Here is a 111,529-nt window from a genome sequence, read left to right on the forward strand (position 1 = left end):
GGAGCGCGAGGCCTTCGGCCGGCCGCTGGCCACCAAGCAGCACATCCGGTTCGAGATCGCGGAGATGGCCACCGAGTGCGCCGTCACCCGCACCTTCCTCGACCGCTGCGTCGAGGAGCACGCGGACGGCGCACTGGACGCCGTCGACGCCTCCATGGCCAAGTGGTGGGCGACCGAACTGCAGAAGCGCGTCGCCGACCGCTGTCTGCAACTGCACGGCGGCTACGGCTACATGAGCGAATACCCCGTGGCCCGGGCCTTCACCGACGGACGTATCCAGACCATCTACGGCGGGACGACCGAGATCATGAAGGAGATCATCGGCCGCTCCCTGCTCGGCTGACGCACAGTCGCCCGGCCGACCCTCACCGAAAGGCTTCCTCGTGAGCACCGAAGCGTACGTGTACGACGCGATCCGCACCCCGCGCGGGCGCGGCAAGGCGAACGGCGCCCTGCACGGCACCAAGCCCATCGACCTGGTCGTCGGACTCATCCACGAGATCCGCGACCGCTTCCCCGGCCTGGACCCGGCCGCGATCGACGACATCGTGCTGGGCGTCGTCGGCCCGGTCGGCGACCAGGGCTCCGACATCGCCCGGATCGCCGCCGTCGCCGCGGGCCTGCCGGACACGGTGGCCGGCGTCCAGGAGAACCGCTTCTGTGCGTCGGGCCTGGAGGCGGTCAACATGGCCGCCATGAAGGTCCGTTCGGGCTGGGAGGACCTGGTCCTGGCGGGCGGTGTGGAGTCCATGTCCCGGGTGCCGATGGGCAGCGACGGCGGCGCCTGGTTCAACGACCCGATGACCAACCTGGCCGTCGACTTCGTGCCGCAGGGCATCGGCGCCGACCTGATCGCCACCATCGAGGGCTTCTCCCGGCGGGACGTCGACGAGTACGCCGCCCTCTCCCAGGAGCGCGCGGCCACCGCCTGGAAGGAGGCCCGCTTCGAGCGGTCGGTCGTCCCGGTGAAGGACCGCAGCGGCCTGGTCGTCCTCGACCACGACGAGCACCTGCGCCCCGGCACCACCGCCGACTCCCTGGCGAAGCTGAAGCCGTCCTTCGCGGACATCGGCGACCTGGGCGGCTTCGACGCCGTGGCGCTGCAGAAATACCACTGGGTCGAGAAGATCGACCACGTCCACCACGCGGGCAACTCCTCCGGCATCGTCGACGGCGCCGCGCTCGTCGCCATCGGCTCCCGGGAGGTCGGCGAGCGGTACGGACTCGCCCCGCGCGCGCGGATCGTCTCCGCGGCCGTCTCCGGCTCCGAGCCCACGATCATGCTCACCGGCCCGGCCCCGGCCACCCGCAAGGCGCTGGCGAAGGCCGGGCTGACCATCGACGACATCGATCTGGTCGAGATCAACGAGGCGTTCGCGGCGGTCGTCCTGCGCTTCGTCAAGGACATGGGCCTGTCCCTGGACAAGGTCAACGTCAACGGCGGCGCGATCGCCCTCGGCCACCCGCTCGGCGCCACCGGCGCGATGATCCTCGGCACCCTCGTCGACGAACTGGAGCGCCAGGACAAGCGCTACGGCCTCGCCACCCTCTGCGTCGGCGGCGGCATGGGCATCGCCACCGTCGTCGAACGCGTCTGAACTCCCCAGCGGCCACACGAGACTTCTACGGAGACCCCCTCATGACCACCACCATCCGCTGGGAACAGGACCGCACCGGTGTCGTCACCCTCGTCCTCGACGACCCCGACCAGTCCGCCAACACCATGAACCAGGCCTTCCGCGGCTCCCTCGCCCAGGTCACCGACCGGCTGGAGGCCGAGCAGGACACCATCCGCGGTGTCATCATCACCTCCGCCAAGAAGACCTTCTTCGCCGGCGGCGACCTGCGCGACCTGATCCGGGTCACCCCCGACACGGCCCAGGAGCTGTTCGACGGCGGCCTGGCGATCAAGCGGAACCTGCGCCGCATCGAGACCCTCGGCAAGCCGGTCGTCGCCGCCCTCAACGGCGCAGCCCTCGGCGGCGGTTACGAGATCGCCCTGGCCTGCCACCACCGCATCGCCCTGGACGCGCCCGGCTCGAAGATCGGCTGCCCCGAGGTCACCCTCGGCCTGCTCCCGGGCGGCGGCGGCGTGGTCCGCACCGTCCGCCTGCTGGGCATCGCCGACGCCCTGCTGAAGGTCCTCCTCCAGGGCACCCAGTACGACCCGCGGCGCGCTTGCGACAACGGCCTGGTCGACGACGTGGCCGCCACCCACGAGGACATGCTCGCCAAGGCCCGCGCCTTCATCGAGGCCAACCCCGAGTCCCGGCAGCCCTGGGACCGGCCCGGCTACCGCATCCCCGGCGGCACCCCCGCGAACCCCAAGTTCGCCGCCAACCTGCCCGCCTTCCCGGCCGGTCTGCGCAAGCAGACGGGCGGCGCCCCCTACCCGGCCCCGCGCAACATCCTCGCGGCGGCGGTGGAGGGCGCCCAGGTCGACTTCGAGACCGCGCAGGTCATCGAGGCGCGCTACTTCGTCGAACTGGCCGCGGGACAGACCTCGAAGAACATGATCCAGGCGTTCTTCTTCGACCTCCAGGCCGTCAACTCCGGCGCGAACCGCCCCAAGGGCGTCGAGGCGCGCCAGGTCCGCAAGGTCGCCGTCCTCGGGGCCGGGATGATGGGCGCGGGCATCGCGTACTCCTGCGCCCGCGCGGGCATCGACGTCGTCCTCAAGGACGTGGCCCTGGAAGCCGCCGTCAAGGGCAAGGGCTACTCCGAGAAGCTCTGCGCGAAGGCCGTGAGCCGGGGCCGTACGACCCAGGAGAAGGCGGACGCGCTGCTGGCCCGCATCACGCCGACGGCCGACCCGCAGGACGTGGCGGGCTGCGACGCGGTGATCGAGGCGGTCTTCGAGAGCCCGGAGCTGAAGCACAAGGTCTTCCAGGAGATCCAGCACCTCGTCGAGCCGGACGCGCTGCTGTGCTCCAACACCTCCACGCTGCCGATCACCGCCCTCGCCGAAGGCGTGGAGCGGCAGTCGGACTTCATCGGACTGCACTTCTTCTCGCCGGTCGACAAGATGCCGCTGGTCGAGATCATCAAGGGGGAGCGGACCGGTGAGGAGGCGCTGGCCAGGGCCTTCGACCTGGTGCGCCAGATCAACAAGACCCCGATCGTGGTCAACGACTCGCGCGGCTTCTTCACCTCCCGGGTCATCGGCCACTTCATCAACGAGGGCGTCGCGATGGTGGGCGAGGGCATCGAGCCGGCCTCCGTCGAACAGGCGGCGGCCCAGGCGGGCTACCCGGCCAAGGTCCTCTCCCTGATGGACGAACTGACGCTCACGCTCCCGCGCAAGATCCGCAACGAGTCCAAGCGGGCCGTGGAAGAGGCGGGCGGCACCTGGCCGACGCACCCCGCGGAGGCCGTGATCGACCGGATGGTCGACGAGTTCGGCAGGCCGGGCCGCAGCGGCGGAGCGGGCTTCTACGACTACGACGAGACCGGCAAGCGGGTGGGGATCTGGCCCGGCCTGCGCGAACACTTCACCCGCGAGGGCGCCCAGATCCCGTTCAGGGACATGCAGGAACGCATGCTCTTCTCGGAGGCCCTGGACACCGTCCGCCTCCTGGAGGAGGGCGTCCTGACCTCGGTCGCCGACGCCAACATCGGCTCGATCTTCGGCATCGGCTTCCCCGGCTGGACGGGCGGCGTCCTGCAGTACATCAACGGCTACGAGGGCGGCCTGCCCGGCTTCGTGGCACGCGCGCGTGAGCTGGCGGACCGCTACGGGGACCGTTTCCTGCCGCCGGCGCTGCTGGTGGAGAAGGCGGAGCAGGGGGAGCGGTTCACGGACGCGTGACGCACCCCGCGGCTCAGGCGGACCCGTCCGTCTCCGACGGGTCCGCCGCCTTGACCCACTCCCGCAGCTCCTCCTTCAGCGACCGCTGGAAGGAGGTCAACAGCGCCTGTACCACCAGCGGTTGCATGTCGGACGAGAGCGACTTCACGTCCTGGGCCGCACGCTCGGAGACCTCGCCGCGGAACAGCTGTGACAGCTCGTGCGCGGCGGCCCGGGAGTGGTCGATCAGCACCTTCCGCGCGGCCAGGATCGCGTCCTGCGACAGCGGCATGTCGAGCAGCCGCACCCCGAGCCGCAGCAGCCCGACGTCCACCCGGAACCTCTCCCCGTCGGCCCCGACGACGCCCATCGCGGCCAGCCGCCGCACGTCCTCGTCGGCCAGCTCCCGCCCCGCTCGCCGCTCCAGCTCCGCGCGCGTCACCGTCTCCACGGCGTCCGGGGCCCAGGAGGCCACCACGGCCCGGTGGATGGCGAGATCGTCGGGGCTCAGCCCCGGCGGCAGGCGCTGCATGTACCGCTCGATCGCCGCCAGCGTCATCCCCTGCTGCTGAAGCTCCTCGATCAGCGCCAGCCGCGCCACATGCTCCGGCCCGTAGTGCCCCACCCGACGCGGACCGATCACCGGCGGCGGCAGCAGCCCCTTGGTGCCGTAGAACCGCACGGTACGCACCGTGACGCCCGCCCGCGCGGCCAGCTCGTCGATGGTGAGGGTGGGGTCCTCGGCGTCGGTCTTCATGTGCAGCAGTATCGCTGTCTCACCACTGCTGTGACACCTGCCCGGGCGCACGGTGCCGATCACGGGGAGTTCCCCGGGACGTCATGTGCGGATCATGTGAGATGTACCGCTCTGTGAACTCCGCCACCGCGTGAGCCGCCGCCCATGAGGGAAAGTGGCGCCTTGGTCTGTGCTCTTACCGAGGGCGCGGGCCATACGTACGTCCGGCACACCCGAGCGCGATCCGCTCGGGCGCACCAGAGAGTGGTACCCCCGTGAGCAAGGACGCCGTGGACACGGCACAGGCCGCACCCCCCACCCTGGCGGCCCAGGCGCCCGCGGATGCGGGCGACGCCGGTTACAGCAAGGACCTCAAGGCCCGCCACGTCAACATGATCGCCATCGGTGGAGCGATCGGCACCGGACTCTTCCTGGGCGCCGGAGGACGCCTCCACAACGCCGGACCGGCGCTGGCCATCGCCTACCTGGTCTGCGGGATCTTCGCCTTCTTCGTCGTACGGGCCCTCGGTGAGCTGGTCCTGTACCGGCCCTCCTCCGGTTCCTTCGTCTCGTACGCGCGCGAGTTCCTCGGTGAGAAGGGCGCCTACGTCGCGGGCTGGATGTACTTCCTGAACTGGTCCACGACCGGTATCGCCGACATCACCGCCATCGCGCTCTATACGCACTACTGGAGCGCCTTCACCGACATCCCGCAGTGGGTGCTCGCCCTGATCGCCCTCGCGGTGGTGCTGGCGGTGAACCTGATCTCGGTGAAGATCTTCGGCGAGCTGGAGTTCTGGTTCGCGATCATCAAGGTCGCCACGCTGGTGGCGTTCATGTTCGTCGGCATCTTCCTGCTGGCCACCCAGCACGAGGTGGGCGGCACCACGCCCGGCCTGAGCGTGATCACCGACCACGGCGGTGTCCTCCCGCACGGCCTGATGCCGGTCGTCCTGGTCATGCAGGGCGTGATCTTCGCCTACGCCGCCCTGGAACTGGTCGGCGTCGCCGCCGGCGAGACCGCCGAGCCGGAGAAGGTCGTCCCGCGCGCGGTGAACTCGATCATGTGGCGGGTGGGCCTGTTCTACGTCGGCTCGGTCGTCCTGCTCGCCCTGCTGCTGCCCGGTTCGGTGTACTCCGCCGACGAGAGCCCCTTCGTCACCGTGCTGTCGAAGATCGGCGTCGAGGGCGCCGGAGACGTGATGAACCTGGTGGTCCTCACCGCCGCGATGTCCTCGCTCAACTCCGGCCTGTACTCCACCGGCCGCATCCTGCGCTCGATGGCCATGGCGGGCTCCGCGCCCAAGTTCACCGCCCGCATGAACCGCAGCCAGGTGCCCTACGGCGGCATCCTGCTGACCTGCGCGGTGTGTGTGCTCGGCGTCGGCCTGAACTTCCTGATGCCGAGCCAGGCCTTCGAGATCGTGCTGAACGTCGCCTCCCTCGGCATCATCAGCACCTGGGTGATCATCATGATCTGCCACCTGGTGTTCGTGCGCCGCGCCAAGGCCGGCCTGGTCGCCCGCCCCTCCTTCCGGCTCCCCGGCAGCCCGGTCACGGAGATCGTCACGATCGCCTTCCTGCTCGCCGTGCTCGGCCTGATGTGGAACGACCCCGAGGTCGGCCGCAAGACCCTGCTGCTCATCCCGTTGATCGCCGCGATGCTGGTGACCGGCTGGTTCGGCATCCGCCGCCGGGTGGCGAAGACCCAGGAACAGGAGTTGGCCGCGCTCACCGAGTAGCGCCTACGGCGGCGTCACGTCGGAGATCGTCCAGTTCCGGGGTGACGCCCCCGCACCGTCGGCGAAGGGAAGAGGGCACAGGCGTAGCCGCGCCTGGCACCGGGACCGCGCCGCGAACGACTTCGGCCTGGGCGCCGCCCAGTTCGTCCAGGTCGAGCCGTGCCTCTGGGTGGCCAACCTGATCGGCCGGCGCGTGATCACCGAGCGGCTGGTGCGCCGGGGCATACCCGTCACCGTCTACGACCACGGGGACGGGCAGCGCTGAGCCGTGCGCTCGCGGAGGCCGAGCCGGTGGGAGCCGTTCCTCCCTCGACCGGCGTCGAGGGGTGAACGGCTCCCGGGTGACCGGGGAACCGGTCAGTGCTCGTGCACGTCGCCCGTCGCCGCGATCTTCTGCCACGACTTGGGCTGCGCCGGAGCCGACGCCTCCCGCGCGATGGACGCCGCACGCGCCGCGGGCGCGGCCGGCTTCGACGGCTGGTACAGCCAGGTGTCGAAGAACGCCGCCAGCGGCTGCCCGGACACCTGCTCGGCGTACGTCCGGAAGTCGGCCACGGACGCGTTCCCGTGGGCGTACTTCGCCGTCCAGCCCTTGAGGATCGCGAAGAAGTCCTCGTCCCCGATCTCGTTGCGCAGCGCCTGGAGCGCCAGCGCGCCCCGGTCGTAGACGGCGATGTGGAACTGGTTGTCCGGCCCCGGGTCACCCGGCCGCACCGTCCAGAAGGGATCGTCGGCCGCGCGCGTGGCGTACACGTAGTCGGCGATCTCCTGCGCCGTGCCCTCGCCCTCGTGCTCGGACCACAGCCACTCGGAGTAGCGAGCGAAGCCCTCGTTGATCCAGATGTCCTTCCACCCGGCGACCGACACGGAGTTGCCGTACCACTGGTGCGCCAGCTCGTGGACGACCAGATAGGTGTTGGTCCCGTTCGCGAACCGGACCGGACTGTAGAAGGGCCGGGTCTGCGTCTCCAGCGCGTACCGGGTGCTGGTGTTGGGCACATAGCCGCCGAGCGCGTTGAAGGGATACGGCCCGAAGTACTCGCTCAGCCAGTCGGCGATCTCCCCGGTCCGCTCGATGCTGGCGCGGGCCGCTCCGTCGTTGTCGCCCAGGTCCTTGCTGTAGGCGTTGACGACCGGGATCCCGCTCTCGGTCCGGCCGGTGGTGATGTCGAACCTGCCGACCGCGAGCGTGGCGAGGTACGTCGCCTGCGGCTTGTTGGAACGCCAGTTCCAGCGGGTCCAGCCGAGGCGTGAACTCGTCGACTGCAGCGTGCCGTTGGAGATGGCCTGGGTGCCGTCCGGGACCTGCACCGAGACGTCGTAGGTGGCCTTGTCGAGCGGATGGTCGTTGCTCGGGAACCACCACCAGGCCGCCTCGGGCTCGTTGGCGGCGACCCCGCCGTCCGCGGTGCGGTGCCAGCTGGTGAACCCGTACGCCTGCTCGCTGGACGGCACCCCGCTGTAGCGGACCACGAGGGTCAGGGGCGAGCCCTTGGCCAGCGGGTTCTTCGGGGTGACCTCCAGCTCGTGCTCGCCGGAGGTGGTGAACGACGCCTTCGCGCCATTGACCCGCACCTCGCCGACGTCCAGCAGGAAGTCCAGGTTGAACCGCGACAGGTCCTGCGTGGTGCGGGCCAGCAGGGTCGCGGTGCCCTCCAGGCGGTCGGTCGCGGGCTCGTACTTCAGGCGCAGGTCGTAGTGCGAGACGTCGTATCCGCCGTTGCCGTAGGCCGGGTAGTAGGGGTCGCCGATGCCCGGGGCGCCGGGGGCGGAACTCGCGGCCGATGCCGGGATCGCCAGCAGTACGGAGGCCGCCGCGAGTGCGCCCGGCGCGAAGAATCTGCGGTGCACGAAAGCTCCAAGTCGTAGGGGACCGAAGGCTGTTCGAACCCTATTCAGTCCCTGTGCCCCGCCCGTGTCCACCGGCCCGGCTGTCACACGATCGCCATTCGGCCGACACGAACCCACAAGACCCGGTGACCATTCCGGCTTCCTGTTGCCCTCTTCTGTACGGGAGTTGACCGAGGTAGCGTCCCGCGCATGCCGATACGCACGCGCTTCATGATCTGGAGACCGCTCGCGACGGCGGCCACGGCCGCCCTGATGGCCACCCTCCTCTCACCCGCGACGGCCGGGGCAGCCCCGCGCACGAGCGAACCCGTCCACTCCTACGACGCCGCCATCCGCGAGGCCGTCTGGGTGGACACCGGACTCGACGGCGACGCCGACGGACGCACCGACCGCGTCGCCGTCGACATCGTCCGCCCCAGCGAACCCGCGCAAAAGGGCCGCAAGGTGCCCGTCATCATGGACGCCAGCCCCTACTACTCCTGCTGCGGACGGGGCAACGAGAGCCAGAAGAAGACGTACGACGCGGACGGCGACGTCGTCCAGATGCCGCTGTTCTACGACAACTACTTCGTGCCCCGCGGCTACGCCTTCGTCGGCGTCGACCTGGCCGGCACCAACCGCTCCGACGGCTGCGTCGACGTCGGCGGGCGCTCCGACGTCCAGTCCGCCAAGGCCGTCGTCGACTGGCTGAACGGCCGCGCCAAGGCGTACACCACCCGCACCGGCACCACCCGGGCCAAGGCCACGAACTGGACCAACGGCAAGACCGGCATGATCGGCAAGAGCTACGACGGCACCATCGCCAACGGCGTCGCCGCGACCGGGGTCGAGGGCCTGGAGACGATCGTCCCCATCGGCGCCATCTCCTCCTGGTACGACTACTACTTCGCCCAGGGCGCCCCGCTCTTCGACTCGGGCCCCGACTGGCTGTCCAACTACGTCGAGAGCCCCGACGCCCGTGCCCGCTGCGCCGCCGTGCAGCAGAAGATCGTCGCCGGCGCCCCGCGCACCGGCGACTGGACCCCGCTGTGGAGCGAGCGGAACTACGTGCCGGACGCCGACCGGGTCGAGGCCAGCGTCTTCGTGATCCACGGCATGCAGGACCTCAACGTCCGCGCCAAGCACTTCGGTCAGTGGTGGGACGCGCTCGCCAGGAACGGCGTCGAGCGCAAGATCTGGCTCTCCCAGGTCGGACACGTCGACCCCTTCGACTTCCGCCGCGCCGAATGGGTGAACACCCTGCACCGCTGGTTCGACCACGAACTCCTCGGCTACGACAACGGCATCGACGACGAACCGATGGCCGACATCGAGCGCCGGCCCGACCAGTGGGTCACCTCGGACGTCTGGCCCCCGCGCGGCACCGAGAAGACCACCCTGCGGCCCGCCGAAGGAGCCCAGGAGGGCGTCGGCACCCTCGGCCTGACCCGCGGCACCGGCACCGAGACCTTCACCGACGACCCCGCGCGCGACGAGACCGACTGGGCCGCCCACATCGACCGGCCCACCCCCGACAAGGCGGGCTTCGTCACCGGACCGCTCACCCGCGACCTGCGGCTGTCCGGCTCCTCCAAGGTCACCGTCACCGCGACCCCGACCACCGCCACGGCCCACCTGTCGGCGGTCATCGTGGACCTCGGCCCCGACACCATCCGCGACTACGCCGGCGCCGGCGAGGGCATCACCACCCTCACCGAGCGGACCTGCTGGGGCGCGAGCAGCACAGGCGACAGCGCCTGCTTCAAGGAGACCGCCGCGAAGACGGCCGACGTCGACTACACGATCCTCAGCCGCGGCTGGGCCGACCTCGCCTCGTACGGGGGAGCGCCCCTCACCCCCGGCACGCCGTACACCGTCACCCTCGATCTGGCGGCCACCGACCATGTCGTCCCGGCCGGCCACCGGCTCGCCCTGATCGTCGCGGGCACCGACCGGGACCTGATCGAACCGCCGTCCACCACCCCCACGCTGACGCTCGACCTGTCCCGCACCTCGGCCCGTGTGCCGCTGGTCGGCGGCGCCGACGCCTTCCGCAAGGCCGTCTCCGGCGCGACCGCCGCCCCGAGCGAGGCCGTCCTCGACGGCGTACGCGAGCCGCGCACCGCCCAGCGCATCCCGGAGGCCTCGTGAAGTCCCGTATCGCCGCGGTGATCGCGGCCGTCCTCGCCGCACCCCTGCTGTCGGTCCCGGCGCACGCGGCGGACACCCCGCCGCGCACCGGTTTCGAGGAATCGGGCGGCGCCCGCTGGACCAGCCAGCCCGAGGAGCAGGACTTCCTCGCCGCCGTCGACGAGGCGAGCGACCGGGTGTCGGTCAGCCGGATCGGCACCACCGACCAGGACCGCCCGCTCCAGCTCGTGCGCATCGGCACCCGCCCGACCACCCGCACCGTCCTGCTGGTGTGCAGCCAGCACGGCGACGAGCCCTCGGGCCGCGAGGCATGCCTGACCACCGTCCGCGACCTGGCGTACGGCGACGACGAGCGCACCCGGCGCCTGCTGCGGAGCACGACCGTGCTCGTCGTGCCCACCGCCAACCCCGACGGCCGGGCCGCGAACACCCGCGGCAACAGCGACGGCGTCGACATCAACCGCGACCACCTCGCCCTGAGGACCGCCGAGGGCCGGGCCCTGGCCGCGGTGATCCGGGACCGCAGGCCGGACGTGGTCTACGACCTGCACGAGTACGGCGGTACACCGCCCTACTACGACAAGGACCTGTTCGACCTGTGGCCGCGCAACCTCAACACGGCCCCGGCCGTGCACCAGGAGGCACGGACGCTCTCCGACTTCGTGCGGCCCGCGGCCCGGGCCGACGGCTACACGACCGGCACCTACGGCATCTGGACCGACCCCGTCACGGGTGAACCCGTCCGGCAGGTCGCCGGGGACGGTCAGGAGCGCATCCTGCGCAACATGTCCGGAATCAAGCACACCGTGGGCCTGCTCATCGAGAGCCGGGTGGAACCCCTCACCGAGGTGCCGGAGCCGGTCAACAACCTGCGCCGGGTCCACTCCCAACTCTCCGCCCTTCGGGGCCTGTTCTCCTTCGCGGGGGAGCGGGGACGGCAGGTCGACGCGGCGACCGCGGCCGCCCGCCTCGCCGGCTGGCGCGACACCGGACCGGTCTTCGTCGGTGGCGCGGACAACGACCCCGCCGAGCCCGCCGAGACCATCCAGGACCCGCCCTGCGGCTACCGGCTGACGGACGATCAGTACGCCCAACTGAAGGACGAACTGGCGCTGCACGGAGTGCGCACCCGGGGCACCTACGTCCCGCTCCGCCAGTCGCTGCGTGCCCTGGTCCCGCTGCTCCTCGACGCCCGCGCCCCGTATCACCTCACGGCGGCGGAGCCCGACACCGACTGCTGAAACGGCCCTGACGGACGGCACCTGTGGTAGGCCGTAGGGGATGCGCAGATAGGGCATACCCGCGGATTCCATTGAAAGGTGCCGCAGATGACGGAAGACCTGAAGAAAAGGGGCGGCCGGGAAGGTCCTTCGGAGCCTCCCGGCCCCCACCACACCGACCGCGTGGTGTTCGGAGTCACCGCCGTCATCACCGTGGCCTTCGTGATCTGGGGCTCGACGGCGACCGACTCGCTGCAGAGCGTCTCCACGAAGATGCTCAACGGCCTGATCCACAACGGCGGCTGGGCCTTCATGCTCGCCGCCTCCTGCTTCGTGGTCTTCGCCCTCTGGCTCGCGGTCAGCCGCTACGGCCGCATCCACCTCGGTGCCGAGGGCGAGGAACCCGAGTTCCGGACCGTGTCCTGGGTCGCGATGATGTTCAGCGCGGGCATGGGCATCGGCCTGATGTTCTACGGCGTGAGCGAGCCGCTCTCGCACTACATGAGCCCGCCCCCGGGCACCGACCCCGCCAACTCCGGTGAACGCATGGAGACGGCGATGGCCACCACCCTCTTCCACTGGACGCTGCACCCCTGGGCGATCTACGCGGTGGTCGGCCTCGCCATCGCCTACAGCACCTTCCGCAGGCGCCGCCGCCAGACCATCAGCGCCGTCTTCACCCCGCTCATCGGGGAGCGGCACGCCAACGGCACCGGCGGCCGGATCATCGACATGCTCGCGATCATCGCCACCGTATTCGGCTCCGCGGCCTCCCTGGGCCTCGGCGCCCTCCAGATCGGGTCCGGTTTCCAGGAGCTGGACTGGATGGACGACGTCAGCGACGGCCTGCTCGTCGCCATCATCGCCGTACTGACCCTGGCCTTCGTCGCCTCGGCCGTCTCCGGAGTCGAGCGGGGCATCCAGTGGCTGTCCAACACCAACATGGTGCTCGCCCTGATCCTCTCCGTGTTCGTGTTCCTCGCCGGCCCCACCATCATCGTGCTCGACCTGCTGCCCACGTCGATCTTCGCCTACCTCGGCGACCTGCCCCAGCTCGCCGGGCGCACCGAGGCCGGCGGCGGCGAGGGCGTCGCGGACTGGCTGGGCAGCTGGACCGTCTTCTACTGGGCCTGGTGGATCTCCTGGACGCCCTTCGTGGGCATGTTCATCGCCCGGATCAGCCGGGGCCGCACCATCCGGCAGTTCGTCGGCGGGGTCATCCTCGTGCCCAGCACCGTCAGCCTCGTCTGGTTCGCGGTCTTCGGCGGTACGGCGATGAAGCTGAAGGAGGGCGGCGCGCTCGGCGGCGAGGACACCCCCGAGGGCCAACTCTTCGGCGTGCTGCAGGAGTTCCCCATCGCCACGGCCACCAGTCTGCTGGTGATGCTCCTGGTCGGCATCTTCTTCGTCTCGGGCGCCGACGCCGCGTCCATCGTGATGGGCACCCTCTCCCAGAAGGGCGCGCTCGAACCCGGCCGTCTCGTCGTGGTGTTCTGGGGCGTGGTGACCGGCGCCGTCGCCGCCATCATGCTGCTCGTCGGCAGCAGCCAGGGTGACGCGCTCACCGGCCTGCAGAACCTCACGATCCTGGCCGCCGCGCCCTTCGTCCTGGTGATGATCGGCATGTGCGTCGCCCTGCTGCGCGATCTGCGCCGGGATCCCGTCATCGTGCGCCGCGAGATGGGCAGCGAAGCCGTCGCCCTGGCCGTGATCGCCGGTCACCGCAAGTACGACGGCGACTTCGAGATCAAGGTCGGCCCCGGCCCGGGCACCGAGACGGAGGGCGACCCGCTGGGTTACGACCACGCCTGAGCGCGCTCAGCGGGAGGCGAGGGCGGCCGCCTCCTCCGCGCAGCCCCAGGCCACCGTCACTCCGGCGCCGCCATGGCCGTAGTTGTGCACCAAGGTCCGTCCGTCCGGCAGGAGTTCGCGCTCCAGCCGGACCGCGTCCCGCACCGGCCGCAGCCCCACCCGGTGGTCCAGCACCCGCGCCCCGGCGATCTCCGGCCTCAGCTCGGCGCACCGCGCCACGATCGCCTCGGCCACCTTCGCGTCCGGCTCCAGCGACCAGGCGCCCTCCTCCGCCGTGCCGCCCAGCAGCAGCCGGCCGGGCTGCGGAAAGAAGTACGCCATCTCGCCGGAGGCGTCGGTGGAGGTGACCCAGGTGTCGATCCCCGGGTTCTGAACGACCACCAACTGCCCCCGCACCGGCCGCACGGACGGATCCGGCACCAGTTCCCGCGCCCCGAGCCCCGTGCAGTTGACCACGACCGGCGCCTGCGCCTCCCTGAGCGCGGACACCTTCCGCGCCTCGATCTCCCCGCCCGCGCCGAGGAACCGCTCCCGCAGCCACGGCAGATGAGTCGACATGTCGATGAGCGGCAGCCGGGCCGACAGCCCCGCCCCGTCCGGCGCGGCCCGCAGCCCCGGCACCCGCCGGGCCGCCCAGGCGTCCGCCCCGTCCAGCTCCCCTTCGCCCAGTACCCCTTCGACCATGCGTACGCCGGTGGCTTCGGGGCTCCGGGCCAGCTCCTCGTAGACATCGAAGGACCGCAGCGCCCACTGCCGCGCCAGGGCCAGCGGTTCGATCCGGTACGGCCACCACAGCGCGCCCGCGACCGCCGAGGTGGTCCGCTCGACGGGGTCGCGCGTCCACACCCGCACCCGGCGCCCGCCCTCGGCCAGGACCACGGCGGTGGTCAGTCCGATGACCCCGCCGCCGACCACGATGACTTCGTCGTTCCGCCGCTTCTCCACCCCGGGACGGTAGCGGAATGTGCCATGCCGTGCTCACATCACCCCCGTGCTGGGGATACTCACAGCATGTCTGCCGAGTACGCGACCTTCGACCTGGCACCGGCGATGCGTGCCGGTGGAGTCCTCGCCAACGGTGACTACCAAGTCCACCGGGACTTCGTGGACTTCATCGTCGAGGGCCGCCCGCTGCTGTTCCAGCTCTCCGACCTCGACGCCGTCTCCCCGCTCGCCTCCGACGTACCGCCCGCGATCTTCACCGCCCAGGTCCAGAGCCTCCTGCTGGAGGCGGACCCACCGCTGCCGGACGGCCGGTACGTCATCTACGGCTGCCCCGAGTGCGAGAGCCTGGCGTGCGGCGCGGTCACCGCCGCCATCGACCGGTCCGGTGACGACTTCATCTGGCGGGACTTCGCCTGGCAGACCGACGAGCGCGCCGATCTGGAGCGCAACGGCTACCACGGCATAGGGCCCTTCCGCTTCCGGGGTGCCGAGTACCGGGCGGCGCTGGCCGCCCTCCTCGCGGCGGCCCCCGCCGGTTCCCGCCGCCGCGTCCTGCTGATCGGCGCCCGGGTCGCGCTGCCGGCCAAGCTCGCCGCCGCCCTGCGCACCATCGGCATCGGCGCCGACATCACCCGCGACGCCGACGGCGTGCCCCCCGACGAACTGCGCGGCTACGGCGCCGTCGCCTTCGGCCGCGGGGCCACCGAGCAGGAACGTGCCGCCGTACGCCGGGTCTTCGACCGTGCCGGCGTCGAGGTGGCCTACGTCCATGGCCTGGCCCCGATCGTCCCGTTGCTGGTCGCCCAGATAGAGAACGCCCTGGACCGCAGCCCGGTGCAGCAGCGCCGGCTGACCCGCCTGGTCGCGGTGGACGGCGAGGCCGGCGTGGAGGTCACCTCGCCGTGCCGGGTCCAGCTGACCGCGTACCGCCGGGACCGCCTCTACCGCACCCACGCCCACGAGGTCTTCGACGGCGTCCTGGAGGCCGGCCGCCATCGCATCGTCCTGGACGCCAAGGCGGTCAAGGGGGAGTCCTACGTGGTGGCGCGGAGCTCGGGGAGCGTGCTGGTGGAGGCCATGGCCCGGTGAGACGAGGGGCATGAAGCCACCCGGCGCCGCCCCTTAGGATCGAGGCCTGATGACTGCCACCCTCGTCGTGAAGAACCTCGCCGCCGGCCACGGCGACCGCGCCCTGTTCAGCGGGCTCGACCTCGTCGTCGCGCCCGGAGACGTGATCGGTCTGGTCGGCGCCAACGGTGCCGGCAAGTCCACCCTGCTCAGGATGCTGGCCGGGCTGCTCGCACCGGAGGAGGGTGAGCTGCGTCTCTCCCCGCCGACCGCGACCGTCGGCCACCTCCCGCAGGAGCCGGAGCGACGGCCCGGCGAGACCGTCCGCGCGTTCCTGGCCCGGCGCACCGGCGTCGCCGAGGCCCAGCGCGCCATGGACGAGTCCACCCAGGCCCTGGTGGACGGGGCGCCGGGCGCGGACGACGCGTATGCGACCAGCCTGGAGCGCTGGCTGGACCTGGGCGGCGCCGACCTCGACGAGCGGGCCGAGGAGGTAGCCGGCTCCCTGGGCCTGGCCGTCGACCTGGACCAGCCGATGACGTCGCTGTCGGGCGGCCAGGCGGCGCGGGCCGGGCTCGCCTCCCTGCTGCTGTCCCGCTACGACGTCTTCCTCCTCGACGAGCCCACCAACGACCTCGACCTCGACGGCCTGGAGCGCCTGGAGCGCTTCGTGAGCGGCCTGCGCGCCGGCACCGTCGTCGTCAGCCATGACCGGGAGTTCCTCACCCGCACGGTCACCAAGGTCCTCGAACTCGACCTCGCCCAGCAGCAGATCAACCTCTACGGCGGTGGTTACGCGGCCTACCTGGAGGAGCGCGAGGTCGCCCGCCGCCACGCCCGCGAGGGCTTCGAGGAGTATGCCGACAAGCGGGCCGCCCTCCAGGACCGCGCCCAGATGCAGCGCTCCTGGATGGACAAGGGCGTGAAGAACGCCCGCCGCAAGGCGAGCAACGACAACGACAAGATCGGCCGCAAGTTCCGCAGCGAGGCCAGCGAGAAGCAGGCCGCCAAGGCCCGCCAGACCCAGCGCATGATCGAACGCCTCGACGTCGTCGAGGAGCCGCGCAAGGAGTGGGACCTGCGCATGGAGATCGCCTCGGCCCCGCGCTCGGGCGCGGTGGTGGCGACTCTGCGCGAGGCGGAGGTCGCCCGCGGCGACTTCACCCTCGGCCCGGTCACCCTGCAGATCGACTGGGCGGACCGGGTGGCGGTCACCGGTGCCAACGGCGCGGGCAAGTCGACCCTGCTGGGCGCCCTGCTCGGCCGTGTCCCCCTGACCGCGGGGCAGGCGGCGCTCGGCTCGGGCGTACTGATCGGCGAGGTCGACCAGGCCCGCAAGCTGTTCCACGGCGAGGAGGCGCTGCTGGACGCCTTCGCCGCGGCAGTCCCGGACACCGAACCGGCCGAAGTGCGCACCCTGCTCGCCAAGTTCGGCCTGAAGGCGGACCACGTCCTGCGTCCGGCGGCCACGCTCTCACCCGGCGAACGCACCCGGGCCGCCCTGGCCCTGCTGCAGGGCCGGGGCGTCAACCTCCTCGTCCTCGACGAGCCGACCAACCACCTCGACCTCCCGGCCATCGAGCAGCTGGAGTCGGCGCTCGACGCCTACGAGGGCACCCTGCTCCTGGTGACCCACGACCGGCGCATGCTGGACGCGGTCCACGTCACCCGGCGCCTGGAGGTCGCCGACGGCAAGGTGACCGAGCGCTAGCCCTTGCCCTTGCCCTTCAGCAGGGCGCAGACGAAGTTCTCCTGGACGGCGCGCAGTGTGCGCAGCAGATCCGGCTTGAGCGTCTGGTTGATCTGCGTGGTCGTGGAGAAGGTCAAGGACTTGCGCCCGTCCGGGGTGGCCGCGAACAGCTGGGTGTAGCCGGGTGTGTTGCCGGTGTGGCCGAGGACCACCCCGCAGCGCGTGGCGTACCGGAAGAGTGCGAGCCCCGCCTTGTTCTTCCCCGGCCCCGCGGGCTCGGACGCGCCCTCGACCCAGGCGCGCTGCTGCCGGACGACGTCCTGGCCGTAGAGCTTGCCCCCGGCGTAGCCGCGGATGAAGCGGGTCATGTCGGCGGGCGTGGAGACGATGCCGCCCGAGGCCCACACCCCGGACATGCCGATGAGCTCGCTGACGTCCTCCGGCGGCTCGGGCGGGGACACGTCGTAGCCGTGCAGGTACGGCCTCGGCATCCGGTGGTCCTGCGGCAGGCTGGTGTGGCGCAGGCCGAGCGGCCGGTACACCAGCTCGCGCAGCAGCCGTTCGTACCGTTCGCCGGTGGCCGCCTCGGCCATCAGGGCCACGGCGATGTTGTCGGAGTTGGAGTACCGGTACCGGCTGCCCGGTGGGAAGTGCAGGGGCCGGTCGGCGACGAAGTCGAGCAGCCTGCGGGAGTCGAAGCGGTGCCGGGGGTCCGCGAGCAGTGTCTCCACGAACTGGGGCGACTCGGAGTAGTCGGGCAGGCCGCTGGTGTGCTGCAGCAGCTGGCGCAGGGTCACCGCGCTCCAGGCGTCCGGCAGGTGCGGCAGGCGCTCGCCCAGGGTGTCGTCCAGGCTCAGATCGCCGAGGCGGACGAGGGACAGGGCGACCGCGCCGCTGAACGCCTTGGCCGCGCTGGCGATCCGCATGTGGTCGTGCACCCCGGGCTCGCGCCCGGTCTCCAGGTCGGCCACTCCGGCCTTCACCACGCGGGTGCGGCGGTCGTCCTTGAGTACGGCGATGACTCCGGGCGGACCGCCGGGTCTGCGGATCAGGTCCTCCAACTGCCGCTGGAGGGCGGGGTCGTGGTCCGGCCGCGGAGGGGTGGCGGCGCCTGCCACGGCGGGGGACAGCGTGGTCAGACAGACCGCGATGAGGGGGACCGCTCCCCGTCGGGGGCGGCGCGGGACACGGCGGCGGATCGGCATGGGCACTCCCGGGAGGCGCTGGTCGGTCGCGGTCCAGCCTGCTGCGCCCCGCACCCGTGGGCCCGCCGTGTTGCTGCACCCGGCCCAATGGCCCGGCCGCTCCACGAGGGAGAGGCCGGGCCACCGGTCAGCGCTTGCCCTTCTTCGGCTCCGCCAGCCCCGCGCGCCGCAGCGCGTCGGCCATCGCGCTGTTCGCCGGAGGCGGCGCCTGACGCGCGGTACCGCCGCCGCCACCGCCGCGCCCCTGGCGCTGCTGCGGCGGACGCCCGCCGCGCTGCTGACGGCGCTCACCGCCACCGCTCGGCCGGTCCTGGCCTGCGGCCTCGTCGTCCAGGCGGAGCGTCAGCGAGATCCGCTTGCGCGGGATGTCGACGTCGAGGACCTTCACCTTCACGATGTCACCCGGCTTGACGACGTCCCGCGGGTCCTTGACGAACGTCTTCGACATCGCGGAGACATGCACCAGGCCGTCCTGGTGGACACCGACGTCGACGAAGGCCCCGAAGGCGGCGACATTGGTGACGACGCCCTCCAGGACCATCCCGGACGACAGGTCGGAGATCTTCTCGACGCCCTCCTTGAAGGTGGCCGTCTTGAACGCGGGCCGCGGGTCGCGTCCGGGCTTCTCCAGCTCCTTGAGGATGTCGGTCACGGTCGGCAGACCGAAGGTCTCGTCCACGAACTCCTGCGGCCTGAGCGAGCGCAGCACACCGGTGTTCCCGATGAGGGACGCCACCTCCTGGCCGGAGGTCTTCACCATCCGCCGGACCACCGGGTACGCCTCCGGGTGCACGCTGGAGGCGTCCAGCGGATCGTCGCCGCCCCGGATCCGCAGGAAGCCCGCGCACTGCTCGTAGGCCTTGGGGCCGAGCCGGGCGACCTTCTTCAGCTGGGACCGGGACGTGAAGGGACCGTTCGCGTCGCGGTGCGCCACGATGTTCTCGGCGAGTCCGGAGGTGATGCCGGAGACCCGGGAGAGCAGCGGGGCGGACGCGGTGTTCACGTCGACACCGACGCCGTTCACGCAGTCCTCCACCACCGCGTCCAGGGAGCGCGACAGCTTCACCTCGGACAGGTCGTGCTGGTACTGGCCGACGCCGATCGACTTCGGGTCGATCTTCACCAGCTCGGCGAGGGGGTCCTGCAGACGGCGCGCGATGGAGACGGCGCCGCGCAGCGACACGTCCATGTCGGGCAGTTCCTGCGAGGCGAACGCGGAGGCCGAGTACACGGAGGCGCCGGCCTCGGACACCATCACCTTGGTGAGCTTCAACTCGGGGTGCTTGGTGATGAGTTCACCGGCGAGCTTGTCGGTCTCGCGGGACGCGGTGCCGTTGCCGATGGCGATCAGCTCGACGGCGTGCTCCTCGGCGAGCCGGGCGAGCCGCGCGATGGCCTCGTCCCACTTGTTGGCCGGGACGTGCGGGTGGATGACGTCGGTGGCCACGACCTTGCCGGTGGCGTCGACCACGGCCACCTTCACGCCCGTACGGAACCCCGGGTCCAGGCCGAGCGTCGCGCGGGTGCCGGCCGGCGCGGCGAGCAGCAGGTCGCGCAGGTTCGCAGCGAAGACGTCGACCGCCTCGTCCTCCGCGGCCGTGCGCAGCCGCAGCCGCAGGTCGATGCCGAGGTGCACCAGCAGCCGGGTCCGCCAGGCCCAGCGGACGGTGTCCTTCAGCCACTTGTCGCCGGGGCGGCCCCGGTCGGCGATCCCGAACCTGGCGGCGACGATGCCCTCGTACGACGACGGCCCGTCCGTCGGCTCCTCCGGCTCCAGGACGAGGTCGAGGACCTCCTCCTTCTCGCCGCGCAGCATGGCCAGGATCCGGTGCGAGGGCAGCTCGGTGAACGGCTCGGCGCAGTCGAAGTAGTCGGAGAACTTGGCGCCCGCCTCCTCCTTGCCCTCCCGCACCTTGGCGACCAGCCGCCCGCGCACCCACATGCGCTCGCGCAGCTCGCCGATCAGGTCGGCGTCCTCCGAGAACCGCTCGGTGAGGATCGCCCGGGCGCCGTCGAGGGCGGCCTGCGGATCGGCTACGCCCTTGTCGGCGTCGACGAACGCGGCGGCCGCGGCCAGCGGTTCGACGGCCGGATCGCCCAGCAGCCCGTCGGCAAGCGGCTCCAGGCCCGCCTCGCGCGCGATCTGCGCCTTGGTCCGCCGCTTGGGCTTGAACGGCAGATAGATGTCCTCCAGGCGCGCCTTGGTCTCGGCGCCCAGGATCCGCGCCTCCAGCTCACCGGTGAGCTTGCCCTGCTCGCGCACGGAGTCCAGGATCGCCGTCCGGCGCTCCTCCAGCTCCCGCAGGTAGCGCAGCCGCTCCTCGAGCGTGCGCAGCTGCGCGTCGTCGAGCAGCTCGGTCGCTTCCTTGCGGTAGCGGGCGATGAAGGGCACCGTCGAACCGCCGTCGAGCAGTTCCACGGCGGCCTTCACCTGCCGCTCCCGCACGCCGAGTTCCTCGGCGATCCTGCTTTCGATGGACCCTGCTGCCATGGACCCGGGTGTCGTCACGATCCCGTACCGCCTTCTCACTGAGGTTGCGCGGCAATTGTGGCAGGTGACACCGACAACCGGGGATGAGGGCGGGCCCGGGTCAGGCCCTGCGCCCGCGCGCGCTGCCGGACGCGCCGCCGAAGAGCCGGGCGAGCGCCCGGAAGGGCAGGGTCACGACGGTGGCGATGGCGCCACCGATCTGGCGGAGTACGTCTGCAATAGCGCGGAACACAAGCTTCCCCTTTCCTCTGCGGCCACGTCGGCCGTGAGGATCGGGTACCTCGTGCGCTCTCGATCATGCATGGTGCGTGATCACGCCTTGCCGATCAGGTCGGCGGGGAAGGCGCCCGCGGCCAGCGCGGTGCGGACGAAGCCCGAGCCCAGCTCCGTCAGCCGGGCCACGCCCTCGGCGCCCAGGTGCTCGTAGGGCGCGCGGTCCAGGCGGTCCGTCTCGCGCTCGACCCGGTCGCGCAGGGCGACGCCCTCCTCGGTCAGTTCGCCGGAGTCGTCGAGCAGGCCCCGCGCGCAAAGACGGGCGCAGGCCGCGTCCCACTCGTCCTGGTTCCAGCCGCGCGTGGCGAGCTGCCACTTCGGGGTGAAGCCCCGGCCGGTCGCGGTGTGCGTCACCAGCGCCTCCAGGCCGTCGAGCTCCGCGGCCACCAGTGCGACGAGATGCCCGTCGCCCCGGTACTCGCGCAGCAGCGTGGCGGCATGGAAGTACGCCATGTGCGGCTCCTCGGGAACCGGCAGGTCCGCGTGGGCGGCGTACAGCGGCCGGGCGTGGCGCGAGCACGCCTCGGTGGCGCGCAGCGCCAGCTCCGCCGCCTCGGCCAGCTCAGCGGAGGCGATGATCTCCGCGCCGAGCAGCCGGCGCAGCATGGCGTCGACGGCACGCGCGCGTGCGGCGAGCACCTGCTCCGGGGCGGCGGTCTGCCACACGGCGGGCACATGGCGGGCCACGGCCTCGTACTTGTAGTTGTAGAAGGTGGCCGCGACCGTGCCGGGCCCGACGGCGCCGAGGGCGGCGGACCGCACCGCGAAGTTCACGGCCTTGGGGTGGGTGATCCCCAGGGCGCCCGCTTCCTCGCCCAGCTCGGGCGCGAAGTAGTGCATGGAGTGCAGCGTGTTGAGCGCGTTGTGGCAGCGGCGGCCCGCGCGCGGGTCCAGGGCGGCTGTAGTCATGCCGGGCAGGTTACCGACCGCTTGGTATCCCAGGTCCAGGGGGTGACCGCAGGTGGCAGGAAAGGTGGGGAACTCGTCATTGCGGCCATGTGCGTCGGCGCGAAGAATCGGGGGCATGGCGCAGCGAACGGTTCTCCTCATCCTCTTCGACGGTGTGCAGAGCCTCGATGTCACCGGCCCGCTGGAGGTCTTCACGGGCGCGGAGCACCAGGCGCCGGGCACCTACCGCATCCGTACGGCCTCCCTGGACGGCGGCCCCGTCCGCACCTCCAGCGGCCTGACCCTCGTACCCGACACCTCCCTCGCCGACGCGCCCGCCCCGCACACCCTCCTCGTCCCGGGCGGCCAGGGCACCCGCGGTCCCGATCCGCGGCTGACCGCCTGGCTGCGCGAGCACGGACCGCGAGCCGAGCGCCTCGTCTCCGTCTGCACCGGAGCGATCCTGCTCGCTGAGGCCGGCCTGCTGGACGGCCGCCGGGTGACGACCCACTGGGCGTACTGCGCCAAGCTCGCCCGGGACCACCCGGCGATCGACGTCGACCCCGATCCCGTCTATGTCCGCGACGGACCGGTCGCCACCTCGGCCGGCGTCACCGCGGGCATCGACCTCGCGCTCGCCCTGGTCGAGGAGGACCTCGGCCGGGACACCGCCCTGACCATCGCCCGCTACCTGGTCGTCTTCCTGCGCCGACCGGGCAACCAGGCCCAGTTCAGCGCCCAGCTCGCCGCCCAGACCGCCCGCCGTGAACCGCTCCGGGACGTCCAGCAGTGGATCACCGAGCACCCGGCCGAGGACCTGACCGTCGAGGCGCTCGCCGCCCGCGCGGGACTCTCCCCGCGCCACTTCGCCCGCGCCTTCCGCGCCGAGACCGGCACCACCCCCGGCCGCTTCGTCGACCGGGTCCGCCTGGAACACGCCCGCCGCCTCCTGGAGGACACCGCCGCGGGCGTCGAGGAGATCAGCCGAGCCAGCGGCTACGGCACCCCCGAGGCCATGCGCCGGGCCTTCCTCAAGGCCCTCGGCACGGCCCCGGCGGAGTACCGCCGCCGCTTCCGTCCCGCACCCGTCCACTGACGCCGACGAAAGGCCCCCGATGCAGATCGCCATCGTCCTGTTCGACCGTTTCACCGCCCTCGACGCCGTGGGCCCCTACGAGACCCTCGGCCGCCTGCCGGACGCGGAGACCGTCTTCGTGGCCGAGCGGACCGGTCCCGTCCGCAGCGACACCGGGAACCTCGCGCTCACCGCCGACCGCACCCTGGCCGAGGTGCCGGACCCGGACATCGTGGTCGTGCCGGGCGGCCCCGGCCAGACTCCGCAGATGGAGAACACCGCGTTGCTGGACTGGCTGCGCGCCGCCGACGCCACCAGCACCTGGACGACGTCCGTGTGCACCGGCTCCCTGCTGCTGGCCGCCGCGGGGCTGCTGGCGGGGCGCCGGGCGACCTCCCACTGGCTGGCCCTGGACCACCTGAAGCGGTTCGGCGCCGAGCCCACCGGGGAGCGGGTGGTCATCGACGGCAAGTACGTCACCGCCGCCGGTGTCTCCTCCGGCATCGACATGGGCCTGACGCTCCTCGGGCGCATCGCGGGAGACGAACACGCCCAGGCCGTACAGCTGCTCACGGAGTACGACCCGCAGCCGCCCTACGACGCCGGATCGCCCGAGAAGGCGCCCGCGCATCTGGTGGCGGAGTTCCGCGCCAAGAGCCGGTTCATCCTGACGTAGGCATGCTCCAGGTGAAGCGCGGCGGCCGGCGCTGCAGGAACGCGGCTACCCCCTCCGCGAGGTCGCCGCTGCCGCGCGCCTGCTCGCTCCAGTGGGCGTCCCGGTCCGGGCGGCCGTTCGCGAACTCCTTGGCCGCCGCCTGTGTCAGCTGCGAGCGGCTGACCAGGATCCGGGTGAACTCGGCCACCCGCTTGTCCAGTTCGCCCGCGGGCAGCACCTCGTCGACCAGGCCCGTGCGCAGCGCCCGCGCGGAGTCGATCAACTCGCCCGAGAACAGCAGGTACTTGGCGGCGGCCGGGCCGGTCAGCGCCACCAGCCGCCGGGTGGAAGAGGCCGGGTAGACGACGCCCAGCTTCGCCGGCGTCACCCCGAACAGCGCCCCCTCCTCGGCGAACCGCAGATCGCAGGCCGCCGCGAGCTGCGTGCCGCCGCCCACGCAGTGCCCGCGCACGGCGGCCAGCGTCGGCTTAGGGAACGCCCCGAGCGCGTCCTCGGCGCGCCGGGCGAGGCCCTGCGCCTCCTCGGGCGCGTGCTGGAGCGCGCCGATGTCCGCCCCCGCGCAGAACGTGCCGCCCGCCCCGGTCAGCACCAGCGCCCGCACCTGGGGATCGGCCGCCAGGGTGTCCAGCAGCGGCGGCAGCGCGGCCCACATCGCCGAGGTCATGGCGTTGCGCTTCTCGGGATGGTGGATGACGACGGTGGCGACCGAGTCGGTGACGCCGTGCAGCAGCTGGGGCTCCATGCGCGGGATGCTATCCGCCCCGTCGGACGGCCGATCAGGAAGGGCGACGCGGAGCGTTACGGCACCGGGTGCGCAGGGGACTCGAAGGCTGGACAACGACGGAGGAGGCGCCGATGAGCGAGTCCACCCAGGAGCTGCGCCGCGGTTTCGGCCGGCTCACCGTGCTCGGCGTGATCCTCGTCGTCGCGGGGCTGGTCGGCCTGGTCTACACGGCCGCCGCCACGCTGACCTCGATGCTGCTGTTCGGCTGGCTGCTGCTGATCGGCGGCGCCGTCGGCCTGCTGCACGCCATCCAGGCGCGCGGCTCCAACTTCTTCTGGCTCGGTGTGGTGGTCGCGGCGCTGAACCTCGCGGCCGGTGTCGTGATCATCGCCAAACCGGAGGCGGCGGCCGAGGCGCTGACCATGTTCGCCGCGCTGCTGTTCCTCACCGGCGGGGTGTTCCGGCTGGTGGGCAGCGCGGTGGTGCGCGGACCGCAGTTCGGCTGGACGCTGATCCAGGGCGCCTTCGACCTGCTGCTGGGCATTGCGGTGCTGGCCTCCTGGCCGAGCAGCAGCAAGTACGTCATCGGCACCTTCTTCGCGCTCGCCCTGCTCTTCGACGGGCTCGGGCTCATCGCCACGGGCTACGGCGGCCGGCGCGTGATGGGGCTGGTCTCCGACGCGATGGACAACGAGGCCAAGGACTCCGGCACCCCCGCGCCCGGCACCACCGCCCCTGACACTCCCGCACCCGGCGCCACCAAACCCGTACAACCCGAATAGTTCGTAATGTCGGCACAGGTGGGACAGGACCGGTCCCGCACCTGACCACGTCATGCGTCATCGATCAGAAAGCGCTCGAAAAGCGCTGACTTGTGTTCAGTTCCATGGACCGGAGCGGCTCGGAATCAACACTCGACTCGTGGTGACAATCGAGCGCAAGGGTGGCGACCGGACGATGGAGAACCATGGGCGCGGGCCGGCCCCACGCCCAACAGAGGACCCACTGCCCTACGAGGGTGTGTGGCGGTTCACCGCCTCGGCCGTCGACGCTTCCGTCCCGCAGGCGCGGCACGCCGTACGGGATCTGCTGTACCGCCAGGGGGTGCCGCTCACGGACGACCAGGTGCACGCCCTGCTGCTGATCGTCTCGGAACTGGTCACCAACGCCGTCCGGCACGCGGCGCTGCTGTCCCCGGTGCTCGCCGTGGAGGTCGCCGTCGGCGCGGAGTGGGTGCGGGTGGCCGTGGAGGACAACCACCCCTACCGCCCCACCGCCCTGGAGGCCGACCACGGCCGGACCGGCGGGCGCGGGCTGCTGCTGGTGCGGGAGATCACCCAGGAGGCGGGCGGCGTCTGCGACGTCGAGCACACCGCGAGCGGCGGCAAGGTGATCTGGGCCGCCCTGCCGCTCAGACCCGCGCGCGTGCCGTAGCTCACCAGCCGGCGGACGGGCCCGTCAGTTCGCGGACCGCGGGACGGGCCGCGTCCAGCACGGTCATGAACCAGGCCGAGAAGGCGTTCTCGGCGTGCCGCTCCGCCAGCTCGGCGGGCGTCACGAAGGCGGTGTCCCCGACCTCCTCCGGGTCGGGGCGCAGCGGGGACTGCACCATGCCCACGAAGAGGTGGTTGTACTCCTGCTCCACCAGGCCCGAGTCCGGGTCGGGGTGGTTGTAGCGGACCGTGCCCGCCTCCGCCATCAGCGACGGCGACACCCCCAGCTCCTCGTACGTCCGCCGGGCCGCGGCCGCGAAGGGCGCCTCGCCGGGGTAGGGGTGGCCGCAGCAGGTGTTGGACCAGACACCGGGGGAGTGGTACTTGCCCAGCGCCCGCCGCTGCAGCAGCAGCCGGCCCCGCTCGTCGAAGAGGAACACGGAGAAGGCGCGGTGCAGCTGTCCCGGGGGCTGGTGGGCGGCGAGCTTCTCCGCGGTGCCGATCGTCACACCGTTCTCGTCGACCAGTTCGAGCAGGATCTCGGCTGCGGTGCCGTTCGGCGAGGTGTGCGTCGCGGCGGCAGGTGTGATCGGCATACCCATCCTTCACATCGGTTGTGCGCCCCAAGTGTGCCGCACGAATCCGGCACTCCCGGCAGTTGGTGCCCGGCGCGGCGACCGCGGAACCCTGGCGCCGCCCGGCGCTGGGAGTGAAGACGCCGCCGCGCGCCGGACCGCTGCGCCGCGCCGCGCGCCGGATTTCAGTGGCAGAGCCGCGCCTCGTGCTCGGCGTGCCCGCTGGGCTCCAGCTGGAAGGTGCAGTGCTCCACGTCGAAGTGGTCGCCCAGGCAGCCCTGGAGCTCGTGGAGCATCTTCTCGTGCCCGATCGCGCTGAGCGCCTCGGGGCTGACGACCACGTGCGCGGAGAGCACCGGCATGCCCGAGGTGATGGTCCAGGCGTGCAGGTCGTGCACGTCCTCGACCCCGTCGAGAGCCAGTATGTGGGCCCGTACCTCCATCATGTCGACGCCCCTGGGGGCCGCCTCCAGCAGGATCTCCAGGGTCTCGCGCAGCAGCTTCACGGTCCGCGGCACGATCATCAGGCCGATGACGAGCGAGGCGATCGGGTCCGCCGCCTGCCAGCCCGTCGTCAGGATCACCACCGCGGAGATCAGCACCGCCAGCGAGCCCAGCGCGTCTGCGGCCACCTCCAGGAACGCCCCGCGGACGTTCAGGCTCTCCTTCTGGCCGCGCATCAGCAGCGTGAGTGAGATCATGTTGGCGACCAGACCGATCGCACCGAACACCATGGTCAGCCCGCCCTCGGTCCCGGCCGGCGTGATGAACCGCTGGATCGCCTCGTAGAGGACGTACCCGCCGACGCCGAGCAGCAGCAGACAGTTGGCGAGCGCGGCGAGGATCTCCGCGCGGGCGTAGCCGAAGGTGCGGTTGCCGGTCGCCGGACGGCTCGCGAAGTGGATCGCCAGCAGCGCCATGGCGAGCCCCACGGCGTCGGTCGCCATGTGCGCGGCGTCCGCGACGAGGGCGAGCGAGTCGGCGAGCACGCCGCCGACGATCTCCACCACCATCACGGTGAGCGTGATCGACAGCGCGATGCGCAGCCTGCCGCGGTACGCCGCGGTCGCCGTACCGCCGGCGTGGCCGCCGTGCGCGTGCCCATGATCGTGCCCAGCCCCCATGGAAAGCCGCCTCCTGTCATCGCTTCCGGATCACAGTGAACTACGGGTGGGGGGTATCGGGCAACGCGGCACTGAACACCGTTGTCATATGCTCTGACCTGCAGAAACGATCCGCAGGTCAGAGCGCTGGGCGATCAGCCGCCGTGGTGCAGCAGCCATCCGCGCCAGGCGGAGGCGACCATCTCGCGCACCGAGCGGCGGGCCGTCCAGCCGAGTTCCTCGGCGGCCAGCGCGGCCGAGGCGACGGCCCGCGGCGCGTCCCCGGGGCGGCGGTCCTCGACGACGGGCGGCCGGGCGTCGCCGGTGACCTCGCCGATGACGTCGATCAGCTCGCGCACCGAGACGCCCTCGCCGCGGCCGATGTTGACCGTGAGGTCGCCGCTCAGGTCGGTCAGCCGCCGGGCGGCGGCGAGATGGGCCTCGGCGAGGTCGGCGACATGGATGTAGTCGCGGACGCAGGTGCCGTCCGGCGTCGGGTAGTCGGCGCCGAAGATCCGGGGAGCCTCGTCGCGGGTGAGCCGGTCGAAGACCATGGGCACGATGTTGAAGACACCGGTGTCGGCGAGCTCGGGCGCGGCGGCGCCGGCCACGTTGAAGTAGCGCAGGCAGACGGTGGAGATCCCGTGGGCCCGCCCGGCGGCCCGTACCAGCCACTCGCCGGTGAGTTTCGTCTCGCCGTACGGATTCACCGGGGCGCAGGGGGTGTCCTCGGTGATGAGGTCCACATCGGGGTTGCCGTAGACGGCGGCCGACGAGGAGAAGACCAGCCGCCGGACACCGGCCTCGGCCACCGCGTCCAGGAGCGTGGCCAGACCTCCCACGTTCTCCCGGTAGTAGCGGGTGGGCTGGGCCACGGACTCGCCGACCTGCTTGCGCGCCGCGAGATGCACCACACCCGTCACCGCGTGCTCCGCCAGCACCCGCTTGAGCAGGTCGCCGTCGAGGGACGAGCCCTGGATCAGCGGCACTCCGTCCGGCAGCCGCGCGGGCACCCCGGCCGAGAGGTCGTCCAGCGCCAGCACACGCTCCCCGGCCTCGGTCATCGCCCGCGCCACGTGGGCCCCGATGTACCCCGCCCCGCCTGTGATCAGCCATGTCATGGTCGTCCACCCTATGCTCAGCCCCCGCGGCCATAGAAAATGCGGCAAATGTCCGCTCTGGCAGCGCAGTTTGTGGGCCAGGCCCCGTTTCCCCGATGATGATCGCGGCAACGGCGTGGGCGAACCACGTCGATCGGGCCGTGAAACGGGCGGTGAACGCCACGTTCCCGGTATCCGATAGCCTCTGCCGACATGCCGCCCGGGTGTCACGGACCAGGGGCGCCCCACCGTGTCAATGACCGGCGCCCGCGCGTCGGCACCCAGGGAGTGAGTTCGGTTGTCGACCGCCATCCTCACCGGCCAGCCGGTCCCCGGATCGCCGATCGAGGGCGACCTGCGCTCCCTCGGCTTCGACGTCCGGACCGCCGCCGACGCCGCGGAGGCCGAGACACTGCTGGCCCAGGTGCCGAGCCGGGAACGGGTCGCCGTGGTCGACGCCCGCTTCGTCGGCCATGTGCACGCGCTGCGCCTCGGCCTGACCGACCCCCGCTTCCCGCTCGCCGCGATCCCGGGCGCCCTGACGGCCCAGCCCGCCGCCCGCCAGGCCCTGACCCGGGCGCTGGCCCGGGAGAACTCCGCGGCCGGCACCACCCTCGTGGACAGCCTCGCCGACCGGCTCACCGAGGCGGTCGACGCCCCCGTGCACCGCCCCGAGCTGGGCAGCCTCGTCGCGCAGGTCCCCGCCGACCCCCAGGCCCGCAACGAGGCACGGCAGGCCGTCGCCGCCGTCGACGACGAGGCCGTACGCCTGAAGTCGGCCGTGAAGGCCCGCGACGGCTTCTTCACCACCTTCTGCGTCAGCCCCTACTCGCGCTACCTCGCGCGCTGGTGCGCCCGCCGGGGCCTGACCCCGAACCAGGTCACCACCGCGTCCCTGCTCACCGCGCTCATAGCCGCGGCCTGCGCGGCCACCGGCACCCGCGGCGGCTTCGTCGCGGCCGGCGTGCTGCTGCTCCTCTCCTTCGTGCTGGACTGCACCGACGGCCAGCTCGCCCGCTACTCCCTGCAGTACTCCACCCTCGGCGCCTGGCTGGACGCCACCTTCGACCGGGCCAAGGAGTACGCCTACTACGCCGGCCTCGCGCTCGGAGCGGCCCGGGGCGGCGACGACGTATGGGCGCTCGCCCTCGGCGCGATGGTCCTGCAGACCTGCCGGCACGTTGTGGACTTCTCCTTCAACGAGGCGAACCACGATGCCACCGCCAACACCAGCCCCACAGCCGCCCTTTCCGACAAGCTCGACAGCGTCGGCTGGACGGTCTGGGTGCGGCGCATGATCGTGCTCCCCATCGGCGAGCGCTGGGCGATGATCGCCGTCCTGACCGCGCTCACCACCCCCCGGATCACCTTCTACGCCCTGCTCATCGGGTGCGCCTTCGCGGCGGCCTACACCACGGCGGGCCGCGTGCTGCGCTCCCTGACCCGCAAGGCCGTCCGCACGGACCGGGCCGCCCAGGCGCTGGACGACCTGGCGGACAACGGGCCGCTGACCGAACTGCTGCCTGCCAGGCTGTCGCTCAACGCGGTGGTGGCGGCCCTGACCGGCGCCGTGCTGGTGACGGGCTGCGCCCTCGTCTGGGGGGCGGGCTGGCAGACCGTCCTGGGCGCCGTCGGCTACGTCGCCTGCTCCGCCGTCGCCGTCGGCCGCCCCCTCAAGGGCGCCCTCGACTGGCTGGTCCCCCCGGTCTTCCGCGCCGCCGAGTACGGCACCGTCCTGATTCTCGCGGCCCGGGCGGAGGTGAACGGAGCCCTTCCTGCGGCTTTCGGTCTGGTGGCCGCCGTCGCCTACCATCACTACGACACGGTGTACCGCATCCGCGGCAACGCCGGAGCGCCCCCGGCCTGGCTGGTGCGCGCCCTCGGGGGGCACGAAGGACGCACGCTGCTCGTCACCGTCCTTGCCGCGGTGCTCACCGCCTCGCAGTTCCCGGTCGCGCTCACGGCTGTGGCCGTGGTCATCGCGCTCGTGGTGCTCGTGGAGAGCATCCGCTTCTGGGTCTCCGCTGGAGCCCCTGCCGTACACGATGAAGGAGAACCCGCATGATCGGCCTCGTGCTGGCGGCCGGCGCCGGACGGCGTCTGCGCCCCTACACCGACAGCCTTCCCAAGGCTCTGGTGCCGGTGGGCCCCGCGGGCATAGCAGGCGAACCCACGGTTCTCGACCTCACCCTCGGCAACTTCGCCGAGATCGGGCTGACCGAGGTCGCGATCATCGTCGGCTACCGCAAGGAGGCCGTCTACGCGCGCAAGGCGGCCCTGGAGGCGAAGTACGGCCTCAAGCTGACCCTCATCGACAACGACAAGGCCGAGGAGTGGAACAACGCCTACTCCCTGTGGTGCGGCCGTGACGCCCTCAAGGACGGCGTGATCCTCGCCAACGGCGACACCGTCCACCCGGTCTCCGTCGAGAAGACGCTGCTCGCCGCCCGCGGCGACGGCAAGAAGATCATCCTCGCCCTCGACACCGTGAAGTCGCTCGCCGACGAGGAGATGAAGGTCGTCGTGGACCCCGCCAAGGGCGTCACGAAGATCACCAAGCTGATGGATCCGGCCGAGGCCACCGGCGAGTACATCGGCGTCACCCTGATCGAGGGGGACGCCGCCACCGAGCTGGCCGACGCCCTGAAGACGGTCTGGGAGACCGACCCGCAGCAGTTCTACGAGCACGGCTACCAGGAGCTCGTGAACCGCGGCTTCACGATCGACACGGCGCCGATCGGCGACGTTCAGTGGGTGGAGATCGACAACCACGACGATCTCGCCCGCGGACGGGAGATCGCGTGCCAGTACTGACCCGGCTGATCCCCTCACCGGTCGTCGTCGACATCCGCCCGGGTGCCCTCGACGACCTGGGCTGCGTCCTCGCCGACCAGCGCGTCTCGCACTCCGGCAAGCTCGCCGTCGCCGTCAGCGGCGGCTCCGGCGCCCGGCTGCGTCAGCGGCTGGAGCCGAGCCTGCCCGGTGCCACCTGGTACGAGGTCGGCGGCGGCACCCTCGACGACGCGGTCCGGCTGGCCGGTGACATAAAGGCCGGCCACTACGACGCGGTCGTCGGCCTCGGCGGCGGCAAGATCATCGACTGCGCCAAGTTCGCCGCGGCACGGGTCGGCCTCCCGCTGGTCGCCGTACCGACGAACCTCGCGCACGACGGTCTGTGCTCGCCGGTCGCCACCCTCGACAACGACGCGGGCCGCGGCTCCTACGGGGTGCCCAACCCGATCGCGGTCGTCATCGACCTCGACGTCATCCGGGAGGCCCCGGCCCGCTTCGTCCGGGCCGGCATCGGCGACGCCGTCTCCAACATCTCCGCCATCGCGGACTGGGAGCTGGCCCACCGGGTCAAGGGCGAGAAGATCGACGGCCTGGCCGCGGCCATCGCCCGGCAGGCGGGCGAGGCGGTGCTCCGGCACCCGGGAGGCATCGAGGACATCGCCTTCCTCCAGGTGCTCGCCGAGGCGCTGGTGCTCAGCGGCATCGCCATGTCGGTGTCGGGCGACTCCCGCCCGTCCTCCGGCGCCTGCCACGAGATCAACCACGCGTTCGACCTGCTCTACCCCAGGCGCGCCGCCGCCCACGGCGAACAGTGCGGACTGGGCGCGGCCTTCGCGATGTTCCTGCGCGGAGCCCATGAGGAGTCGGCCTACATGGCCGAGGTGCTGCGCCGGCACGGGCTCCCGGTGCTGCCGGAGGAGATCGGCTTCAGCCCGGACGAGTTCGTCCGGGCCGTGGAGTTCGCCCCGCAGACCCGCCCCGGCCGCTTCACGATCCTCGAACACCTCGACCTGACCACCGACCAGATCAAGGACATGTACACCGACTATGTCAAGGCCATCGGTAGCTGAACTCCGTCCGGTCGTCCACCCCGCGGGGGTGAAGGACCGGCGCAGCGGTGAGCACTGGATGGGACGCCTCTACATGCGTGAGGTGTCCCTGCGGGTCGACCGCTACCTGGTCAACACCAGGGTGACGCCCAACCAGCTCACGTACCTGATGACCGTCTTCGGTGTGCTCGCGGCCCCGGCACTGCTCGTGCCGGGGATCACGGGCGCCCTGCTGGGCGTGGTGTGCGTCCAGATGTATCTGCTGCTGGACTGCGTCGACGGCGAGATCGCCCGCTGGAAGAAGCAGTACTCGCTCAACGGCGTCTACCTCGACCGGGTCGGCGCCTACCTCACCGACGCCGCCGTCCTCGTCGGCTTCGGGCTGCGCGCCGCGGACGTGTGGGGCAGCGGCCGTATCGACTGGCTGTGGGCCTTCCTCGGCACGCTGGCCGCGCTCGGCGCCATCCTGATCAAGGCGGAGACCGACCTGGTCGGGGTCGCCCGGCACCAGGGCGGACTGCCGCCGGTCAAGGAGTCCGCCGCCGAGATGCGCTCCTCCGGGATGGCGCTGGCCCGGCGTGCCGCCGCCGCCCTGCAGTTCCACCGGCTGATCCTCGGCATCGAGGCGTCCCTGCTGATCCTGATCCTGGCGATCGTGGACCAGCTGCGCGGCGACCTGTTCTACTCCCGGCTCGGTGTCGCCGTGCTCGCCGGCATCGCGCTGGTGCAGACCCTGCTGCACCTGGTGTCCATCCTCGCGTCGAGCAGGCTGAAGTGAGTGCCCCGATGAAGGTCGGGGCGGTCGTCATCACCATGGGCAACCGCCCCGACGAACTGCGCGCCCTCCTCGACTCGATCGCCAAGCAGGACGGCGACCGCGTCGAGGTGGTCGTGGTCGGCAACGGCTCGCCGGTCCCGGACGTGCCCGACGGCGTCCGCACCATCGAGCTGCAGGAGAACCTGGGCATCCCCGGCGGCCGCAACGTCGGCATCGAGGCCTTCGGCCCCAGCGGCCGCGACGTCGACATATTGCTCTTCCTCGACGACGACGGGCTCCTCGCCCAGCACGACACCGCCGAGCTCTGCCGCCGGGCCTTCGCCGCGGACCCCCGGCTCGGCATCATCAGCTTCCGCATCGCCGACCCGGACACGGGCGTCACCCAGCGCCGCCACGTCCCCCGGCTGCGCGCCGCCGACCCGATGCGCTCCTCCCGGGTCACCACCTTCCTCGGCGGCGCCAACGCCGTCCGCACCCAGGTCTTCGCCGAAGTCGGCGGCCTGCCGGACGAATTCTTCTACGCGCACGAGGAAACCGACCTGGCATGGCGGGCCCTCGACGCGGGCTGGTCGATCGACTACCGGTCCGACATGGTGCTGTACCACCCCACGACCGCCCCCTCCCGGCACGCGGTCTACCACCGCATGGTCGCCCGCAACCGGGTCTGGCTCGCCCGCCGCAACCTCCCCGCGCTCCTCGTCCCCGTCTACCTGGGCGTATGGATGCTGCTGACCCTGATACGCCGCCCCTCGCGGCCCGCGCTCAAGGCATGGTTCGGCGGATTCCGGGAAGGCTGGACGAGCCCGTGCGGCCCCCGTCGGCCCATGAAGTGGCGTACGGTGTGGCGGCTGACCCGGCTGGGCCGTCCTCCTGTCGTCTGACAAGCTTCACTGACAGCACAGGAGGTCCGCACCCCGGCCTCAGGCTCACGGCAAGCCCGCACAGGCTGCGCATCTCGAAGACGAAAGTTTCCACCAGTGAGTGAGACAACGCACGACGGACAGGTCGCGGTGACCGCGCCGCCGTCGCCCGACGAGGGCCTCACGGCGGCCGAGCTGGCCGCCAAGTACGGGCTGAGCGTGAGCGGCGCCCGCCCCTCGCTCCTCGAGTACGTCCGCCAGCTCTGGGACCGACGGCACTTCATCCTCGCCTTCTCGCGGGCGAAGCTGACCGCCCAGTACAGCCAGGCCAAGCTCGGCCAGCTCTGGCAAGTGGTGACCCCGCTGCTGAACGCGGCCGTGTACTTCTTCATCTTCGGCGTCATCCTGGAAGCCGACCGGGGCATGTCCCGTGAGGTGTACATCCCGTTCCTGGTCACCGGCGTCTTCGTCTTCACCTTCACGCAGAGTTCGGTGATGGCGGGCGTCCGCGCGATCTCCGGCAACCTCGGCCTGGTGCGCGCGCTGCATTTCCCGCGCGCCTCGCTGCCGGTGTCCTTCTCGCTCCAGCAGCTCCAGCAGCTGCTCGCGTCGATGGTCGTGCTGGTCGCGGTGACCTGTGCGTTCGGCAGCTACCCGGACGTGTCCTGGCTGCTGATGGTTCCGGTGCTGGCGCTGCAGTTCCTGTTCAACACCGGTCTGGCCCTGATCATGGCCCGGGCCGGCGCCAAGACCCCGGACCTGGCGCAGCTGATGCCGTTCGTGATGCGTACCTGGATGTACGCCTCCGGCGTCATGTACTCGATCCCGATCATGCTCGCCGACAAGCCGCAGTGGATCGCGGACGTCCTGCAGTGGAACCCGGCCGCCATCTACATGGACCTGATGCGCTTCGCGCTGATCGACGGCTACGGCTCGGAGAACCTGCCGAACCACGTCTGGGCGGTCGCGGGCGGCTGGGCCCTGCTCTGCGCGGTCGGCGGCTTCGTGTACTTCTGGAAGGCGGAGGAGAGGTACGGCCGTGGCTGACACCCGGGTTCCCACCGTCATCGCCGACGAGCTGCACATCGTCTACCGCGTCAACGGCGCCAAGGCGGGCAAGGGCAGCGCCCCCGCCGCGCTCAGCCGGATCCTCAGGCGAGGCTCCGACGACACGCAGCGGGGGGTGCGCACGGTGCACGCCGTCAAGGGCGTGTCCTTCGTCGCCTACCGCGGCGAGGCCATCGGTCTGATCGGCTCCAACGGCTCCGGCAAGTCGACCCTGCTGCGGGCCATCGCGGGGCTGCTCCCGGCGGAGCGGGGCAAGGTCTTCACCGACGGCCAGCCCTCGCTGCTGGGGGTGAACGCGGCCCTGATGAACGACCTGACCGGCGAGCGGAACGTCATCCTGGGCGGTCTCGCCATGGGCATGTCCCGCGAGGAGATCAAGGAGCGCTACCAGCAGATCGTCGACTTCTCGGGCATCAACGAGAAGGGCGACTTCATCACCCTGCCGATGCGCACCTACTCCTCGGGCATGGCGGCCCGGCTGCGGTTCTCCATCGCCGCCGCCAAGGACCATGACGTCCTGATGATCGACGAGGCCCTGGCCACCGGCGACCGCAAGTTCCAGAAGCGCTCCGAGCAGCGCATCCGGGAGCTGCGCAAGGAGGCCGGCACGGTGTTCCTGGTCAGCCACAACAACAAGTCGATCCGTGACACCTGCGACCGGGTGCTGTGGCTGGAGCGCGGCGAGCTGCGCATGGACGGCCCGACCGACGAGGTCCTCAAGGAGTACGAGAAGTTCACGGGCAAGTAGTCCACCCCGCACCGGCGCACCCGGCCGAGCCCGCTTCCCGTCGCCCCGCCGGAACCCGTCCGGCGGGGCTCCGCGTCTGCAAAGGAAACGTCAACTTCGGTCGTTCTCAGGAATCTTGGGACCAATCGGTGTGTTCTTGTGATGCGCAGGACACCCCGGCGAACCGCCGTGCGTTGTACAACGTAAGCTGTACCGGTCCCCAATCGCGGCAAGTGGGGCGATAATGCCCCTCACCCTCTACGGGGAGGCCGCGCGGACCGCTGGGCGGCGTGTCCGAAATAGTGTGTATTGGGTCGGCGGTGTAGAACGGGAGATGTGACGGCAATGGCTACGGAAACTCCCCTGCGCAACGCACCATGTGCCGTCCCCGCCCCGGGCAGCCCGCGGTGACGGGAACCGGCATGCCGCCGGCCGGTGAGGCGGAGCGCGGCACGCTCGACAAGGCCGCGCACGAGAACTTCCCCGTGGCCCCCTTCTTCCTGCCCCGGGCCTGGCGCACCGACCTCATGGCCGTCTACGGCTTCGCCCGCCTCGTCGACGACATCGGCGACGGCGATCTGGCCCCCGGCGGCGCCGACGCGCGGCTGCTCGGCGTGCCGGCCACGGACGCCGACGACCGGCTGCTGATGCTGGACGCCTTCGAGGCCGACCTGCGACGCGTGTTCGACGCCACGCCCCGGCACCCCCTGCTGCGCCGCCTGCAGCCCACGGTCCGCCGCTGCTCGCTGACCCCCGAGCCGTTCCTCGCCCTGATCGCGGCCAACCGCCAGGACCAGCTGGTCAGCCGCTACGAGAGCTACGACGACCTGCTCGCCTACTGCGCGCTGTCCGCCAACCCCGTCGGACATCTCGTCCTCGGCGTGACCGGCACCGCCACCCCCGAGCGGATCCGCCGCTCCGACGCGATCTGCACCGCCCTGCAGATCGTCGAGCACCTCCAGGACGTCGCCGAGGACCTCGGCCGCGACCGCGTCTACCTGCCCGCCGCGGACATGAAGCGCTTTCACGTCCAGGAGGCGGATCTCGCCAAGACCACAGCGGGGGCATCGGTGCGCGCACTGATCGCCTTCGAGGCCCAACGCGCCCGCGAGCTCCTGAATGAAGGCGCCCCCCTGGTGGGTAGCGTCCACGGCAGGCTGAGACTGCTGCTCGCAGGGTTCGTGGCGGGGGGAAGGGCGGCGATCCACGCGATCGCCGCCGCCGATTTCGACGTACTTCCCGGCCCGCCCAAGCCCGGCAAGATCCAGCTGCTGCGCGAGGTGGGCGTGACTCTGCGAGGAGAGGGGTGATCCGGACTGTGGAGTTCGCACCACACGCGTCCGCACCGGTACTCGCCGCCTACAGCTACTGCGAGGCCGTCACCGGACAGCAGGCACGCAACTTCGCGTACGGCATCCGGCTGCTGCCGACGCCGAAGCGGCGCGCGATGTCGGCGCTGTACGCGTTCTCGCGCCGTGTCGACGACATCGGCGACGGCGCTCTGGCCCACGGGGTCAAGGTCGCCAGACTGGAGGACACCCGGGCGCTGCTCACCCGGGTGCGCGACGGCGCGGTCGACGAGGACGACACCGACCCGGTCGCGGTCGCCCTCACCCATGCCGCCGAGGTCTTCCCGATCCCCCTCGACGGCCTGGACGAGCTGATCGACGGCGTGCTGATGGACGTACGCGGCGAGACGTACGAGACCTGGGACGACCTGAAGGTGTACTGCCGCTGTGTGGCGGGCGCCATCGGGCGGCTCTCGCTCGGTGTGTTCGGCACCGAGCCCGGGGCGCGCGGCGCCGAGCGCGCGCCGGAGTACGCGGACACGCTCGGGCTCGCGCTGCAGCTCACCAACATCCTGAGAGACGTGCGCGAGGACGCGGAGGGCGGCCGTACCTACCTGCCCGCCGACGACCTCGCGAAATTCGGCTGCTCGGCCGGGTTCGCCGGGCCGGCCGTGCCGGAGGGCGCGGACTTCGCGGGCCTCGTGCACTTCGAAGTGCGCAGGGCCCGCGCCCTTTTCGCCGAGGGCTACCGGCTGCTGCCGATGCTCGACCGGCGCAGCGGCGCCTGCGTCGCCGCCATGGCCGGCATCTACCGCCGCCTGCTGGACCGCATCGAGCGCGAGCCGGAGGCGGTGCTGCGCGGGCGCGTCTCCCTGCCCGGACGGGAGAAGGCGTACGTGGCCGTGCGCGGCCTTTCCGGTCTCGACACCCGGCATGTGACGCGGCGGCCGAACAGGAGGCGGGCCTGATGGACGAACCGGTCCGAGGCGAAGCCACCGGCGACAAGTGGCAGGCAACCCTCCGCGGCGCGGCGGCGTCCCTGACTGAGACGGCCGGCCGTGCACCGTTGAAGCACCGCGGCGGCCGTTCGGGGGAGGGCACACGATGACCGACGGCATCACGACCAAAGGCCATGCCGTCGTGGTCGGCGGCGGCCTCGCCGGCATCACCGCGGCGCTGGCGCTCGCCGACGCGGGAGTCCGCGTGACGCTTCTGGAGGGGCGGCCCCGCCTCGGCGGACTCGCCTTCTCCTTCCAGCGCGGCGACCTCACCGTCGACAACGGCCAGCATGTCTACCTGCGCTGCTGCACCGCCTACCGCTGGTTCCTCGACCGGATCGAGGGCACCGCGCTGGCGCCGTTGCAGGATCGTCTCGACGTGCCCGTACTCGACCTGGCCAAGCCCGAGGGGCGGCGGCTCGGCCGGATCCGGCGCGACCCGCTGCCCGTACCGCTGCACCTGGGGCGCAGCCTCGCCACCTACCCGCACCTCTCCCTCGCCGAGCGCGCCGCCGTCGGGCGTGCCGCGCTCGCGCTGATGTCGCTCGACCTCGCCGATCCGGCCTTGGACGCGCAGAACTTCGGCACCTGGCTGGCCGCGCACGGGCAGTCCCCGCGGGCCGTCACGGCCCTGTGGAACCTGGTCGGGATCGCCACCCTCAACGCGTTCGCGGAGGACGCCTCCCTGGGGCTCGCCGCGATGGTGTTCAAGACCGGTCTGCTCTCCGACCCCGGCGCGGCCGACATCGGATGGGCGCATGTCCCGCTGGGCGACCTGCACGACCGGCTGGCCCGCAAGGCACTCGACTCCGCGGGCGTGCGCACCCAGACGCGTACCCGGGTCACCTCCATCTCCCCTGACGGCGACGGCCGTTGGAGCGTCGAGGTGCCCGGCGCGACGCTCCGGGCGGACGCCGTCGTCCTCGCCGTACCGCAGAGCGAGGCCCACGACCTGCTGCCCGAGGGAGCCCTGGACGACCCCGGACGGCTGCTCGACATCGGCACCGCGCCGATCCTGAACGTCCATGTCGTCTACGACCGCCCGGTGCTGAGCGCCCCCTTCTTCGCCGCCCTCGGCACTCCGGTGCAGTGGGTGTTCGACCGGACGGACTCCTCCGGTCTGCGCGAGGGGCAGTACCTCGCGCTGTCGCAGTCGGCCGCCCACCACGAGATCGACGCGCCGGTGGCCCAGCTGCGCGAGAAGTACCTGCCGGAGCTGGCCCGGCTGCTGCCACTGGCCCGGGGCGCCGAGGTGAAGGACTTCTTCGTGACCCGGGAGCGCACGGCGACGTTCGCCCCCACCCCCGGTGTCGGGCGGCTGCGGCCCGGCACCCGCACCAAGGCCGCCGGCCTCTATCTGGCCGGAGCGTGGACCGCCACAGGGTGGCCCGCGACCATGGAGAGTGCGGTCCGCAGCGGTGTGAGCGCGGCCGACGCCGCGCTGAGCGCCTTGGGCCGGCCCCGCCCCCGCCACCTCTTCGAAGTCGAGGAGGCGGCCTGATGCTGCATCAGCGCGCGGCTGGTCCCCGCACCCCCGGTACCGCAACAAGAGGAGAGACTGTGCCCCCTGTGCCCCCGGCCTCGACGGCTTCCGAGGCGGTGGACGTGACCGCGCTCCTGGAACGCGGCCGGACCCTGGCCACACCGGTACTGCGGGCGGCCATCGACCGCCTGGCGCCTCCCATGGACACCGTCTCCGCCTACCACTTCGGCTGGATCGACGCCCAGGGCAGGCCCACGGCCGGCGACGGCGGCAAGGCCGTGCGCCCCGCCCTCGCCGTGCTCTCCGCCGAGGTCACCGGCGCCGCCCCCGAGGTCGGCATCCCCGGCGCGGTCGCCGTCGAGCTGGTGCACAACTTCTCGCTCCTGCACGACGACCTGATGGACGGCGACGAGCAGCGCCGGCACCGCGACACGGTGTGGAAGGTGCACGGCCCCGCCCAGGCCATCCTGGTCGGCGACGCCCTGTTCGCCCTCGCCAACGAGCTGCTCCTGGAGCTCGGCACCGTCCGGGCCGGCCGCGCCACCCGCCGGCTGACCAGCGCCACCCGGGCGCTGATCGACGGACAGGCCCAGGACATGTCCTACGAGCACCGCGACCGCGTCAGCGTCGAGGAGTGCCTGGAGATGGAGGGCAACAAGACCGGCGCGCTGCTCGCCTGCGCCAGCTCCATCGGGGCGGTGCTCGGCGGCGCGGACGACCGCACCGCCGACACCCTGGAGAAGTACGGCTACCACCTCGGCCTCGCCTTCCAGGCCGTCGACGACCTCCTCGGCATCTGGGGCGACCCGGTCTCCACCGGCAAGCAGACCTGGAGCGATCTGCGCCAGCGCAAGAAGTCCCTTCCGGTCGTGGCCGCGCTCGCGGCGGGCGGCGCCGCCTCCGAGCAGCTCGCCGAGCTGCTCGCCGCCGACGCCGAGAGCAGCGACTTCGAGACGTTCTCCGAGGAGGAGTTCGCCACCCGCGCCGCGCTCATCGAGGAGGCGGGCGGCCGCGAGTGGACCGCGCAAGAGGCCCGCCGTCAGCACACCGTCGCCATCGAAGCCCTGGACGCCGTCGACATGCCCGACCGGGTGCGGGCCCAGTTCACGGCGCTGGCCGACTTCGTCGTCGTACGAAAGAGATGATCACTATCGGTCGAATAGCCCTCGCGTAGTCGCCGGCCGGTGGCGCGAGCAAGCGCGCACCGGCCGACGGCGGACCCACAGCAGAGCACCATTTGCACACTGCACGAAGGGGAAGCCATGACAGCGACGACCGACGGAAGCACCGGGGCCCTGCCGCCCCGCGCTGCCGCGGCCAGCGAAACCGACAGCATCACCCCCGCGGCGGCGGGGGTTCACGACGCCGCCGAGCACGCCATGCGGCGTGCCACCGACTTCCTGCTGTCCCGGCAGGACGCCGAGGGCTGGTGGAAGGGCGACCTCGAGACGAACGTCACCATGGACGCCGAGGATCTGCTGCTCCGTCAGTTCCTGGGCATCCTGGAGGAGTCCACCGCCCACGCCGCCGCCCTGTTCATCCGCGGCGAGCAGCGCGAGGACGGCACCTGGGCCACCTTCTACGGCGGCCCCGGCGACCTCTCCGCCACCATCGAGGCCTATGTCGCGCTGCGCCTGGCGGGCGACGCGCCGGACGCGCCCCACATGGCGAAGGCGTCGGCCTGGATCAGGGCCCGCGGCGGGATCGCCGCCGCCCGGGTGTTCACCCGGATCTGGCTGGCCCTGTTCGGCTGGTGGAAGTGGGAGGACCTGCCCGAACTCCCGCCCGAGCTGATCTGGTTCCCGACCTGGGTGCCGCTCAACATCTACGACTTCGGCTGCTGGGCCCGGCAGACCATCGTCCCGCTGACGATCGTCTCCGCCAAGCGGCCGGTACGCCCCGCGCCCTTCCCGCTGGACGAACTGCACACCGATCCGGCGAACCCCAACCCGTCCAAGCCCCTTGCTCCGGCGGCGAGTTGGGACGGCGCCTTTCAACGGCTCGACAAGGCGCTGCACCAGCTGCGCCGGATCGCCCCGCGCAGGCTGCGCCGGGCCGCGATGAACACCGCCGCCCGCTGGATCATCGAGCGCCAGGAGAACGACGGCTGCTGGGGCGGCATCCAGCCCCCCGCGGTGTACTCGATCATCGCCCTGCACCTGCTCGGCTACGACCTCCAGCACCCGGTGATCCGGGAGGGGCTCGCCTCGCTGGACCGTTTCGCCGTCTGGCGCGAGGACGGCGCCCGCATGATCGAGGCCTGTCAGTCCCCGGTCTGGGACACCTGCCTCGCCACCATCGCGCTCGCCGACGCCGGGCTGCCCGCCGACCATCCGCAACTGGTCAAGGCGGCCGACTGGATGCTCGGCGAGGAGATCGTCCGGCCCGGTGACTGGGCCGTGAAGCGCCCCCAACTGCCGCCCGGGGGCTGGGCGTTCGAGTTCCACAACGACAACTACCCCGACATCGACGACACCGCCGAGGTGGTCCTCGCGCTGCGCCGGGTCCGCCACCACGACCCGGAGCGGGTGGAGAAGGCGATCGGGCGCGGGGTCCGCTGGAGCCTCGGGATGCAGTCCAGGAACGGTGCCTGGGGTGCCTTCGACGTCGACAACACCAGTCCCTTCCCCAACCGGTTGCCGTTCTGCGACTTCGGCGAGGTCATCGACCCGCCGTCGGCCGATGTCACCGCGCACGTCGTGGAGATGCTCGCCGTGGAGGGCCTCGCCCACGACCCGCGCACCCGGCGGGGCATCCAGTGGCTGCTCGCCGAACAGGAGGCGGACGGCTCGTGGTTCGGACGCTGGGGCGTCAACTACGTCTACGGCACCGGATCCGTCGTCCCCGCCCTCACGGCCGCCGGGATCCCCACCGCGCACCCGGCGATCCGCCGGGCCGTGGCCTGGCTGGAGTCCGTCCAGAACGACGACGGCGGCTGGGGCGAGGACCTGCGCTCCTACCGGGACGCCAAGGGCTGGAGCGGCCGGGGCGTCTCCACCCCCTCGCAGACCGCGTGGGCGCTGATGGCGCTGCTGGCGGCGGGGGAGCGGGACTCCCGGGCCGTGGAGCGCGGGGTGGCATGGCTCGCGGCCACCCAGCGCGCGGACGGCTCCTGGGACGAGCCGTACTTCACCGGCACCGGGTTCCCCTGGGACTTCTCCATCAACTACCACCTCTACCGGCAGGTCTTCCCGCTCACCGCGCTCGGCCGGTACGTGCACGGGGAGCCCTTCGCCGACGCCAAGGGGGGCTGATGAGCGCACAGCCCGCCGCGGCCCCGCTGCTGATCGCCTGCGCGCTCGGTATCGAGCGCCTGGCGCTGCGCACGGGCGACCAGCGTGGCGCCGGCGGGCCGGTCACCGTGGTGCGGACCGGCATGGGACCCCGGGCGGCCGAGCGGTCCGTCACCCGGGTCCTCGCGCAACCGGCGCTGGCCGGGGCCGCCGTGCTCGCCACCGGCTTCTGCGCGGGCCTCGCCCCCGGGATGCACCCCGGCGACCTGGTCGTCGCCGAGGAGACCCGGGATCCGCGCGGCACCACTGTGTGCGTGGCGACCGAACTGCTGGTCAAGGAACTCACCCGCGCGGTGCCGGGACGGACCGTGCACACCGGACCGCTCACCGGCTCCGATCATGTGGTCCGTGGTCAGGAACGGTCCGGTCTGCGCGCGACCGGCGCCATCGCGGTCGACATGGAGTCGGCCGCGACGCTCCTGAGCGCCGTGCGCGCGGGCGAGCGCCCCGTTGCGGCCGTACGGGTGGTCGTGGACGCTCCAGAACATGAACTGGTCCGGATCGGCACGGTACGCGGGGGAATATCTGCCTTCCGTGTTCTCAGGTCGGTCCTTCCCGCTTTCTTCGAATGGCACCGTTCTTTGCTGCTCCCCAGGAGGTGAGCCAGATGGCCATGCCGCTGCGTCAGTCCATCAAGGTCGCTACTTACTTGGCTGAACAAAAGCTCCGCAAGCGCGACAAGTTCCCGCTCATCGTGGAGCTGGAACCGCTGTACGCGTGCAACCTCAAGTGCGAGGGTTGCGGCAAGATCCAGCATCCGGCGGGCGTGCTCAAGCAGCGCATGCCGGTCGCCCAGGCCGTGGGCGCGGTGCTCGAATCCGGCGCGCCGATGGTGTCGATCGCCGGCGGTGAGCCCCTGATGCACCCGCAGATCGACGAGATCGTGCGGCAGTTGGTGGCCAAGCGGAAATACGTCTTCCTGTGCACCAATGCCCTGCTGCTGCGCAAGAAGATGGACAAGTTCAAGCCCTCGCCCTACTTCGCCTTCGCCGTGCACATCGACGGCCTGCGCGAGCGCCACGACGAGTCGGTGGCGAAGGAGGGCGTGTTCGACGAGGCGGTGGAGGCGATCAAGGAGGCCAAGCGGCGCGGCTTCCGGGTCACCACCAACTCCACCTTCTTCAACACCGACACCCCGCAGACCATCATCGAGGTCCTCGACTTCCTCAACGACGACCTGAAGGTCGACGAGATGATGATCTCGCCCGCCTACGCCTACGAGAAGGCCCCCGACCAGGAGCACTTCCTGGGTGTGGAGCAGACCCGCGAACTGTTCAAGAAGGCCTTCGCGGGCGGCAACCGGCGCAAGTGGCGGCTCAACCACTCCCCGCTCTTCCTGGACTTCCTGGAGGGCAAGGTCGACTTCCCGTGCACCGCGTGGGCGATCCCGAACTACTCGCTCTTCGGCTGGCAGCGCCCCTGCTACCTGATGAGCGACGGCTATGTGCCGACGTACCGCGAACTCGTCGAGGAGACCGACTGGGACAAGTACGGCCGCGGCAAGGACCCGCGTTGCGCCAACTGCATGGCGCACTGCGGTTACGAGCCCACCGCCGTCCTCGCCACCATGGGCTCCCTGAAGGAGTCGCTGCGCGCGATGCGTGAGACGGTCAGCGGAAACCGGGAGTGACCTGATGACCGCCATCCCCTTGGGTGTTCCCGGGGTACCGGCCCGGCCGATCGCCGAGCGGCGACGGTCGCGACGGATCCAGGTCGGACCGGTGGCGGTCGGGGGCGGGGCCCCGGTGTCGGTGCAGTCGATGACCACCACCCGCACGTCCGACATCGGCGCCACCCTGCAGCAGATCGCCGAACTCACCGCGTCCGGCTGCCAGATCGTCCGCGTCGCCTGCCCCACGCAGGACGACGCGGACGCCCTCGCGACCATCGCGCGCAAGTCGCAGATCCCGGTGATCGCGGACATCCACTTCCAGCCCAAGTACGTGTTCGCCGCGATCGAGGCGGGCTGTGCGGCCGTACGCGTCAATCCCGGCAACATCAAGCAGTTCGACGACAAGGTCAAGGAGATCGCGCGGGCCGCGGCCGACCACGGCACGCCGATCCGGATCGGGGTCAACGCGGGCTCGCTGGACCGGCGACTGCTCCGGAAGTACGGGAAGGCCACGCCCGAGGCGCTGGTGGAGAGCGCCCTGTGGGAAGCGTCGCTGTTCGAGGAGCACGGCTTCCGGGACATCAAGATCTCGGTGAAGCACAACGACCCCGTGGTGATGGTCAGCGCCTATCAGCTGCTCGCCGAGCAGTGCGACCACCCGCTGCACCTGGGAGTCACGGAGGCCGGTCCCGCCTTCCAGGGCACGATCAAGTCGGCGGTGGCGTTCGGGGCGCTGCTCAGCCGGGGGATCGGCGACACGATCCGGGTGTCCCTGTCGGCGCCGCCCGCCGAGGAGGTCAAGGTCGGCATCCAGATCCTGGAGTCCCTGGGCCTGCGGCAGCGGCGTCTGGAGATCGTCTCGTGCCCCTCCTGCGGGCGCGCCCAGGTCGACGTCTACAAGCTGGCCGACGAGGTGACGGCGGGCCTGGAGGGCATGGAAGTGCCGCTGCGGGTGGCCGTCATGGGATGTGTGGTCAACGGTCCCGGCGAGGCGCGGGAGGCGGACCTGGGGGTCGCCTCCGGCAACGGCAAGGGGCAGATCTTCGTGAAGGGCGAGGTCGTCAAGACCGTGCCCGAGTCGAGGATCGTGGAGACCCTCATCGAGGAGGCGATGAAGATCGCCGAGCGGATGGAGCAGGACGGCGTCGGGTCGGGGGAGCCGGCCGTCACCGTGAGTTGAGCACCACGGACCGAAGGGGGCCCGCACATGACGATTCTGGAGAGCATCCGGGGACCACGCGACCTGAAGGCGCTGTCCGAGCCGGAACTTCGGCAACTGTCCGAGGAGATCAGGGAGTTCCTGGTGCACGCGGTCGCCAGGACCGGCGGGCACCTCGGGCCCAACCTGGGGGTGGTGGAACTCACCGTCGCCCTGCACCGGGTCTTCGAGTCGCCGGTCGACCGCATCGTGTGGGACACCGGCCATCAGAGCTATGTGCACAAGCTGCTGACGGGGCGTCAGGACTTCTCCAAGTTGCGCGGCAAGGGCGGCCTGTCCGGCTACCCCTCGCGCGAGGAGTCCGAGCACGACATCGTAGAGAACAGCCACGCCTCCACGGCGCTGGGCTGGGCGGACGGGCTCGCCAAGGCCCGCCAGGTGCAGGGCGGGAAGGGCCATGTCGTCGCGGTCATCGGCGACGGTGCGCTGACCGGCGGGATGGCCTGGGAGGCGCTGAACAACATCGCGGCCGCCAAGGACCGGCCGCTGATCATCGTCGTCAACGACAACGAGCGGTCCTACGCCCCGACCATCGGCGGCCTGGCCAACCACCTCGCCACCCTGCGCACCACCGACAGCTACGAACGGGTCCTGGCCTGGGGCAAGGACGTCCTGCTGCGCACGCCCCTGGTCGGCCACACCCTCTACGAGTCCCTGCACGGCGCCAAGAAGGGCTTCAAGGACGCCTTCGCCCCGCAGGGCCTGTTCGAGGACCTGGGCCTGAAGTACGTCGGGCCCATCGACGGGCACGACATCGGCGCCGTCGAGTCCGCGCTGCGCCGCGCGAAGCGCTTCCACGGGCCCGTCCTGGTGCACTGCCTCACGGAGAAGGGCCGCGGCTACGAACCCGCCCTCGCGCACGAGGAGGACCACTTCCACACCGTCGGTGCGATGGACCCGCTCACCTGCGAGTCCCTCGTCCCCGCGGGCGGGCCTTCCTGGACGTCGGTGTTCGGCGACGAGATCGTGAAGATCGGGGAGGAGCGCGAGGACGTCGTGGCGATCACGGCGGCCATGCTGCACCCGGTGGGGCTCGGCAGGTTCGCCCAGCGGTTCCCGGACCGGGTCTGGGACGTCGGCATCGCCGAGCAGCATGCCGCGGTGTCCGCGGCGGGGCTCGCCACCGGCGGGGTCCATCCCGTCGTCGCCGTCTACGCCACCTTCCTCAACCGCGCCTTCGACCAGCTCCTGATGGACGTGGCCCTGCACAAGTGCGGGGTGACCTTCGTCCTGGACCGGGCGGGGGTCACCGGAGTCGACGGCGCCTCCCACAACGGCATGTGGGACATGTCGATCCTCCAGGTCGTGCCCGGCCTCAGGATCGCCGCGCCGCGCGACGCCGACCAGCTGCGGGCGCAGCTGCGGGAAGCCGTCGCCGTGGACGACGCGCCGACCCTCGTCCGGTTCCCCAAGGAGTCGGTGGGCCCGGCGATCCCGGCGGTGGACCGGGTCGGCGGCCTGGACGTGCTGCACCGCGGGGAGCGGCCCGAGGTGCTGCTGGTCGCCGTCGGCGTGATGGCCCCCGTCTGCCTCCGGGCCGCGGAGCTGCTCGCGGCCCGGGGCATCGACTGCACGGTGGTGGACCCACGCTGGGTCAAGCCCGTCGACCCGGCGCTGCCCGCGCTGGCCGCCGGACACCGGCTGGTGGCCGTCGTGGAGGACAACAGCCGGGCCGCCGGGGTGGGCGCCGCCGTGGCGCTGGCCCTCGGTGACGCCGACGTCGACGTGCCGGTACGGCGCTTCGGCATCCCCGAGCAGTTCCTCGCCCACGCCAAACGCGGCGAGGTACTGGCCGACATCGGCCTCACCCCCGTCGAGGTCGCCGGACGGATCGGCGCGAGCCTGGCCGTCCAGGAGCCAGTCAAGGAGACAGCGGAATGACCACGGAGTTCGACCTCGGCGCACTGCTGGCCGAGCGCGGAGCCGAGCGCTACGAGCTGCACGGCAGATACCTGAACCACCAGCTCCCGCGCATGCTGCACACCATCGGCTTCGACAAGGTCTACGAGCGCGCCGAGGGCGCCTACTTCTGGGACGCCGAGGGCCAGGAACACCTGGACATGCTCGCCGGGTTCGGGGTGATGGGCCTCGGCCGCCATCACCCCGTCGTCCGCAAGGCGCTGCACGACGTCCTCGACGCCCAGCTCGCCGACCTCACCCGCTTCGACTGCCAGCCCCTGCCCGGACTGCTCGCCGAGAAGCTGCTCGCGCACAGCCCGCACCTGGACCGGGTGTTCTTCGGCAACAGTGGCACGGAGGCGGTCGAGACCGCGCTGAAGTTCGCCCGGCGGGCGACCGGCAAGGCGCGCGTCCTGTACTGCGACCACTCCTTCCACGGCCTGACCACCGGCTCCCTGTCCGTGAACGGCGAGGACGGCTTCCGCGACGGCTTCGGGCCGCTGCTGTCCGACACCGCCGTCCCCCTCGGTGACCTCGACGCCCTGGCCCGGGAGCTGAAGAAGGGCGACGTCGCCGCCCTGATCGTCGAGCCGATCCAGGGCAAGGGCGTGCACGAGGCCCCGCCCGGCTATCTGCGGGCCGCCCAGGACCTGTTGCACCGGCACAAGGCGCTGCTCATCGCCGACGAGGTGCAGACCGGGCTCGGCCGGACCGGGGACTTCTACGCCTACCAGCACGAGGACGGGGTCGAGCCGGACCTGGTCTGCGTGGCCAAGGCGCTCTCCGGCGGCTATGTGCCGGTCGGCGCCACCCTCGGCAAGGACTGGATCTTCAAGAAGGTCTACTCCTCGATGGACCGGGTGCTGGTGCACTCGGCGAGCTTCGGCTCCAACGCACAGGCCATGGCGGCCGGCCTCGCCGTGCTCTCGGTCATCGAGAACGAGCAGATCGTCGCGAACGCCCGCGCCACCGGCGAGCTGCTGAAGTCCCGGCTCGCGGCCCTGGTCGACAAGTACGAGCTGCTCGCCGACGTACGCGGCCGGGGCCTGATGATCGGCATCGAGTTCGGCCGGCCCTCCTCCCTGAAGCTGCGCAGCCGGTGGACCATGCTCCAGGCGGCCCGCAAGGGACTCTTCGCGCAGATGGTCGTCGTACCGCTGCTCCAGCGGCACCGGATCCTCACCCAGGTCTCCGGCGATCACCTCGAGGTGATCAAGCTGATTCCGCCGCTGATCGTCGGGGAGCGGGAGGTCGAGCGGTTCGTGGACGCCTTCACCGAGGTGATGGACGACGCGCACAGCGGGGGCAGGCTGATGTGGGACTTCGGCAAGACGCTGGTGAAGCAGGCCGTCGCCAACCGGTAGGGCCACCCCGTGGCGGGCTTGCCTCTGAGGCAAGAAATTTGCCGTAGAGGCAAGGCTCCGGCTGAATGGAGGGCATGAGCTCTCCCGAGACCGGGCCGGACGGCGACCTGCCCGCGGTGGCGCCGCAGCTGCGAGCCCTGCGACGCCAGGCCGCCCTCACCCTGGAGGCCGCGGCCCGCGCCGCCGGTCTGTCGCCGGCCCACCTCTCCCGTCTGGAGACCGGACAGCGCCAGCCCTCGCTGCCGATGCTGCTCTCGCTCGCGCGCATCTACGGTACGACCGTCTCGGAACTGCTCGGCGAGACGGTCGCCGACCGGGACGCCGTCATCCGCGCCGCCGACATGGAACCGACGGCGGCCGGCGGCTGGACGTACCGGCAGGCGGGCGCGCCCGGCCGGGGGATGCAGGCGCTGCGGCTGCACGTCCCCTTCGGCTCCCAGGGCGACATCGTGCGGGTGCACCCCGGCGAGGAATGGCTCTACGTCCTCACCGGGCGGCTGAGGCTGCGCCTCGGGGACACCGCGCACCGGCTCGCACCGGGCGACAGCGCCCACTTCGACTCGCTCACCCCGCACCGCATCGCCGCCCTGGACGCGGACGGCGTGGAGCTGCTGTTCGTCCACACCCTGCTGCAGAGCCCCACGGCCGCCCTGTGCCTGGGCCCGACCCCCGGAGAGACGCCATGAGCGACATGGAGGAGAAGTTCCCGCGCGCCCTGTGGATCCGGCTGGTCATCTACCTGGCGGTGGGCCATGTCTTCGCCGCGTTCATCTATCTGCTCTTCGAGCTGGGGGCCGGGCAGTAGCCGCCGGGCTCAGTCGAGCAGCCGCTCCCGCAGCCGCTCCCGGATCTCCGCGGTGATGCCGAGCCCCTGCTCCAGGTAGGTGTCGACGTCGCCCCAGGTCTCCTCGATGGTGTCGAAGGCCGCCGTGAGGTACTCGGCGCGCGCGTCGAAGAGCGGGCTGAGCAACTCCATGACCTCGGGGGTGTGGGTGTTGTTGCGCTGCACCTTGTAGCGGCGGTGCTTGGCGTTGGACTCCAGGTAGTCGGCGAGGATCGCTTCTCGCTCCACGCCGAGGGCGAGCAGCGTCACCGCGATCGACAGGCCGGCCCGGTCCTTGCCCGCCGCGCAGTGCATCAGGGCCGGAACGCTGTCCTCGGCCAGGGAACGCAGCACCTGGGAGTGCTCGGCGGTGCGCTCCTTGACGATCGTGCGGTACGACTCGATCATCCGGTTCGCGGCCTTGCCGTCGTCGAGGATCTGCCGCAGCTGCTCGATCTCGCCGTCGCGGACCATCTTCCAGAACTCGGCGCCGTCCGCGGGGTCCGACAGCGGGAGGTTCACATTCCGGACACCCGTGAGCTCGACGTCGGGGCCCTCCAGCTTCTGGTCCGCCACATTGCGGAAGTCGAAGATCGTGTGCAGGCCGAGGGAGTCGAGGAACGCCGTGTCCTGCTCGGTCGCGTGCGCGAGGTGGCCGCTGCGGAACAGCACGCCGTAGCGCACCCGCCGTCCGTCCGTGGTCGGCAGCCCGCCCACGTCACGGAAGTTGCGCACTCCGGCCAGCTCGGGCTCGGTCGACGGGACCTGCTGCGTCACTGGGGCTCCTCCCACCGGATCCCGCCGGCTCGGCTCGCCGACGGGCACGCCTTGACGATACGACATGCATACCGGCCGCTCATTGAATGCGGCAAAACGGGCGAACACCGTGGAAACCCTGCTGATTCACCGCCGGTTAGCGCGTCGACCATGATGTGACAGTTCTCCATCTGCGCCGCTTCTGAGCGTTCTGTCCGAATTGCAGCCTTCCTTCCAACTCGCTCTGGGATAAAGGGGTGTGGAGCAGCGTCACGTGAGCAGCGTCATATCCGTGACCGAGTGTCGCCCGTCATGTTCACGTAATTCACCCGTTTCTCAAGGGCGTTTGCGGGAACGGCCCCTCCTTAATGCACGCAAAGTGACGAGGAATTCCCACAAGGGATCAAGAGGTACGGCTTCATGTGGAACCTTCTGCTTGTCCCTTTGCGTCTTGGTCGCTTACGTTCGCCACCACTCCGAGCGGAACGCCTAATCCTGCCGCTGCTCGGAACCCGCACCCACTCACCCGTGCACGGCAGGAGCGGGGGACCCACAGGCACCACCGCCTGGTCCGGTTCCCGGAACAGGCTCGGGGTCAAGTCGCGCCCAGCGCGCGGCCGGACATCTCCAGTCCGCACCCGACAGCTCACCTCGTAGGCGCCGGAGAGGAAATCGCCATGCCCGCGAAGGGTAAGCACCGCCGTCCCAAGGCCCTGCGCTTCACTCGCTCGATCGCCGTCGCCGGCACCGGTGGCGCCGCACTCGCCCTCCCGCTCCTGGGGGCCACCGGCGCCCACGCGGCCCCGTCGCAGTCCGTTCCGGAAAAGGCCGTTCAGTCGGTCCAGACCGCGGACAAGAAGGCGGCCGAGCAGAAGGCCACCGCGAAGAAGGCCACCGCCACGACGTACACGGTGCGCTCGGGGGACTACCTTTCGAAGATCGCGAACGAGCAGAACGTCAGCGGTGGCTGGGAGAAGCTCTACGCGGACAACCGTGAGGCCGTCGGCGACGACCCGGCGCTGATCCACCCCGGCCTGAAGCTGTCGATCGGCAAGAGAGCCGCCACGACGGACACCGCCGAGAAGCCGGCCGCCAAGTCCTCCACGAAGTCCTCGTCCGCCGAGTCCTCCTCGTCGAGCTCCGCCAAGTCCTCCGAGGCCGCGGAGTCCTCGCAGGCTCCGGAGTCCGAGGCGGCCACCACCTCGCAGGCCGCGCAGAGCTCCGCCGGCGGCTTCAGCTCCCCCGTCTCCGGCGCCGGGGTCGGCACCGCCTACAAGGTCGCGGGCAGCATGTGGTCCAGCGGCTACCACACCGGCGTCGACTTCGTCGTGCCGACCGGCACCTCCCTGAAGGCCGTGGGCGCGGGCACCGTCGTCTCGGCCGGCTGGGCCGGCGCGTACGGCAACCAGGTCGTCATCCGGCTCGCCGACGGCCACTACGCGCAGTACGCCCACCTGTCCTCGCTGTCCGTCTCCAGCGGCCAGTCGGTGACGGCGGGCCAGCAGGTCGGTCTCTCCGGCTCGACCGGCAACTCGACCGGCCCGCACCTGCACTTCGAGATCCGCACCACGCCGGACTACGGCTCGGACGTCGACCCGGTCGCCTACCTCCGCGCGAAGGGCGTCTCCGTCTGACGGACGCGCCGCTGAGGAACCACCTGTCCGACACGCCACCGAAGGCCGGACCCAGATCCCCGGGTCCGGCCTTCGGTGTTTTTATTCCGGAATTGGTGAAGCCTTGAAGAGTGGGGTATCTCACCGACCGTCAACCCCTGCCTACGGTCGCGTAGGTCACATTAGAAGGTGAATCATGACCCGATGTGGCAGACGATTCGAAGAGTGACAACAGAGCAGTGATCGGGTCGTACGTGGCGCTGGGGGACAGCTTCACCGAGGGCGTCGGCGACCCCGGCCCGGACGGGGCGTTCGTCGGCTGGGCCGACCGGTTCGCGGTACTGCTCGCGGACCGCCGCCCCGAGGGGGATTTCCGCTACACGAACCTGGCCGTACGCGGGAAGCTGCTGGACCAGATCGTGGCCGACCAGCTCCCCAGGGCGCTCGAACTCGCCCCGGACCTGGTCTCGTTCTGCGCCGGCGGCAACGACATCATCCGGCCCGGCACCGACCCCGACGAGGTCGCCGAGCGGTTCGAGCGGGCCGTGGCCCGGCTCACCGAGGCCGCCGGCACCGTCATGGTGACCACCGGCTTCGACACCCGTGGCGTGCCGGTGCTGAAGCATCTGCGCGGCAAGATCGCCACGTACAACCTCCATGTCCGGGCCATCGCCGACCGGTACGGCTGCCCGGTGCTGGACCTGTGGTCCCTCAAGACCGTGCAGGACCGGCGCGCCTGGGACACCGACCGGCTGCATCTGTCGCCCGAGGGGCACACGCGGGTGGCGCTGCGCGCGGGACAGGTCCTCGGTCTGGAGGTACCGGCCGACCCGGACCAGCCCTGGCCGCCGCTGCCGCCGCGCGGGACCCTGGAGATCCGGCGCGACGATGTGCAGTGGGCGCGCGAGTACCTGGTGCCGTGGTTCGGGCGGCGGCTGCGGGGGGAGTCGTCGGGCGACCATGTGATCGCCAAGGGCAGTCTGTCGCCGGGCGACATCAGGATGTGGATCGAGACGGCCGTCTGAGGCAGGCCCGGGGCCGGGGCGGGCTCGACCAGTGAGGTGACGGCGGGGGAGTGGTGCACGCGCGCGTGCGGACCCCGGTGCTGGGATGGGCCCGTCCCGTCCGCACGCCCGGAAGGTCGGCCATGACCGTACCGCTGCCCCGTCCCACCGCCACCGTCGCCGTCGCCCTCCTCGCCCTCGGTCTGCCGCTCCTCGCGGCCGCTCCGGCGACCGCGCTGGCCGGCGCCGGTGCCGCGCCGGCGAGCCCCGCTGCTGTTTCGGTGCAGGCTCCGGCCGGCCCCGCCACCTCGGCCGTGCGCAGCTCGCCGGTGTCGTCGACCATCACGGTGACCGGGGTCGGCTCCGCGACCGCCGTTCCCGATCTGGCCGTCGTCAGCGTCGGCGTCGAGGCCGTCGGCAAGACCGCGCAGGCCGCCCAGGACGCCCAGAGCAAGGCCGCGAACGCCCTGCTGAACGCGGTGCGCGAGCGCGGGGTGGCCGAGCAGGACGTGCGTACCGAGGGGCTGTCCCTGACGCCGGTGTACAAGTACCAGGACGGCAACTCCACGCTGACGGGGTATCAGGCCGCGCAGAACTTCTCCCTGAAGATCCGCATGGTCGCGCGGACCGGACTGATCCTGCAGTCCGTCACGGACGCCACCGGCGACGCGGGCCGTATCCACGGGGTCGTCTTCGACGTCGCCGACCGCACCGAACTGCGGGCACGCGCGCGTACGGCCGCGCACAAGGACGCGCACGCCAAGGCGCTCCAGTACGCCCGGCTCAGCGGACGGCACCTGGGCCGGCTGATCTCGCTCACCGAGGGCGTGTCGGGCGGGCCCTCCCCGGTCCCGGCCCCCGCCGACGTGGCCGGGAGCGGGGTGGGCGTGCCGATCGCGCCCGGCGAGATCCAGGACGACGTCCGGGTCACGGCCGTCTACGAGCTGGACTGATTCCGGGGTTCACCGCGCCGCCGCGGTCAACGCCTCCCGCTCCACACCCAGTTCCCGGGCCAGCGCCTCGTCGGCCCACTCCTGCGCACGCGCGCGGGACAGCGCGCCCGGGTAGGACGTCCGCTGGACGGCGAGCCCGTCGAGCAGGGCCGTCCGGCGCAGGGCCGCGCCGGCCGGGTCGGGGCAGCGGAACTCGCCCGCGGCCACCCCTTCGGCGATGACCTCGGCTAGGGCCGCCTTCCACTGCGTGTCGAGGGTCTGGGTGACCTCGCGCAGCGCGGGTTCGCGCAGCGCCGCGGCCCAGCCCTCGATCCACAGCCGCCAGCCCTTGGCCTGGCCGGTGGGCGCGTACCGGCGCACGGGCGCGCGCAACCGGCGCAGCGCGGTCGTCCGGCGCCCGAGCAGCTTGCGCAACTGGGCCAGGGTCCTCGGCCGCGTGGGCGAAGGCGGCGGCGACCAGCTTCTCCTTGCTGGAGAAGTGGTACAGCACCAGAACGTTGCTCACGCCGAGCGCCGACGCCACGTCGGCGATCCTCACCGCCGCCACGCCCGGCGTACCGGGGCCCAAGGAACAGGGTGAGGCGCGTGACGAGGGTGCGGTCGAGTGTGGCGGGCCGGGCCGAGGGCGTTGTCGGAGGGGCCGACCATAATGGGATGCCTCGACGACTCCACATGGAGGTACCGTGACCGGTTTCCGTTCCCTGAGCTCCGTGCTCCGTGCGCTGGAGCCGGCGGGCTTCGGCGCGGAGCCGAGCGGCGAGCGCCTGGCGCGCATCCGCAGATCGCCCCACTTCAAGGACGGCGTCTTCCAGAACCCCGGAGGACTCGCCCGGACCCGGCCCTCCGGCTCGATGCTGGAGTTCGCCAAGGTCTTCTTCGCCAAGGACGAGCGCCCGCGCAGATCCCCCCGCGGCAGCGTGCCCGTGCACTCCACCACGCTCGCCGACCTCGCGCGCCCGCCCGCCACCGGACTGCGCATCACCTGGATGGGCCACTCCAGCGTGCTCGCGGAGATCGACGGGCACCGGGTGCTCTTCGACCCCGTCTGGGGCGAGCGCTGCTCCCCGTTCTCCTTCGCCGGGCCCAAGCGACTGCACCCGGCGCCGCTGCCGCTGGCCGCGCTCGGCCCGGTCGACGTCGTCGTCATCTCGCACGACCACTACGACCACCTGGACCTGCCCTCCATCAGGGCGCTGGCCGGCACGGACACCGTGTTCGCCGTGCCGCTCGGCGTCGGCGCCCACCTGGAGCGCTGGGGCGTCTCCCCCGACCGGCTGCGCGAGCTGGACTGGCACGAGTCGGCCAAGGTCGGCGGGCTCACCCTTACCGCCACCCCGGCCCGGCACTTCTGCGGCCGCGGTCTGCGCAACACCCAGCACACGCTGTGGGCCTCCTGGTCCGTGGCCGGCTCCGAGCACCGGATCTTCCACAGCGGCGACACCGGGTACTTCGAGGGCTTCAACGACATCGGCGCCGCGTACGGCCCGTTCGACACGACGATGATCCAGATCGGCGCGTACAGCGACTTCTGGCCGGACATCCACATGACGCCCGAGGAGGGCATGCGCGCCCACCTCGACCTCCAGGGCGGACAGCCGCACGGCGTGCTGCTGCCGATCCACTGGGCCACCTTCAACCTCGCCACGCACGCGTGGGCGGAGCCCGGGGAGTGGACCCGGGACGCCGCCGACGAGGCCGGCCAGGCGGCCGCCTTCCCGCGGCCCGGCGAGCCGTTCGAGCCCGCCGGACTGCTGCCCGTCCAGCCCTGGTGGCGCTCGCTCTCGGCGCCGCTCCCGCACCCTTGGCGCCGTCCGGAGCCGGTGGCCGCGCCCGAGGAGGGCGCCCGCGGTGACCTCGATCTGGCCGGTGACCGCTGAGCAGCGGCAGACGCACCCCGACACGGCGGGTGACGGTCGGGCCAAAACCCCCGAGGGTGTGAAAGCGGCGTCGGCGGGTTGACGCCGGTCGGAGAAACGGCAGACGACGAGGGCCGGGAAGCGAAGGGCTTCCCGGCCCTCGTCGTCCGCCTGTGACCACTTCCGACCAGGTGTGATCGATGCTTTTGCGTTCGGTGGCGGGATCCGCTTCGGGCCGTCGATCTCCCGTACGAGCGCTCATACCAGAGGTGGATGCTCCGCGTACGAGTTTGTCAACTGCCCACCGCACCTGATGCGTTGCCGACTACTGTCAGTGTCCGTCGGGCGACGCAGGGCCGAATTCCTCGGTCCCGCCGACCGACACCGCGATGGCGCCGCGCCCGCCCGCGCCCCGGCCCGGTGGCGCGCCCGACGGACAGTACGAGGACACCGATGTCTCACCTCCGCGCACCGGCCGCACGCGCAGACCGCCGTGAGGGCGGGCGGCACGGTCGGCCGGTCGCCCGCCCCGCCCCGAGCCTGCCCGAGACGCACATACGGCCGCAGCTCCTGCGGCTCGCCGTGCTGCCCCCAGTCGCGGTCGCCCTCGCCGGCTGCGCGGCCGTGCTGTTCACCGTCCGCACCACCGGCGCCCGGCCGGGCCTCACCCTGTGGGGCATGCTCGCCGGCGCCGGCGCGGTCGCCCTCTCGGGGATCGTGATCGCCGCCGTGGCCGCCGACCGCACCGCCAGGTACGTCAGCGAACGCATCGGCGCCCTGCGCCGCAGCAGCGCCCGCGGCGAGGCCGACCTGCGCGCCCTGGTCGAATCCCTGCGCCGGGGCGACAGCCCGCCCCGGCGCAAACCGCGCAGCGGCCCGCCCGAGGACGCCGATGACCTCGAACTGCTCGCCGCCGACCTGGCCCGCGCCCACGACGGGGCCGTCACCGCCGTCGTCCAGGCCGCACAGCTGTCCAGCCAGGCCGGCAGCGAACAGAAGCTGGAGGTCTTCGTCAACCTCGCCCGGCGCCTGCAGTCGCTGGTGCACCGCGAGATCTCGATCCTCGACGAGCTGGAGAACGAGATCGAGGACCCCGACCTGCTCAAGGGCCTCTTCCACGTCGACCACCTCGCCACCCGGATCCGCCGCCACGCCGAGAACCTCGCCGTCCTCGGCGGTGCCGTCTCGCGCCGCCAGTGGAGCAACCCGGTCTCCATGACCGAGGTGCTGCGCTCGGCCATCGCCGAGGTCGAGCAGTACTCCCGGGTCAAGCTCGTGCCGCCGATCGAGGGCACCCTGCGCGGACACGCCGTCGCCGACGTCATCCATCTGCTCGCCGAACTCGTGGAGAACGCCACCGTGTTCTCCGCCCCGCACACCCAGGTGCTGCTGCGCGCCAACCTCGTCACCTCCGGGCTCGCCGTCGAGGTCGAGGACCGCGGCCTGGGCATGCCCGTCGGCGAACAGGAGCGGATGAACGCCCTGCTCGCCGACCCCGACCAGGTCAACGTCGCCAGCCTGCTGGCGGACGGCCGCATCGGCCTGTTCGTGGTCTCCCAGCTCGCCAAGCGGCACGGCATCAACGTCCGGCTCCAGACCAACATCTACGGCGGAGTGCAGGCCGTCCTCGTCGTACCGCAGGGCCTGCTCGGCAGCGCGCCCGGCGGCACCGGGACCGCCGTAGCCCCGCAAGCGCCGCAGCCGCAGGTGGCCGGGCCGCCCCCCGCACACGCCCCGTCGCAGCGGCCGGGCCCCCGGGCCGCGGCGCCCAGGGCGAACGGCTCCGGGCCCGTGCCGTTGCCGGTGCGCGGCGCCCATGAGGAGCGGCGCACCATCGCGGAGGCCGTGCCCGGCATCAGCCCCGAGGACCGGGCGGTCGTCGCCGAGCACACCGTCGCGCCGCCCATCCCGCGCTCCAGTGCCGTGCGCGGCACCATGGGCAAGCCCCACCTGCCCAAGCGCCGCGCCCAGGAACACCTCGCCCCCCAACTGCGCGACGGTCCCGCGCCGCGGCAGGAACCCGAGCACCTCGCCGGACACGACCCCGGACTGATGGCCGCCTTCCAGCGCGGCGTCGGCCTCGCCGAGGCCCAGCAGCACCTGGAGTCCGAGCACCCGGACCAGCTCGGACCCGACGCCCTCGCCGCGGACTTCACGGCCGCGGACTTCACGGCGGCGGACGTGACGCCGGCGCGCATACCCCAGGCGAGCCCCGCGCACCTGTCCCGCCCCGAGCACACCAACCGGCACGACGGGAGCGCATCAGCCGGATGACCACGCACGCACCCACCCCCACCCCCACCCCCACCCCCACCCCCACGCCCAGGTCCTGTCCCAGCGCTCCCGCTGACCTTCGTACCTCAAGGAGTCGATCCACCATGGCGAGCGAAGCGCCGACCGGCCATGCATCCGATCTCGACTGGCTGATGAGCGGCCTCGTGCAGCGCGTACCGCACACCAGCAGCGCGGTGCTCCTGTCCTGCGACGGGCTCGTGAAGTCGGTCCACGGCCTCGACGCGGACAGCGCCGACCACATGGCGGCCCTGGCCTCCGGTCTGTACTCCCTCGGCCGCAGCGCCGGGGTCCGCTTCGGTGACGGCGGAGACGTCCGCCAGGTCGTCGTCGAACTCGACTCCACCCTGCTGTTCGTCACCACCGCCGGATCCGGCACCTGCCTGGCCGTGCTGGCCGGACGCGAGGCCGACGCCGCCGTGCTCGGCTACGAGATGGCGATGCTGGTCAAGAGCGTCCGCCCCTATCTGGTGACCGCGCCCCGCCACCACGCCGTCGAACCGTCGGCGTCGAGGCCTTGAGCGTGGCGGCGGCCGGTGACGGGCCCTGGCTCGATGACGCGGCCGGACGGCTGGTGCGCCCCTTCACGGTCAGCAACGGCCGGACCCGGCCCACCGTCGCCCTCGACCTGATCTCCCAGGTGATGGCCACCGGGGCGACCCCCCTCGGCTATCTGGGCCCTGAACACACGGAGGCGCTCGACTCATGCCGCGCCCCCGTATCGGTCGCCGAGGTCGCGGCCCACCTGAAGCTGCCGGCGGCAGTGACCAAGGTGCTGCTGGCGGACCTCGTCGACTGCGGGGCGCTCACCACCAAGCCCCCCGAGTTCCACCACAACCCCACTGACCGGGCCCTTCTGGAGGCAGTGCTCGATGGACTACGACGACAGCTCTGACTACGCCGACGGCGCCGACCCCTTCCCCACCGCACTGAAGATCCTCGTGGCGGGCGGGTTCGGGGTCGGCAAGACGACCTTCGTCGGCGCGGTCAGCGAGATCGCACCGCTCAGCACCGAGGAACTGCTCACCACGGTCAGCGCCGCGACCGACAATCTCGACGGTATCGAGAACAAGGTCGAGACCACGGTCGCCATGGACTTCGGCCGCATCACGCTCGACCCCCAACATGTCCTGTACCTGTTCGGCACGCCCGGACAGGAGCGGTTCTGGTTCATGTGGGACGAGCTCTGCGAAGGCGCCCTCGGCGCGGTCGTCCTCGCCGACACCCGGCGCCTGGAGGACTGCTTCGCCGCCGTCGACTTCTTCGAGCAGCGCGGCCTCGGCTTCATCCTCGCCATCAACGACTTCGACGGCGCCTACCGCTACGACCCGGAGGAGGTGCGCGCCGCCATCGACCTCGACCCCGGGGTCCCCGTCGTGCGCTGCGACGCCCGGATCTCCAGCTCGGGCGTCCAGACCCTGCTGACCCTCGTCAAACACCTCATCGCGCACGCCCCGGCCCCCGCGACCGGCTACGGCGCCCATATGTGATCCCCGCACACCCCACGGAGCCCTCCTATGCCATACGCCCACACCCCCGGAGCGCGCCGATGAGCTACGACCCGCCCCGCCCGGCCGGTCGACTGCTGCTCACGCCCGAGGACAAGGAGGCACCCGCCCGAGCGGACCGGCTGCGCCGACTCGGCCTCGGTGAGCGGACGGAACCCGTCCTCGACGCCTACGCCGCCGCCCTCGCCGAGATGACCGGGGCGCCGTACGCCATGGTCAACTTCATCGACGAGAACCGGCAGTTCTTCGCGGGCCTGCATCTCCCGGCGGCCGCGCTGTTCGTGAAGGGCGACGGCACCAGTCCGCGGGTCGGCCGCACCCTGCCGCGCGACCACGGGTTCTGCCCCCATGTGGTGGTCCGGCGCAAGGCGCTCGTCCTGGAGGACGTCTGCGACTATCCGCGGTTCGCGGGCAACCCGGTGGTCGACGAGTTCGGCATCCGCTCCTACCTCGGCGCACCGCTGATCGACACCACGGGGATGGTGCTCGGCACCGTGTGCGTCGCCGACGTGCAGCCACGGCCGTGGGGGAGACCGGGCCTGGAGGCGATCAAGGCGTCGGCCGCGGATCTCGTCGCCCGGCTGGAACGACGGGCGGCCGACGACCTGCCGCTGCCCTGAGACCTGGTCCGGTCTAGAAGCCCCGCCAGACGTTGTCGAACGCGGAGTCCTCGATCGACCGCCGCTGCCGTACGGCCTCCAGTTCCATCACCGCGTCGCCCACGGCGGCCAGCACCGTCGTGACCGTGTCGTCGGTGAGGTCCTCGGCGGTGTCGGCCGGGTCCGCCAGGCCGGCGGCCGCGGCGAGCGCGGCGAGGACGGGCTCACCGGACGCCCGGCGCTCCTCGGCGCCGGCCCGGGCCGGAGAGTCGACGGGCACCGCCCGGCCGGACCCCCGCGGGAAGCGGGGGCCGCGCCCGCGGGCAGCCAGGCCGGTCCGCTCCAGATCGTCGACGTAGGCAGCGAAGAGCCCGGAGCCCCGCCGCCACAGCCAGTCCGTGACGGTCTCGTACGGCTCCTTCCGCAGCAGCGCCGCGGCGGCCTCGTCCAGCAGCCGGTCGCCCGTCGCCGTCGTCGCGCCCGGTACGAGGCGGTCGTCGTCCAGCGTGAGCGCCCCGGCCTCGACCAGGTCCAGCACCTCGGCTCCCGCGAGCGCGAGCGAGAGATCGCCCTGCTCCACGGAACGGCCGGGCGCCGGGTCCAGGGCGACGAGCGCGAGATCCCGTGCGGTGTTCATGTGCGGCTCCAGGTCGGTCGGCCGGTGCGGTGTGCCCCGTTGATTGTTGCCTCCTTCGGTCCTTTTGGGACCGGTGTGAAGGAGATCTGCGGCTCCGCTTAAGAAATCCTCGATGGACCGGGGCGCCGAGGTACGGCAGATTGCTAGGCGATTCCACCCCTCTCCCCGGATGCGGGCGCCTTCGGCATGCCCGCGCCCGGGGCCGTACCCACAGGAGCCGTACGAGTGAAGGCGCTGGTCAAGGAGAAGGCGGAGCCCGGGCTGTGGCTCACGGACGTCCCCGAGCCCGCCGTCGGTCCCGGCGACGTACTCATCAAGGTGCTGCGCACCGGCATCTGCGGCACCGATCTGCACATCCGGTCCTGGGACGGCTGGGCGCGGCAGGCGATCCGCACCCCGCTGGTGCTCGGCCACGAGTTCGTCGGCGAGGTCGTCGACACCGGCCGGGACGTCACCGACATCCGGCCCGGCGACCGGGTCAGCGGTGAAGGGCATCTGGTGTGCGGCAAGTGCCGCAACTGCCTGGCCGGACGGCGGCACCTGTGCCGGGCCACGATCGGGCTCGGGGTGGGGCGCGACGGCGCGTTCGCCGAGTACGTCGTGCTGCCCGCCGCCAACGTCTGGGTGCACCGGGTCCCGGTCGACCTCGATGTGGCCGCGATCTTCGACCCGTTCGGCAACGCCGTGCACACCGCGCTGTCCTTCCCACTGGTCGGCGAGGACGTCCTGATCACCGGCGCGGGCCCGATCGGTCTGATGGCCGCCGCCGTCGCCCGGCACGCGGGCGCCCGCAACGTCGTGATCACCGACGTCAGTGAGGAGCGGCTGGATCTCGCCCGCAAGATCGGCGTGAGCCTGGCCCTGAACGTGGCGGAGACCGGGATCGCGGACGGCCAGCGGGAGCTGGGGCTGCGTGAGGGCTTCGACATCGGGCTGGAGATGTCCGGCCGCCCCGAGGCCATGCGCGACATGATCGCCAACATGACGCACGGTGGCCGGATCGCCATGCTCGGTCTGCCCGCCGAGGAGTTCGCGGTGGACTGGGCCCGCATCGTCACCTCGATGATCACCATCAAGGGCATCTACGGCCGCGAGATGTTCGAGACCTGGTACGCGATGTCGGTCCTCCTGGAGGGCGGCCTCGACCTCAGCCCCGTGATCACCGGCCGGTACGGCTTCCGTGACTTCGAGGCGGCCTTCGCCGACGCGGCGAGCGGCCGCGGCGGCAAGGTCATCCTCGACTGGACCGCGTAACCCCTTAGGAGCTTCTTCGATGTTCGACTCCGTGCGCGACGACCTGCGCGTCACCCTCGACGAGATCCGGGCCGCCGGACTGCACAAGCCCGAGCGGGTCATCGGCACCCCGCAGTCCGCGACCGTCGACGTGACCGCGGGCGGCCGTCCCGGCGAGGTCCTCAACTTCTGCGCCAACAACTACCTCGGCCTCGCCGACCACCCCGAGGTGATCGCCGCCGCCCACGCGGCGCTGGACCGCTGGGGCTACGGCATGGCCTCCGTGCGCTTCATCTGCGGTACGCAGGAAGTGCACAAGGAGCTGGAAGCGCGGCTTTCCGCCTTCCTCGGGCAGGAGGACACGATCCTGTACTCCTCCTGCTTCGACGCCAACGGCGGTGTCTTCGAGACCCTGCTCGGCCCCGAGGACGCGGTGATCTCCGACGCCCTCAACCACGCCTCCATCATCGACGGCATCCGGCTGTCCAAGGCCCGCCGGTTCCGCTACGCCAACCGTGATCTGGCCGACCTGGAACGGCAGTTGAAGGATGCCTCCGACGCCCGGCGCCGGCTGATCGTCACCGACGGCGTCTTCTCCATGGACGGCTACGTCGCGCCGCTCGCCGAGATCTGCGACCTCGCCGACCGCTACGACGCCATGGTCATGGTCGACGACTCGCACGCGGTCGGCTTCGTCGGCCCCGGCGGCCGCGGCACCCCCGAGCTGCACGACGTGATGGACCGCGTCGACATCATCACCGGCACCCTCGGCAAGGCCCTCGGCGGAGCCTCCGGCGGCTACGTGGCGGCCCGCGCCGAGATCGTCGCCCTGCTCCGCCAGCGCTCCCGCCCGTACCTCTTCTCCAACACCCTCGCCCCGGTGATCGCCGCGGCTTCCCTGAAGGTGCTGGACCTGCTGGAGTCGGCGGACGACCTGCGCGTCCGGCTGAACGAGAACACCGCGCTGTTCCGCCGCCGGATGACCGAGGAGGGCTTCGACATCCTCCCCGGCGACCACGCCATCGCGCCCGTGATGATCGGTGACGCCGCTGTCGCCGGCCGGCTGGCGGAGCTGCTGCTGGAGCGCGGGGTGTACGTCATCGGCTTCTCCTACCCGGTGGTGCCGCAGGGCCAGGCCCGCATCCGGGTGCAGCTGTCCGCCGCGCACTCCACCGACGACGTGAACCGGGCCGTGGACGCCTTCGTCGCCGCCCGCGCGGAGCTGACCGCCTGACCTGAGAGAATCGATCCGTGATCGAAGCGCGGCGGCTCCACATCCTCCGTGCGGTGGCCGACCATCGCACCGTGACGGCGGCTGCCGCCGCGCTGTATCTCACGCCCTCGGCCGTGTCGCAGCAGCTCACCGCGCTGGAGCAGGAGACCGGCCACCGCCTGGTGGAGCGCGGCGCCAAGGGCGTACGGCTCACCCCGGCCGGTGAGATCCTGCTGAGCCACACCCACGCCGTCCTCGCCCAGCTGGAGCGCGCCGAGGCGGAGCTGGCCGCCTACGGCTCCGGGGCGGCCGGCACGGTCACCGTCGCCGCCTTCGCGACCGGCATCGCCCAGGTGGTGGCCCCGGCCGTGGCCCGCCTCGCCGCGTCGGCGCCCGGCATCCGGATCCGCGTCCAGGACGCCGAGGGCGACGCCAGCCTGCCGATGGTGCTGGACCGGCAGGTCGACATCGCGGTCGCCGTCGAGTACCGCGGGGCCCCGCCCGCCGACGACCCCCGGCTGAGCCATGTCCCGCTGTACGCCGAGCCCTTCGACGCGGTCGTGCCGATGACGCACCGGCTGGCGGACGCGGCCGAGGTGCCGCTGGGGGAACTGGCCAAGGACTCGTGGATCGGCCCGTACCCCGGCAACCCCTGCCACGACGTGGTCGTGCTCGCCTGCGAGAGCGCCGGCTTCCAGCCGCGCCTGGAGCACTCCTCGGACGACTTCCGCGCGGTGGTGGCGCTGGCCTCCGCGGACGCGGGCGTCGCCCTGGTCCCGCGCTCGGCGCTGACCGGCATGGACCTCACCGGGGTGGTGGTCCGCCCGGTCGACGGCGTGGCGCCCACCCGACGGGTCTTCGCGGCCGTACGCCGCGGCGCCGAGGAGCACCCGCTGATCCGCCCCGTGCTGGACGCCCTGCGGGCGGCGGGCGAGGGGACGGCGTGACGGTCGTTTCATATTTGGGATACAGTCCCGTATGTGAAACAGAGTGTGGAGGTCGACCCTGTCGATGTCCGGCTCGGCGCGCGGCTTGCCGCGCTGCGGGCCGAGCGCGGGTGGTCGCTGGGTGAGGTGGCGGAGCGCAGCGGCGTCAGCAAGTCCACCCTGTCCCGGGTCGAGCGGGCGGAGATCAGCCCCACCGCCGCGCTGCTCAACCGGCTCTGCGGGGTGTACGGGCGGACCATGTCCCAGCTGCTCAGCGAGGTGGAATCCGAGCCCGCGCTGCTGGTGCGGGCCGCGGAGCAGCAGGTCTGGGCGGACCGGGCCTCCGGCTTCGTCCGGCGGTCCGTCTCCCCGCCGCATCCCGGGCTGCGCGGCGAACTCGTCGAGGGCCGGCTCGCCGCGGGCGCCGACATCGCCTACGACCGGCCGCCCGTGCCGGGTCTGGAGCAGCACCTCTGGGTTCTCGAAGGGGAGCTGGAGGTGACGGCGCAGGACGCCCAGCACCACCTGGAGGCGGGGGACTGCCTGCGGTTGCGGGTGTGGGGCCCCACGCGGTTCCGGTGCACCGGAACCGGCGAGGCGCGGTATGTGCTGGCGGTGGTGCTGCCGTGACCGTCCTCCGTCTGGACGAGGGGCAACTGCTGGCCCGTAGCGATGAGTTGGCGAGGTTGCTGGTGGACGCCGTGGCGGGGGGCGCCTCGGTCGGGTTCCTCGCGCCGCTGGACCCGGCCGTCGCGGAGGAGTGGTGGAAAGCCCGGGCTGACGGGCCGTTCGCGGTGTGGGCGGCGGTCGACGGCGGGCGGATCGTCGGCACCGTCAGCCTGGCCTTCCCCGACAAGCCCAACAGCCGCCACCGCGCCGAGCTGGTCAAGCTGATGGTGCACCGGGACGCGCGCGGCCTCGGCCTCGGCCGTACCCTCCTGGCCACCGCCGAGCAGGCGGCCGCCGCCGCGGGCATCACCCTCCTGCACCTCGACACCGAGACCGGCAGCCCCGCCGAGCACCTCTACCGCTCGGCCGGCTGGACCCGGGCCGGGGTGATCCCCGACTACGCGGCGGACCCGGGCGGAGCGCTGCGGCCGACGACGCTGTACTACAAGCAGGTCGGAGCGCCCGTACCCGCCCGGTGATGTCAGTGCGAGCGGTTACGGTGCCTGCCATGCAGGATGCCGAAGACGTACGCCGTACCGCGCTGTCCCTGCCGGACACGACGGAGAAGACCGCCTGGAACATGCCCACGTTCCGGGTGGCGGGGAAGATGTTCGCGACGCTGCCCGAGGACGAGACCTCCATCGCCGTGCGCTGCCCCAAGGAGGAGCGCGACGAACTGGTGCTGGCCGAGCCGGGGAAGTTCTGGATCGCCGGCCACGAGGCGCAGTTCGCCTGGGTGCGGGTCCGGCTCGCGGCGCTGGAGGACGGGGACGAGCTGCGGGACATCCTCGCCGACTCCTGGCGCCAGGCGGCACCCACCCGACTCCTGGAGGCCTACCCGGAGTTGGGGCTTCCGGCCGCGGACTGAAATTCCCTCGGGCGTTGTCAGTGCCGCGTGGCATGATCCGGAGACGTGAGCGGAAGGCGGGGCGGAGGGGGCCCCGGCTGCCGCGGTGACCGGTGCACGGGGAGGGGAGCGCGGGGATGGCGAGGCGGCGGTCGAAGGTGTCGGGCGAGGTCCGTCCGGTCTGGTCCCGGGACTTCGCCCTCTTCTTCGCCGCCCGTGCCGTCGCCCGGCTCGGCGACACCATGCTGCCGGTGGCCCTCGCCGCCGGACTGCTCCAGCACGGGTACGGCGCGGGCGCGGTCGGCCTGGCCATGGCCGCCACGGCAGCCGCCTTCGCCGGATTCGTCGTCTTCGGCGGGGTGATCGCCGACCGCTTCAGCACCCGTCGGCTGATGATCGGCGCCGACCTGGTGCGCCTGGGCACCCAGGCCCTCGCCGCGGCCCTGTTCTTCAGCGGTCATGTGGTGCTGTGGGAGATCTGCGCGATCGGTTTCGTCAACGGTGTCGCGGGCGCCGTCTTCCAGCCCGGTGTCGCCAGTACGACCCCCCGGCTCGCCACCGACGTCCAGGGCGCGAACGGCGCCATACGCATCGCGGAGTCCGCGGCCCACCTCGCGGGCCCCGCCCTCGCCGGGCTCCTCGTCGGCCTCGCCTCCCCGGGAGGTGTCTTCGCCGCCCACGCGGCGACGTACGCGGTGAGCGCCCTGTGCCTGCTCCTGCTGCGCCTGCCCCCGCTCGCCTCCGGCAGCGCGCCGGTACCGAGCACCTTCCGGGCGGACCTGGTCGAGGGCTGGCGGGAGTTCCGGGCGCGCACCTGGCTCTGGGCCGTCATCGCCGTCTGGTGCCTGTACATGCTCATGGTGTGGGGCCCGACCCTGCCGCTGGTCGCGACCGAGGTGGTCCAGGAGCACGGCGCCGGCGCCTACGGCCTGATCAACTCCGCCCTGGGCGCGGGCACCGTCGTCGGCGGCCTCCTCGCCCTGCGCCTGCGCCCCCGCCGTATGCTCCGGGCGGGCGCGATCAGCCTCTTCGCCTTCGTCGGCTTCCCAGCGACCGTGGGTCTCGGCCTCGACGTACCGGCGATGGCGGCGGGCGCCGCGGTGGCGGGCGCGGGCATGTCCTTCTGGAGCGTGATGTGGGCGACCACCGTCCAGACCCAGGTCCCTGCGGACGTCCTCAACCGCATCCACGCCTACGACGTGGCCGGCTCCCTGGCCATGATGCCGGTGGGCCAGGCCCTCGCGGGCCCCTCCGCGTCCGCCCTCGGCGCCGAGAACGTCCTGCTGGTCGCGGGTGTGATGAGCCTGGTCGTCGCGGCGACCCTGCTCGCGGTCCGGCCGGTGCGTGACCTGGTGCGGGCCGACGCGCCGACCGCCGGATCGATACCCGCCGGGCAGCCGGAGCGGGCCCGCACCGAATAAACCGGTGCGCGACCACGGACCCGAGTGCGGTATTGTTTCCCTGTTCGTTCGGCCCGGGGAAAGCCCAGGTCAGGCGGGCATCGGGACGTGGCGCAGCTTGGTAGCGCACTTGACTGGGGGTCAAGGGGTCGCAGGTTCAAATCCTGTCGTCCCGACTGTGCGGAAACGCAGGTCGGAGGCCGTTCTCTCATCACGAGAGGGCGGCCTTTCGTACGTCCGGGGGCGGCAGAAAAGCACGGAGAACGTCATGGAGGGGGTGAGGGCTTTCCCGGGTAGTGGGGCCGCGAGGAAAGGACGGCCGGGATGGGCGAGTTTCTGATCGGGACGTGTTCGTGGACGGACAAGGCGCTGGTGGCCGGCGGATGGTACCCACCGGGGCGGCGTGACCCGGAGGGGCGGCTGCGGCACTACGCCGAGCACTTCTCCGTCGTGGAGGTCGACGCCGGTTACTACGCGCTCCCCAGCGTGCGCAACAGTCTGCTCTGGAACGAACGCACTCCGCCGGGCTTCCGGTTCGATGTCAAGGCGTTCTCCCTCCTCACCGGGCACCCCACCCGCAGGACCGCCCTGCCCGCCGACCTGCGCGGCCACGCCCTCGACGACCCGGAGCTGCTCGACGAGGTCTGGCACCGTTTCGGCGCGGCCCTGCGGCCCCTCCAGGAGTCCGGCCGGCTGGGCGCCGTACTGTTCCAGTTCCCGCCGTGGTTCGGTCCGGACGCGCGGGCGGAGACCGTGCTCGATGCCACCAGGAAACGGGCGTACCAGTGGCCGATGGCCGTGGAGTTCCGCCATCCCGACTGGTGGTGCGAGGACCGGCGGGAGCGCACGGTCGCCCTGTTGAGGGACCTGGACGCCACCGCGGTGGCCGTCGACACGGTCCAAGGGCTGCCCACCTCGATGCCCGCCGTCACGCCCGTCACGTCCTCGAGGCTCGCGGTGGTCCGCTTTCACGGCCGTAGCGCCGCCTGGGGGACCGGAAGCAAGGAGGACCGCTTCCGCCATACCTACACGCGGGAGGAACTGGCCGCCTGGCTGCCGCGCCTGCGCTCTCTGGCGGACCGGGCCGAGGAGCTGCACGTCCTGTTCAACAACTGCTGCGGTGACGCCGCGGTACGCGCCGCCGAGACGTTGCGCGATCTGCTGGAAGGTTCCTGAAGCGACCGTCGCCGTCTCAGGACGTGCTGCTCCACCCGGTGCTCCGGGAGTACGCGTCGAGCAGGTCCACCACGAAGACGAGGGTCGAGTGCGCCGGGATCAACGGGGACGGCGACTCCTTGCCGTAGCCGAGACGCGGAGGGATGACGATCTCGCGCCGACCGCCGACCTTCATCCCCCGCACACCCCGGTCCATGCCCTTGATGACCCTGCCGCCGCCGAGGGCGAACTTGAACGGCTCGCCCCGGTCCCAGGAAGCGTCGAACTGCGTCCCGGACTCCAAGGTCACCCCTACGTAGTGCACCCGGACCACCATGCCCGGCCTCACCTCGGGCCCGTCCCCGACGACCAGGTCGCGCACGGTCAGCTCGGTGGGAGCGGCACCCTCGGGAACGTCGACCTCGGGCTTCGTCTGCTCACCCATCACAGGCTCCTCCGTCATGTCCGGGATCACTGCCAGCGGACCGTCAGTTCTATCTCCACCTCGTCCCCCGCCTCCAGGCCCTGCGGCATGCGTACCGCGGCCTTCAGCGGCAGCAGGTAGCGGCCGTCCCTCGGGAACAGTGACGTGGTGAAGGCGACCGCGCCGATGCGGGCCTCCACCGGGATCACGCCCCAGCCGTAGGTGGCCGCGGACGCGACCTGGTGGATGTCGGCGGACTCCTCCCGCGGTACGGGGACGAAGTAGTACGGCGACGGGCCGCGCCATTCGATCACCTGGCCGGTGAAGGCGAGTTCCAACAGGTCAGCCTCGATTCGGGACAGCTATGCGGTGGGAGAGGCACAGTACACAGACGGCCGGGCCGGCCGACGGGTGTGTCGGCCGGCCCGGGTGTCCAGGGGCGGGGTTCGCTCAGACCAGGTCGAAGCGGTCCAGGTCCATGACCTTGGTCCACGCCGCGGCGAAGTCCCGCACGAACTTCTCCTTCGCGTCGTCGCTCGCGTAGACCTCCGCGAGCGCCCGCAGCTCGGAGTTGGAGCCGAAGACCAGGTCGGCGCGGGTGCCGGTCCACTTGACCGCGCCGGAGGCCGCGTCACGGCCCTCGAAGGTGGTCTGGTCCGGGGACGTCGACTTCCACTCCGTGCCCAGGTCGAGCAGGTTGACGAAGAAGTCGTTGGTCAGCTTGCCCGGCGTCTCGGTGAGCACGCCGTGCTTGGAGCCGTTGTGGTTGGCGCCGAGGACCCGCAGACCGCCGACGAGCACGGTCATCTCGGGGGCGCTCAGCGTGAGCAGGTTCGCCCGGTCCAGCAGCAGGTACTCGGCCGGCAGCCGGTTGCCCTTGCCGAGGTAGTTGCGGAACCCGTCGGACGTCGGCTCCAGCGCCGCGAACGACTCGACGTCGGTCTGCTCCTCGGTCGCGTCGACCCGGCCCGGGGAGAACGCCACCTCGACCTCGACACCGGCGTCCTTGGCGGCCTGCTCCACGGCGGCGGTGCCACCGAGGACGATCAGGTCGGCCAGGGAGACCTTCTTGGCGCCGGAGTTGAACTCGCTCTGGATCTCCTCCAGGGTGCGCAGCACCTGGGCGAGCTCGTCGGGGTTGTTGACCTCCCAGCCGCGCTGCGGCTCCAGGCGGATCCGGGCACCGTTGGCGCCACCGCGCTTGTCACTGCCGCGGAACGTCGAGGCCGACGCCCACGCGGCGGAGACCAGCTGCGGGACGGTCAGACCCGAGGCGAGGATCCTGGCCTTCAGGGCCGCCACGTCGGCGGCGTCGATGACCTCGCCCTCGGCCTGCGGCAGCGGGTCCTGCCACAGCATCGTCTCCTCGGGGACCTCCGGGCCGAGGTACAGCGACTTCGGGCCCAGGTCACGGTGGGTCAGCTTGTACCAGGCGCGGGCGAAGGCGTCCGCGAACTCGGCCGGGTTCTCGTGGAAGCGCTTGGAGATCGGGCCGTAGATCGGGTCGAAGCGCAGCGAGAGGTCGGTGGTGAGCATCGTGGGCAGACGCTTCTTCGACGGGTCGTGCGCGTCGGGGATGATCGCCTCGGCGTCCTTGGCCACCCACTGCTTGGCGCCCGCCGGGGACTCGGTCAGCTCCCACTCGAAGCCGAAGAGGATGTCGAAGAAGTCGTTGCTCCACTGGGTGGGCTTGGTGGTCCAGGTGACCTCCAGACCACTGGTGATCGCGTCGCCGCCCTTGCCGGTGCCGTAGGTGGACTTCCAGCCCAGGCCCTGCTCCTCCATGGAGGCGGCCTCGGGGTCGTTGCCGACATGGTCGGCCGGGCCGGCGCCGTGGGTCTTGCCGAAGGTGTGGCCACCGGCGATCAGCGCGACGGTCTCCTCGTCGTTCATCGCCATCCGGTGGAACGTCTCCCGGATGTCGCGGGCCGCGGCGATCGGGTCCGGGTTGCCGTTGGGGCCCTCCGGGTTGACGTAGATGAGGCCCATCTGGACCGCGCCGAGCGGGTTCTCCAGCTCACGGTCGCCGCTGTAGCGCTGGTCGTCGAGCCAGGTGGTCTCGGGGCCCCAGTAGACGTCCTCGTCGGCCTCCCAGACGTCGGCGCGGCCGCCGCCGAAGCCGAAGGTCTCGAAGCCCATCTGCTCCAGCGCCACGTTGCCCGTGAGGATCATGAGGTCGGCCCAGGACAGGGACTGGCCGTACTTCTTCTTGACCGGCCACAGCAGACGGCGGGCCTTGTCGAGGTTGCCGTTGTCCGGCCAGCTGTTCAGCGGCGCGAAGCGCTGCTGCCCGCGGCCGCCACCGCCGCGGCCGTCGCTGATGCGGTAGGTGCCGGCGCTGTGCCAGGCCATACGGACCATCAGCGGGGCGTAGTTGCCGAAGTCGGCGGGCCACCAGTCCTGCGAGGAGGTGAGCACCTCGGCGATGTCCTGCTTCACGGCGGCCAGGTCGAGGGACTGGAACGCCTCCGCGTAATCGAAGTCCGCACCGAGCGGGTTCGCGACCACCGGGTCCTTGGCAAGGATCTTCAGGTTGAGCCGCTCGGGCCACCACTGGCGGTTGCCGCCGCCCTGGGTCGGGTGCGCGGCACGACCGTGCGCGACGGGGCAGCCCCCCGTGACCTCCTCCGTCTTGGGGTCGGTGACGATTGCGTCGGGGTTCTCAGCCATGGGAATCCTTCCGGGCTTTGGGTGGAGCGGGTGCTCAAAGAGTCTGGGAGGGCGAGCAGTCGGGGCACACGCCCCAGTAGATGACCTCGGCCTCGTCGATCGCGAAGCCGTGGTCGTCCGAGGCCGTCAGGCAGGGGGCGTCGCCGACCGCGCAGTCGACGTCGGCGACGGCACCGCACGACCGGCACAGGACGTGGTGGTGGTTGTCCCCGACGCGGCCCTCGAACCGGGCCGGACTGCCGGCCGGCTCGATACGGCGGACGAGCCCGGCCGTGGTGAGGGCGTGCAGGCCCTCGTACACGGCTTGCAGGGAGACATGGCCCACGCGGTCCCGCACGCCGGAGGCGATGGCCTCGACACCCAGGTGGTCGCCGTGCCGGACGGTCTCCAGCAGCGCGACCCGGGCAGCCGTCACCCGCAGGCCGGCGCCGCGCAGCTCCTCGGCGGTGGTGGGGGTTCCGGATGAGCTCATGCGCCGAACCTACCCTCATAAACACGAATGGTTCAAGAAAACGAACGGTTCAAATTTAATGACGAGCGGACATCGAGCCGGAATCGACCACTGGGCGACCGCGCGGCGACTGCGCGTGACCGTCAGATCACACAGCCGACATGCGCCAGCGCCTGCTTCAGCAGCACGCCGTGCCCGCCCGGCATCTCGCTCTGCACCGCCGGGGACAGCGCCTCCTGAGGGCTGAACCACACCAGGTCCAGGGCGTCCTGGCGGGGGCGGCAGTCCCCGGTGACCGGCACCACATAGGCGAGGGAGACCGCGTGCTGGCGCGGGTCGTGGTACGGCGTGACACCGTGCGTGGGGAAGTACTCCGCGACCGTGAAGGGCTGGAGGGAGGCCGGGACCCGGGGCAGGGCGACCGGGCCGAGGTCCTTCTCCAGGTGCCGCAGGAGCGCGTCGCGCACCCGCTCGTGGTGCAGCACCCGGCCGGAGACCAGGGTCCGGCTGACCGTTCCGTCCGGTCCGATGCGCAGGAGCAGGCCGATGCTGGTGACCTCGCCGCTGTCGTCGACGCGCACGGGCACGGCCTCGACATAGAGGATCGGCATCCGGGCGCGGGCCATCTCCAGCTCGTCGGAGGTCAGCCAGCCGGGCGTGGTTTCGGTCATATCAGACATTGCTTGATCATACTTTCCGGGATCGGCGCGCGCTCAGTCGCGACGGTGGACGGTTTCGGCGGGAAGTCCGTACAGGCGGCGGGCGTTGGCGGAGCCGTCGGAGCTGTACAGCAGTTTGCGGAACGGTGTGATCTCCAGCGCCTCGTCCAGGACTCCACGCGCGCGGGCCGGGCCGACGTGGTGCAGGGTCAGGCCCACCCAGCACCGGATCGGCGAGGCGTCCGCCGCCCGCGAGCCACCGCCGGGCCGCCCCGGTGACCTCCGCGTCCGTGGGCCGTGCCGGGTCGAGATCGAAGCCGGTCCGGTAGGCGGCGACGGACTTCACCGCCACCACCCCGGGCCGGCGCACGGCGTCCTCGGCGGCCGCGCGGAAGGCGGCGCCGTACGCGTCCGGCTCGATCCCGGCCCGTACGGTCGCCTCCGCGATGTTCTCCAGCCGTACGACCTCGAAGGCGTCGGCGCCGGCCGGCTCGGCGAGTTGACGCGGCGTGGTGAGGGAGTGCGGGGCGTGGCCGGTGTCGACGCAGAGGGCGACGGTGAGGAAGCGGCGGTTCACCTCGGCCGGGCCGAGTTCGGCGCGCCGGGCGAGGTACTGCTCGGCGGGCGCGTGCCGGGGGAGGTCCAGCACGGGTGCGCAGGGCCGGCGTACCGCCACGCCCACCGGGGTGTCGAAGGGGGAGACGCCGGGCCAGGGGGCGCCCTCGGTCAGCAGGGACTCGAACCCCGGCCGGTCCAGGTCCCCGGTGACCACGCCGTGGCAGTGGTGATCGGTGAGCGGGTGGGCGGCGAGGGTCTCGTGGACCGCGGTGGCCGGCACGTCAGTACCGCCAGCGGTACGCCGCCGCGATCCGCCCGTCGTCGAGCCCGTCGGCGGCGGCGATCTCCCCTTCGCGTACGGCGATCACCGCGTCGGTGAGCACCGGCCCGAGGGCGGTGCTCAGCACCTCGTCCGCCCGGAACTCCGCCACGGCCTCACCGAGCGAGGCCGGCAGCCGGCGCACACCCCGGGCGCGGGCCTGTCCGGCGTCCAACAACTCCGGGTTGCCGGTGGTCTCCTGGGGCAGGGGCGTGGACCTCGCCATGCCGTCGAGGCCGGCGGCGATGACGCAGCCGAGGGCGAGATAGGGGTTGGCGGCGAGGTCGGCCGGCTTGATCTCGATGTTCGCGGACCGGTCCTGGAGGCCGGCGGTGCCGGTGATCACCCGCACGCCCGCCTCGCGGGTCTCCCGGCCCCACGCGGTGAACGCCCCTGCCCACCGGGAGGGCTTGAGGCGCAGATAGCTGGCGGGGCTGGGCGCGGTCACCGCGGTGAGCACCGGGAGGCGGGTGAGCACACCGGCCGTGAAGGACTCGGCCTCGGCCGTCATGCTGTGGCGGCGGTCGCCGCCCGCGTGCAGATTGACGCCGTCGCGCCAGGCGGAGAGGTGGAGGTGGCCGCCGTTGCCGACGCCCTCGGCGACCACCGCGGGGGCGAAGGAGACGACGAGGCCGTGGCGCCGGGCCACCGCCCGGATCGTCTGGCGCACCAGCACACTGCGGTCGGCCGCCGCGACCGGGTCCAGCGCGCCCACCGACACCTCGAACTGCCCGGCCGCGTACTCGGGATGGATCTGGTCGACGTCCACGCCCTGTTCGGCGAGCGCGGCCAGCAGGTCGGCGGAACAGTCGCTCAGCTCGACCTGCCGGGCGGCGCCGTAGGCGGGGCCGGTCGTCGCGGGCACCAACTCGCCCTCGGGCGAGGGGCCCTGGCCGATGGTCCACTCGATCTCGATCGACGCGCGGAAGGCGAGGCCCTGGCGGGCGGAGTCGGTGACCAGGTGCCGCAGGAAGGTGCGGCTGCACCCTGGGTGCGGGTCGCCCTCCTGGGTGATCCGGTCGACCGGGGCCCACGCCCAGCCGGGCTGCCGGGACAGCGCCACCAGGCGCCCGAGGTGGGGGTAGAGCCGCAGATCGCCGTCGGGGGAGCCGAGGTGGCCGGTGGTGACGATGGAGTCGTCCGCGAGGAAGGTGTCGAACACGGGGGACATGCCGACGCCCCAGGCCGCCGCCGCGGGCAGCTTCGCGGTCGGGATCGCCTTCACCCTGCCGATTCCGGCGGTGTCCACGTAGGCCAGCACGATGCCGTGCACGCCCCGCCCGGACAGCTCGCCGCTCAGCGCGGTGGCCCGCTCGATGTCCCCGGGACGCCCTCCGGGCACGGGATCGGCAAGGGTGGTCATCCGTTCTCCTCGTCGAGCTGGGCCGCGACACTCGCTGGGGCGTCAGGGTTTCACGGCCACCGTGCCGTCCTGCGGCACCGCGACGGGAGAGTCGGAAACCGGCCCTGGGGCCATTGTGCCGTCCCTTGATCATCCTGTCTTCGGAATCGGCGTCTCCGGAACCGTGCAGGGGCAGGGGAGGTTGGGCCCTGGGAGGAGGAGGGTGAGCAGGATGCCTCAGGGTTTGCGGGCGACCCCGCCGTAGAGGGAGACGGGGCCATCGCCGAGCGGGGCCTCGTCCCGGGCGAGGTCGGGGCGCCAGTCCCGCACCGACACGATCCCCGGCTCCATCAGGTCGAGTCCCTTGAAGAATCCGCCCACTTCGGCCCGGCTGCGCGCGACGAGCGTCACTCCGCCCGCCGCGTACCGCTCGATGCCCTGCCGGACGTTCTCCGGCTCGAAGTCGGCGGTCATGCAGGACAGGACCAGACAACTGCCCGGCGCCAGTGCCTCGACGAGGGTGTCCACCAGCTCGTAGGCGCCGTCCTCGTCCGCGACGAAGTGCAGCAGGGCGATCAGGGACAGGGCGATCGGGCGGTCGAAGTCCAGCAGCCGGGCGGCCTGTTCAAGGATCACGCCGGGCTCGCGGGCGTCCGCCTGGAGGTACTCCGTCACGCCCTCCGGGGTGCCGCGCAGCAGCGCCTCGGCGTGCGCGAGGACGATGGGGTCGTTGTCGACGTAGACCACGCGCGCGTCCGGGGCGAAGGACTGGGCGATCTGGTGGAGGTTGGGCTCGGTGGGTATGCCCGTGCCGATGTCCAGGAACTGGCGGATGCCGGTCGTCCCGGCGAGGTGGCGCGTGGCCCGCTGCATGAAGCAGCGGTTGCTGCGCGCCGCCCGCGGCGCACCCGTGTCGATCGCCATGATCTGGCGGCCGAGGGCCTCGTCGACCGGGTAGTTGTCCTTGCCGCCGAGGTACCAGTCGTAGACCCGGGCCGGATGGGGCCGGGTCGTGTCGATACGGACGGCCGGCTCGGTCCCGGTCACACATGGCTCCTCTGCTCGCTCGGCACGGGGGTGCGCTGCGGGCAGTCTTTCACGATCACCGGAGACGGCGGAGACTGTCTTCGGCCACCTCACGGTCGGCTGTCGGCCACCTCAACACCCGTGTCGGCGCCGCCCGTTCACGGCGCTCACGCCTTGAGCGGGTCGTGGCCCAGGGACATCAGCAGGTGCCTGCGGCGGGGGTCCTCCGCCGCGGGTTCGTTCTCCACGTCCGCCTGTTCGGCGACCGTGTCGACCACCTCGTACATCACCGTGACGTCGTCGTCGGTGAGGTCCGTGCGGCGCTTCTGGAGGATCGCCAGGACATGCTGTCCGGTCGGCGAACCGGCGTGCTCGGGGAGGGGTTCGGTCTCCTCGGAGGCCTCGCTGACCCGCAGCCAGGCGGCCAGTTCCTGTGAGGTCATGTTCACGGCACGGTGGAAGTCCTCCCACAGCGCGTCGAGTTCGAGGGAGTCGGTCATGGTCAGCCCCTTTCACTCGCCCTCTTGCTCAGCCGTGCGCCTACTCGTCCCGGGGCCAGTTCTCGGCGTCGAACATCCAGCGCTGCTTCTCCAGGTCGCCGGTGACGCTGATGAGCAGGTCCTGGGTGACGGGATCCGCCTTCTCGGTGGCATCGATACGGGCGCGCAGCCGGCCGATGGCCGATTCCAGCGCGGCCACCATCAGCTTGACGACCTCGGTGTCGCGCAGCCAGCCCTCATCCGCGCTGGGCAGGCCGAGGGATGCGGCGACGGTCTCCGGGCGGCCGTCGGGGGAGACGCCGATCGCGGCGGCGCGTTCGGCGACGGTGTCGGCGTGCTCGCGGGCGGCCAGGACGACCTCGTCCAGCTGCAGGTGGATCGAGCGGAACCTCGGTCCGACGACGTTCCAGTGCGCCTGCTTGCCGATCAGTGACAGACCCAGCAGGTCGACCAGCGTGTCCTGGAGGGCGTCACCGGCGATGCGGCGTTCCTTGTCGGGCAGAGTGCTCTTCACCACGGTCATAGGGTGCTTCTCCTCTCGGCGTGCTGCCTTGACGTCCGGAGCAGTACGGCGCGCTCCTCCTCGCAGGTTCCGCCCCACACACCCGCTGCCTGGCCGCTGTGCAGCGCGAAGGCCAGACACTGGGTGATCACCGGGCAGCGGGCGCACACGCGCTTGGCCGCCGCGGTCTCCCGCAGCGCCGGCCCGCGTAGGCCCACGGGAAAGAACAACTCGGGGTCCTCCCCTGCGCAGGCTGCTCTCCGCAACCACTCCATGAGGCGCGGGTGCCCGGGGTGTACTCGTGCAAACGCGGCGTTCCGCCGTCGGCCGGGGTTCTTCCCAGGGGGAGGGGCGGCGGTCTATAGTCAAAAACTAGCGGTGCTAATTAAGAGAGTCGCTGTCGGTCAGGAGTCCTTCTCGTGCGTCCCGTCCACTTCGCGGCCGCCCGCCGCACCCCCATCGGCAAATTGCGCGGAGCCCTGTCCTGCGTACGTCCCGACGACCTCGCCGCGACCGTGATCCGCGGGCTGGTCGCCGACGTGCCCGCGCTCGACCCGGCGCGCATCGACGACGTGTACTGGGGCGCCGCCAACCAGTCCGGCGAGGACAACCGCAACGTCGCCCGCATGGCCGCGCTGCTCGCCGGGCTGCCCGAGTCGGTGCCCGGCGCGACCGTGAACCGGCTGTGCGCGTCCGGTCTGGAGGCCGTGACCACCGCCGCCCGCACCATCGCCGCGGGCGAGGCCGACATCGTGCTCGCGGGCGGATCCGAGTCGATGAGCCGCGCGCCCTTCGTCCTGGCCCGGCCCGACGAGGCCCTTGCACACCGCATCGAGACCGTCGACACCCGGCTCGGCTGGCGGCTGGTCAACCCGGCGATGAAGGACCTCCACGGGCTGCTGTCCATGGGGGAGACCGCGGAGGAGGTCGCCTCGCGCCACGGCGTCTCGCGCGAGCGGCAGGACGAGTTCGCGCTGCGCAGCCACCGGCTGGCCGCCGAGGCCCGCAAGAACGGCCACTTCGACGACGAACTGCTGCCGGTCGAGCGGCCCGACGGGGTGGTCGTCGACAGCGACGAGTGCGTGCGCGAGGACACCTCGGTGGAGAAACTCGCGCGGCTCAAGCCCGTCTTCCGGGAGGGCGGCACGGTCACCGCGGGGAACGCCTCGCCGATGAACGACGGTGCCGCGGGGCTGCTCCTCGTCAGCGAGGAGGCCCTGAACGAACTCGGTCTCGAATCGCTCGGACGGTACGCGGGCGGCGCGTCCGCGGGTGTGCATCCGGATGTGATGGGGATCGGGCCGGTTCCGGCCACGCAGAAGGTGCTCGCGCGGGCGCGGTGGAGCGTGGCGGACATCCAGGAGGCCGAGTTCAACGAGGCGTTCGCGGCGCAGGCGCTGGCCTGTGTCGACCGCCTCGGGATCGATCCGGAGCTGGTCAATCCGACGGGCGGCGCGATCGCTCTCGGCCATCCCCTGGGCTGCTCGGGCGCCCGCATCCTGACGACCCTGCTGCACCGCATGCGCCGCACGGGTGCGGAGCGCGGCCTGGCCACGATGTGCGTCGGGGTGGGGCAGGGGAGCGCGGTGCTGGTCGAGCGCCACTAGGGCCTGCCGGCACCTGACCGCTTGCCGGGCGATACCTGGCGGGATGCGTTCGCCGACCGGTGAGGCGCCTGCTGACGTGCTGGTTGGATGTGCATAGCATCGGTCTTCGCATGGACACGATGACGCTGTGGCACCTCACCGGCTGGGAGTTCGTCGCGCTCGCCTTCGCGGCGCTGCTCGTCGGCTTCTCCAAGACCGCCGTGAGCGGGGCCAACACGGTCAGCCTGGCGGTCTTCGCCGCGGTGCTGCCCGCCCGTGCCTCCACGGGCGTCCTGCTTCCGGTGCTGATCGCCGGGGACCTGCTCGCCGTGCTCACCTACCGGCGGCACGCGCACTGGCCCACGCTGTGGCGGCTGTTCCCCGCGGTCGCGGGCGGAGTGGTCGCGGGCACGGTGTTCCTGATGTGGGCCGACGACGGGATCGTCCGGACGTCGATCGGCGCGATCCTGCTGCTGATGGCCGCCGTGACGGTGTGGCGGCGCAGGACCGCCGACGCCGAGCGGGACCCGGACGCGGTGGTGACCCGCGGCGGCCGGATCAAGGCCCGCTCCTACGGCGTCCTCGGCGGGTTCACCACCATGGTCGCCAACGCCGGTGGCCCGGTGATGGCGATGTACCTGCTCTCGGCGGGCTTCCGGAAGCTCGGGTTCCTGGGCACCTCGGCCTTCTTCTTCCTGATCGTCAACGTCTCCAAGGTGCCGTTCAGCGTCGGGCTCGGCCTCATCGACAGGCGCTCGCTGCTGCTGGACGCCGCGCTCGTGGGGTTCGTGGTGCCGGGCGCGCTCCTCGGCAAATGGGCTGTGAACCGGATCGACCAGCGACTCTTCGAGCACCTCGTCATCGCGGCGACCGTGGTGGGCGGCGTCCAGCTCCTGCTGCCCTGAGCGGGCGGCCGTAGGCTCACCCCATGGCCCCGCATGTCCTCATCCTCGGCGGCACCACGGAGGCCCGTGAACTCGCCGCCGTGCTCACCGCGCTGCCCGGTGTCCGGGTGACCACCTCGCTCGCGGGCCGCGTCAAGCGGCCCGGCACCGTCACCGGCGAGGTCCGCATCGGAGGGTTCGGCGGTGCGGACGGGCTCGCGCAGTGGCTGCGCGAGGAGCGCGTGGACGCCCTTGTCGACGCCACCCACCCCTTCGCCGCGTCGATCACGGCGAACGCCGCCCGCGCCGCCGCGGCGACCGGAGTACCGGCGGTCGTGCTGCGCCGCCCCGGCTGGCAGCCCGGCCCGCAGGACCGCTGGCATCCGGTCGCCTCCCTGGACGCGGCCGCCGAACTGCTGCCGAGCCTGGGCCGCCGGGTCTTCCTGACCACGGGCCGCCTCGGCCTCGCGGCCTTCGCCCGGCTGACGGACCTGCACTTCGTCGTACGGTCCGTGGAGCCGCCCGAGCCGCCGCTGCCGCCGCGCACCGAAGTCCTGCTGGCCCGCGGCCCGTTCACCGTGGCCGACGAGACGGCCCTGCTGCTGGGCCACTGTGTCGACGTCCTGGTGACCAAGGACAGCGGCGGGCAGGCGACGGCGGCGAAACTCACGGCCGCCCGGCACCTCGCGCTCCCCGTGGTGGTCGTACGGCGTCCGCCGCTGCCCGAGGACGTCGTGGCGGTGCCGGACGTGGCGGGCGTACTGGAACGGCTGGGTCTCAGCCCTCGATGACCGAGCGCCGCATCCGGTCGATGACGCGCAGCACCTCGGTACGGTTCTTGGCGCTCTTGACCCAGGCGGGGAGCCTCGCCACGACGGTCATCTTCCGGCCGTGCTCGTACCAGGGCGCCCGCTCGCGCAGATCCGCCGCGACGAACCGGCGGATCAGGTCCAGGTGTTCCAGGCTGTACGCCCACAGCTCACCGTGCCGGGTCTCCGCCCGGAGCCACAGCGCCGGCCAGGTGCCCTGTGCGACGGGGCCGCACCGGCCGCAGGACCGGCAGATCACCCTGGCCGACTCGAAGTGGGCGACGCGGTCGCAGCCCGGGCAGCGGACCAGCACCGAGTCGCGGTAGCCGTACCCGCCCGTGCCGGGATCGTGGAAGCGGACCGGTGCGGGAGACATGGCCCGATCATGACGGTGACCGGTGCCGCGGGGCAATCGGCTTTCAGCGGGCGGCCGCCGTCGCCGGTTCCCTCAGCCGGGCCGGCATGCCGCTGCTCAGGTCCTCCAGGAGCAGCCGCTTGGCGATCGTGTCTACGGCGGCGCGCAGATCCGTGCCCGAGGGGCGGCCGATGTCCCGCTCCACCCGCTCCTCCAGCCAGACGGCCCAGGAACGGCTGATCACCTCGGCCTCACGGGCGCCCGCCCGGGTGTGCGAGAGCAGGGAGCCGTCGCGGGTCAGATAGCCCTCCTCGACCATCCGGTCGAAGACCGGCAGCAGTACCTCGGGCGGCACATGGCGGCGGGCGGCGATCAGCCCCAGGCTCGCGTGGCCGACCATCCGGGTCAGCAGCTCCACCTGCATCACCGCCCAGGCACCGGCCACGTCGAGACGGGTGTCGGAGGACCGCACCAGCTCGCGTGCGGTGTCCAGATCGGTACTGCCGATGATCTTCATGACGGAGGCTTCCAGCACCCGCTGCGAGTCGGCGCCGCGCGGCTGCGCGAACCCCTCGCCCATGTCCGTCGACCCCATCCGGGCACTGTCCCGCAGCTGGACCTGCTTGAGGAACAGGGCGACGAGGAAACCGAGCGCCGCGACCGGCACCGTCCACAGGAACACCGTCTGGAGGGTGTCGGCGTAGGCGTCGACGATGGGCCCCGCGACCGCCGGCGGCAGCTCGTGCACGCCCTCGGGACTGGTCGCCGCCCGGGCGACGGTCGCCGGGTCCACCTCCCCGGTCCGGGCGGCGGCCTCGACTCCCTCCCGCAGGTGGGGCGTGAGGCTGTTGGTGTAGATCGTGCCGAAGACGGCCGTACCGAAGGAGCTGCCGAGCGTACGGAAGAAGGTCACGCCCGAGGTCGCGGTGCCGAGATCGGCGTACTCCACGGTGTTCTGCACCGCGATCGTCAGCACCTGCATGCACAGGCCGATGCCGGTGCCGAGCACGAACATGTACAGCGACTCCAGCCAGGCCCCGGTGGACGGCCCCATCAGGGACATCAGATACAGCCCGACGCCCATGACCAGGGAACCGATGATCGGGAAGATCCGGTATCTGCCGGTCTTGCTGACGACGTTGCCGCTGAAGACCGACGCGATCAGCAGTCCGGCCACCATCGGCAGCGTCCGCACGCCGGAGACGGTGGCGGAGTCGCCGTCCACGTACTGCAGATACGTCGGCAGATAGGTCAGCGCGCCCAGCATGGCGAAGCCGACGATGAAGCTGAGGACCGAGCAGACCGTGAAGACCGGGTTGCCGAACAGTCGCATGGGCAGCATCGGTTCGGCCGCGCGGGTCTCCACCCAGCAGAAGAGCCCGAGGGCGAGCACCCCGCCGACGAACAGGCCGATGATGACGCCCGAGCCCCACGCGTACTCGTTGCCGCCCCAACTCGTCGCCAGGATCAGCGCGCTGGCGCCGATCGCGACGAACGCGATGCCCAGATAGTCGATGACCGGCCGGGCGGCCGACTTCACCACCGGAATGGTGCGGGCGGCGGCGATGACGACGACGATCGCGATGGGGACGTTGACGTAGAAGGCCCAGCGCCAGGAGAGATGGTCGGTGAACAGGCCGCCCAGCAGCGGCCCAACGACCGTGGCCACCCCGAACACGGCGCCGATCGCGCCCTGGTACTTGCCGCGCTCGCGCAGCGGGATCACATCGGCGATCAGCGCCATCGAGGTGACCATGAGCCCGCCCGCGCCGACGCCCTGCATCGCCCGCCACATGATCAGCAGCGTCATGTTGTCGGCGAGGCCGCACAGGAACGAGCCCGTGATGAACACGATCGCCGAGACCTGGAAGACCACCTTGCGGCCGAACATGTCGCCGAACTTGCCCACCAGCACGGTCGCGACGGTCTCGGCGAGGAGGTACGACGTCACCACCCACGACATGTGCGCGGCACCGCCGAGGTCCGACACGATCGTGGGCAGCGCGGTGCCGACGATCGTCTGGTCCAGGGCGGCCAGCAGCATGCCCAGCATGATCGTGACGAAGACGACGTTGCGCCGGCGCTTGTCCAGCACGGGAGGCTCTGCGGCGGGCGGACGCGCGGTTTCCTCGGCGATGGTCACGAGGACACGATCACACCGGGCGGTTGCCCCCGCACGCGGGACGGGCCCTAGGTGTGGTCCGGGCCGTGCTCCGGGTTGCGGCGCAGCAGATACGTGTCCATGATCCAGCCCTTGCGCTCGCGGGCCTCGGCGCGCAGCCGCTCGATCCGCGGCGCCGCCTCGGCGATCGGGCCGGAGGCGAGGATCTCGTCCGGGGTGCCTATGTAGGCGCCCCAGTAGATGTCGATGTCCTGGTCGGCGTACTGCCGGAAGGTCTGGTGCGCGTCGAGCATCACCACCACGTCGTCCACGCCCTCGGGGAACCCCTCGGCGAGGCGCCGCCCGGTGGTGATCTGCACGGGACGGGCGACCCGGTTGAGCCCGGTCCGATGGCGGGCGACGAGCGCGGAGACACTGCTGATGCCGGGGATGACGTCGTACACGAAGGTCACCGCGCCCTTGCGCAGCACCTCCTCCAGGATCCCCAGCGTGCTGTCGTAGAGCGCCGGATCGCCCCAGACCAGGAACGCCCCGGTCTCGTCCGCGCCGAGCTCCTCGGTGATCAGCCGCTCGTAGATGCCGGCGCGGGCACTGCGCCAGTCGCCGACGGCGGGGGAGTAGGCGGACCCGCCGGCCGAGCGGTCCCGCTCCGGGTCGCGCGCCTCGACCACGCGGTACGTCCCCGGCGGCACATGTGCGTCCAGCATGTCCCGGCGCAGCCGGGTGAGGTCCGACTTCACCTCGCCCTTGTCCAGGACGAAGAACACGTCCGTGCTCCGCAGCGCCCGGACCGCCTGGAGGGTCAACTGGTCGGGGTCGCCCGCGCCGATACCGATGACATGAATCTTTCGCACCCCCCGAGTCTGCCGCACCCCACGGACAGCGCCGACACCGCGTCGTCCCTACGGGATTCGCCGCACGGGCTGATCCGAGCGGCAGGACCTACCGCGCCCCGCGCAGCGTCGGCGCGCACCGGCCCGCGTCGACCGGCGCCGACCGCGCCTCCACGGTCGCCGCCAGCTCCCGCGCCCAGGCGGTCACCCCCGCCAGGTCCATCCCGTACGGCCGCCGCAGCCCGGTGCCGGCCGCCCACTCGTCGACCGCGCCGGCCCCGCGCCGGAGCAGCCGGGCGCCCCCGGTGACGTTCCCGCGGGCCGAGTGCGTCAGGCCCACCGCGAGCTGGGCCAGCCCCCGCCACAGACCGCGCTCCCGGTCCGGGCCCGACTTCCACGCGTCCTCGAAGACCTCGTGCGCGTGGAACGGCCGCCCCGCGTCCAGCAGCTCCTGCGCCTCGGCGACGGTCTGCTCGGGGGTGCGCACGACGCCCTCGGGCTGCCGGTCCACTCCGCTCGCTCCGTACGGCAGGGGCCGCCCGAGCCCGTCCCGGGGCCGCGCGTTGCGTGCCCGCCCCTCGTTGTCCCGGTCCCGTGCCCCGGCTTCCCGACCCGACGATGTGCTGCCCATACGCCGATTGTGCCGCGCCCGGTGCCCCCTTCGAAGCCGCCCTAGGGTGTGCGGTAAAGTGCTGTTCGCGCGATCACACAGGTCACCGTGGGTGAGCGCACCGGGACGTGGCGCAGCTTGGTAGCGCACTTGACTGGGGGTCAAGGGGTCGCAGGTTCAAATCCTGTCGTCCCGACTTGTGAGAGTCGCAGGTCGAGGAGCCGTCGCAGAGCAATCTGCGGCGGCTCCTCGATCGTTTGCGGACCGGATCCGGTCACCCCCCGTCACCCCCCGAGACCTCCATCACTCCCCGACACCGCCGTCCCCCTCGTCCTTGTCGTCCGCCGAGGTGGGCCGGGGGAGGGGGATGCGGGTCTGGCCCTCGATCGGCGCCGGGGTGCGCTCGCCGAGCCGGTCCTCCAGCTCCCGAAGCCTGCTCCGGGTCTCCTCGGGCGTCATGCGGCGCCCCCGCCGTCCCGCCGCGTCGCCGATGCCACGGTCCGGGGGTCCTCGCCGGTGAGTTCGACGATGCGGTGCGGCGGAACCCCGGCGGCCGCGGCCCGCGCCAGCAGGGCGTCCCGCTCGCCCGCGCAGTCGCGATAGGCCAGCAGCTCCTCCTCCACGCGGGCGAGGGCAGCCGGTGCCAGCGCCAGGCGGAGCCGGTCGAGTTCCTCGTCACTCAACGGAACGGGCAGCCTCTCGGCCCCGTCGGGGATGGCGCCCGTCTCCTCCGGCGGCAGCAGCCGGACGCCCGCGGAGGCGGCGGTCACCTCGTGCGCGCCGAGCCAGGCGTGCACGGCGGGCGTCTCCAGGCACGCCAGGTCGCCGACAGCGGCGACGGATGCGCCCAGCGGGGTCGCCGGGTCGTCCACGAGGAACAGGTAGGCGTCGTCGGTCATGCTCGTCTCCTTCGCAGACGCGATGATCGTGTGCTGCATCACCTACCCCCTCCGGCGAGGAGCCACCGCCCGGCTCCGGTCAGCTTCGACGCGGCGCCGGTGCCGCGCACGCCGCCGTCCCGCCCGGCATCCGGTGCCGGTTGTCCGCCACCAGCCGGTAGACGGCGTGGGTGACCCACCGCACCGGGGGCAGCATGAGCAGGGCTCCGAGCGGCGCCCAGCCCCCGCCCGTGCGCAGCAGGATCTTCGCCACCGCGCGGGCACCGCCATACACCCGGCCCGTCGGGGTCACCCACAGGGCTTCGTGTGCGGCGCGCTCCGGCGTCACGCCCAGCGCCGCCAGATCCGCGAACTGCCAGGGGACGGTGTCGCAGTCGGGACGGAGGCGGCGTTCGACGAAGGACACGGACGACGTACAGAAGCCGCAGTCACCGTCGAAGACGAGCACCGGTCGAGTCCGCATGACTCCATCATGCCGAAACGACGCCGAACCCCCGCCGGTGAGATCGGGTGCGACGCGGAGGGGATGCCCGGCAGCTGAGGGGGCACACGTGCACACGGTGCTCGCAACACACGGCCATCGGCAGCACACGTGGGCGGGCGGACGACGGCAGATGACGACAGGACGCAGGGAGCGCAGTGATGAAAGTCCGCTCGTGGCCGATCCGACCGGACCTCCGGCTCACCGCCCAGGTGGTGGCCGGACGTTACCGGCTCGACGACCTGCTGGGCCGCGGCGGCGCGGCCGACGTGTACGAAGGCATGGACCTGCGCCTGCGGCGGCCGGTCGCGGTGAAGGTCTTCCGTCCGGACGGGGCCGCCGACACGGAGGAACGGTTCGACAGCGAGGGCCGGCTGCTCGCCCAGTTGCAGCACCCCGGCCTGATCACCGTGTACGACTGCGGGCGGGACGACGCGACGCCCTACCTGGTGATGGAACTGGTCAGGGGCACGACGCTGCGCCGGCGGATCACCGAGGCCCCGCTGGCGCCCGCCGCGGCATGCCGGATCGGCGCCGCGCTGGCCTCGGCGCTGGCGCATGTGCACCGGGCCGGAGTCGTCCACCGCGACGTCAAGCCCGCGAACATCCTGCTGGACGAGGAGGGCGCACCCCACCTCACGGACTTCGGCATCTCCCGGCTGCTCGGCACCACGGCCCACACCGTCACCGGCGCCCTGGTGGGGACCGCCGCCTACATGGCCCCGGAGCAGGTGCTGGGCCGGGGCGCCGGGCCGGCAGCGGACATCTACAGCCTGGGACTGGTGCTCATCGAGTGCATCAAGGGGGAACTGGAGTACGACGGGGCGCCGCTGGAGGCCGCGATCGCCCGTCTGCACCGGCCCCCGGTCATGCCGCCGGACATACCGGCGGCGCTCGCCGAACTGCTGGAAGCCATGACCGACGCGGACGAGAGCCGCCGGCCCGACGCCCCGGCCTGTGGGCGCGCGCTGGCCGCCTTCGCGTCCGAGGGACTCGCGGGAGCGGCCGACGCGCCCGCGGGACCCTCCGTGCTCGGGGCCGTGCCCGTGAGCGGTGGGGACGACGCCGACGAGGGGAACCCGGACACGCTGCGGTCGCACGGCTCGGGCGCGGGACTGCGGGTCGCCGGGGTCGAGGCCGCCGCCCCCGCCACCGGCGGGCCCGTACCGGCGCGATCTCCTTCCGGCCGTCCCGCCGCGCGCCGGGGCGGCCGGATGCTGCTGACCGCCGGAGCGGCCCTGACCGTCCTCGGCGTCGGACTGGCCGGTTCGGTGGGCGGACCGGCCGCCGAGGCGGAGAACGCCGCGGCCGGTCCGCCCCGCCCCGCCACGACCGAGCCGGCCGCACCGGGCGGGGACCGGCCGAGCCCGTCCCCGTCGGCCTCCCCGTCGGCCGCGGCCGCAGCCGTAGCCGACGCCGCCTCCTCCTCCGCATCAGCGCCGCGATCTCCTGCGCGCACCGGCGCCGAGGACGCGGCGATCGACGACGGTACGCCGGCGGCTCCCGTCGGCCGGGAGGCGCAGCGCGGCCATGCGGCCGACTCCGGAGCAGCCGGCCCGGCTCCCGAGAAGGCCAAGGCGCGGAAGGGGAAGGCGAAGCAGGCGAAGGGCAAGCACGCGCGGTGACACCGCTGTGGCTCGCTGGCGTGACACCGCCCTGACGGGGCACCTGACAGGCAACTCGCCGGCCCCTCTCGGGGCGGTGGCGGCCAGGGCGGCAAGCTCTGAACGGAGCGGTGGTGTCATGACGATCGGTGTACCCGCGAGCGGCTCGGCGTCGGGTCGGCGCGAGCACGGGACGTACGCCAGGGCCATGGCCCGTACACCGGTCGCCGTCTGGGAGGACGACCTCACCGACTGGGCGGCGGCGCTGACGTACTACGCGGTGCTGGCCGTCTTCCCGGCCCTGCTGGTGGTGGTCTTCTCCATCGCGCTGCTCGGCGCGGACTCCCCTCAGGAGGTCGTCGCGCAACTGGCCGTCTTCGTGCCGGAGGCGGCCCGTCCGATCCTCGAGCAGGCGCTGAGCAGCCCGCCGGGGGGCTCGTCGGGCCGCTGGCTGCTGCTCGTGGTGACCGGCGGAGCCGCGCTGTGGTCCGCCTCCAGTTACCTGGCCGTCTTCCGGCGGGCGCTGCACGCGATGCACGGCGTCGCCGACTGCCGCCCGGTGTGGCGGGCGTTCCCCGCCACCCTCCTCAGGGCGTTGACCGTGCTCGCCCTGCTGGTCAGCGGGGTGCTGACGCTGACGGCCGCCGAGTGGATCGCCCGAGCCATCGGCCAGGGCACGGGAACGGACCATCAGGCCGCCCTCGTGTGGGCCGGGTTGAAGTGGCCGCTGCTGTTCACGGTGGTCGTCGCCCTGGTCCTGCTCCTCTTCCGGTCCGGGCCGCCGGAGACCCGCGGACTGCGGCAGACCCTGCCCGGCGGAACACTGGCGGTGCTGCTCTGGCTGCTGGCCTCGGCGGGCTTCGCCTTCTACGCGTCGCACATCGCGTCGTACAACCGTCTCTACGGCTCCCTGGCGGGCGGAGTGGTGTTCCTGGTGTGGCTGTGGGTCTCCCATGTCGTGCTGCTGGCGGGCGCGCAGTTCAACGCCCTCCTGGTGAGTGGCGGGCGACCGGAGCCGCCCGATCCCTGCGCGTCGGGCGAGAGCGCGTAAAGCCCTCTTTTGTATAACGTCCCCCGTCCCGGGTACGCGGAGCGCGCGGCACGGGAATGGGGTGACGATCATGACGCTGTTCCGTGATCGTGGGCACGCCGGACGGGAGCTGGCCCGGGAGCTGCGCGGCCGGCACGAGCAGGATCCCGTCGTCCTCGCGCTTCCCCGGGGCGGGGTGACCGTGGCCCAGGAAGTGGCCCGCGCGCTGGACGCCCCGCTCGACGTGCTGGTCGCGCGCAAGATCGGCGCGCCCTTCCAGGAGGAGCTCGGTGTCGGCGCGATCTGCGGTGACGATCCCCCCGTCTTCGACGGCCGGTCCCTGAACCGGCTCGGTCTCACCCGGGCCGCGCTGGAACCGGTGGTGGCCCGTGAGCGCGCGGAACTGCACCGCCGCGAGGAGCTGTACCGGCACGGCCGCTCCGCCCTCGACCTGCGCGGGCGGACCGTGATCGTGGTCGACGACGGACTCGCCACCGGCGCCACCGCCCGGGCCGCGCTGCGCTGGATCCGGGGCCGGTCGCCCGCGCGCGTGCTGCTGGCGGTGCCGGTCGGCTCGCCCGAGGGCGTGCACCTGATGAGCCGGGAGGCCGACGAGGTCATCTGCCCGCACCGGCCGGCCGACTTCATGGCCGTCGGGCTCTGGTACGACGACTTCGCGCAGCTCACCGACGCCGATGTGCTGGCCGCGCTGCGCACGGGCGCCGAGGGCTGAGACCGCCGCGCGATGATAGAAGCGGACCATGACCTCTTCCTCCGTGCCCGGCATCGACACCCCCGACCGCCGCGGCCGCACCGGCCTCGACCGGGCCGGCCGGGACCTGACCGGCAACCCGCGCGTGAAGGTGCGGGACGTGAAGCTGCTCTCCAGCCACTGGTACGTCGAGCGGTCCACGACCTTCGACTTCCGGCACGCCGACGGCACCTGGAGCCGCCAGGAGCGCGAGACCCACGACCGCGGCAACGGCGCCACGATGCTCCTGTACGACGCCGTACGCGAAACGGTGCTGCTCACCCGGCAGTTCCGCTTCCCCGTGTACGTCAACGGCCACCCCGACGGGATGCTCGTGGAGACCCCGGGCGGACTGCTCGACGAGGACGACGAGCATCCCGAGATCGCCGTGCGGCGCGAGGTGGTGGAGGAGACCGGCCACACCATCGGCGCCGTACAGCATGTGTTCGACGTCTATATGAGCCCCGGCTCGGTCACCGAACGGGTGAGCTTCTACGCGGCCGAGTACGGGCCGTCCACCCGCACCCACGAGGGCGGCGGCCTGGGCGAGGAGGGCGAGGACATCGAGATCCTCGAACTGCCCTTCCGGCAGGCCCTGGAGATGATCCGAAGCGGGGAGATCGCCGACGCCAAGACGATCATGCTGCTCCAATGGGCGGCGCTGGAGGGCCCGTTCGCCAAGTAGGCGGCCACGCGCTTGACTTGAAGTGCACTTCAAGCTGAAGACTCCCCCTCGTACACCACCCACGGGAGGGAACCCGGCATGAAGTACCGCACCATCGGCACCGACCCGCTGCACCGCCGCGAGGTCAGCGTCCTCGCGCTCGGCGCGATGCTGTTCGGCTCGTACACCGACGAGGAGACGTCCTTCGCCGTACTCGACCGCTATGTCGAGGCCGGCGGGAACTTCATCGACACGTCCGACAACTACGCCTTCTGGGCGGACGGGGGCCAGGGCGGCCAGAGCGAGGAACTGCTCGGCCGGTGGCGGCGCAGCCGGGGAATCGGTGACGAGATCGTCATCGCCACCAAGCTCGGCGCCCGCCCCCTGGCCCCCGGCACCGGCTACGTCGACAACCCGGAGGGCCTGTCCGCGAAGGTCATCCGGGAAGCCGCCGAACGCAGCCGGGAACGGCTCGGGGTGGAGAAGATCGACCTCCTCTACGCCCACATCGAGGACCGGAAGGTGCCGCTCGCCGAGACCGTGGAGGGGTTCGCCGAGCTGGTCGCCGAGGGCACCGTCGGACTGCTGGGCGTCAGCAACCACGCCGTGTGGCGGGTGGAACGGGCCCGCGCGCTGGCCGCCGCGGCCGGACTGCCCGGCTACCAGGTGCTCCAGTACCAGCACAGCCTGCTGCGCCCGCGCTTCGACGTGCCGAGCGACCTCTTCCCCGACGGCAGCCTCGGCCACGCGGGGCCCGAGCTCCTGAGCTACCTGCGCGCCGAGCCCGACCTCGCCCTGGTCGCCTACTCACCGCTGCTCGCCGGCGCCTACACCCGCGAGGACAAGCCGCTGCCGGCGGACTACGACCACCCCGGCACCCCGGCCCGCCTCCAGGTGCTGCGGGAGGTCGCCCGGGAGACCGGCGCGACCGTCAACCAGGTCGTCCTGGCCTGGCAGATCGGCGGCGACCTGCCGCTGATCCCGCTGGCCGGGGCGTCCTCGGTGGCCCAGCTGGAGGAGAACCTGGCGGCGCTGGACCTGGAGCTGACGGGGGAGCAGCGGGCCCGGCTGGACGCCGCCCACTGACCTGGACCGGAGGGGGACCCGCTGTCAGACCTACTTTGTACTTACATTCGGACCTGCTTGTGAAATGATGTCTTAACAAAGTATTGACAGCGGGCCCATCAGGGGATTGGATCCGGGACCAACGCACCAGCCGCGTTTCTTTCCCGTCGTTCCCCCGTCGCACAGTGAGGTGCAGGAAAGATGGACCGCTCTTCGCACTCCCGCTCCCGCAGAACGGCCTCCCTGGTGGCCCTGGCCGCTGCGGCAGCACTGACCCTCGCAGGCTGCTCCAGCGGCTCCGGCGGCAAGAAGGCCGAGGAAAGCGCGGACGGCGCCTCCGCGGGCAAGGCCGACACCCCGCGCATGACCGTCGCCCTGGTCACCCACCAGTCGCCGGGCGACACCTTCTGGGACATCGTCCGCAAGGGTGCCGAGGCCGCCGCCGCCAAGGACAACATCAAGCTCATCTACTCGGCCGACCCCAGCGCGGGCGTCCAGGCCAACCTCGTGCAGAACGCCGTCGACCAGAAGGTCGACGGCATCGCCGTCACCCTCGCCAAGCCGGACGCCCTCAAGGACGTCATAGCCAAGGCGAAGGCCGCGAACATACCCGTCGTCGGCCTCAACTCCGGTGTCAGCGAGTGGCAGGAACTCGGCCTGATGGAGTTCTTCGGCCAGGACGAGACGGTCGCCGGCGAGGCGCTCGGCAAGCGGCTCAACGAGGCCGGCGCCAAGAAGGCCGTCTGCGTCATCCAGGAACAGGGCAACATCGGCCTCACCCAGCGCTGCGACGGCGTCGAGAAGACCTTCTCCGGCACGGTCGAGACGCTCAACGTCAACGGCACCGACATGCCGTCCGTGAAGTCGACGATCACCGCCAAACTCGCCGAGGACAAGGCCATCGACCACGTGGTCACCCTCGGCGCCCCCTTCGCGCTCACCGCGGCGCAGTCCGTGGCGGAGTCGGGCAGCTCCGCCAAGGTCGCCACCTTCGACCTCAACAAGGACCTGACCGGAGCCATCAGCAAGGGCACCATCGAGTTCGCCGTCGACCAGCAGCCCTACCTCCAGGGCTACCTGGCCATCGACTCGCTGTGGCTCTACAAGAACAACGGCAACTACATGGGCGGCGGTGAGCAGCCGGTGCTGACCGGCCCGGCCTTCGTCGACAAGTCCAATGTCGAGGCGGTAGCCGGGTTCGCCGCGAAGGGCACCCGGTGATCGGTATGACCCAGCAGGCTGAGCCGGCGGTGACCTCACCGCCGGCCCCCGGCCCCAAGGGCGGCGACGGGCGGACCGCCGAGCGCCCGCTCGCGCTCCGGCTCCTCGCCCGGCCCGAAGTGGGCGTCTTCCTGGGCGCCGTGGCGGTGCTGGTCTTCTTCCTCGTCACCGCCCCGCCGGTGCGCGACGGCAGCTCGATGGCCAACATCCTGTACCAGTCGTCGACCATCGGGATCATGGCGCTGCCCGTGGCCCTGCTGATGATCGGCGGCGAGTTCGACCTGTCGGCCGGTGTCGCGGTGATCGCCTCGGCGCTGACCGCCAGCATGATCAGCTACCAGCTGACCATGAACGTCTGGGTCGGGGTGATCGTGGCCCTGGTCGTGTCGCTCGCGATCGGGTTCTTCAACGGCTGGATGCTGGTCAGAACCGGCCTGCCGAGCTTCCTGGTGACCCTCGGCACCTTCCTGATCCTCCAGGGCGCGAACCTCGCCGTCACCAAGCTGATCACCGGCAACGTCGCCACCGACGACATCAGCACCATGGACGGATTCGACCAGGCCAAGGCCCTGTTCGCGTCCTCCTTCGACGTCGGCGGCGTCCAGGTGAAGATCACCATCGTGTGGTGGCTGGTCTTCGCCGCGCTCGCCACCTGGGTGCTGCTGCGCACCAAGTACGGCAACTGGGTCTTCGCCGTCGGCGGCAGCAAGGATTCCGCCCGGGCCGTCGGCGTGCCGGTGACGTTCACCAAGATCTCGCTGTTCATGCTGGTCGGCTTCGGCGCCTGGTTCGTCGGCATGCACCAGCTGTTCTCCTTCAACACCGTGCAGTCCGGCGAAGGCGTCGGCCAGGAGCTCATCTACATCGCCGCGGCGGTCATCGGCGGCTGTCTGCTGACCGGCGGCTACGGCTCGGCGATCGGCCCGGTCTTCGGCGCGTTCATGTTCGGCATGGTCCAGCAGGGCATCGTGTACGCCGGCTGGAACCCGGACTGGTTCAAGGCGTTCCTGGGCGTGATGCTCCTCGGCGCCACGCTCATCAATCTGTGGGTCCGCCGCACGGCGACCCGGAGGTGACCGCAATGACGACCCCGCACGGAGCCATCCTCACCGACCCGGCCCCCGAGGAGGACCGGCCGATCGTCGAACTGCGCGGCGCCGGCAAGTCCTACGGCAACATCCGCGCCCTGCACGGGGTGAGCCTCGCCGTCCACCCCGGCAAGGTGACCTGCGTGCTCGGCGACAACGGCGCCGGCAAGTCCACCCTCATCAAGATCGTCTCGGGTCTGCACCAGCACACCGAGGGCGAGTTCCTCGTCGACGGCGAACCGGTCCGCTTCAGCACCCCCCGCGAGGCCCTCGACCGCGGTATCGCCACCGTCTACCAGGACCTGGCGACCGTCCCGCTGATGCCGGTCTGGCGCAACTTCTTCCTCGGCTCCGAGCTGACCAAGGGCCCCTGGCCGGTCCGCCGCCTCGACATCGCCGCCATGAAACGCACCGCCGATCACCAACTGCGCGAGATGGGCATCGTCCTCGACGACCTGGAACAGCCCATCGGCACCCTCTCCGGCGGCCAGCGCCAGTGCGTGGCCATCGCCCGCGCCGTCCACTTCGGCGCCCGCGTCCTCATCCTGGACGAGCCCACCGCCGCCCTCGGCGTCAAGCAGTCCGGAGTGGTCCTCAAGTACATCGCCGCCGCCCGCGACCGCGGCCTCGGCGTCATCTTCATCACCCACAATCCCCACCACGCCTATATGGTCGGCGACCACTTCAGCGTGCTGCGGCTCGGCACCCTGGAGCTGTCCGCCGACCGCGACCGGGTGAGCCTGGAGGAACTCACCAACCACATGGCCGGCGGCGCCGAACTCGCCGCCCTCAAGCACGAGCTGTCCCAGGTGCGGGGCGTCGACGTCGAAAAGCTCCCCGAGGCGGCGGACCTCACCGCACCGGTGGCCGGCACCCCCGAAGGAAAGGCGTGAACATGGCGGCACTCGACCGCATCCGGGTCGGCTCGGCCCCCGACTCCTGGGGCGTGTGGTTCCCCGACGACCCCCGGCAGGTGCCCTGGCAGCGCTTCCTGGACGAGGTCGCCGAGGCCGGATACGAGTGGATCGAGCTCGGCCCGTACGGCTATCTCCCCACCGACCCGGCCCGGCTCACCGACGAGGTCGCCCGCCGGAACCTCACGGTGTCCGCCGGCACGGTCTTCACCGGCCTGCACCGCGGCCCGTCCGTGTGGGAGTCCACCTGGGAACACGTCAGCCAGGTCGCCGCGCTCACCCGGGCCATGGGCGCCCGCCACCTCGTGGTCATCCCCTCCTTCTGGCGCGACGACAAGACCGCCGAGATCCTGGAACCGCCGGAGCTGACCGGCGAGCAGTGGGCCCACCTCACCAAGGGCATGGAACGGCTCGGGCACGAGGTCAAGGAGGCCTACGGCCTCGACATCGTCGTCCACCCGCACGCCGACACCCACCTCGACACCGAGGACCACGTGGAGCGCTTCCTCGACTCCACCGACGCCGAGCTGGTCAACCTCTGCCTGGACACCGGGCACTACGCCTACTGCGGCGGCGACAGCGTCAAGCTGATCGAGACCTATGGCGAGCGCATCGGCTATCTGCACCTCAAGCAGGTCGACCCGGAGATCCTCGCGGACGTGGTGCGCGACGAGATCCCGTTCGGGCCCGCCGTACAGCGCGGCGTGATGTGCGAACCGCCCGCCGGGGTCCCGGACCTCGAACCGGTGCTGGTGGCCGCGCAGCGGCTCGGGGTCGAGCTGTTCGCCATCGTCGAGCAGGACATGTACCCCTGCGCACCGGACCGGCCGCTGCCGATCGCGGTGCGCACCCGGAAGTTCCTGAGGTCCTGCGGTGCCTGAGCACGCACCGCTCGGCGTAGCCGTCATCGGTACCGGCCGCATGGGCGCCGACCACGTCCGCCGTATCCAGGAAGTGATCAGCGGGGCCCGCGTCACCGCCGTGGTGGACGTCGACGCGGAGCGCGCCGAGGCCGTGGCCGCCCGCGCCGGCGGCTGCGCCGTGCACACCGACCCCGCCGAGGCGATGGCGTCGGCGGACGTCGACGCCGTCCTCGTCGCCTCGCCCGGCCCGGCCCACGAGGCCGCGCTCATGGCCGCCTTCGCGCACGACCTGCCCGTGCTGTGCGAGAAGCCCCTCACCCCCGACGCGGCCTCCGCGCTGCGCCTCGTCGAGGCCGAACAGGCCCTCGGCCGGCGCCGCGTCCAGGTCGGGTTCATGCGCCGCTACGACCCCGAGTACGCGCGGCTCAAGGCGCTGCTGGAGACCGGGCGCCTGGGCCGTCCGCTGATGCTGCACAACCGGCACCGCAATGTCGCGAGCCCGGACTTCTTCACCTCCGAGATGCTCGTCACCGACTCCGTCGCCCACGAGGTGGACGTCACGCGCTGGCTGCTCGGCCACGAGATCACGGCGGTCACGGTGCACCGCCCCGCGCCCTCCGCCGGCGCCCCCGAGGGGCTGGCCGACCCGCAGTTCGTCGTCCTGGAGACCGCGGGCGGCGCGCTGTCGGACGTGGAGATCTTCGTCAACTGCGGATTCGGCTACCAGGTGCAGGCCGAGGTGGTCTGCGAAGGCGGCACCGCCCGCATCGGTGACGCCCACGACCTGGTCACCGCCGCGGCGGGCCGCTGGGGCGGCAGCATCGCCCAGGACTGGACCGAGCGATTCGCGGACGCCTACGACCGGGAGATCCAGGCCTGGGTCGACGCCACCCGGCGGGGCGAGGTCACCGGGCCGGGCAGCTGGGACGGCTATGCGGCGGCCGCCGTCTGCGAGGCGGGGACCCGGGCGCTGCGCGAGGGCGGCCGGGTGACGGTGGAGCTGGCCGAGCGGCCCGCGCTGTACGGCTGAGCGGCGCTCGGCGGGCCGTTGTCAGTGCCGCGCGCTAGCGTGCACAGCAGTGACCGTTCCCGCTCCGGGAGGCTTGTGATGGCTTCGCGACTCAACCCCTACCTCACCTTCGCCGGCGACGCCCGGCAGGCCATGGAGTTCTACCAGGAGGTCTTCGGCGGCACCCTGGACCTCAATTCGTACGGCGACCTCGGGCAGACGGACGCCCCCATGGCCGACAAGATCATGCACGGCATGCTGGAGACCCCGGGCGGGTTCACCCTGATGGGCGCCGACAACCCGCCCGGGACAGAGAAGCACACCGAGAACAACTTCTCCGTGAGCCTGAGCGGCGACGACGAGGCCGAGCTGCGTGGCTACTGGGAGAAGCTGTCCGAGGGCGGGCAGGTGGCGGTGCCGCTGGAGAAGCAGATGTGGGGCGATGTCTTCGGCATGTGCACCGACCGCTTCGGCGTGCCGTGGATGGTCAACATCAGCGGTTCCCAGGGCTGACCGCCGTCGCCCGGCCCGCTCACGCCTGCCGTATCTCCGCGACGGTGACGGGGCGGTGCTCGTGCAGTGACCGGGTGCACGCCTCGGCGATCCAGCCGGCCTCCAGGGCGTCCGCGACCGTGCACGGGGAGGTCCGGGTGCCGGCCACGACCTCGGTGAACGCGGTGAGTTCGGCGCGGTAGGCCGCGGCGAAGCGGTCCATGAAGAAGTCGTGCGGGGTGCCCGCGGGGAAGGCGGTCCCCGGCTCGACCGAGCGCAGCGGCAGCTTGTCCTCCAGGCCGACGGCGATGGAGTCCCGGAAGCCGTGCAGCTCCATCCGGACGTCGTAACCCCGGCCGTTGTGGCGGGAGTTGGAGACCACCGCCAGGGTGCCGTCGCCCAGGGTGAGGATCGCGGACGTGGTGTCGGCGTCGCCCGCCCGCGCGATGTAGTCGGCGCCCCGGTTGCCGCCCACCGCGTACACCTCGCTGACCTCGCGTCCCGTCACCCAGCGGATGATGTCGAAGTCGTGGACCGAGCAGTCCCGGAAGATGCCCCCGGAGGCGGCGATGTACCCGGCGGGCGGCGGCGCCGGGTCCAGCGTGGTCGACCGCACGGTGTGCAGCGTGCCCAGCTCGCCGCCCCGCACGGCGGCCCGCGCGGCGACGAAACCGGCGTCGAAGCGGCGGTTGTAGCCGATCTGGATCGGCACGCCCGCGCCCTCCACGGCCCGCAGGACCTGTACCCCCTCGGGCATGGTGCGGGCGACGGGCTTCTCGCAGAAGACGGGGACACCTGCCTTCACCCCGGCCAGGATCAGCGCGGGATGGGCGTCCGTGGCCGCCGCGACGACGATGCCGTCCACCCCGGCGGACAGCAGGGCCTCGGGCGAGTCCACCACCTCGCCGCCGAACCGCTCGGCGGCGGACTTGGCGGCGTCCGCGACGGGGTCGGTGAGGACGAGGGAGTCGACGGCGTCGAGTCCGGAGAGGGTCTCGGCGTGGAAGGCGCCGATGCGGCCGAGGCCGAGGATTCCGATGCGCATGGTGGTGCAGCTCCTGGGGTGAGGGGGTCAGTCGAGGCCGCCGAGTACGTTCTGGTCCCACTCGATCACCGATCCGGTGACCACTCCGGAGCGCTCCGAGAGCAGGAACACCACGAAGTCGGCGATCTCGTCGGGCCGGCCGAGCCTGCCCATCGGCAGCCGGGCGGCGGCCCGTTCGCGCCAGTCGTCCCCGGCGCCGTGGAAGGTCCGCTGGGTCGCGTCCTCGCCCTCGGTCTCGGTCCAGCCGATATTCAGGCCGTTGATCCGGATCCGGTCGAAGCGGTGCGCGTGGGCGGCGTTGCGGGTCAGGCCGATCAACCCGGCCTTGGCGGCGACGTACGGCGCGAGGAAGGGCTGTCCGCCGTGCGCCGAGGAGGTGATGACGTTGACGATCGAGCCCGGCGCCCCGCGGGCCACCATGTCGGCGACCGCGGCCTGCATGGCGAAGAAGGGCGCCCTGAGGTTGACGGCGATGTGCTGGTCGAACAGCTCGGGCGTGGTGTCCAGCAGGGTGCCCCGGGAGGTCAGCCCCGCCGCGTTCACCAGGCAGTCGATCCGGCCCCGGGCCGCCACGACCTCGGCGACGGCGCCCCTGGACCGCTCGGCGTCCGCCAGGTCGGCCCGAAGGAACAGCGCCTCGGCGCCGGCGGCCGTCAGCTCCGCCACCAGTGCCTCGCCCGGTTCAGGGCGCCGGCCCGTGACGGCCACGACCGCCCCCTCGCGGGCCGCGGCCCGTGCGACGGCGGCGCCGACGCCCTGGGTGCCGCCGTTGACGAGGACCACCTTGTCGTCGAGAAGTCCCATGGCGTTACTGGTCCTTTCAGCTCCGGCGCCGCTCGGCGCGGGCCCTCAGCTCGTCCCGCAGCGCCTGCGGAGCCCATCCCTCCCGCAGCGCGCGTCGCACCACGTCCGCCTGCGAGGACGGGGCGAGTCCGTCGAGGGGCGGGTCGCGGTCGAGGTTCGTGGGGAAGGGGTAGCCCTCGGCGCTCGCGGCGATCACGTTCTCCAGCCGTGCCACTTCCGCGCCCTCGCTCCGGCGCCTGAGCAGCACCGGGTACACGGCGTTGACGACCGCCTCCCGGTCGACCGTCTCCATCGCCCGCCCGAACGCGGACGACACCTGCAGGAGATTGGCCGTCCGCCTCACGTCCGTGGTGCGGTTGGTGCCGGCGGCGTGGAAGAGGGCCGGGCTGAAGAAGGCCGCGTCGCCCTTCGCGAGCGGGAGCTGCACGTGGTGGGCGTCGAAGTACCGCTGGAACTCCGGGCGGCGCCAGGCCAGATAGCCCGGTTCGTAGGTCTGTGAGTACGGCAGGTACATCGTCGGGCCCGACTCCACCGGCATGTCACCGTGCGCGACGGCGCCCTGGAGGGTCAGCACGGGGGAGAGGCGGTGGACGTGCGCCGGGTAGGCGGCCGCCGTCTCGTCCGGCAGGAAACCCAGGTGGTAGTCGCGGTGCGCGCTCTGGGCGGCGCCGCCGGGGTTGACGACGTTGACCTGCGAGGTCACCTGGTAGCCGGGGCCGAGCCAGGCCCGCGACACCAGCGCCAGGATGTCGTTGGCGTAGTAGCCGGCGAAGGCCTCCGGGTCGTGCAGGGCGGCCTTCTCCAGCGCGTTCCAGACCCGGTCGTTGGCACCGGGCCGCGCGAAGTGGTCGCCGGCGCTCGTGCCCGAGGCACGCTGCCCGGCGATCAGCGCCTCGAACACCGCGGTGACCCGGTCGACGGCCTCCCGGTCGAAGGCGCCGCGGAAGACCACCACGCCGGGGCCGTCGGTGAGGGCGCGGACCAGCTCGTCCTCGGGCGCCGTCCCCTCGTAGACGGGCACCTCGCGCTCGACGGCGGCGGCGTGCGGGTAGTCGGCGGGGTCGGTGGTCCGCTCGACGAGCGTGCGGAACGCGTCGAGGTCGCAGTCCCGCGCGGACAGCCGGGAAGTGCGGGACATCGGGGACATCGGTGTCCTCTCGGTGACAGGGGCGACGCAGTCCTGTCATTCTTGTCAGGACAAAGCCGTCGAACAACCGGCAGACAGCCATCAAAAACCCCTCAAGGAGCCTCGGTATGGGCCACCCGTTCCCGATCCGGGAGATCGCGCGGCAGGCGGGTCTGAGCGAGGCCACCGTGGACCGGGTGCTCAACGGCAGGGGAGGGGTGCGGGAGAGCACCGCGCACGAGGTCCGCCGGGCCGTCGCCGACCTGGACCGGCAGCGCACCCAGGTCCGGCTGGTCGGCCGTACCTTCATGGTGGACATCGTGATGCAGGCCCCGGAGCGGTTCTCCACCGCCGTGCGGGCCGCCCTGGAGGCGGAACTGCCGTCCCTGCACCCGGCGGTGGTCCGCTCGCGCTTCCACTTCCGTCAGACGGGGCCGGCCTCCGAACTGACCCGGACGCTCGACCGGATCGCGCGGCGCGGCTCGCAGGGCGTCATCCTCAAGGCGCCGGACGTCCCCGAGGTCACCGCCGCGGTGGGCCGGCTGACGGCGGCCGGGATCCCGGTGGTGACGCTGGTGACCGACCTGCCCGCCACGCCTCGCCTGGCCTACGTCGGCATCGACAACCGGGCCGCCGGGGCGACCGCCGCGTACCTCATGGGCCAGTGGCTCGGGGACCGGCCCGGCAATGTGCTCACCAGCCTCTCCAGCGGCTTCTTCCGCAACGAGGAGGAGCGCGAGATGGGGTTCCGCAGCGCGATGCGCGCCCGGCATCCCGAGCGCGCGCTGGTGGAGATCGCCGAGGGCCAGGGCCTGGACGCCACCCAGTACGACCTGGTCCGGGCGGCCCTGGAACGCGACCCGGACATCCGCGCCGTGTACTCCATCGGCGGCGGCAACATCGCCACCCTGCGGGCCTTCGAGGAACTCGGCCGCGTGTGCGCGGTGTTCGTGGCGCACGACCTCGACCACGACAACACCCGCCTGCTGCGTGAGCACCGGCTCTCCGCCGTCCTCCACCACGACCTCCGCCAGGACCTGCGCGAGGCCTGCCACCACGTGATGCGGGCCCACGGCGCCCTGCCGCCCGCGGGACCCTCGCTGCCGACCCCGATCCAGGTGGTGACGCCGTACAACATGCCTACGGTGTAGACAGGTCGGCCCAGGTGCCGGTCGCGGCGGAGCGGGTCATCGCGCCGAGTGCCTCCGCGCTGCGTACGGCGTCGGTGAGGGTGGCGCCGTAGGGCCTGCGCTCGGCGATGGAGCGCAGGAAGCGGTAGGCCTCCACCACCTTCAGGTCGTCGTAGCCCATGGCGTTGGCCGCGCCGGGCTGGAAGGCGCCGAACTCGCCGTCGCCCGGGCCGACGTACACCGTGCTGACGGGCTGGTCCTGGTAGGCCGTACCGCGGCTGATGCCGAGCTCGTTCATCCGGCGGAAGTCCCACAGCAGCGCGCCCCGGGTGCCGTGGATCTCGAAGCCGTAGGTGTTCTGCTCGCCGACCGCGACCCGGCTGGCCTCCAGGACCCCGCGGGCGCCGGAGGCGAAGCGGAGCAGGCAGTTGACGTAGTCCTCGTTCTCGACCGGGCCGAGTTCGCCGCCCCGGGCCCGGGTGTGGCCCGCGGTGGCGCCGGTCGGGCGGGCCCGCTCCGGTACGAAGACCGCGGTGTCGGCGGTGAGGGAGGCGAGCTCGCCGAGCAGGTACCGGGCCAGGTCCACGCCGTGCGAGGCGAGATCCCCGAGGACTCCGCTGCCGCCGCGCTCGCGCTCGTAGCGCCAGGTCAGCGCGGACTCGGGATGGGCGGCGTAGTCGCTGAACAGCCGCACGCGCACATGCGTGACCGTGCCGATCTCCCCGGCGGCGATCAGGTCGCGGGCCTTCTCCACCGCGGGCGCGTTGCGGTAGTTGAAGCCGACCGCCCCGCACACCCCGGCCCGCGCCACCGCGGCGGCGACCGCGCGGGCGTCCTCGGCGGTCAGGCCGACCGGCTTCTCGATCCAGATGTGCTTGCCCGCCTCCGCCATCGCGACGCCGATCTCGCGGTGCAGGAAGTTCGGGGCGGTGATGCTGACCGCCCGCACCCGCGGGTCGGCGGCCACCTCGCGCCAGTGGCGGGTCGTGGCGGTGAAGCCGAACTGCGCCGCGGCCTCCTCGGCCCGGCCCGGCACCTCCTCGGCGACGGTGACCAGCTCCGGACGCAGGGGCAGCCGCGGGTAGTGGTGGCGCACGCGGGCGTAGGCCTGGGTGTGCACCCGCCCCATCCAGCCGAATCCGACGACGGCGACCCCAAACGCATCCACCATGACAGCCCCTTTTTGGACCGGTCCAGAAGCCTTTTCACCCACACTGGGCGCGGTCCGCGCCGGGTGTCAACCCTTTGACAAGCGCGGACTGCCCGTGGAACGGTCCATGTCATGCGACCGCCGACCATCCGCGACGTGGCCGAACGGGCCGGGGTCTCCAAATCCCTGGTCTCGCTGGTGCTGCGCGGCTCCGAGCAGGTGCGCCCCGAGAAGCGGGAGGCCGTGCTGCGGGCCGTGCGGGAACTCGGTTACCGGCCCAACACCGCCGCCCGCAGCCTCAGCGAGCGGCGCACCCGGACCGTCGGAGTCCTCCTCAACGACCTGCGCAACCCCTGGTTCGTGGAGCTGCTCGACGGGCTGAATCCGCTGCTGCACGACCACGGCCTGCACATGCTGCTCGCCGACGCCCGGCTCAACCGCCGCACCGGCCAGGACCCCGCCGCCCCCTTCCTCGACCTGCGCGTCGACGGCCTGGTCGTGGTCGGCACCCTGCCCGATCCGGCCGGGCTCGAGGCGGTCGCCGAGCGGATGCCGGTGGTCGTGGCGGGCGCCCGCGAGGCGGTGCCGCCGCGGGTCGACGTCGTCGCCGGTGACGACGAGCAAGGCGCCCGCCTGGTCACCGAGCACCTCATCGGCCTCGGCCACCGCCGGATCGCGCACCTCGCGGGCTACGGGGCGGTCGGCGAGCTGCGCAGACGGAGCTTCGAGGCGACGATGCGCGCGCACGGCCTGGCGGACGGCGCGCGCGTCGAAGCCTGCGACATGACCGAGGAGGGCGGCTACCGCGCCACGGTCCGCCTGCTCGGCCGCCCCGACCGGCCGACCGCCGTCTTCGCCGTCAACGACATCGCCTGCGTCGGCGCGCTCTCGGCGGCCGGGGAACTCGGCCTCGACGTGCCGCGCGACCTGTCCGTGGCCGGCTACGACAACACGAGCATCTCCCGGCTGCGGCACCTGTGGCTGACCACCGTGGACGGCGGCGGCCACGACGTCGGCCGACGCGCCGCCCGCTGCCTCCTCGACCGCTTCGAACGGCCCGGGGCACCGGGCCGCCTCCGCCTTGCCGCGCCCGCGCTGGAGATCCGGGGCACCACGGCCCCGCCGCTCACAGATTGATCGCGTACGCCTTGCGCAGCGTCTCGTGCACCGTCCAGGTCGTACGGTCGCCCGCGCGCAGCACCGCCATGTCGCCGGGGCCCACCGTCAGCGTCGGCCCGTCCTCGACCTCGATGGTGGCCGAGCCGCTGATCACCACGAACAGTTCGTCCGCCTCGGTGTCGGTGACCACGCCCGGGGTGATCTGCCAGATCCCCCGGATCTGCCGGCCGTCCGCGGACTCCCAGAGCACCTTCCCGGTCACCTCGGGCGTGCCGGAGACGATCTGCTCGTGCGCGAGCGGCTCGGGTTCGAGTGCGGCGTCGGGGATGTGGACGACGAAACTGTGGCTCATGCCAGGACCCTAACCGGCCGCAGTGGATCAACGCCGTCGGCACAGTGTGCGGTATCCACCCGCGCGGGAGGACACTTCGTCGCGACCGAGGGAGCGGCGCCCGGGGGAGTGAGCCAGCCCCCGCATCATGCCCGCAATACATCGGACAAAATTGTTGACAATCTTGTTTGACTAGATTTAGGTTCGACAGGCACTCACTCAGGGAGGGCACACCATGCCGAAAGAAGCCCGTCCGAGCACCGGGGAGCAGGCCAAACAGCACGCGCTCGCGCGGCTGCGGCAGGCGATCCTGCACGGCGAGATGGCACCGGCCCAGCGGCTGGTGGAGAACGAACTCGCCGAGCAGTTCGGTGTGACACGGGCGAGCATCCGCGCCGCGCTCATCGATCTGGAGGCCCAGGGCCTCGTGGAGCGGATCCGCAACCGCGGCTCGCGGGTGCGGGTGGTGACGGTGGAGGAAGCCGTCGCCATCACCGAGTGCCGCATGGTCCTCGAAGGACTGTGCGCGGCGAAGGCGGCCGTCGCGGCGAGCGACGAGCAGCTGGCCGAACTCACCGAGCTGGGCACGGCGATGACCAAGGCCGTGGCCGCCGGTGAACCGGTCACCTACTCCGACCTCAACCACGAACTGCACACCAGGATCCGGGAGTTCTCCGGCCAGCAGACCGCGCTGGAGCTGCTGGAGCGGCTCAACGCCCAACTGGTGCGCCACCGCTTCCAGCTGGCACTGAGGCCGGGGCGGCCGCAGCAGTCCCTGAGCGAGCATCTGGCGATGATCGAGGCGATCAGGGCCAGGGACCCCGAGGCGGCCGAGGCGGCCGTCCGCGCCCACCTCAGCAGCGTGATCGAGGCGCTGCGCGACTGAACCTCGCGCGAGGCGGGCGCCCACCTGTCCAGCAAGGAGTTCTCCACCATGACTCAGGCCAACGCGCCCGCCCCAGCACGCTCGACACTCGTCGTCACCGCGCACGCCGGTGACTTCGTGTGGCGCGCCGGCGGTGCCATCGCCCTGGCCGCGTCCCGCGGCGAGAAAGTCACCATCGCCTGTCTGACCTTCGGCGAGCGCGGCGAGTCCGCCAAGGCGTGGCGCGAGGGGAAGAAGCTGGCGGAGATCAAGGCGATACGGCGGGACGAGGCCGAGCGGGCCGCCGCCACCCTGGGCGCCGAGGTGCGCTTCTTCGACGCCGGCGACTACCCGCTGATCCCCACCGCCGAGCTGACCGACCGGCTCGTCGAGGTCTACCGCGCGACCCAGCCGGACGTCGTGCTGACCCACCCCACCGAGGACCCGTACAACGGCGACCACCCCGCCGCCAACCGCATGGCACTGGAGGCCCGGGTGCTCGCCCAGGCCATCGGCTACCCGGGCGAGGGCGAGATCATCGGCGCCCCGCCGGTCTTCTTCTTCGAGCCCCACCAGCCCGAGATGAGCGGCTTCAAGCCCGAGGTGCTGCTCGACATCACCGAGGTCTGGGAGACCAAGCGCAAGGCCATGGAGTGCCTCGGCGCCCAGCGGCATCTGTGGGACTACTACACCGACCTCGCCGTCCGGCGCGGGGTCCAGCTCAGGCGCAACGCGGGCCCCAACCTGGGACTCGCCCACCAGACCATGGCCGAGGCGTACATGCGCCCCTACCCGCAGATCGCGAAGGAGCTGGCATGAGCGGCGTCATCGTCACCGGCCCCCCGAAGGCGGCCCTCGAGGACATCGACGCGCTGGCCGGGTACGGCGTGGCCACCGTGAGCGAGGCCATGGGCCGCACCGGCCTGCTGGGCCCGGGGATCCGGCCGGTGCAGCAGGGTGTACGGGTCGCCGGCACCGCGGTCACCGTGCTGAGCTGGCCCGGCGACAACCTCATGATCCACGCCGCCGTCGAGCAGTGCGGTGAGGGCGACATCCTGGTCGTCACTACCACCTCGCCGTGCGCCGACGGCCTGTTCGGCGAGCTGTTCGCGACCGCCCTCCAGCAGCGCGGGGTGCGCGGCGTGGTGCTGAACACCGGGGTCCGCGACACCCAGGAGCTGCGGGACATGGGCTTCGCCGCCTGGTCCCGGGCGGTCTCCTCGCAGGGCACGGTCAAGGCGACGGGCGGCTCGGTCAATGTGCCGATCGCCATCGACGGCCAGGTCGTCCGCCCCGGGGACGCGATCCTCGCCGACGACGACGGCGTCGTGGTCGTCCCCCGGGAGCGCGTGCGCGAGACGGTGCGGAAGTCCCGGGCCCGTGAGGACAAGGAGACCGCCACCCGGGCCGCCTTCCTCGACGGACAGCTCGGCCTGGACCGCTACGGGCTGCGGGACAGGCTGAAGGAACTCGGCGTCGAGTACCGGACGTACGAGCAGTACGAGGGAGAGCGGCCGTGACCGCGGAGGTGCCCTGTCTGCTGATGCGCGGCGGCACGTCCAAGGGCGCCTACTTCCTCGCCGGTGACCTGCCCGCCGAACCGGACGCCCGGGACGAGCTGCTGCTGCGGATCATGGGCAGCCCGGACCCGCGCCAGATCGACGGACTCGGCGGGGCTCACCCGCTCACCAGCAAGGTGGCCGTGGTGTCGCCGTCGGCCGACCCGCGGGCCGACGTCGACTACCTCTTCCTCCAAGTGGCCGTCGACCGGCCCGAGGTGACCGACCGTCAGAACTGCGGAAACATCCTCGCCGGGGTCGGCCCGTTCGCCGTGGAGCGCGGGCTCGTCCCGGCGGGCGAGCGGGAGACCGCGGTCCGGATCCGCATGGTCAACTCCGGTGACTACGCCACGGCGACCTTCCCGAGCCCGGACGGACGCGTCGACTACACGGGCGGCGCCGCGATCTCGGGCGTGCCCGGCACGGCCGCCCCCGTGGTGATCGAGTTCCCGCCGGGCGCCTCCGCCCTGCTGCCCACCGGACACGTCCGGGACGAGATCGACGGGGTGCCGGTGACCTGTGTGGACAACGGCATGCCGACGGTTCTCATGGCGGCCACCGCGCTCGAGGTCACCGGCTACGAGTCGCCGCGGGACCTGGAGGAGGACACCGAACTCGCCGACCGGCTCCGCCGGATCCGGCTGCGGGCCGGCCGCCTCATGGGCCTCGGCGACGTGTCCGGGGCGACCGTGCCCAAGCTGACGCTGCTCGCTCCGCCCCGCCACGGCGGTGCCGTCACCACCCGCACCTTCATCCCCGCGCGCTGCCACACCTCGATCGGGGTGCTGGGCGCGGCCGGCGTGGCCGCGGGCCTGCGGATCGACGGAGGCGTGGGCGCCGGTCTCGCTCGGCTCGACCCCGGCAGCGACCGGATCCGGCTCGAACACCCCACCGGTTTCCTGGACATCGAGAGCAGTCTCGGCACCGATGCCGACGGCCTGCCCACCGCCCGCCGCACCGCCGTGGTCCGAACGGCCCGCAAGATCTTCGACGGCACCGTCTTCGCCAGGGCCGCCGCACAACCCCTTGGAGGTCCCCGATGACTCCGCCGCTCGGCGACATCGCGCACATCGGCCACGCCCAGCTGTTCACGCCCGACCTGGACGCGAGCGTCGCCTTCTTCACCGACTATCTCGGCCTGACGGCCCATCACCAGCATGGCGACAGCGTCTACTTGCGGACCTTCGACGACTACGAGCACCACAGCCTGGTGCTCACCGCCCGGGAACAGCCCGGCCTCGGCCGGCTCGCGCTGCGCACCTCCAGCGAGGAGGCGCTGCACCGCCGGATCAGGGCGGTCGAGGAGTCGGGCGGCTCGGGCCACTGGGCGGAGGACGAGCCCGGCCTCGGCAAGCTCTACGTCACCACCGACCCCGACGGCCATGAGCACGCCCTGTACTGGGAGAGCGAACACTACGCGGCCCCCGAGGAGTTGCGGCCCGCGCTGAAGAACCAGCCGCAGGCCAAGCCCAACCGGGGCGTGGGGGTCCGACGGCTCGACCACGTCAACTTCCTCGCCGCCGACGTCCTCGCCAACGCCGAGTTCCAGCAGAACGTGCTCGGCGCCCGGCCGACGGAACAGATCCGCCTCGACAGCGGGAAGATCGCGGCGCGCTGGCTGACGTACACCAACAAGTCGTACGACGTCGTCTACACCTCGGACTGGACCGGCAGCGCCGGGCGGCTGCATCACATCGCCTTCGCCACCGACACCCGCGAGGACGTCCTGCGGGCCGCCGATCTCGCCATCGACAGCGGGGTGTTCATCGAGACGGGACCGCACAAGCACGCCATCCAGCAGACGTTCTTCCTGTACGTCTACGAGCCGGGCGGCAACCGGATCGAGCTGTGCAATCCGCTCACCCGGCTGGTGCTGGCGCCCGACTGGCCGCTGATCACCTGGACCGAGGAGGAGCGCAAGAAGGGGCAGGCCTGGGGCCTGAAGACCATCGAGTCCTTCCACACGCACGGGACGCCACCGGTCGCGTAGCGCGATCGCCACGGGAGCCGTACCGAATCGTCGATGAGATTGTTGACAAAAACGTTGACTCTTTCGGTACGGCTCCTTAGCGTCTAGCGCACCCCGCACGAGAGGAAGAACAACGATGTCCCCCCTCGCTCCATCCGCCCGCGGCAGCAGACTGGCCTTCCTGGTCATCGGGCTGTGCTGGCTGGCCGTGCTCTTCGACGGCCTCGACATGTTCATCTACGGCTCGGTGCTGCCGCACCTGCTGGAGACCGGAACCTTCGGCCTCACCCCCGGCCAGGCCGGCGACCTCGGCTCCTACGCCACCTTCGGCATGCTGGTCGGCGCCCTGACCGCCGGTACCGTCGCGGACCGGATCGGGCGCAAGAAGCTCATGGTCGCCTGCGTGGTGCTGTTCTCGCTGGCCTCGGGCGTGTGCGCGATCGCCGACTCCGTCGCCGTCTTCGGCCTCGGCCGGACCCTCGCCGGTGTAGGCCTCGGCGGGCTGCTCCCCACCGCGATCAGCATGGTCTCCGACTACGCCCCGCGCGGCCGCGCCGCGATCGTCATCGGCCTGCTGATGACCGCCCACCACGCGGGCGGCATCCTCTCCGCCTACGTCGCCAAGTGGCTGATCGAGCCGGCCGGCTGGCGCGCCGCCTTCTGGGTCTGTGTGCTCCCGCTGCTCTTCGCCCCCGTCCTCGCCAGGTTCCTGCCCGAGTCGCTGAGCTTCCTGATGGCCAAGGGCCGCACCGAGGAGGCCCGCGCGCTGGCCGCCCGCTACGACGTCGAACTCCCCGCCGCCAAGACCGGCAAGCCGGCCGCCGGTGACCGCTGGGCCAACCTGAGGGGCCTCTTCCGCGGCGGCGAGTGGACCCAGACCCTGCTGTACTGGCTCGCCTCCTTCGGCGGACTGCTGCTGGTCTACGGCGTCGCCACCTGGCTGCCCACCCTGATGCGCGCCGAGGGCTACGAACTGGGCTCCGCGCTCACCTTCGTCGTCGTCTTCAACCTCGGCGGCATCGTCGGCATGCTGGTCGCCGGACGCGCCGCCGACCGCTTCGGCGCCCCGCGCATCTCGGCGATCTGGTTCGCGCTCACCGCGGCCGGGGTGTTCCTGCTCAGCGTCCACATGCCGCTCGCGGTGACCATGACGGTCGTCTTCCTCACCGGTGTGTTCCTCAACAGCGCCCAGACGATGATCTACGCGACGGTCTCGATCCGCTCCACCCCCGGCAACCGTGCCACCGCCGTCGGCTGGACCTCCGGCATGGGCCGCTTCGGCGCCGTCTTCGGACCGTGGCTCGGCGGGCAGTTGCTCGCCGCGGGCAACGGCGACTGGGGCTTCACCGCCTTCGCCCTCGCCGGAGTGTCGTCCATGGTCTTCATCGGCATAGCCGCGCTGCGCGGCGGGCGCGGGACCCCGGCCGAGGGCGCCCCGCGAAATCTGGTCACCACGCACTGAAAAAGGGGGGACGGACGTTGACAGGGGATCCCGGTCATGTCGCCCTTCCCGCCTGAGACACCCGCCCGCGTACGGTAAGGTTTACCTGCGCGTTCTCGCGGCACCACCGTGAGAGGGACGCACCGGGACGTGGCGCAGCTTGGTAGCGCACTTGACTGGGGGTCAAGGGGTCGCAGGTTCAAATCCTGTCGTCCCGACGGTGCGAAGGGTCTTCGCGGGCAGCGGCTCGCGAGGACCCTTTTCTCATGCGCGCCGTCCGGCCGGGTCTACGCGTCCGGGCACCGCACGCCGCTCGACTCGACCCGTCGCCCGTCCGAGCCCGTGACGGTCACCGGCACCGGTTGTGACCCCGGGTCGGCGACGCGCTGCGCCGCGGTGGCCGTACAGCTGAGCTGGGCCGCGACGAGATCGCTCAACCGGCCCGCCGACGGGGCGAGTCGGACGGTGATCCCGTCCTCCCGCTCGGTCACCGTCACGAGGTCGGACGGGCGGTGCCCTTGCTGCGGGGGGCCCGGGGTGTCCGGACTCGTGGGGATCGGGGTGGCGGTGAACAGGCCCGCCGCGGGCGGCAGTCGGGTGGTGATCCGCTTGCGGCGCTCCCCGTCCGTCGGGCCCAGGAGCAGCGTTTCCAGGGCCTTCGCGACGTCCACCGGCGCGGTGGTGCGGCGGGGGACGGCGACCAGGGTGCCGTCGACGACGTAGTAGACCTGGATCACCGGCGTCACCCCGCTTGCCGGACCGCCCGCCTCCACCACTCCGGTCGTGGGGATGCCGCAGGAGGTGAGCGCGCACAGGGCGGCGAGCCACAGCGGCGCGGATCGCCGACGGGGCGTCATGAGCCGCTTCCCGGGGGCGGCCCGTCGTCGGGCAGGGGGAGTCGTACGGTGAAGACGGCGCCCCCTTCGGGCCGGTTCGCCGCGCTGACCGTGCCCCCGTGCATGCGGACGTTCTCCGCGGTGATCGCGAGGCCCAGACCGCTGCCCTCGGTCCGGGTGCGGGCGGCGTCCGACTTGTAGAACCGCTCGAAGACATGGGGCAGCACGCTGTCGGGGATGCCGGGCCCGCTGTCCAGCACCTCGATGACGGCGAGCCGTGCCCCGCCCGACAACCGCAGGCGCACGGGACGCGCGCCGTGCCGCAGGGCGTTGCCGACCAGGTTGGCGACGACGACGTCCAGGCGGCGCGGGTCGACCCGGCCGCGCAGGGTGCCCGGCGGGGGCAGGTCGCAGTCGACGAGGCCGGTCCAGGCGCGCGCGGCCAGGGTGCGCCGCAGCGACTCGGCGAGGTCGATCTCGTCCAGGTGCAGCACCACCGCGCCCGCGTCGAAGCGGGAGATCTCCATCAGGTCGTCCACCAGCCGGGCCAGCTTCACGGTCTCCTCGCTGATCAGCCGGACCGCGGTCGCGGTGTCCGGGTCCAGGCGGGCGGCGTCCTCGTCGAGGACGTCGGTCACCGCCGACATGGCGGCCAGCGGGGTGCGCAGTTCGTGCGACACGTCCGCGGCGAACCGGCGGGCCCGCGCCTCCATGCCGCGCAGTTCGGCCACCGACTTCTCCAGCGCGGCGGCCGTCTCGTTGAACGTGTGCGACAAATCGGCCAGTTCGTCGGAGCCGTGGACCGTGAGCCGGGTGTCCAGTCGGCCCTCGGCGATGCGCCGGGTGGCGTGGCGCAGCGCCCGAACCGGCCGGAGCACGCCGCGCGCGGCGAGCAGCGCCAGCAGCACGGCGAGGGCGAGTGCGGGCACGGTGGCCCGTTGGGCGGCGGTGACCAGGGCGTCGACATAGGCCCGTTCCGTGGTCTGCGGCACCGTCAGGAAGATCTGCACGCCGGAAGGGTGGGTGCCTCCGTCGGACGAGGCGAACAGGACCGACATGCCGACGACCAGCGCGGTGTGGTCGCCGCCGGCCACCCGCTGGAACACGGTCGCGGTCCTGGAGCGCACGGCGTCACGCAGGGCGGGCGTCAGTTCCTCGAAGGGGTCGTCCGGGGCGGAGGTGGCGCTCAGGTCGCCGTAGGCGGCTAGGACCCGCCAGGTTCCGGAGGGGTCGGCGCCGGCCACGTCGGTCGCGAACCGCCGCAGTTCGTGCTCGCCCGGCGGGAAGGAGAGCTCCTCGGCGAGCCGGCCGACCTGGGTGCGCAGCAGCTGGATCACGGTGTCCTGGCTCTGCTGGAGCACCCCGGTGCGCGCCTCACGGAAGGTCAGGGCGCCGGTGGTCGCGGCGGTGACGGCGGCGACCAGCGCGAAGGCCACCACCAACCGCGTCCGCAGACCGCGCAGTTGCGGCACCCGGGGCCGCCTCACCGGGCCGCGAACCGGTAGCCGAAGCCGCGCACGGTCTGGATGTAGCGCGGCTCGCGCGGCGGTTCGCCCATCTTGGCGCGCAGCCGCTTGACGCAGGCGTCCACCAGGCGCGCGTCCCCGTGGTAGCTGTGCTCCCAGACCGCCTCCAGCAACTGCTGCCGGCTGAACACCTGGCCGGGGGAGGCGGACAGGGTGAGCAGCAGCCGCAGTTCGGACGGTGCGAGCGCGATCGGCACGCCGTTGCGGGCGACCGAGAGACCGGACCGGTCGACGGCCAGCTCCCCGTAGGTGTCGATCTTCGGGATGCCGGGTTCGCCGGAGGCCCCGCCCGCCCTGCGCAGCACGGCCCGGATGCGCGCCTGGAGCACCCGGGCCTGGACGGGCTTGACCACGTAGTCGTCGGCGCCCGCCTCCAGGCCCACGACGATGTCCTCGTCGTCGCCCCGCGCGGTCGCCATGATGATCGGCAGGGTCTGATCGAGGGCGCGTATCTCGC

At 71.9% G+C, this 111,529-nt stretch carries 111 protein-coding genes, 3 tRNA genes, 2 pseudogenes and 1 riboswitch (2 of these 117 only partly in view); of the genes and pseudogenes, 76 read left to right on the forward strand and 40 right to left on the reverse strand.

Features of this window, described 5'->3' with window-relative positions; all coding sequences use genetic code 11:
• The 3 genes in view from ACWD11_RS25085 to ACWD11_RS25095 are tightly spaced (at most 41 nt apart) and all read left to right on the forward strand, a layout consistent with a single transcriptional unit that may run on beyond the window.
• Nucleotides 1-343, forward strand: partial view of an acyl-CoA dehydrogenase family protein gene (locus ACWD11_RS25085; protein ID WP_451285639.1) — the 3' end only. The gene continues 800 nt to the left of window position 1, outside the view; 343 of the gene's 1,143 nt are visible here — the last part of the coding sequence; the start codon falls outside the window, past its left edge; the stop codon is at nt 341-343.
• Nucleotides 344-383: 40 nt separating this feature from the next.
• Nucleotides 384-1,598, forward strand: coding sequence for an acetyl-CoA C-acetyltransferase (locus ACWD11_RS25090; RefSeq protein WP_389419114.1), 1,215 nt, complete (start codon nt 384-386; stop codon nt 1,596-1,598).
• Between the two features lie 41 nt (nt 1,599-1,639).
• Nucleotides 1,640-3,808: a 3-hydroxyacyl-CoA dehydrogenase NAD-binding domain-containing protein gene (locus tag ACWD11_RS25095; RefSeq protein ID WP_451285641.1), complete on the forward strand. Its 2,169-nt coding sequence runs from the start codon at nt 1,640-1,642 to the stop codon at nt 3,806-3,808.
• A 13-nt stretch (nt 3,809-3,821) separates the two neighbouring features.
• Here ACWD11_RS25095 and ACWD11_RS25100 read toward each other — a convergent pair whose 3' ends face one another.
• The gene (locus ACWD11_RS25100) at nt 3,822-4,544 is read right to left on the reverse strand and encodes a MerR family transcriptional regulator (RefSeq protein ID WP_389419112.1); all 723 of its coding nucleotides are present in this window, start codon (nt 4,542-4,544) and stop codon (nt 3,822-3,824) included.
• A 254-nt stretch (nt 4,545-4,798) separates the two neighbouring features.
• On the opposite strand from ACWD11_RS25100, the gene ACWD11_RS25105 reads away from it, so the two are divergent.
• Nucleotides 4,799-6,265, forward strand: a complete 1,467-nt coding sequence (locus ACWD11_RS25105) for an amino acid permease (RefSeq protein ID WP_389419111.1) — start codon at nt 4,799-4,801, stop codon at nt 6,263-6,265.
• A 25-nt stretch (nt 6,266-6,290) separates the two neighbouring features.
• Nucleotides 6,291-6,530 carry a hypothetical protein gene (locus ACWD11_RS25110; RefSeq protein ID WP_451285772.1) on the forward strand — a complete coding sequence of 80 codons (240 nt, stop codon included), beginning with the start codon at nt 6,291-6,293 and terminating at the stop codon, nt 6,528-6,530.
• 92 nt (nt 6,531-6,622) lie between these two features.
• Here ACWD11_RS25110 and ACWD11_RS25115 read toward each other — a convergent pair whose 3' ends face one another.
• Nucleotides 6,623-8,116, reverse strand: a complete 1,494-nt coding sequence (locus ACWD11_RS25115; RefSeq protein WP_451285644.1) for a M1 family metallopeptidase — start codon at nt 8,114-8,116, stop codon at nt 6,623-6,625.
• Between the two features lie 189 nt (nt 8,117-8,305).
• Between ACWD11_RS25115 and ACWD11_RS25120 the strand changes: the two genes are divergently transcribed.
• The 3 genes from ACWD11_RS25120 (at nt 8,306) to ACWD11_RS25130 (ending at nt 13,278) form a co-directional block, all read left to right on the forward strand.
• The gene (locus ACWD11_RS25120; RefSeq protein ID WP_451285646.1) at nt 8,306-10,246 is read left to right on the forward strand and encodes a Xaa-Pro dipeptidyl-peptidase; all 1,941 of its coding nucleotides are present in this window, start codon (nt 8,306-8,308) and stop codon (nt 10,244-10,246) included.
• Nucleotides 10,243-11,487 (forward strand): M14 family metallopeptidase, encoded by a 1,245-nt coding sequence (locus ACWD11_RS25125; protein ID WP_451285648.1) that lies wholly within the window; start codon nt 10,243-10,245, stop codon nt 11,485-11,487. The genes ACWD11_RS25120 and ACWD11_RS25125 overlap by 4 nt, the downstream gene beginning before the upstream one ends.
• A gap of 87 nt (nt 11,488-11,574) precedes the next feature.
• A complete protein-coding gene (locus ACWD11_RS25130; protein ID WP_451285650.1) occupies nt 11,575-13,278 on the forward strand; it encodes a BCCT family transporter in 1,704 nt (567 codons plus the stop codon).
• Between the two features lie 6 nt (nt 13,279-13,284).
• Here ACWD11_RS25130 and ACWD11_RS25135 read toward each other — a convergent pair whose 3' ends face one another.
• Entirely contained in the window at nt 13,285-14,223 is a 939-nt protein-coding gene (locus ACWD11_RS25135) for an FAD-dependent oxidoreductase (RefSeq protein WP_451285652.1), read from the reverse strand.
• A 66-nt stretch (nt 14,224-14,289) separates the two neighbouring features.
• Between ACWD11_RS25135 and ACWD11_RS25140 the strand changes: the two genes are divergently transcribed.
• On the forward strand, nt 14,290-15,312 hold the full coding sequence (locus tag ACWD11_RS25140; RefSeq protein ID WP_451285654.1) for an oxidoreductase: 1,023 nt from the start codon (nt 14,290-14,292) through the stop codon (nt 15,310-15,312).
• A gap of 49 nt (nt 15,313-15,361) precedes the next feature.
• Nucleotides 15,362-17,002, forward strand: coding sequence for an ABC-F family ATP-binding cassette domain-containing protein (locus ACWD11_RS25145; RefSeq protein WP_451285656.1), 1,641 nt, complete (start codon nt 15,362-15,364; stop codon nt 17,000-17,002).
• Here the strand turns inward: ACWD11_RS25145 and ACWD11_RS25150 are convergent.
• From ACWD11_RS25150 to ACWD11_RS25165, 4 genes are all read right to left on the reverse strand, one after another.
• Nucleotides 16,999-18,186, reverse strand: coding sequence for a serine hydrolase domain-containing protein (locus tag ACWD11_RS25150; RefSeq protein WP_451285658.1), 1,188 nt, complete (start codon nt 18,184-18,186; stop codon nt 16,999-17,001). The two genes, ACWD11_RS25145 and ACWD11_RS25150, sit on opposite strands and share 4 nt — an antisense overlap.
• 127 nt (nt 18,187-18,313) lie before the next feature.
• Complete coding sequence (locus ACWD11_RS25155; RefSeq protein WP_451285660.1) at nt 18,314-20,695, reverse strand: Tex family protein; 2,382 nt, start codon at nt 20,693-20,695, stop codon at nt 18,314-18,316.
• An 82-nt stretch (nt 20,696-20,777) separates the two neighbouring features.
• Nucleotides 20,778-20,909, reverse strand: coding sequence for an LPFR motif small protein (locus tag ACWD11_RS25160; protein WP_256959483.1), 132 nt, complete (start codon nt 20,907-20,909; stop codon nt 20,778-20,780).
• Between the two features lie 80 nt (nt 20,910-20,989).
• Nucleotides 20,990-21,859: an SCO6745 family protein gene (locus tag ACWD11_RS25165; protein WP_389419101.1), complete on the reverse strand. Its 870-nt coding sequence runs from the start codon at nt 21,857-21,859 to the stop codon at nt 20,990-20,992.
• A gap of 115 nt (nt 21,860-21,974) precedes the next feature.
• On the opposite strand from ACWD11_RS25165, the gene ACWD11_RS25170 reads away from it, so the two are divergent.
• Both ACWD11_RS25170 and ACWD11_RS25175 read left to right on the forward strand, forming a co-directional pair.
• The gene (locus ACWD11_RS25170) at nt 21,975-22,934 is read left to right on the forward strand and encodes a GlxA family transcriptional regulator (RefSeq protein ID WP_451285662.1); all 960 of its coding nucleotides are present in this window, start codon (nt 21,975-21,977) and stop codon (nt 22,932-22,934) included.
• Between the two features lie 19 nt (nt 22,935-22,953).
• A complete protein-coding gene (locus ACWD11_RS25175) occupies nt 22,954-23,589 on the forward strand; it encodes a DJ-1/PfpI family protein (RefSeq protein WP_389419099.1) in 636 nt (211 codons plus the stop codon).
• Here ACWD11_RS25175 and ACWD11_RS25180 read toward each other — a convergent pair.
• Nucleotides 23,576-24,331 carry an enoyl-CoA hydratase/isomerase family protein gene (locus tag ACWD11_RS25180; RefSeq protein ID WP_389419098.1) on the reverse strand — a complete coding sequence of 252 codons (756 nt, stop codon included), beginning with the start codon at nt 24,329-24,331 and terminating at the stop codon, nt 23,576-23,578. The two genes, ACWD11_RS25175 and ACWD11_RS25180, sit on opposite strands and share 14 nt — an antisense overlap.
• A 113-nt stretch (nt 24,332-24,444) precedes the next feature.
• Between ACWD11_RS25180 and ACWD11_RS25185 the strand changes: the two genes are divergently transcribed.
• Nucleotides 24,445-25,095, forward strand: a complete 651-nt coding sequence (locus ACWD11_RS25185; RefSeq protein WP_451285664.1) for an HdeD family acid-resistance protein — start codon at nt 24,445-24,447, stop codon at nt 25,093-25,095.
• Between the two features lie 175 nt (nt 25,096-25,270).
• A complete protein-coding gene (locus tag ACWD11_RS25190; protein WP_389419221.1) occupies nt 25,271-25,747 on the forward strand; it encodes an ATP-binding protein in 477 nt (158 codons plus the stop codon).
• Between the two features lies 1 nt (nt 25,748).
• On the opposite strand, the gene idi is transcribed toward ACWD11_RS25190, so the two are convergent.
• The 3 genes from idi to galE all read right to left on the reverse strand — a co-directional run bounded on the left by idi (nt 25,749) and on the right by galE (nt 28,545).
• Nucleotides 25,749-26,342 carry an isopentenyl-diphosphate Delta-isomerase gene (gene idi, locus ACWD11_RS25195; RefSeq protein WP_389419096.1) on the reverse strand — a complete coding sequence of 198 codons (594 nt, stop codon included), beginning with the start codon at nt 26,340-26,342 and terminating at the stop codon, nt 25,749-25,751.
• 164 nt (nt 26,343-26,506) lie between these two features.
• Complete coding sequence (locus ACWD11_RS25200) at nt 26,507-27,445, reverse strand: cation diffusion facilitator family transporter (RefSeq protein WP_451285666.1); 939 nt, start codon at nt 27,443-27,445, stop codon at nt 26,507-26,509.
• Nucleotides 27,446-27,579: 134 nt separating this feature from the next.
• The gene (galE, locus tag ACWD11_RS25205; RefSeq protein WP_389419094.1) at nt 27,580-28,545 is read right to left on the reverse strand and encodes a UDP-glucose 4-epimerase GalE; all 966 of its coding nucleotides are present in this window, start codon (nt 28,543-28,545) and stop codon (nt 27,580-27,582) included.
• A 277-nt stretch (nt 28,546-28,822) separates the two neighbouring features.
• On the opposite strand from galE, the gene ACWD11_RS25210 reads away from it, so the two are divergent.
• From ACWD11_RS25210 to ACWD11_RS25305, 20 genes are all read left to right on the forward strand, one after another.
• On the forward strand, nt 28,823-30,589 hold the full coding sequence (locus tag ACWD11_RS25210) for a DUF5941 domain-containing protein (RefSeq protein ID WP_451285668.1): 1,767 nt from the start codon (nt 28,823-28,825) through the stop codon (nt 30,587-30,589).
• Nucleotides 30,586-31,338 carry a phosphocholine cytidylyltransferase family protein gene (locus tag ACWD11_RS25215; RefSeq protein WP_389419092.1) on the forward strand — a complete coding sequence of 251 codons (753 nt, stop codon included), beginning with the start codon at nt 30,586-30,588 and terminating at the stop codon, nt 31,336-31,338. The genes ACWD11_RS25210 and ACWD11_RS25215 overlap by 4 nt, the downstream gene beginning before the upstream one ends.
• Complete coding sequence (locus ACWD11_RS25220; RefSeq protein ID WP_451285670.1) at nt 31,326-32,387, forward strand: iron-containing alcohol dehydrogenase family protein; 1,062 nt, start codon at nt 31,326-31,328, stop codon at nt 32,385-32,387. The genes ACWD11_RS25215 and ACWD11_RS25220 overlap by 13 nt, the downstream gene beginning before the upstream one ends.
• On the forward strand, nt 32,365-33,144 hold the full coding sequence (locus tag ACWD11_RS25225) for a CDP-alcohol phosphatidyltransferase family protein (RefSeq protein ID WP_451285672.1): 780 nt from the start codon (nt 32,365-32,367) through the stop codon (nt 33,142-33,144). The genes ACWD11_RS25220 and ACWD11_RS25225 overlap by 23 nt, the downstream gene beginning before the upstream one ends.
• A gap of 8 nt (nt 33,145-33,152) precedes the next feature.
• Entirely contained in the window at nt 33,153-34,025 is an 873-nt protein-coding gene (locus tag ACWD11_RS25230; RefSeq protein WP_389419220.1) for a glycosyltransferase family 2 protein, read from the forward strand.
• A 96-nt stretch (nt 34,026-34,121) separates the two neighbouring features.
• The gene (locus ACWD11_RS25235) at nt 34,122-35,051 is read left to right on the forward strand and encodes an ABC transporter permease (protein WP_389419089.1); all 930 of its coding nucleotides are present in this window, start codon (nt 34,122-34,124) and stop codon (nt 35,049-35,051) included.
• Nucleotides 35,044-35,820, forward strand: a complete 777-nt coding sequence (locus ACWD11_RS25240) for an ABC transporter ATP-binding protein (RefSeq protein WP_389419088.1) — start codon at nt 35,044-35,046, stop codon at nt 35,818-35,820. Before ACWD11_RS25235 ends, ACWD11_RS25240 begins: the two co-directional genes overlap by 8 nt.
• A 401-nt stretch (nt 35,821-36,221) precedes the next feature.
• Nucleotides 36,222-37,109, forward strand: coding sequence for a squalene synthase HpnC (hpnC, locus tag ACWD11_RS25245; protein ID WP_389419087.1), 888 nt, complete (start codon nt 36,222-36,224; stop codon nt 37,107-37,109).
• Nucleotides 37,106-38,056: a presqualene diphosphate synthase HpnD gene (gene hpnD, locus ACWD11_RS25250; protein WP_451285675.1), complete on the forward strand. Its 951-nt coding sequence runs from the start codon at nt 37,106-37,108 to the stop codon at nt 38,054-38,056. Before hpnC ends, hpnD begins: the two co-directional genes overlap by 4 nt.
• Entirely contained in the window at nt 38,056-38,196 is a 141-nt protein-coding gene (locus ACWD11_RS25255) for a DUF6380 family protein (protein ID WP_389419085.1), read from the forward strand. Before hpnD ends, ACWD11_RS25255 begins: the two co-directional genes overlap by 1 nt.
• Entirely contained in the window at nt 38,193-39,587 is a 1,395-nt protein-coding gene (gene hpnE, locus ACWD11_RS25260) for a hydroxysqualene dehydroxylase HpnE (RefSeq protein WP_389419084.1), read from the forward strand. Before ACWD11_RS25255 ends, hpnE begins: the two co-directional genes overlap by 4 nt.
• On the forward strand, nt 39,587-40,714 hold the full coding sequence (locus ACWD11_RS25265; protein ID WP_389419083.1) for a polyprenyl synthetase family protein: 1,128 nt from the start codon (nt 39,587-39,589) through the stop codon (nt 40,712-40,714). Before hpnE ends, ACWD11_RS25265 begins: the two co-directional genes overlap by 1 nt.
• Before the next feature lie 117 nt (nt 40,715-40,831).
• Nucleotides 40,832-42,823, forward strand: a complete 1,992-nt coding sequence (gene shc / locus ACWD11_RS25270) for a squalene--hopene cyclase (protein WP_389419082.1) — start codon at nt 40,832-40,834, stop codon at nt 42,821-42,823.
• Complete coding sequence (locus ACWD11_RS25275) at nt 42,823-43,464, forward strand: phosphorylase family protein (RefSeq protein WP_389419081.1); 642 nt, start codon at nt 42,823-42,825, stop codon at nt 43,462-43,464. Before shc ends, ACWD11_RS25275 begins: the two co-directional genes overlap by 1 nt.
• A gap of 5 nt (nt 43,465-43,469) precedes the next feature.
• A complete protein-coding gene (hpnH, locus tag ACWD11_RS25280) occupies nt 43,470-44,492 on the forward strand; it encodes an adenosyl-hopene transferase HpnH (protein ID WP_389419080.1) in 1,023 nt (340 codons plus the stop codon).
• A 4-nt stretch (nt 44,493-44,496) separates the two neighbouring features.
• Complete coding sequence (gene ispG, locus ACWD11_RS25285) at nt 44,497-45,654, forward strand: flavodoxin-dependent (E)-4-hydroxy-3-methylbut-2-enyl-diphosphate synthase (RefSeq protein ID WP_451285678.1); 1,158 nt, start codon at nt 44,497-44,499, stop codon at nt 45,652-45,654.
• Between the two features lie 27 nt (nt 45,655-45,681).
• Nucleotides 45,682-47,574, forward strand: coding sequence for a 1-deoxy-D-xylulose-5-phosphate synthase (dxs, locus tag ACWD11_RS25290; RefSeq protein ID WP_389419078.1), 1,893 nt, complete (start codon nt 45,682-45,684; stop codon nt 47,572-47,574).
• Nucleotides 47,571-48,956 carry an aspartate aminotransferase family protein gene (locus tag ACWD11_RS25295; RefSeq protein WP_451285680.1) on the forward strand — a complete coding sequence of 462 codons (1,386 nt, stop codon included), beginning with the start codon at nt 47,571-47,573 and terminating at the stop codon, nt 48,954-48,956. The genes dxs and ACWD11_RS25295 overlap by 4 nt, the downstream gene beginning before the upstream one ends.
• Before the next feature lie 74 nt (nt 48,957-49,030).
• The gene (locus tag ACWD11_RS25300) at nt 49,031-49,642 is read left to right on the forward strand and encodes a helix-turn-helix domain-containing protein (RefSeq protein ID WP_451285682.1); all 612 of its coding nucleotides are present in this window, start codon (nt 49,031-49,033) and stop codon (nt 49,640-49,642) included.
• Nucleotides 49,639-49,761 carry a DUF6126 family protein gene (locus ACWD11_RS25305; protein ID WP_389419075.1) on the forward strand — a complete coding sequence of 41 codons (123 nt, stop codon included), beginning with the start codon at nt 49,639-49,641 and terminating at the stop codon, nt 49,759-49,761. Before ACWD11_RS25300 ends, ACWD11_RS25305 begins: the two co-directional genes overlap by 4 nt.
• A gap of 9 nt (nt 49,762-49,770) precedes the next feature.
• On the opposite strand, the gene ACWD11_RS25310 is transcribed toward ACWD11_RS25305, so the two are convergent.
• Complete coding sequence (locus ACWD11_RS25310) at nt 49,771-50,556, reverse strand: tyrosine-protein phosphatase (RefSeq protein WP_451285684.1); 786 nt, start codon at nt 50,554-50,556, stop codon at nt 49,771-49,773.
• Nucleotides 50,557-51,040: 484 nt separating this feature from the next.
• Nucleotides 51,041-51,210: riboswitch (cyclic di-AMP (ydaO/yuaA leader) on the forward strand.
• Between the two features lie 2 nt (nt 51,211-51,212).
• Between ACWD11_RS25310 and ACWD11_RS25315 the strand changes: the two genes are divergently transcribed.
• From ACWD11_RS25315 to ACWD11_RS25325, 3 genes are all read left to right on the forward strand, one after another.
• Nucleotides 51,213-52,169 carry a peptidoglycan DD-metalloendopeptidase family protein gene (locus tag ACWD11_RS25315; RefSeq protein ID WP_451285686.1) on the forward strand — a complete coding sequence of 319 codons (957 nt, stop codon included), beginning with the start codon at nt 51,213-51,215 and terminating at the stop codon, nt 52,167-52,169.
• Between the two features lie 218 nt (nt 52,170-52,387).
• Complete coding sequence (locus ACWD11_RS25320; protein ID WP_389419219.1) at nt 52,388-53,173, forward strand: SGNH/GDSL hydrolase family protein; 786 nt, start codon at nt 52,388-52,390, stop codon at nt 53,171-53,173.
• Between the two features lie 122 nt (nt 53,174-53,295).
• Complete coding sequence (locus ACWD11_RS25325) at nt 53,296-54,105, forward strand: SIMPL domain-containing protein (RefSeq protein WP_451285688.1); 810 nt, start codon at nt 53,296-53,298, stop codon at nt 54,103-54,105.
• Nucleotides 54,106-54,114: 9 nt separating this feature from the next.
• On the opposite strand, the pseudogene ACWD11_RS25330 reads toward ACWD11_RS25325, so the two are convergent.
• Nucleotides 54,115-54,673, reverse strand: a pseudogene (locus tag ACWD11_RS25330) (TetR family transcriptional regulator C-terminal domain-containing protein).
• A gap of 115 nt (nt 54,674-54,788) precedes the next feature.
• Here ACWD11_RS25330 and ACWD11_RS25335 point away from each other — a divergent pair.
• From ACWD11_RS25335 to ACWD11_RS25360, 6 genes are all read left to right on the forward strand, one after another.
• Nucleotides 54,789-55,982: an MBL fold metallo-hydrolase gene (locus ACWD11_RS25335; protein WP_451285690.1), complete on the forward strand. Its 1,194-nt coding sequence runs from the start codon at nt 54,789-54,791 to the stop codon at nt 55,980-55,982.
• 432 nt (nt 55,983-56,414) lie between these two features.
• Nucleotides 56,415-58,235 carry an ATP-binding protein gene (locus tag ACWD11_RS25340; protein WP_451285692.1) on the forward strand — a complete coding sequence of 607 codons (1,821 nt, stop codon included), beginning with the start codon at nt 56,415-56,417 and terminating at the stop codon, nt 58,233-58,235.
• Between the two features lie 104 nt (nt 58,236-58,339).
• On the forward strand, nt 58,340-58,774 hold the full coding sequence (locus ACWD11_RS25345) for a roadblock/LC7 domain-containing protein (RefSeq protein ID WP_389419069.1): 435 nt from the start codon (nt 58,340-58,342) through the stop codon (nt 58,772-58,774).
• A 2-nt stretch (nt 58,775-58,776) separates the two neighbouring features.
• A complete protein-coding gene (locus ACWD11_RS25350) occupies nt 58,777-59,148 on the forward strand; it encodes a DUF742 domain-containing protein (RefSeq protein ID WP_389419218.1) in 372 nt (123 codons plus the stop codon).
• Nucleotides 59,126-59,743 (forward strand): GTP-binding protein, encoded by a 618-nt coding sequence (locus ACWD11_RS25355; RefSeq protein ID WP_389419068.1) that lies wholly within the window; start codon nt 59,126-59,128, stop codon nt 59,741-59,743. Before ACWD11_RS25350 ends, ACWD11_RS25355 begins: the two co-directional genes overlap by 23 nt.
• A gap of 59 nt (nt 59,744-59,802) precedes the next feature.
• The gene (locus tag ACWD11_RS25360; protein ID WP_389419067.1) at nt 59,803-60,381 is read left to right on the forward strand and encodes a GAF domain-containing protein; all 579 of its coding nucleotides are present in this window, start codon (nt 59,803-59,805) and stop codon (nt 60,379-60,381) included.
• A gap of 13 nt (nt 60,382-60,394) precedes the next feature.
• Here ACWD11_RS25360 and ACWD11_RS25365 read toward each other — a convergent pair whose 3' ends face one another.
• Nucleotides 60,395-60,997, reverse strand: a complete 603-nt coding sequence (locus ACWD11_RS25365; protein WP_389419066.1) for a GOLPH3/VPS74 family protein — start codon at nt 60,995-60,997, stop codon at nt 60,395-60,397.
• 225 nt (nt 60,998-61,222) lie between these two features.
• On the opposite strand from ACWD11_RS25365, the gene tdh reads away from it, so the two are divergent.
• The 9 genes from tdh to ACWD11_RS25410 all read left to right on the forward strand — a co-directional run bounded on the left by tdh (nt 61,223) and on the right by ACWD11_RS25410 (nt 68,461).
• Complete coding sequence (gene tdh, locus ACWD11_RS25370) at nt 61,223-62,251, forward strand: L-threonine 3-dehydrogenase (RefSeq protein ID WP_389419065.1); 1,029 nt, start codon at nt 61,223-61,225, stop codon at nt 62,249-62,251.
• 19 nt (nt 62,252-62,270) lie between these two features.
• Complete coding sequence (locus ACWD11_RS25375; protein ID WP_451285695.1) at nt 62,271-63,464, forward strand: glycine C-acetyltransferase; 1,194 nt, start codon at nt 62,271-62,273, stop codon at nt 63,462-63,464.
• A 17-nt stretch (nt 63,465-63,481) separates the two neighbouring features.
• Nucleotides 63,482-64,390 carry a LysR family transcriptional regulator gene (locus tag ACWD11_RS25380; protein ID WP_389419063.1) on the forward strand — a complete coding sequence of 303 codons (909 nt, stop codon included), beginning with the start codon at nt 63,482-63,484 and terminating at the stop codon, nt 64,388-64,390.
• A 33-nt stretch (nt 64,391-64,423) separates the two neighbouring features.
• On the forward strand, nt 64,424-64,999 hold the full coding sequence (locus tag ACWD11_RS25385) for a helix-turn-helix domain-containing protein (RefSeq protein ID WP_451285697.1): 576 nt from the start codon (nt 64,424-64,426) through the stop codon (nt 64,997-64,999).
• Entirely contained in the window at nt 64,996-65,517 is a 522-nt protein-coding gene (locus ACWD11_RS25390; protein ID WP_451285699.1) for an N-acetyltransferase family protein, read from the forward strand. Before ACWD11_RS25385 ends, ACWD11_RS25390 begins: the two co-directional genes overlap by 4 nt.
• 29 nt (nt 65,518-65,546) lie before the next feature.
• Nucleotides 65,547-65,906, forward strand: coding sequence for an MmcQ/YjbR family DNA-binding protein (locus ACWD11_RS25395; RefSeq protein ID WP_451285701.1), 360 nt, complete (start codon nt 65,547-65,549; stop codon nt 65,904-65,906).
• A 116-nt stretch (nt 65,907-66,022) separates the two neighbouring features.
• Nucleotides 66,023-67,306, forward strand: a complete 1,284-nt coding sequence (locus ACWD11_RS25400) for an MFS transporter (protein ID WP_389419059.1) — start codon at nt 66,023-66,025, stop codon at nt 67,304-67,306.
• An 81-nt stretch (nt 67,307-67,387) separates the two neighbouring features.
• Nucleotides 67,388-67,461, forward strand: a tRNA-Pro gene (locus tag ACWD11_RS25405).
• 148 nt (nt 67,462-67,609) lie between these two features.
• The gene (locus ACWD11_RS25410; RefSeq protein WP_451285703.1) at nt 67,610-68,461 is read left to right on the forward strand and encodes a DUF72 domain-containing protein; all 852 of its coding nucleotides are present in this window, start codon (nt 67,610-67,612) and stop codon (nt 68,459-68,461) included.
• A 16-nt stretch (nt 68,462-68,477) separates the two neighbouring features.
• Here the strand turns inward: ACWD11_RS25410 and ACWD11_RS25415 are convergent, their stop codons facing one another.
• From ACWD11_RS25415 to ACWD11_RS25465, 11 genes and pseudogenes are all read right to left on the reverse strand, one after another.
• Complete coding sequence (locus tag ACWD11_RS25415; RefSeq protein WP_389419057.1) at nt 68,478-68,885, reverse strand: FKBP-type peptidyl-prolyl cis-trans isomerase; 408 nt, start codon at nt 68,883-68,885, stop codon at nt 68,478-68,480.
• A 26-nt stretch (nt 68,886-68,911) separates the two neighbouring features.
• A complete protein-coding gene (locus ACWD11_RS25420; protein WP_389419056.1) occupies nt 68,912-69,202 on the reverse strand; it encodes a DUF1905 domain-containing protein in 291 nt (96 codons plus the stop codon).
• Between the two features lie 112 nt (nt 69,203-69,314).
• The gene (gene katG / locus ACWD11_RS25425; protein WP_389419055.1) at nt 69,315-71,534 is read right to left on the reverse strand and encodes a catalase/peroxidase HPI; all 2,220 of its coding nucleotides are present in this window, start codon (nt 71,532-71,534) and stop codon (nt 69,315-69,317) included.
• A gap of 34 nt (nt 71,535-71,568) precedes the next feature.
• Nucleotides 71,569-72,006, reverse strand: coding sequence for a Fur family transcriptional regulator (locus tag ACWD11_RS25430; RefSeq protein WP_389419054.1), 438 nt, complete (start codon nt 72,004-72,006; stop codon nt 71,569-71,571).
• Nucleotides 72,007-72,128: 122 nt separating this feature from the next.
• Nucleotides 72,129-72,656, reverse strand: a complete 528-nt coding sequence (locus ACWD11_RS25435) for an NUDIX hydrolase family protein (RefSeq protein WP_250073405.1) — start codon at nt 72,654-72,656, stop codon at nt 72,129-72,131.
• A gap of 42 nt (nt 72,657-72,698) precedes the next feature.
• Nucleotides 72,699-73,482 (reverse strand): annotated as a pseudogene (locus ACWD11_RS25440) (hypothetical protein).
• A gap of 1 nt (nt 73,483) precedes the next feature.
• Nucleotides 73,484-74,884: a glutamine synthetase gene (locus ACWD11_RS25445; RefSeq protein ID WP_451285706.1), complete on the reverse strand. Its 1,401-nt coding sequence runs from the start codon at nt 74,882-74,884 to the stop codon at nt 73,484-73,486.
• Between the two features lie 216 nt (nt 74,885-75,100).
• The gene (locus tag ACWD11_RS25450) at nt 75,101-75,910 is read right to left on the reverse strand and encodes an SAM-dependent methyltransferase (RefSeq protein ID WP_389419052.1); all 810 of its coding nucleotides are present in this window, start codon (nt 75,908-75,910) and stop codon (nt 75,101-75,103) included.
• Between the two features lie 146 nt (nt 75,911-76,056).
• A complete protein-coding gene (locus ACWD11_RS25455; protein WP_389419051.1) occupies nt 76,057-76,389 on the reverse strand; it encodes a DUF3140 domain-containing protein in 333 nt (110 codons plus the stop codon).
• A 40-nt stretch (nt 76,390-76,429) separates the two neighbouring features.
• Nucleotides 76,430-76,912 carry a Dps family protein gene (locus ACWD11_RS25460; RefSeq protein ID WP_451285709.1) on the reverse strand — a complete coding sequence of 161 codons (483 nt, stop codon included), beginning with the start codon at nt 76,910-76,912 and terminating at the stop codon, nt 76,430-76,432.
• Nucleotides 76,909-77,166 carry a WhiB family transcriptional regulator gene (locus ACWD11_RS25465; protein ID WP_451285711.1) on the reverse strand — a complete coding sequence of 86 codons (258 nt, stop codon included), beginning with the start codon at nt 77,164-77,166 and terminating at the stop codon, nt 76,909-76,911. The genes ACWD11_RS25460 and ACWD11_RS25465 overlap by 4 nt, the downstream gene beginning before the upstream one ends.
• 144 nt (nt 77,167-77,310) lie before the next feature.
• On the opposite strand from ACWD11_RS25465, the gene ACWD11_RS25470 reads away from it, so the two are divergent.
• From ACWD11_RS25470 to ACWD11_RS25480, 3 genes are all read left to right on the forward strand, one after another.
• The gene (locus ACWD11_RS25470) at nt 77,311-78,498 is read left to right on the forward strand and encodes a thiolase family protein (protein WP_389419049.1); all 1,188 of its coding nucleotides are present in this window, start codon (nt 77,311-77,313) and stop codon (nt 78,496-78,498) included.
• Between the two features lie 110 nt (nt 78,499-78,608).
• On the forward strand, nt 78,609-79,382 hold the full coding sequence (locus ACWD11_RS25475; RefSeq protein ID WP_389419048.1) for a sulfite exporter TauE/SafE family protein: 774 nt from the start codon (nt 78,609-78,611) through the stop codon (nt 79,380-79,382).
• A 23-nt stretch (nt 79,383-79,405) separates the two neighbouring features.
• Nucleotides 79,406-80,152: a cobalt-precorrin-6A reductase gene (locus tag ACWD11_RS25480; protein ID WP_451285713.1), complete on the forward strand. Its 747-nt coding sequence runs from the start codon at nt 79,406-79,408 to the stop codon at nt 80,150-80,152.
• Here ACWD11_RS25480 and ACWD11_RS25485 read toward each other — a convergent pair.
• The 4 genes from ACWD11_RS25485 to ACWD11_RS25500 all read right to left on the reverse strand — a co-directional run bounded on the left by ACWD11_RS25485 (nt 80,139) and on the right by ACWD11_RS25500 (nt 84,111).
• Nucleotides 80,139-80,546 carry a hypothetical protein gene (locus tag ACWD11_RS25485; RefSeq protein WP_389419046.1) on the reverse strand — a complete coding sequence of 136 codons (408 nt, stop codon included), beginning with the start codon at nt 80,544-80,546 and terminating at the stop codon, nt 80,139-80,141. The two genes, ACWD11_RS25480 and ACWD11_RS25485, sit on opposite strands and share 14 nt — an antisense overlap.
• A gap of 43 nt (nt 80,547-80,589) precedes the next feature.
• A complete protein-coding gene (locus tag ACWD11_RS25490) occupies nt 80,590-82,668 on the reverse strand; it encodes an MDR family MFS transporter (protein WP_389419045.1) in 2,079 nt (692 codons plus the stop codon).
• Nucleotides 82,669-82,715: 47 nt separating this feature from the next.
• Nucleotides 82,716-83,501: a precorrin-6A synthase (deacetylating) gene (gene cobF / locus ACWD11_RS25495; RefSeq protein WP_451285715.1), complete on the reverse strand. Its 786-nt coding sequence runs from the start codon at nt 83,499-83,501 to the stop codon at nt 82,716-82,718.
• 88 nt (nt 83,502-83,589) lie between these two features.
• Nucleotides 83,590-84,111: a DUF309 domain-containing protein gene (locus ACWD11_RS25500; RefSeq protein WP_451285717.1), complete on the reverse strand. Its 522-nt coding sequence runs from the start codon at nt 84,109-84,111 to the stop codon at nt 83,590-83,592.
• Nucleotides 84,112-84,212: 101 nt separating this feature from the next.
• Here ACWD11_RS25500 and ACWD11_RS25505 point away from each other — a divergent pair.
• Nucleotides 84,213-84,286, forward strand: a tRNA-Pro gene (locus ACWD11_RS25505).
• Nucleotides 84,287-84,393: 107 nt separating this feature from the next.
• Here the strand turns inward: ACWD11_RS25505 and ACWD11_RS25510 are convergent.
• The 3 genes from ACWD11_RS25510 to ACWD11_RS25520 form a co-directional block, all read right to left on the reverse strand.
• Nucleotides 84,394-84,549 carry a hypothetical protein gene (locus ACWD11_RS25510; RefSeq protein WP_451285719.1) on the reverse strand — a complete coding sequence of 52 codons (156 nt, stop codon included), beginning with the start codon at nt 84,547-84,549 and terminating at the stop codon, nt 84,394-84,396.
• Complete coding sequence (locus tag ACWD11_RS25515; RefSeq protein ID WP_389419041.1) at nt 84,546-84,989, reverse strand: DUF6003 family protein; 444 nt, start codon at nt 84,987-84,989, stop codon at nt 84,546-84,548. Before ACWD11_RS25515 ends, ACWD11_RS25510 begins: the two co-directional genes overlap by 4 nt.
• Nucleotides 84,990-85,068: 79 nt before the next feature.
• Nucleotides 85,069-85,452 (reverse strand): thiol-disulfide oxidoreductase DCC family protein, encoded by a 384-nt coding sequence (locus ACWD11_RS25520; RefSeq protein ID WP_389419040.1) that lies wholly within the window; start codon nt 85,450-85,452, stop codon nt 85,069-85,071.
• 179 nt (nt 85,453-85,631) lie between these two features.
• Here ACWD11_RS25520 and ACWD11_RS25525 point away from each other — a divergent pair, with 179 nt between their 5' ends.
• The 11 genes from ACWD11_RS25525 (at nt 85,632) to ACWD11_RS25575 (ending at nt 96,192) form a co-directional block, all read left to right on the forward strand.
• Nucleotides 85,632-87,095: a serine/threonine-protein kinase gene (locus ACWD11_RS25525; RefSeq protein ID WP_451285721.1), complete on the forward strand. Its 1,464-nt coding sequence runs from the start codon at nt 85,632-85,634 to the stop codon at nt 87,093-87,095.
• Nucleotides 87,096-87,213: 118 nt separating this feature from the next.
• The gene (locus ACWD11_RS25530) at nt 87,214-88,125 is read left to right on the forward strand and encodes a YihY/virulence factor BrkB family protein (RefSeq protein WP_451285723.1); all 912 of its coding nucleotides are present in this window, start codon (nt 87,214-87,216) and stop codon (nt 88,123-88,125) included.
• 70 nt (nt 88,126-88,195) lie between these two features.
• Nucleotides 88,196-88,837 carry a phosphoribosyltransferase gene (locus ACWD11_RS25535; RefSeq protein WP_451285725.1) on the forward strand — a complete coding sequence of 214 codons (642 nt, stop codon included), beginning with the start codon at nt 88,196-88,198 and terminating at the stop codon, nt 88,835-88,837.
• Between the two features lie 28 nt (nt 88,838-88,865).
• Nucleotides 88,866-89,540, forward strand: coding sequence for an NUDIX domain-containing protein (locus ACWD11_RS25540; protein WP_451285727.1), 675 nt, complete (start codon nt 88,866-88,868; stop codon nt 89,538-89,540).
• A gap of 78 nt (nt 89,541-89,618) precedes the next feature.
• Nucleotides 89,619-90,605 (forward strand): aldo/keto reductase, encoded by a 987-nt coding sequence (locus tag ACWD11_RS25545; RefSeq protein WP_451285729.1) that lies wholly within the window; start codon nt 89,619-89,621, stop codon nt 90,603-90,605.
• A 180-nt stretch (nt 90,606-90,785) separates the two neighbouring features.
• Nucleotides 90,786-91,805: a sugar ABC transporter substrate-binding protein gene (locus tag ACWD11_RS25550; RefSeq protein ID WP_389419034.1), complete on the forward strand. Its 1,020-nt coding sequence runs from the start codon at nt 90,786-90,788 to the stop codon at nt 91,803-91,805.
• On the forward strand, nt 91,805-92,881 hold the full coding sequence (locus tag ACWD11_RS25555) for an ABC transporter permease (RefSeq protein WP_451285775.1): 1,077 nt from the start codon (nt 91,805-91,807) through the stop codon (nt 92,879-92,881). The genes ACWD11_RS25550 and ACWD11_RS25555 overlap by 1 nt, the downstream gene beginning before the upstream one ends.
• A 5-nt stretch (nt 92,882-92,886) precedes the next feature.
• Nucleotides 92,887-93,786 carry an ATP-binding cassette domain-containing protein gene (locus tag ACWD11_RS25560; protein ID WP_451285731.1) on the forward strand — a complete coding sequence of 300 codons (900 nt, stop codon included), beginning with the start codon at nt 92,887-92,889 and terminating at the stop codon, nt 93,784-93,786.
• 2 nt (nt 93,787-93,788) lie between these two features.
• Nucleotides 93,789-94,688 (forward strand): sugar phosphate isomerase/epimerase family protein, encoded by a 900-nt coding sequence (locus tag ACWD11_RS25565; RefSeq protein ID WP_389419032.1) that lies wholly within the window; start codon nt 93,789-93,791, stop codon nt 94,686-94,688.
• A complete protein-coding gene (locus tag ACWD11_RS25570) occupies nt 94,681-95,700 on the forward strand; it encodes a Gfo/Idh/MocA family protein (RefSeq protein WP_451285733.1) in 1,020 nt (339 codons plus the stop codon). Before ACWD11_RS25565 ends, ACWD11_RS25570 begins: the two co-directional genes overlap by 8 nt.
• 78 nt (nt 95,701-95,778) lie before the next feature.
• Nucleotides 95,779-96,192: a VOC family protein gene (locus ACWD11_RS25575; protein WP_389419030.1), complete on the forward strand. Its 414-nt coding sequence runs from the start codon at nt 95,779-95,781 to the stop codon at nt 96,190-96,192.
• Nucleotides 96,193-96,211: 19 nt separating this feature from the next.
• On the opposite strand, the gene ACWD11_RS25580 is transcribed toward ACWD11_RS25575, so the two are convergent.
• From ACWD11_RS25580 to ACWD11_RS25590, 3 genes are read right to left on the reverse strand one after another with little or no spacing between them, the layout of a single operon-like run.
• Nucleotides 96,212-97,216 carry a Gfo/Idh/MocA family protein gene (locus ACWD11_RS25580; RefSeq protein WP_451285735.1) on the reverse strand — a complete coding sequence of 335 codons (1,005 nt, stop codon included), beginning with the start codon at nt 97,214-97,216 and terminating at the stop codon, nt 96,212-96,214.
• Between the two features lie 27 nt (nt 97,217-97,243).
• Complete coding sequence (locus ACWD11_RS25585; protein WP_451285737.1) at nt 97,244-98,020, reverse strand: SDR family oxidoreductase; 777 nt, start codon at nt 98,018-98,020, stop codon at nt 97,244-97,246.
• A gap of 16 nt (nt 98,021-98,036) precedes the next feature.
• Entirely contained in the window at nt 98,037-99,158 is a 1,122-nt protein-coding gene (locus tag ACWD11_RS25590) for a phytanoyl-CoA dioxygenase family protein (protein ID WP_451285739.1), read from the reverse strand.
• Between the two features lie 116 nt (nt 99,159-99,274).
• On the opposite strand from ACWD11_RS25590, the gene ACWD11_RS25595 reads away from it, so the two are divergent.
• Nucleotides 99,275-100,297 carry a LacI family DNA-binding transcriptional regulator gene (locus ACWD11_RS25595; protein WP_451285741.1) on the forward strand — a complete coding sequence of 341 codons (1,023 nt, stop codon included), beginning with the start codon at nt 99,275-99,277 and terminating at the stop codon, nt 100,295-100,297.
• Here the strand turns inward: ACWD11_RS25595 and ACWD11_RS25600 are convergent.
• Entirely contained in the window at nt 100,287-101,447 is a 1,161-nt protein-coding gene (locus ACWD11_RS25600) for a Gfo/Idh/MocA family protein (RefSeq protein WP_451285743.1), read from the reverse strand. The two genes, ACWD11_RS25595 and ACWD11_RS25600, sit on opposite strands and share 11 nt — an antisense overlap.
• A gap of 111 nt (nt 101,448-101,558) precedes the next feature.
• Here ACWD11_RS25600 and ACWD11_RS25605 point away from each other — a divergent pair, with 111 nt between their 5' ends.
• Nucleotides 101,559-102,563, forward strand: coding sequence for a LacI family DNA-binding transcriptional regulator (locus ACWD11_RS25605; RefSeq protein WP_451285745.1), 1,005 nt, complete (start codon nt 101,559-101,561; stop codon nt 102,561-102,563).
• Here the strand turns inward: ACWD11_RS25605 and ACWD11_RS25610 are convergent.
• Nucleotides 102,553-102,897, reverse strand: coding sequence for a cupin domain-containing protein (locus tag ACWD11_RS25610; protein WP_389419023.1), 345 nt, complete (start codon nt 102,895-102,897; stop codon nt 102,553-102,555). The two genes, ACWD11_RS25605 and ACWD11_RS25610, sit on opposite strands and share 11 nt — an antisense overlap.
• Nucleotides 102,898-103,111: 214 nt before the next feature.
• On the opposite strand from ACWD11_RS25610, the gene ACWD11_RS25615 reads away from it, so the two are divergent.
• From ACWD11_RS25615 to ACWD11_RS25645, 7 genes are all read left to right on the forward strand, one after another.
• Nucleotides 103,112-103,762 carry a GntR family transcriptional regulator gene (locus ACWD11_RS25615; RefSeq protein WP_389419022.1) on the forward strand — a complete coding sequence of 217 codons (651 nt, stop codon included), beginning with the start codon at nt 103,112-103,114 and terminating at the stop codon, nt 103,760-103,762.
• A gap of 48 nt (nt 103,763-103,810) precedes the next feature.
• Nucleotides 103,811-104,560 carry a PIG-L deacetylase family protein gene (locus tag ACWD11_RS25620; protein WP_451285747.1) on the forward strand — a complete coding sequence of 250 codons (750 nt, stop codon included), beginning with the start codon at nt 103,811-103,813 and terminating at the stop codon, nt 104,558-104,560.
• Nucleotides 104,557-105,261 (forward strand): 4-carboxy-4-hydroxy-2-oxoadipate aldolase/oxaloacetate decarboxylase, encoded by a 705-nt coding sequence (locus ACWD11_RS25625; RefSeq protein WP_451285749.1) that lies wholly within the window; start codon nt 104,557-104,559, stop codon nt 105,259-105,261. Before ACWD11_RS25620 ends, ACWD11_RS25625 begins: the two co-directional genes overlap by 4 nt.
• A gap of 23 nt (nt 105,262-105,284) precedes the next feature.
• Nucleotides 105,285-106,343 carry a 4-oxalomesaconate tautomerase gene (locus ACWD11_RS25630; RefSeq protein WP_451285777.1) on the forward strand — a complete coding sequence of 353 codons (1,059 nt, stop codon included), beginning with the start codon at nt 105,285-105,287 and terminating at the stop codon, nt 106,341-106,343.
• Complete coding sequence (locus ACWD11_RS25635) at nt 106,340-107,290, forward strand: catechol 2,3-dioxygenase (RefSeq protein ID WP_451285751.1); 951 nt, start codon at nt 106,340-106,342, stop codon at nt 107,288-107,290. Before ACWD11_RS25630 ends, ACWD11_RS25635 begins: the two co-directional genes overlap by 4 nt.
• A 115-nt stretch (nt 107,291-107,405) precedes the next feature.
• Nucleotides 107,406-108,731: an MFS transporter gene (locus ACWD11_RS25640; protein WP_389419018.1), complete on the forward strand. Its 1,326-nt coding sequence runs from the start codon at nt 107,406-107,408 to the stop codon at nt 108,729-108,731.
• A gap of 123 nt (nt 108,732-108,854) precedes the next feature.
• Nucleotides 108,855-108,928, forward strand: a tRNA-Pro gene (locus ACWD11_RS25645).
• Nucleotides 108,929-108,997: 69 nt separating this feature from the next.
• Here the strand turns inward: ACWD11_RS25645 and ACWD11_RS25650 are convergent.
• The 3 genes in view from ACWD11_RS25650 to ACWD11_RS25660 are tightly spaced (at most 11 nt apart) and all read right to left on the reverse strand, a layout consistent with a single transcriptional unit that may run on beyond the window.
• The gene (locus ACWD11_RS25650; RefSeq protein WP_451285753.1) at nt 108,998-109,567 is read right to left on the reverse strand and encodes a hypothetical protein; all 570 of its coding nucleotides are present in this window, start codon (nt 109,565-109,567) and stop codon (nt 108,998-109,000) included.
• Complete coding sequence (locus tag ACWD11_RS25655; protein ID WP_451285755.1) at nt 109,564-111,018, reverse strand: sensor histidine kinase; 1,455 nt, start codon at nt 111,016-111,018, stop codon at nt 109,564-109,566. Before ACWD11_RS25655 ends, ACWD11_RS25650 begins: the two co-directional genes overlap by 4 nt.
• An 11-nt stretch (nt 111,019-111,029) precedes the next feature.
• Nucleotides 111,030-111,529: the 3' portion of a response regulator gene (locus ACWD11_RS25660; RefSeq protein WP_389419015.1), read on the reverse strand. 193 nt of this gene lie beyond the right edge of the window; 500 of the gene's 693 nt are visible here — the last part of the coding sequence; the start codon falls outside the window, past its right edge; its stop codon occupies nt 111,030-111,032.

The organism is Streptomyces sp. NPDC002776, from assembly GCF_053592195.1.

Coding starts and splice junctions, on each gene's coding strand:
- ACWD11_RS25095 (WP_451285641.1), top strand. CDS start 1,640: ATGACCACCACCATCCGCTGGGAACAGGACCGCACCGGTGTCGTCACC.
- ACWD11_RS25100 (WP_389419112.1), bottom strand. CDS start 4,544: ATGAAGACCGACGCCGAGGACCCCACCCTCACCATCGACGAGCTGGCC.
- ACWD11_RS25120 (WP_451285646.1), top strand. CDS start 8,306: ATGCCGATACGCACGCGCTTCATGATCTGGAGACCGCTCGCGACGGCG.
- ACWD11_RS25130 (WP_451285650.1), top strand. CDS start 11,575: ATGACGGAAGACCTGAAGAAAAGGGGCGGCCGGGAAGGTCCTTCGGAG.
- ACWD11_RS25140 (WP_451285654.1), top strand. CDS start 14,290: ATGTCTGCCGAGTACGCGACCTTCGACCTGGCACCGGCGATGCGTGCC.
- ACWD11_RS25145 (WP_451285656.1), top strand. CDS start 15,362: ATGACTGCCACCCTCGTCGTGAAGAACCTCGCCGCCGGCCACGGCGAC.
- ACWD11_RS25150 (WP_451285658.1), bottom strand. CDS start 18,186: ATGCCGATCCGCCGCCGTGTCCCGCGCCGCCCCCGACGGGGAGCGGTC.
- ACWD11_RS25165 (WP_389419101.1), bottom strand. CDS start 21,859: ATGACTACAGCCGCCCTGGACCCGCGCGCGGGCCGCCGCTGCCACAAC.
- ACWD11_RS25170 (WP_451285662.1), top strand. CDS start 21,975: ATGGCGCAGCGAACGGTTCTCCTCATCCTCTTCGACGGTGTGCAGAGC.
- ACWD11_RS25175 (WP_389419099.1), top strand. CDS start 22,954: ATGCAGATCGCCATCGTCCTGTTCGACCGTTTCACCGCCCTCGACGCC.
- ACWD11_RS25180 (WP_389419098.1), bottom strand. CDS start 24,331: ATGGAGCCCCAGCTGCTGCACGGCGTCACCGACTCGGTCGCCACCGTC.
- ACWD11_RS25185 (WP_451285664.1), top strand. CDS start 24,445: ATGAGCGAGTCCACCCAGGAGCTGCGCCGCGGTTTCGGCCGGCTCACC.
- ACWD11_RS25190 (WP_389419221.1), top strand. CDS start 25,271: ATGGAGAACCATGGGCGCGGGCCGGCCCCACGCCCAACAGAGGACCCA.
- idi (WP_389419096.1), bottom strand. CDS start 26,342: ATGCCGATCACACCTGCCGCCGCGACGCACACCTCGCCGAACGGCACC.
- ACWD11_RS25200 (WP_451285666.1), bottom strand. CDS start 27,445: ATGGGGGCTGGGCACGATCATGGGCACGCGCACGGCGGCCACGCCGGC.
- galE (WP_389419094.1), bottom strand. CDS start 28,545: ATGACATGGCTGATCACAGGCGGGGCGGGGTACATCGGGGCCCACGTG.
- ACWD11_RS25215 (WP_389419092.1), top strand. CDS start 30,586: ATGATCGGCCTCGTGCTGGCGGCCGGCGCCGGACGGCGTCTGCGCCCC.
- ACWD11_RS25225 (WP_451285672.1), top strand. CDS start 32,365: ATGTCAAGGCCATCGGTAGCTGAACTCCGTCCGGTCGTCCACCCCGCG.
- ACWD11_RS25230 (WP_389419220.1), top strand. CDS start 33,153: ATGAAGGTCGGGGCGGTCGTCATCACCATGGGCAACCGCCCCGACGAA.
- hpnC (WP_389419087.1), top strand. CDS start 36,222: ATGCCGCCGGCCGGTGAGGCGGAGCGCGGCACGCTCGACAAGGCCGCG.
- ACWD11_RS25255 (WP_389419085.1), top strand. CDS start 38,056: ATGGACGAACCGGTCCGAGGCGAAGCCACCGGCGACAAGTGGCAGGCA.
- hpnE (WP_389419084.1), top strand. CDS start 38,193: ATGACCGACGGCATCACGACCAAAGGCCATGCCGTCGTGGTCGGCGGC.
- ACWD11_RS25265 (WP_389419083.1), top strand. CDS start 39,587: ATGCTGCATCAGCGCGCGGCTGGTCCCCGCACCCCCGGTACCGCAACA.
- shc (WP_389419082.1), top strand. CDS start 40,832: ATGACAGCGACGACCGACGGAAGCACCGGGGCCCTGCCGCCCCGCGCT.
- ACWD11_RS25275 (WP_389419081.1), top strand. CDS start 42,823: ATGAGCGCACAGCCCGCCGCGGCCCCGCTGCTGATCGCCTGCGCGCTC.
- hpnH (WP_389419080.1), top strand. CDS start 43,470: ATGGCCATGCCGCTGCGTCAGTCCATCAAGGTCGCTACTTACTTGGCT.
- ispG (WP_451285678.1), top strand. CDS start 44,497: ATGACCGCCATCCCCTTGGGTGTTCCCGGGGTACCGGCCCGGCCGATC.
- dxs (WP_389419078.1), top strand. CDS start 45,682: ATGACGATTCTGGAGAGCATCCGGGGACCACGCGACCTGAAGGCGCTG.
- ACWD11_RS25295 (WP_451285680.1), top strand. CDS start 47,571: ATGACCACGGAGTTCGACCTCGGCGCACTGCTGGCCGAGCGCGGAGCC.
- ACWD11_RS25300 (WP_451285682.1), top strand. CDS start 49,031: ATGAGCTCTCCCGAGACCGGGCCGGACGGCGACCTGCCCGCGGTGGCG.
- ACWD11_RS25305 (WP_389419075.1), top strand. CDS start 49,639: ATGAGCGACATGGAGGAGAAGTTCCCGCGCGCCCTGTGGATCCGGCTG.
- ACWD11_RS25315 (WP_451285686.1), top strand. CDS start 51,213: ATGCCCGCGAAGGGTAAGCACCGCCGTCCCAAGGCCCTGCGCTTCACT.
- ACWD11_RS25325 (WP_451285688.1), top strand. CDS start 53,296: ATGACCGTACCGCTGCCCCGTCCCACCGCCACCGTCGCCGTCGCCCTC.
- ACWD11_RS25340 (WP_451285692.1), top strand. CDS start 56,415: ATGTCTCACCTCCGCGCACCGGCCGCACGCGCAGACCGCCGTGAGGGC.
- ACWD11_RS25345 (WP_389419069.1), top strand. CDS start 58,340: ATGGCGAGCGAAGCGCCGACCGGCCATGCATCCGATCTCGACTGGCTG.
- ACWD11_RS25355 (WP_389419068.1), top strand. CDS start 59,126: ATGGACTACGACGACAGCTCTGACTACGCCGACGGCGCCGACCCCTTC.
- ACWD11_RS25360 (WP_389419067.1), top strand. CDS start 59,803: ATGAGCTACGACCCGCCCCGCCCGGCCGGTCGACTGCTGCTCACGCCC.
- ACWD11_RS25365 (WP_389419066.1), bottom strand. CDS start 60,997: ATGAACACCGCACGGGATCTCGCGCTCGTCGCCCTGGACCCGGCGCCC.
- ACWD11_RS25375 (WP_451285695.1), top strand. CDS start 62,271: ATGTTCGACTCCGTGCGCGACGACCTGCGCGTCACCCTCGACGAGATC.
- ACWD11_RS25395 (WP_451285701.1), top strand. CDS start 65,547: ATGCAGGATGCCGAAGACGTACGCCGTACCGCGCTGTCCCTGCCGGAC.
- ACWD11_RS25400 (WP_389419059.1), top strand. CDS start 66,023: ATGGCGAGGCGGCGGTCGAAGGTGTCGGGCGAGGTCCGTCCGGTCTGG.
- ACWD11_RS25410 (WP_451285703.1), top strand. CDS start 67,610: ATGGGCGAGTTTCTGATCGGGACGTGTTCGTGGACGGACAAGGCGCTG.
- ACWD11_RS25415 (WP_389419057.1), bottom strand. CDS start 68,885: ATGGGTGAGCAGACGAAGCCCGAGGTCGACGTTCCCGAGGGTGCCGCT.
- katG (WP_389419055.1), bottom strand. CDS start 71,534: ATGGCTGAGAACCCCGACGCAATCGTCACCGACCCCAAGACGGAGGAG.
- ACWD11_RS25430 (WP_389419054.1), bottom strand. CDS start 72,006: ATGAGCTCATCCGGAACCCCCACCACCGCCGAGGAGCTGCGCGGCGCC.
- ACWD11_RS25435 (WP_250073405.1), bottom strand. CDS start 72,656: ATGACCGAAACCACGCCCGGCTGGCTGACCTCCGACGAGCTGGAGATG.
- ACWD11_RS25445 (WP_451285706.1), bottom strand. CDS start 74,884: ATGACCACCCTTGCCGATCCCGTGCCCGGAGGGCGTCCCGGGGACATC.
- ACWD11_RS25455 (WP_389419051.1), bottom strand. CDS start 76,389: ATGACCGACTCCCTCGAACTCGACGCGCTGTGGGAGGACTTCCACCGT.
- ACWD11_RS25460 (WP_451285709.1), bottom strand. CDS start 76,912: ATGACCGTGGTGAAGAGCACTCTGCCCGACAAGGAACGCCGCATCGCC.
- ACWD11_RS25465 (WP_451285711.1), bottom strand. CDS start 77,166: ATGGAGTGGTTGCGGAGAGCAGCCTGCGCAGGGGAGGACCCCGAGTTG.
- ACWD11_RS25475 (WP_389419048.1), top strand. CDS start 78,609: ATGGACACGATGACGCTGTGGCACCTCACCGGCTGGGAGTTCGTCGCG.
- ACWD11_RS25480 (WP_451285713.1), top strand. CDS start 79,406: ATGGCCCCGCATGTCCTCATCCTCGGCGGCACCACGGAGGCCCGTGAA.
- ACWD11_RS25485 (WP_389419046.1), bottom strand. CDS start 80,546: ATGTCTCCCGCACCGGTCCGCTTCCACGATCCCGGCACGGGCGGGTAC.
- ACWD11_RS25500 (WP_451285717.1), bottom strand. CDS start 84,111: ATGGGCAGCACATCGTCGGGTCGGGAAGCCGGGGCACGGGACCGGGAC.
- ACWD11_RS25510 (WP_451285719.1), bottom strand. CDS start 84,549: ATGACGCCCGAGGAGACCCGGAGCAGGCTTCGGGAGCTGGAGGACCGG.
- ACWD11_RS25515 (WP_389419041.1), bottom strand. CDS start 84,989: ATGACCGACGACGCCTACCTGTTCCTCGTGGACGACCCGGCGACCCCG.
- ACWD11_RS25520 (WP_389419040.1), bottom strand. CDS start 85,452: ATGCGGACTCGACCGGTGCTCGTCTTCGACGGTGACTGCGGCTTCTGT.
- ACWD11_RS25525 (WP_451285721.1), top strand. CDS start 85,632: ATGAAAGTCCGCTCGTGGCCGATCCGACCGGACCTCCGGCTCACCGCC.
- ACWD11_RS25530 (WP_451285723.1), top strand. CDS start 87,214: ATGACGATCGGTGTACCCGCGAGCGGCTCGGCGTCGGGTCGGCGCGAG.
- ACWD11_RS25535 (WP_451285725.1), top strand. CDS start 88,196: ATGACGCTGTTCCGTGATCGTGGGCACGCCGGACGGGAGCTGGCCCGG.
- ACWD11_RS25540 (WP_451285727.1), top strand. CDS start 88,866: ATGACCTCTTCCTCCGTGCCCGGCATCGACACCCCCGACCGCCGCGGC.
- ACWD11_RS25545 (WP_451285729.1), top strand. CDS start 89,619: ATGAAGTACCGCACCATCGGCACCGACCCGCTGCACCGCCGCGAGGTC.
- ACWD11_RS25550 (WP_389419034.1), top strand. CDS start 90,786: ATGGACCGCTCTTCGCACTCCCGCTCCCGCAGAACGGCCTCCCTGGTG.
- ACWD11_RS25560 (WP_451285731.1), top strand. CDS start 92,887: ATGACGACCCCGCACGGAGCCATCCTCACCGACCCGGCCCCCGAGGAG.
- ACWD11_RS25565 (WP_389419032.1), top strand. CDS start 93,789: ATGGCGGCACTCGACCGCATCCGGGTCGGCTCGGCCCCCGACTCCTGG.
- ACWD11_RS25575 (WP_389419030.1), top strand. CDS start 95,779: ATGGCTTCGCGACTCAACCCCTACCTCACCTTCGCCGGCGACGCCCGG.
- ACWD11_RS25580 (WP_451285735.1), bottom strand. CDS start 97,216: ATGCGCATCGGAATCCTCGGCCTCGGCCGCATCGGCGCCTTCCACGCC.
- ACWD11_RS25585 (WP_451285737.1), bottom strand. CDS start 98,020: ATGGGACTTCTCGACGACAAGGTGGTCCTCGTCAACGGCGGCACCCAG.
- ACWD11_RS25590 (WP_451285739.1), bottom strand. CDS start 99,158: ATGTCCCGCACTTCCCGGCTGTCCGCGCGGGACTGCGACCTCGACGCG.
- ACWD11_RS25595 (WP_451285741.1), top strand. CDS start 99,275: ATGGGCCACCCGTTCCCGATCCGGGAGATCGCGCGGCAGGCGGGTCTG.
- ACWD11_RS25600 (WP_451285743.1), bottom strand. CDS start 101,447: ATGGTGGATGCGTTTGGGGTCGCCGTCGTCGGATTCGGCTGGATGGGG.
- ACWD11_RS25605 (WP_451285745.1), top strand. CDS start 101,559: ATGCGACCGCCGACCATCCGCGACGTGGCCGAACGGGCCGGGGTCTCC.
- ACWD11_RS25610 (WP_389419023.1), bottom strand. CDS start 102,897: ATGAGCCACAGTTTCGTCGTCCACATCCCCGACGCCGCACTCGAACCC.
- ACWD11_RS25615 (WP_389419022.1), top strand. CDS start 103,112: ATGCCGAAAGAAGCCCGTCCGAGCACCGGGGAGCAGGCCAAACAGCAC.
- ACWD11_RS25620 (WP_451285747.1), top strand. CDS start 103,811: ATGACTCAGGCCAACGCGCCCGCCCCAGCACGCTCGACACTCGTCGTC.
- ACWD11_RS25625 (WP_451285749.1), top strand. CDS start 104,557: ATGAGCGGCGTCATCGTCACCGGCCCCCCGAAGGCGGCCCTCGAGGAC.
- ACWD11_RS25630 (WP_451285777.1), top strand. CDS start 105,285: ATGCGCGGCGGCACGTCCAAGGGCGCCTACTTCCTCGCCGGTGACCTG.
- ACWD11_RS25635 (WP_451285751.1), top strand. CDS start 106,340: ATGACTCCGCCGCTCGGCGACATCGCGCACATCGGCCACGCCCAGCTG.
- ACWD11_RS25640 (WP_389419018.1), top strand. CDS start 107,406: ATGTCCCCCCTCGCTCCATCCGCCCGCGGCAGCAGACTGGCCTTCCTG.
- ACWD11_RS25650 (WP_451285753.1), bottom strand. CDS start 109,567: ATGACGCCCCGTCGGCGATCCGCGCCGCTGTGGCTCGCCGCCCTGTGC.